59 protein-coding genes, 1 tRNA gene and 3 pseudogenes are annotated in these 94,688 nt (G+C 43.8%); 25 read left to right on the top strand and 38 right to left on the bottom strand.

Going from position 1 to position 94,688, the window contains the following annotated elements:
* Nucleotides 1-194: 194 nt before the first annotated feature.
* Nucleotides 195-1,442 (top strand): OmpP1/FadL family transporter, encoded by a 1,248-nt coding sequence (locus tag HQR03_RS07780; protein WP_173239777.1) that lies wholly within the window; start codon nucleotides 195-197, stop codon nucleotides 1,440-1,442.
* Between the two features lie 259 nt (nucleotides 1,443-1,701).
* On the opposite strand, the gene HQR03_RS07775 is transcribed toward HQR03_RS07780, so the two are convergent.
* On the bottom strand, nucleotides 1,702-2,412 hold the full coding sequence (locus tag HQR03_RS07775; RefSeq protein WP_173239776.1) for a TetR/AcrR family transcriptional regulator: 711 nt from the start codon (nucleotides 2,410-2,412) through the stop codon (nucleotides 1,702-1,704).
* A gap of 325 nt (nucleotides 2,413-2,737) precedes the next feature.
* Here HQR03_RS07775 and HQR03_RS07770 point away from each other — a divergent pair, with 325 nt between their 5' ends.
* On the top strand, nucleotides 2,738-3,889 hold the full coding sequence (locus tag HQR03_RS07770; RefSeq protein ID WP_173239775.1) for an acyl-CoA dehydrogenase family protein: 1,152 nt from the start codon (nucleotides 2,738-2,740) through the stop codon (nucleotides 3,887-3,889).
* A gap of 349 nt (nucleotides 3,890-4,238) precedes the next feature.
* On the opposite strand, the gene HQR03_RS07765 is transcribed toward HQR03_RS07770, so the two are convergent.
* On the bottom strand, nucleotides 4,239-5,954 hold the full coding sequence (locus HQR03_RS07765; protein WP_217271567.1) for a GMC family oxidoreductase: 1,716 nt from the start codon (nucleotides 5,952-5,954) through the stop codon (nucleotides 4,239-4,241).
* Nucleotides 5,955-6,036: 82 nt separating this feature from the next.
* Nucleotides 6,037-7,884, bottom strand: coding sequence for a long-chain-acyl-CoA synthetase (locus tag HQR03_RS07760; RefSeq protein WP_173239773.1), 1,848 nt, complete (start codon nucleotides 7,882-7,884; stop codon nucleotides 6,037-6,039).
* A 454-nt stretch (nucleotides 7,885-8,338) separates the two neighbouring features.
* Between HQR03_RS07760 and HQR03_RS07755 the strand changes: the two genes are divergently transcribed.
* Both HQR03_RS07755 and HQR03_RS07750 read left to right on the top strand, forming a co-directional pair.
* Nucleotides 8,339-10,873 (top strand): SDR family NAD(P)-dependent oxidoreductase, encoded by a 2,535-nt coding sequence (locus tag HQR03_RS07755; RefSeq protein ID WP_173239772.1) that lies wholly within the window; start codon nucleotides 8,339-8,341, stop codon nucleotides 10,871-10,873.
* A 110-nt stretch (nucleotides 10,874-10,983) separates the two neighbouring features.
* Nucleotides 10,984-12,039: an esterase/lipase family protein gene (locus HQR03_RS07750; RefSeq protein WP_173239771.1), complete on the top strand. Its 1,056-nt coding sequence runs from the start codon at nucleotides 10,984-10,986 to the stop codon at nucleotides 12,037-12,039.
* A gap of 134 nt (nucleotides 12,040-12,173) precedes the next feature.
* Here HQR03_RS07750 and HQR03_RS07745 read toward each other — a convergent pair whose 3' ends face one another.
* From HQR03_RS07745 to HQR03_RS07715, 7 genes are all read right to left on the bottom strand, one after another.
* Nucleotides 12,174-12,857 carry a response regulator gene (locus tag HQR03_RS07745; protein WP_173239770.1) on the bottom strand — a complete coding sequence of 228 codons (684 nt, stop codon included), beginning with the start codon at nucleotides 12,855-12,857 and terminating at the stop codon, nucleotides 12,174-12,176.
* A gap of 91 nt (nucleotides 12,858-12,948) precedes the next feature.
* Nucleotides 12,949-15,759, bottom strand: coding sequence for a DUF4118 domain-containing protein (locus HQR03_RS07740; RefSeq protein ID WP_173239769.1), 2,811 nt, complete (start codon nucleotides 15,757-15,759; stop codon nucleotides 12,949-12,951).
* A 31-nt stretch (nucleotides 15,760-15,790) separates the two neighbouring features.
* On the bottom strand, nucleotides 15,791-16,516 hold the full coding sequence (gene kdpC / locus HQR03_RS07735; RefSeq protein ID WP_217271566.1) for a potassium-transporting ATPase subunit KdpC: 726 nt from the start codon (nucleotides 16,514-16,516) through the stop codon (nucleotides 15,791-15,793).
* A 21-nt stretch (nucleotides 16,517-16,537) separates the two neighbouring features.
* Entirely contained in the window at nucleotides 16,538-18,676 is a 2,139-nt protein-coding gene (gene kdpB, locus HQR03_RS07730; protein ID WP_173239768.1) for a potassium-transporting ATPase subunit KdpB, read from the bottom strand.
* A gap of 130 nt (nucleotides 18,677-18,806) precedes the next feature.
* On the bottom strand, nucleotides 18,807-20,519 hold the full coding sequence (kdpA, locus tag HQR03_RS07725; RefSeq protein WP_173239767.1) for a potassium-transporting ATPase subunit KdpA: 1,713 nt from the start codon (nucleotides 20,517-20,519) through the stop codon (nucleotides 18,807-18,809).
* On the bottom strand, nucleotides 20,519-20,599 hold the full coding sequence (kdpF, locus tag HQR03_RS14380) for a K(+)-transporting ATPase subunit F (protein ID WP_193005043.1): 81 nt from the start codon (nucleotides 20,597-20,599) through the stop codon (nucleotides 20,519-20,521). Before kdpF ends, kdpA begins: the two co-directional genes overlap by 1 nt.
* Before the next feature lie 515 nt (nucleotides 20,600-21,114).
* Complete coding sequence (locus HQR03_RS07715) at nucleotides 21,115-22,668, bottom strand: TerC family protein (protein WP_217271565.1); 1,554 nt, start codon at nucleotides 22,666-22,668, stop codon at nucleotides 21,115-21,117.
* A gap of 255 nt (nucleotides 22,669-22,923) precedes the next feature.
* Here HQR03_RS07715 and HQR03_RS14185 point away from each other — a divergent pair.
* Nucleotides 22,924-23,082, top strand: a pseudogene (locus HQR03_RS14185) (IS3-like element ISPar1 family transposase); the annotation flags it as partial.
* Nucleotides 23,083-23,509: 427 nt separating this feature from the next.
* Nucleotides 23,510-25,126: an NAD(P)/FAD-dependent oxidoreductase gene (locus tag HQR03_RS07710; protein ID WP_173239766.1), complete on the top strand. Its 1,617-nt coding sequence runs from the start codon at nucleotides 23,510-23,512 to the stop codon at nucleotides 25,124-25,126.
* A gap of 242 nt (nucleotides 25,127-25,368) precedes the next feature.
* On the opposite strand, the gene HQR03_RS07705 is transcribed toward HQR03_RS07710, so the two are convergent.
* The 3 genes from HQR03_RS07705 to HQR03_RS07695 all read right to left on the bottom strand — a co-directional run bounded on the left by HQR03_RS07705 (nucleotide 25,369) and on the right by HQR03_RS07695 (nucleotide 26,997).
* Nucleotides 25,369-25,444: transfer RNA gene (locus HQR03_RS07705), tRNA-Arg, on the bottom strand.
* 73 nt (nucleotides 25,445-25,517) lie between these two features.
* Complete coding sequence (locus HQR03_RS07700; RefSeq protein ID WP_173239765.1) at nucleotides 25,518-26,345, bottom strand: hypothetical protein; 828 nt, start codon at nucleotides 26,343-26,345, stop codon at nucleotides 25,518-25,520.
* Between the two features lie 91 nt (nucleotides 26,346-26,436).
* The gene (locus tag HQR03_RS07695; RefSeq protein WP_173239764.1) at nucleotides 26,437-26,997 is read right to left on the bottom strand and encodes a hypothetical protein; all 561 of its coding nucleotides are present in this window, start codon (nucleotides 26,995-26,997) and stop codon (nucleotides 26,437-26,439) included.
* 360 nt (nucleotides 26,998-27,357) lie between these two features.
* Between HQR03_RS07695 and HQR03_RS07690 the strand changes: the two genes are divergently transcribed.
* From HQR03_RS07690 to recD, 3 genes are all read left to right on the top strand, one after another.
* Nucleotides 27,358-31,956, top strand: coding sequence for an exodeoxyribonuclease V subunit gamma (locus HQR03_RS07690; protein WP_173239763.1), 4,599 nt, complete (start codon nucleotides 27,358-27,360; stop codon nucleotides 31,954-31,956).
* 241 nt (nucleotides 31,957-32,197) lie between these two features.
* Nucleotides 32,198-36,700: a UvrD-helicase domain-containing protein gene (locus HQR03_RS07685; protein ID WP_173239762.1), complete on the top strand. Its 4,503-nt coding sequence runs from the start codon at nucleotides 32,198-32,200 to the stop codon at nucleotides 36,698-36,700.
* An 89-nt stretch (nucleotides 36,701-36,789) separates the two neighbouring features.
* Nucleotides 36,790-39,003, top strand: coding sequence for an exodeoxyribonuclease V subunit alpha (gene recD, locus HQR03_RS07680; RefSeq protein WP_173239761.1), 2,214 nt, complete (start codon nucleotides 36,790-36,792; stop codon nucleotides 39,001-39,003).
* A gap of 223 nt (nucleotides 39,004-39,226) precedes the next feature.
* Here the strand turns inward: recD and HQR03_RS07675 are convergent, their stop codons facing one another.
* Together HQR03_RS07675 and HQR03_RS07670 are read right to left on the bottom strand one after the other, a co-directional pair.
* Complete coding sequence (locus HQR03_RS07675) at nucleotides 39,227-39,790, bottom strand: hypoxanthine-guanine phosphoribosyltransferase (RefSeq protein WP_025652691.1); 564 nt, start codon at nucleotides 39,788-39,790, stop codon at nucleotides 39,227-39,229.
* Nucleotides 39,791-39,892: 102 nt separating this feature from the next.
* On the bottom strand, nucleotides 39,893-40,561 hold the full coding sequence (locus HQR03_RS07670) for a hypothetical protein (protein ID WP_025652693.1): 669 nt from the start codon (nucleotides 40,559-40,561) through the stop codon (nucleotides 39,893-39,895).
* 352 nt (nucleotides 40,562-40,913) lie between these two features.
* Here HQR03_RS07670 and HQR03_RS07665 point away from each other — a divergent pair, with 352 nt between their 5' ends.
* From HQR03_RS07665 to HQR03_RS07655, 3 genes are all read left to right on the top strand, one after another.
* On the top strand, nucleotides 40,914-42,599 hold the full coding sequence (locus HQR03_RS07665) for a carbon starvation CstA family protein (RefSeq protein WP_101211090.1): 1,686 nt from the start codon (nucleotides 40,914-40,916) through the stop codon (nucleotides 42,597-42,599).
* A gap of 254 nt (nucleotides 42,600-42,853) precedes the next feature.
* On the top strand, nucleotides 42,854-43,135 hold the full coding sequence (locus tag HQR03_RS07660; protein WP_051395134.1) for a cory-CC-star protein: 282 nt from the start codon (nucleotides 42,854-42,856) through the stop codon (nucleotides 43,133-43,135).
* Nucleotides 43,136-43,224: 89 nt separating this feature from the next.
* On the top strand, nucleotides 43,225-44,265 hold the full coding sequence (locus HQR03_RS07655; RefSeq protein ID WP_173239760.1) for an ArsA family ATPase: 1,041 nt from the start codon (nucleotides 43,225-43,227) through the stop codon (nucleotides 44,263-44,265).
* Nucleotides 44,266-44,316: 51 nt separating this feature from the next.
* On the opposite strand, the gene HQR03_RS07650 is transcribed toward HQR03_RS07655, so the two are convergent.
* Both HQR03_RS07650 and HQR03_RS07645 read right to left on the bottom strand, forming a co-directional pair.
* Nucleotides 44,317-45,990 (bottom strand): DUF3482 domain-containing protein, encoded by a 1,674-nt coding sequence (locus HQR03_RS07650; RefSeq protein WP_173239759.1) that lies wholly within the window; start codon nucleotides 45,988-45,990, stop codon nucleotides 44,317-44,319.
* Between the two features lie 66 nt (nucleotides 45,991-46,056).
* A complete protein-coding gene (locus HQR03_RS07645) occupies nucleotides 46,057-47,421 on the bottom strand; it encodes a DUF2868 domain-containing protein (RefSeq protein WP_173239758.1) in 1,365 nt (454 codons plus the stop codon).
* A gap of 269 nt (nucleotides 47,422-47,690) precedes the next feature.
* Here HQR03_RS07645 and HQR03_RS07640 point away from each other — a divergent pair, with 269 nt between their 5' ends.
* A complete protein-coding gene (locus tag HQR03_RS07640; RefSeq protein WP_173239757.1) occupies nucleotides 47,691-48,452 on the top strand; it encodes an SDR family oxidoreductase in 762 nt (253 codons plus the stop codon).
* Between the two features lie 140 nt (nucleotides 48,453-48,592).
* Here the strand turns inward: HQR03_RS07640 and HQR03_RS07635 are convergent, their stop codons facing one another.
* The 3 genes from HQR03_RS07635 to HQR03_RS07625 form a co-directional block, all read right to left on the bottom strand.
* Nucleotides 48,593-50,095 (bottom strand): bifunctional 2-methylcitrate dehydratase/aconitate hydratase, encoded by a 1,503-nt coding sequence (locus tag HQR03_RS07635; RefSeq protein ID WP_173239756.1) that lies wholly within the window; start codon nucleotides 50,093-50,095, stop codon nucleotides 48,593-48,595.
* Between the two features lie 148 nt (nucleotides 50,096-50,243).
* Nucleotides 50,244-50,870, bottom strand: coding sequence for a GNAT family N-acetyltransferase (locus tag HQR03_RS07630; RefSeq protein ID WP_101211096.1), 627 nt, complete (start codon nucleotides 50,868-50,870; stop codon nucleotides 50,244-50,246).
* A gap of 85 nt (nucleotides 50,871-50,955) precedes the next feature.
* A complete protein-coding gene (locus HQR03_RS07625) occupies nucleotides 50,956-52,809 on the bottom strand; it encodes an ABC transporter ATP-binding protein (RefSeq protein ID WP_101211097.1) in 1,854 nt (617 codons plus the stop codon).
* 113 nt (nucleotides 52,810-52,922) lie between these two features.
* Here HQR03_RS07625 and HQR03_RS07620 point away from each other — a divergent pair, with 113 nt between their 5' ends.
* Nucleotides 52,923-53,387: a DMT family transporter gene (locus HQR03_RS07620; protein WP_101211098.1), complete on the top strand. Its 465-nt coding sequence runs from the start codon at nucleotides 52,923-52,925 to the stop codon at nucleotides 53,385-53,387.
* On the opposite strand, the gene prpF is transcribed toward HQR03_RS07620, so the two are convergent.
* The 10 genes and pseudogenes from prpF to HQR03_RS07570 form a co-directional block, all read right to left on the bottom strand.
* Nucleotides 53,384-54,625 (bottom strand): 2-methylaconitate cis-trans isomerase PrpF, encoded by a 1,242-nt coding sequence (prpF, locus tag HQR03_RS07615; protein ID WP_173239755.1) that lies wholly within the window; start codon nucleotides 54,623-54,625, stop codon nucleotides 53,384-53,386. The two genes, HQR03_RS07620 and prpF, sit on opposite strands and share 4 nt — an antisense overlap.
* A gap of 80 nt (nucleotides 54,626-54,705) precedes the next feature.
* The gene (locus tag HQR03_RS07610; RefSeq protein WP_037025847.1) at nucleotides 54,706-54,966 is read right to left on the bottom strand and encodes a Txe/YoeB family addiction module toxin; all 261 of its coding nucleotides are present in this window, start codon (nucleotides 54,964-54,966) and stop codon (nucleotides 54,706-54,708) included.
* 104 nt (nucleotides 54,967-55,070) lie between these two features.
* Nucleotides 55,071-55,328, bottom strand: a pseudogene (locus tag HQR03_RS07605) (type II toxin-antitoxin system Phd/YefM family antitoxin); the annotation flags it as partial.
* A 100-nt stretch (nucleotides 55,329-55,428) separates the two neighbouring features.
* Nucleotides 55,429-56,841 carry an NAD(P)/FAD-dependent oxidoreductase gene (locus HQR03_RS07600; protein ID WP_173239754.1) on the bottom strand — a complete coding sequence of 471 codons (1,413 nt, stop codon included), beginning with the start codon at nucleotides 56,839-56,841 and terminating at the stop codon, nucleotides 55,429-55,431.
* A gap of 255 nt (nucleotides 56,842-57,096) precedes the next feature.
* Nucleotides 57,097-59,730 (bottom strand): Fe/S-dependent 2-methylisocitrate dehydratase AcnD, encoded by a 2,634-nt coding sequence (gene acnD / locus HQR03_RS07595; protein WP_217271568.1) that lies wholly within the window; start codon nucleotides 59,728-59,730, stop codon nucleotides 57,097-57,099.
* 223 nt (nucleotides 59,731-59,953) lie between these two features.
* A complete protein-coding gene (prpC, locus tag HQR03_RS07590) occupies nucleotides 59,954-61,093 on the bottom strand; it encodes a bifunctional 2-methylcitrate synthase/citrate synthase (protein ID WP_173239752.1) in 1,140 nt (379 codons plus the stop codon).
* Nucleotides 61,094-61,180: 87 nt separating this feature from the next.
* Nucleotides 61,181-61,828, bottom strand: coding sequence for a DUF2059 domain-containing protein (locus HQR03_RS07585; RefSeq protein ID WP_173239751.1), 648 nt, complete (start codon nucleotides 61,826-61,828; stop codon nucleotides 61,181-61,183).
* 95 nt (nucleotides 61,829-61,923) lie between these two features.
* Nucleotides 61,924-62,817, bottom strand: a complete 894-nt coding sequence (gene prpB, locus HQR03_RS07580; RefSeq protein WP_173239750.1) for a methylisocitrate lyase — start codon at nucleotides 62,815-62,817, stop codon at nucleotides 61,924-61,926.
* 353 nt (nucleotides 62,818-63,170) lie between these two features.
* On the bottom strand, nucleotides 63,171-64,469 hold the full coding sequence (locus tag HQR03_RS07575) for an NRAMP family divalent metal transporter (RefSeq protein ID WP_217271564.1): 1,299 nt from the start codon (nucleotides 64,467-64,469) through the stop codon (nucleotides 63,171-63,173).
* 326 nt (nucleotides 64,470-64,795) lie between these two features.
* Nucleotides 64,796-65,845, bottom strand: a complete 1,050-nt coding sequence (locus HQR03_RS07570; protein ID WP_173239749.1) for a LysR family transcriptional regulator — start codon at nucleotides 65,843-65,845, stop codon at nucleotides 64,796-64,798.
* Nucleotides 65,846-66,101: 256 nt separating this feature from the next.
* Here HQR03_RS07570 and HQR03_RS07565 point away from each other — a divergent pair, with 256 nt between their 5' ends.
* Nucleotides 66,102-67,184 (top strand): hypothetical protein, encoded by a 1,083-nt coding sequence (locus HQR03_RS07565; RefSeq protein WP_173239748.1) that lies wholly within the window; start codon nucleotides 66,102-66,104, stop codon nucleotides 67,182-67,184.
* Between the two features lie 254 nt (nucleotides 67,185-67,438).
* On the top strand, nucleotides 67,439-68,143 hold the full coding sequence (locus tag HQR03_RS07560) for a hypothetical protein (RefSeq protein ID WP_173239747.1): 705 nt from the start codon (nucleotides 67,439-67,441) through the stop codon (nucleotides 68,141-68,143).
* Nucleotides 68,144-68,347: 204 nt separating this feature from the next.
* Here HQR03_RS07560 and nirD read toward each other — a convergent pair whose 3' ends face one another.
* On the bottom strand, nucleotides 68,348-68,743 hold the full coding sequence (nirD, locus tag HQR03_RS07555; RefSeq protein WP_025652719.1) for a nitrite reductase small subunit NirD: 396 nt from the start codon (nucleotides 68,741-68,743) through the stop codon (nucleotides 68,348-68,350).
* Between the two features lie 104 nt (nucleotides 68,744-68,847).
* Nucleotides 68,848-71,436: a nitrite reductase large subunit NirB gene (nirB, locus tag HQR03_RS07550; protein ID WP_173239746.1), complete on the bottom strand. Its 2,589-nt coding sequence runs from the start codon at nucleotides 71,434-71,436 to the stop codon at nucleotides 68,848-68,850.
* A 591-nt stretch (nucleotides 71,437-72,027) separates the two neighbouring features.
* Between nirB and HQR03_RS07545 the strand changes: the two genes are divergently transcribed.
* From HQR03_RS07545 to cobA, 5 genes are all read left to right on the top strand, one after another.
* On the top strand, nucleotides 72,028-73,539 hold the full coding sequence (locus HQR03_RS07545; RefSeq protein WP_173239745.1) for a NarK family nitrate/nitrite MFS transporter: 1,512 nt from the start codon (nucleotides 72,028-72,030) through the stop codon (nucleotides 73,537-73,539).
* A 2-nt stretch (nucleotides 73,540-73,541) separates the two neighbouring features.
* Nucleotides 73,542-75,575, top strand: coding sequence for a bifunctional protein-serine/threonine kinase/phosphatase (locus HQR03_RS07540; RefSeq protein WP_173239744.1), 2,034 nt, complete (start codon nucleotides 73,542-73,544; stop codon nucleotides 75,573-75,575).
* Between the two features lie 73 nt (nucleotides 75,576-75,648).
* A complete protein-coding gene (locus HQR03_RS07535) occupies nucleotides 75,649-77,139 on the top strand; it encodes an NAD(P)/FAD-dependent oxidoreductase (RefSeq protein ID WP_227687614.1) in 1,491 nt (496 codons plus the stop codon).
* Nucleotides 77,136-80,516, top strand: coding sequence for a nitrate reductase (locus HQR03_RS07530; RefSeq protein WP_244952000.1), 3,381 nt, complete (start codon nucleotides 77,136-77,138; stop codon nucleotides 80,514-80,516). The genes HQR03_RS07535 and HQR03_RS07530 overlap by 4 nt, the downstream gene beginning before the upstream one ends.
* A gap of 93 nt (nucleotides 80,517-80,609) precedes the next feature.
* Nucleotides 80,610-81,521 carry a uroporphyrinogen-III C-methyltransferase gene (cobA, locus tag HQR03_RS07525; protein ID WP_173239743.1) on the top strand — a complete coding sequence of 304 codons (912 nt, stop codon included), beginning with the start codon at nucleotides 80,610-80,612 and terminating at the stop codon, nucleotides 81,519-81,521.
* Between the two features lie 80 nt (nucleotides 81,522-81,601).
* On the opposite strand, the gene HQR03_RS07520 is transcribed toward cobA, so the two are convergent.
* The 5 genes and pseudogenes from HQR03_RS07520 to HQR03_RS07500 form a co-directional block, all read right to left on the bottom strand.
* A complete protein-coding gene (locus HQR03_RS07520; RefSeq protein ID WP_025652726.1) occupies nucleotides 81,602-82,552 on the bottom strand; it encodes an EamA family transporter in 951 nt (316 codons plus the stop codon).
* 23 nt (nucleotides 82,553-82,575) lie between these two features.
* Nucleotides 82,576-82,737: a hypothetical protein gene (locus HQR03_RS07515; RefSeq protein ID WP_173239742.1), complete on the bottom strand. Its 162-nt coding sequence runs from the start codon at nucleotides 82,735-82,737 to the stop codon at nucleotides 82,576-82,578.
* A 23-nt stretch (nucleotides 82,738-82,760) separates the two neighbouring features.
* Nucleotides 82,761-83,153, bottom strand: coding sequence for an immunity protein YezG family protein (locus tag HQR03_RS07510; protein WP_173239741.1), 393 nt, complete (start codon nucleotides 83,151-83,153; stop codon nucleotides 82,761-82,763).
* Nucleotides 83,154-83,704: 551 nt separating this feature from the next.
* A pseudogene (locus tag HQR03_RS07505) lies at nucleotides 83,705-84,919 on the bottom strand (IS256 family transposase).
* Nucleotides 84,920-85,030: 111 nt separating this feature from the next.
* Nucleotides 85,031-85,936: a LysR family transcriptional regulator gene (locus HQR03_RS07500; protein ID WP_025652016.1), complete on the bottom strand. Its 906-nt coding sequence runs from the start codon at nucleotides 85,934-85,936 to the stop codon at nucleotides 85,031-85,033.
* Nucleotides 85,937-86,229: 293 nt separating this feature from the next.
* Here HQR03_RS07500 and HQR03_RS07495 point away from each other — a divergent pair, with 293 nt between their 5' ends.
* The 3 genes from HQR03_RS07495 to lldD all read left to right on the top strand — a co-directional run bounded on the left by HQR03_RS07495 (nucleotide 86,230) and on the right by lldD (nucleotide 90,947).
* Complete coding sequence (locus HQR03_RS07495; protein ID WP_173239740.1) at nucleotides 86,230-87,933, top strand: L-lactate permease; 1,704 nt, start codon at nucleotides 86,230-86,232, stop codon at nucleotides 87,931-87,933.
* A 65-nt stretch (nucleotides 87,934-87,998) separates the two neighbouring features.
* Complete coding sequence (gene dld / locus HQR03_RS07490) at nucleotides 87,999-89,705, top strand: D-lactate dehydrogenase (protein ID WP_244952001.1); 1,707 nt, start codon at nucleotides 87,999-88,001, stop codon at nucleotides 89,703-89,705.
* A 99-nt stretch (nucleotides 89,706-89,804) separates the two neighbouring features.
* Nucleotides 89,805-90,947: an FMN-dependent L-lactate dehydrogenase LldD gene (gene lldD, locus HQR03_RS07485; RefSeq protein WP_173239739.1), complete on the top strand. Its 1,143-nt coding sequence runs from the start codon at nucleotides 89,805-89,807 to the stop codon at nucleotides 90,945-90,947.
* Nucleotides 90,948-91,214: 267 nt separating this feature from the next.
* On the opposite strand, the gene HQR03_RS07480 is transcribed toward lldD, so the two are convergent.
* Nucleotides 91,215-92,483: a tyrosine-type recombinase/integrase gene (locus tag HQR03_RS07480; protein WP_101211583.1), complete on the bottom strand. Its 1,269-nt coding sequence runs from the start codon at nucleotides 92,481-92,483 to the stop codon at nucleotides 91,215-91,217.
* A 1,381-nt stretch (nucleotides 92,484-93,864) separates the two neighbouring features.
* Here HQR03_RS07480 and HQR03_RS07475 point away from each other — a divergent pair.
* Nucleotides 93,865-94,551, top strand: a complete 687-nt coding sequence (locus tag HQR03_RS07475) for a hypothetical protein (protein ID WP_173239738.1) — start codon at nucleotides 93,865-93,867, stop codon at nucleotides 94,549-94,551.
* Nucleotides 94,552-94,688: the final 137 nt, after the last annotated feature.

Raw genomic sequence — 94,688 nt, 5'->3', positions numbered from 1 at the left:
AGTTCATGGTTGCAATCTCACTTTGGTCGGTGGATAAAGACTTTGATGCTAGCGCATCTAGGTCTTTTTTTCACCTCATATTTGGTATTGCACTTCATGTGTTAATCTAAGAGTTTTAACATTTTTACCAGTAAGGCTTTAATCATTCAATGACAACGGATGTCATTTATTATGTCTACCAAGGAGAATGTAAAATGTCTAAATCCAAACTATATAGGCTATCCAAGATTTCATTGGCGCTCACAGCTTTATCTTTATCATCGCTTGCGGGCGCGGCAGGATTAGATCGTTCTGGTCAAGCGAGCGAAGATTTTAGTTCTAGTGGCACATTAGCCTACGCCAGTGCCTATACGATTAGTCCTGATATCTCTGGGGTAGAGTCAAACGATGACCAAATAGGAGATCTTGGAGAGCGGTATGAAGGCTACGCTTATGGCGTAAAAACGGACATCAATGATAGATTCAGTGTGGGGGTTTTTTATGATCAACCTTTCGGCGCTAAAATTCTTTACCAAGGTGATAACTCCTTAACTAATCTCAATGCTCCTGACAATGACAGCAAACAGACGGCGGTCGATGTTAGTTCAGATAATTTTACGGGCTTATTAGGCGTAAATTTGGGAGCAAACAACAACTTCAAAATATACGGTGGGCCAGTCCTACAAAAGATTGAAGGGGAATTGAGAATTCGTGGTAAAAACCCTGCGCTAAGAGCGGTTGATAATTACACGCTGCAAATAGCAAAAAATGATGCTTATGGCTATATGGTAGGAGCTGCTTATCTCAAGCCTGAAATCGGTCTGAAGGCAGCGATTACTTATCGTTCAGAAATTGATCATGACGTGAAGTATGCAGAGTCTATGCCAATTGTCAATGCACTACCGCCGTTACTAACACAATCATTAGGATTAAGCGCTACCCAAACCAAAGAAAAAGAGCTCACCACGCCTAAATCAATAAATATTGACTTTCAAACGGGGCTTAATCCCACTACATTATTAATCGCGAAAGCACGCTGGGTTCCTTGGAGTGATTTTGAAATAGCGCCACCATTGTTGGATAAAAATGGCGTCGCTTTAAATGCGTTACAAGGTAATACTGTCGATCAAGTGAAGCTTTTGGAATATGACGACGACTCTTACATGTTAGAGCTGGGACTTGGCAAGCGTCTTACCCCAAAGCTTGCGGTATCAGGTTCAATCGGTTGGGATAGTGGCGCTGGTAATCCAGTATCACCTTTAGGGCCTACAGAAGGATATTATAGCGTTGGACTTGGTGCAAAATATAACCTTACGCCTGAGTGGGCAGTTTCTGTCGGTGGTAAGTATCTGATGTTAGGTGATGCGGAGGGTTTATTGGCTGCTAGCGGTACAAAAATTGGTAAATTCGAAGACAATGATGCTTATATTGTGGGCATGAAACTATCCTATGCCGCACAATAAACTGCTGTAAGTTGATGATGTATTGTCTGAGCTATGCATAGCTATAAGTCTTTAATCAGAAAGGGTTATAGCTCATTATTTATTATGTGAAAAATTATATAGTCGATGCCAAATAAAATGGATGCATTATTTAGTATCTCGAAACGGGCACAAATTTTTCTGGCTTGCTGTGCCTACGCCGACAGAGGCTACAAAAAATCTATCCCAGTCTCGCTGTATCTTTTTCACATTGGACTGACTATATCTCTGATTATGGTATTTAAGTAATAGATAACTCAGGCTTAGACATCGAGCGCCATAATATGTTAAATAGAGCATCAAAATTATCATTTAGCGGTACGTTTGCTTGACGAACCGTATGCATAATACCAAGGCGACTGATAAACCCCATAAAGACATCAAATAGAATATACAGTGGCACTGTATCAACCAGCACCCCTCGCTTTTGACCATCCTGTAGTACACTCAAAAAAGCATCAATAAGCTCTTTATTCTTATAGATAGCAATGTTATGAAAACGCGCTATTGAGACTTTGGATAACACCATCACGGCATCAGGCTGGGTATCTACAAAATCCAAGCATACCCATAACGTCTTACGTAAACGATCCTCTACGCTATCAATACCTTGTAGATGATCCATCATTCTTGCCGCTAGTCTTCCAAGCACTATATCCATAATGGTATAGAGTACCGTTTGCTTATCACCAAAATACTTATAGAGCGTTTGCAACGACACATTTGCCGTATTAGCAATCTGTATCATAGTGATATCATTGGCATCATTACCGGCGAAGAGTTGGCGCACCGCTTTTTCTATTTTGTCTAAAGTAGCAGATCGCATCTCGCTTAATGGTGCTACAGCTGTACTCTGACTGTCTGATTTAGATATCTCGTTTTTAATTTTGCTATTTTTTTTACTGATGCCCGTCTCTGCGTCTGGCTTCGATTTTGGTCGAGAATTTTTCATAGCTTATTTTCCAGGGATAAAAGTAGTTTTTAGCCTTTAAGAATTGAATTTGAGGGTTGTGGTAATTTTAATTACTATTATAATATAATTGGTTGCTAATACTAGTTATATTTTATAATATCGTACTGTAAGAGTAGTGATATTGGGATGAATAATTCATGGGATAGCCTGAATATAAAGGTAATTTATATTACTGTTTTATTATATTTTCATATTATTCTATTGGTATACCCTTCGGTTGAATTAAATACATGCCTTAGCATAAACCATATTTTATATACTCAGTAAGTACCTGCTCAAAATTGATACTATCAAGGAAGATAATATGACGATTAATTGCTTCAAGCCTAGCTGGATGAACGAAGAGATTGAGATGCTGCATGAGAGTGCGCTCAAGCTGTTCAAAAGTTGGGAGCAGCATGACGAGAGATGGCGCGACGATGGCATGCTCGATCGTAAAGCTTGGATAGAGGCGGGCGAGATGGGTTTTTTATGTGCTTCCATGCCAGAAGAGTATGGCGGTGCAGGCGGAGATTTTCGTCATGAAACGGCGCTTATTTATGCGCAAGCCGAAGCCAACATGTCTGGGTTTGGAGGCTCTTTGCACTCAGGTATTGTCGCCCCTTATATTTTACATCACGGTACAGAAACACAAAAACAAGAATGGCTACCCAAAATGGCGACGGGTGCGCTTATCGGTGCGATTGCCATGACGGAACCGGGTACCGGATCTGATCTACAAAACATCAAGACTTATGCGATAAAAGAGGGTGACGATTATATTATCAACGGTTCAAAGACCTTTATTACTAACGGTCAGTTGGGTAATTTAATCATAGTTGCTTGTAAGACTGATAAAGATGAAGGCGCAAAAGGCGTGTCATTGATCGTCGTCGAGACGGATAATGCTCCAGGGTTTGAGCGCGGTAAAAAACTCAAAAAGCTCGGTATGGCGTCGCAGGATACCTCTGAGCTTTTCTTTACTAATATGCGAGTGCCACAAAAGAATCTGCTTGGTACCGTTGAAGGTATGGGTTTTATGCAGCTCATGCAAGAGCTGCCACAAGAGCGTCTGTTAGTAGCATTAGCAGGGGTTGGTGCGATGAAGCTAGCATTAGATCTCACCATTGATTATACCAAGGAGCGCACTGCTTTTGGCAAGCCAGTATGGGGATTCCAGAACACTCGATTCAAATTAGCGGAGTGCAACAGTCATTATATTGCTTCCAGTGCACTTTGCGATGCCGCTATCGAAGCGCTACTGAAAAAAGAGCTTACCGTACAACACGCCGCCTTGATTAAATATTGGGTGACCGAAAAGCAATGCATCGTCATGGATGAGTGCGTGCAACTATTTGGCGGCTACGGCTATATGATGGAATACCCAATTGCTAGGCTATATGCTGATGCACGAGTACAAAAAATCTACGGCGGTACCAATGAGATCATGAAGGAGCTGGCATCAAGATTTATGTAAAAAATTATATATGTAATTACTATCTTATATAAATGATTGTGCAATAATAAACTTTCATAATAATATTAAAGTTAGAGCTGTTAATTAAACTAATTAATCTGTATATAAGGTTTGAAAAATAATTGGGAAAATATAACTAATTAATTTTTTAATAAATAATTTGAGCTATTAAAAAAGCAGTTGATCTATATAAAATATAATATTAACCGCTTTTATATATCAGTAAATCATTTATAAAAATATTTTATAAAACCGGCTAATGAAAACGAATATAAGTTAGAGTCTGTAAAATATAACGGGTCTTAAATAGTAATAATTTGAAGGCTGTTATTATCGTTCCAGTGAACTATTAAGCATATAAATTTCGTGCCTCCACTGCATTCGACTCTGCTAATGATAGATTTATTTGTCCTTTATGACCGATACTTTTACCCTGTTTTGCCATTATGACTGCTGCTATTTTTTCAGCAATCATAATGGTTGGCGCGTTGGTATTAGCACTAATTAAAGTCGGCATGATTGACGCATCTACTACTCGTAAGCCTTCAATACCGCGCACTTTGCATTCCAAATCAACGACTGACTCAGCATCTGAACCCATACGGCAAGTACCTACTGGATGATAAACCGTGTCTGATTTACTACGAATATAGTCTAGAAGGCCATATTTTTCGATATGCTTGCCAGCGTAATCTTCTTTGATATGTTTTGCTATCGGCGCTTCTTGCATAATTTTACGCGTGCGCTCGCCACCTGCCAACATCACTTCGATATCTTTAGGATGCGATAAGAAATTAGGATCAATCAAAGGATAATCTTTTGGATTAGCAGAGGCCAAGCGCACGGTACCTCGGGATTTTGGACGCAAGCAGCAACTGTGTACGGTAACACCATTACCCCATTTAATATCGCGACCATGATCACTCACTCGCGCGATGATAAAATGTAGCTGAGTATCTGGCCACTCAGGGTCGCCATCCTCCATAGCCGTAAAAAAAGCACCTGCTTCGGAGAAGTTGGTGGAAAGAATACCGCCGCCTTCTTTTTTCCATTGTGGCAAGGCTTTTAACAGTCGACTACCTGCGCCAAAACCAATGCCAAAAACATCTTTGGTATACACTTCGTAATCAAAGACGACATCTAAATGGTCTTGTAGATTTTCACCGACATTGGGCGAGTCATAGATGACCTCGATACCATGCTGCTGCAAATGCTCAGCAGGACCAATACCAGACAACATTAGCATTTGCGGTGACCCAAAGGCACCACCGCATAAAATGACTTCAGAGTGAGCCTTGACCGTCTTTTCTTCACCATGCTGGCGAAAGACGACACCAGTAGCCCGCTTGTTTTCGATAATAACGCGTGAGCCTAGCGCATTGGTAATGACCGTTAAATTAGCGCGATCCTCTACAGGATGGACGTAGGCGGCGGCAGTAGAGCAGCGCTGACCTTGCTTTTCATCATGAAAAAGGGTGACTTGGTAGAGGCCTGCGCCTATTTGACTGGGACCATTGAAATCATTATTTTCTGGCAAACCATTCGCTACAGCAGCGGCGATAAAGTCGCTTGAGATGCCGCGAGGGCTTAGTTGTTCTGTCACATGTAAAGGACCGCTATCGCCATGGTATTCACTAGCACCATGGACATTATTTTCTGCTTTTTTAAAGTAGGGTAAGACATCTTTAAAGCCCCATCCAGAACAGCCCATCTGCTCCCAAAGGTCATAGTCTCTAGGGTTGCCACGAGTATAGACCATGCCATTGATTGCTGAGGACCCTCCTAGACAAAGACCACGTGGCTGAAAGCCTTTGCGGTCATTGAGATGACGCTGAGCAGTAGTGCCAAAGCACCAATTATTTAATTTAAAAGGCTTGCCCGGGACCATTAATACCATGCCAGCTGGTACACGGATAGCTTGGCTCTTGCCATCGCCGCCGTATTCTAATAGACAAACACTGATGTTTGGATCTTCTGAAAGACGACTAGCAAGAACGCATCCTGCCGAACCGCCACCAACGATGACGTAATCAAATTCCATTTTTGAATTCCCTTTCGCTTCCATGCGATTAAATAATGTTGATATTTGAGAGTAGGCTAGCCACTCAATTATTCGTGTAGACAGCTGTTTTAACCTGTAATAGGCGTTAAAAACGATAGTAATTATTCTGAATACGCTCGTATTCCGAAGTATCTATGCGAGTGAGTTTATGATCTTTAGGTAAGTGAACCCACAGCTCATCCTCCGTTTTGACAGGATTAAAGGCGATATCTTTTAGGCTGTTTTTCTTATATTTAAAGGTGCCTGTCGTCTCAATTGTTTTAAGCTCACGAACGAACAAAGGCTGCGCATAACTAGGCAGATATTTGCTTAATGCCAACAAAAAATCGATTTGGAAGGCTTCATTAAATATGACGCTATCCTCCAAGGTGATCGCCGCCATGCATGCGCGCCCGTTGGTGCCTATAATCTCGACGCCATAGACGATTGCTTCACTAATACCGCTTAAATCGGCAATAATACTTTCCACTTCAGTGGTAGAGACATTCTCGCCTTTCCAGCGAAAAGTATCGCCAACACGATCGACGAATTGCGTGTGCCTATAACCAATATCACGCATGATGTCGCCCGTGTTGAAATAAGCATCACCTTTCATAAAAACATCTTTGAGGATTTTTTCTTGCGTTTTGTCTTTGTCAGTATAGCCATCAAAGGGGGTTTTGTCGTTGATTTCACCCAATAATAGTCCCATCTCACCTCGACCAATCAAGGTCATAAAACCTTCTTTGTCACGGATAGGCTGATCTGTTTCTTGATCATAAGCCACTATTTTAAAGGGAACAGGGCAGAGACCTACCGTATTATCAAAATTTAACAAGTTAGAAAAGCCTATATTGCTCTCGCTGGCGCCATAAATCTCAAGCACCTCTTTGATGCCAAAACGAGTTTTAAAATCTTTCCAAATGCTAGGCCGTAAGCCGTTGCCAATCACTTTGGTAATGCGATTATTCTTCTCGTGTTCACAAAGCGGCGTATCGATAAGATAACGGCAAAGCTCTCCAACATAACCAAAGCTTGTGGCCTCAAATTTTTTGATATCGCTCCAAAAGCTACTCGCAGAGAATTTACGTTGTAGCGCAAAAGAGCCACCTCCCGCAATCACGCAGCTCCAGCAGACAATCATTGCCGTAGCATGATAGAGCGGTAGAGTCACATATAGAGTGTCATGCTTATTAAGATTAAAGAAGTGCCCAAAAAAGCCATAGGCTTTCATCCAACGGCCATGATTGACGATGACGGCTTTGGGCATACCCGTAGTGCCTGAGGTAAAGAGGTAAAATAAAGGATCTTTTAAAAAAACGTTTTTGCTAGTGTCAGGGCAGTGCTTGGAGTGCTCGTGAATAGCAGGGCCGATAGACATCATGCCGCTCGGCGTAGGTTGAGTATCGGTTTTATGATTAAAAGTATCGCTATCGTCCCACCAAAAATAGCACTCTTCAGGCACGTCAAGCTCTGAGCGAACGTCTTGAAAGGCAGCAGTCAATTCAGCGCCTATAATGAGTATCTTTGGTTTGACTAGGCTTACACTATGGATTAACACTTTGCCGGTTTGAGAGGTATTGATCAGAGCGACAACCGTGCCAGTTTTGGCAGCAGCCAGACAAGCACAAAGCATCTCTGGACGGTTTTCTAAAGCAACCCCGATCACATCACCCTTAATCAGCCCTAAACTCTGTAAATAATTAGCCAACTGGTTAGACCACTCATCAAGCTGTTGATAGGTCAGTTGTAAGTCTTCATATTTAATGGCAATGCCTGACGGATTTGACTTGATGACCTTAGCAAAGGTAAACCCAAGCCCAGTATGGACATCGGTATCTTCATTAGTAGCGTAGCGCAATCCTCTAACGATTTTGGGTAGTTTTGAGATGAGGCTGGGGAGTCTACCGAGCATTTTAGGTAAAGTAATGAGTTCAAGGTGCTGCGAAGTCATAAGATATCCTTATCTTAAGAGGAATTGAGTAGCCGCCATCATCGTGACAATTATTCATGAATAAAAAGTCACCATAAATCAAGCAAATCTCGCTCACAAGCTTAGGTAAAAATAATTATTGATAACTACCAATAAAATATACAATGTACAAGGTTGAATGGGGAGGTTAAATAATTTTCTTTACAAGTATTAATATTTTTTTATTAAATAGGAGTGAAGATTGTAAAGATAAAACCAATTAATTTAACTATATTTTTAAATTAGTATACACTTGTTAGTTAATATAAAAAACTTTATAATTAAAATATATTGGAATGATAGCTTATCTAATAAAGTTCTTTTATTCATAATATTTGAGTTATTTCTAATCAAAAAATATTGTTATTAATAGAATAACGTTTATTAGGAGGTTAAGGTTACTAAACATCTTTCCTCATAATGGAGAATGATTAATATGGATATTAAAAAGAATGATAAACCTAAACGGACGCCTGTCGATCGCTTTGCAGATCTACTGATGGAAGTGGAACCTACCCGTCAGTTTAATCGAATGAAACGAATCGCCGCTGGGCGATCTTTTAAAGATGAGTTACGCCATAAGGTTCAAGGTAAACGTATTTTGGTCACTGGTGCCTCATCAGGTGTCGGTCGCAGTGCCGCTTTATCTCTACTTGAAGCTGGCGCACATGTGCTTCTAGTCGCCCGCCGTAGCGATAAATTGCAGGAAGTCGCTGACGAGGCTGCCGAATTTGACGGCAAAGCTTTTATCTATACTTGTGACTTAAGTATTGATGCCGATCGCGAAAATCTTATTGCTCAAGTGATCAAAGTGCATGGCGGTGTCGATACCATTATTAATAATGCCGGTCGCTCTATCCGACGCACGATTTATGACGCCGCCGATCGCTTGCATGACTATGACCGCGTCATGAAGATTAATTACTTCGGCGCTATTAACCTCACCATTCCTTTGGTCGATCGTATGCGTATTAGCGGTACGGGTGGTCATGTCATTAATATCTCGACAATGGGTACGCAGCTTAAGGGTACGCCAAGGTTTGGTGCTTATATCGCGTCAAAAAATGCGCTTGATGGTTTTGCAGAGAGCGTTGCTGCTGAGACTTACAATGATGGTATTAACTGGACGACCGTGCATCTGCCGCTCACTCAAACCGATATGATTGCACCTGCGCAAAATACATGGAACGCTTACCCCAAACTATCGGTTAGAGCGGGCGCAGACATGATTTTGTACGCCGTCGCTTATGAGCCTATTCGTGTTTGGCATCCGGGTATTTTGGTCATGGGAGTGATCGATCGCTTATTTACAAAACCGGCGCTCAAATACAAATCGCTAGAATTTCCAAAATATGTACCAGAAGAGCCATTGCCAAGAGTTGCTGTTATAGGCGCTGGCATGTCAGGTATCGCCATGGCAAAGGCCCTTAAAGACGCTGGTAATTCTGACTTTACTGTCTATGAAAAAGCCGACTCTGTCGGTGGCACGTGGCGTGACAATACTTATCCAGGGCTCGCCTGTGATGTGCCTGCGCATTTTTATTGTTATAAAGATGAGCTATCGCCCAAGTGGAGCCATGTATTTGCACCCGGTCACGAGCTTCGCGATTACTTTGAAGACGTCACCGAAAAGCGCGGCTTAACCGAACATATCAAATTCAATAGTGAAATCGATAAGGCTAAATTTGAAGACGGTCGCTGGAAGATTAGAACCAAAGCGGGACATACTGACGAAGCTGATGTCTTGATATGTGCGACAGGCGTCTTGCATCATCCTAATATTCCAGATATCCCCGGTAAAGACACCTTTGAGGGTGCAAGTTTTCACAGCGCTCGCTGGGATCACAGCATTCCTCTAGACGGCAAGCGTGTCGGTATCATCGGTAATGGTTCAACGGGCGTGCAAATCCTCAGTGCTTTATCGGAGCAATGCGCGCAAGTGACTTTATTTCAACGTAGCGCCCAGTGGGTGATCAGTGCGCCCAATCCGGAAATTCCTAAACCATTACGAACTTTAGCCAAAAAAGTACCTGCTATTCAGCGCTTAGCGTATGATATTTCGGGTAAGGTGTTTACCAGTTTGTTTAAAGCGCCTATAAGTCCAGGTTGGCAGCGTACTTTCTTTAGTAAAGGTGCCAAAGGTAGCCTATCGCAAGTCGCTAATGATAGTTTACGCGCGCGCTTGACACCGGACTATGCGCCGATGTGTAAGCGTATGATTTCATCCCCAACGTTCTATAAAGCAGTGCAGCAGTCCAATGTTGAGGTTTGCACTACCCATATCGACCGTATTGATCCTAAAGGGGTGATTACCAAGGATGGTCAGTTGCATGAGTTTGATATCTTAGTTTTTGCGACAGGCTTTCATGCGCAGTCTTATATGCGTCCGATGCAAGTGACGGGGCGTGATGGCATAGCTTTGGATGAAGCGTGGAACGAAGGACCTATCGCTCACAACACCACGATGATTCCAGGTTTCCCAAATCTATTCACGCTTATGGGACCCAATAGCCCTATTGGTAATTCGTCTTTAGTGCCTATCGCTGAAGCACAAGCAGAGTACGCGATAAAATGGATGGATCGTATGCGCCGCGAAGGTATTACGGAGATTGAACCGACCGTAGAGGCTACCGAAGCCTTTTATGAAGAAGTGAACGAAGCGTTAGGCACCACTGTCTGGGTCAGTGGCTGTAATAGCTGGTATCTAAATGAAGACGGTCGTCCCATTCTATGGCCATGGCGTTTAGAAGAGCTCACGCGTCGTCTCACCCAAATCGTAGAGTCTGACTTTCACATTAAGCGTGATGAGGAAGCCGATGCCAAACTAGTGGACAGCTATAGTGCAGATTCAGCCGATGAGTTCGACAGTCAGCTGCTAAAACCGGACACTTTGAGTCCTCGACCAGATAAAGTGGCTGATAATGTAACTGAGGAAGCATCCAAAAATGAGGCTTCGACTAATAAAGCATAAAATCTCTTTTATAAGAGATTTATGAAGCTATGTGTTAGATTCTGAAAATCACCAACACTATTATTAATCATAATAGCAGTGTCATCTCTATTCATTAACAAGGATGTTATATGAAAAATATTATTAAGCCTTTTGGATGGCTATCAACAGGCGCTTCTATAGCCGCCTTGAGCATGCTTGCAATGACCTCAACGACAGCCATAGCTGGCAACTATTACAACTGCGCTCAGGCAACAGGCTGCGCTAAAGTCGATCGTAATATTACCTTCACCAAGTATGATGCCACCAAGTATCCTATCGTGATGGCTCATGGATTTTTGGGATGGAACCGAGCGCTAAATGTCTTGGATTATTTCAACGGTATTCCGCAAACCCTTAGTAGAAATGGCGCTGAAGTCTATGCGACAAAAACCTCAACCATAAACTCCGTTGAATTTCGTGGTGAGCAACTACTCAGTCAAGTGCGAACGATTAGAGCCATTACTGGTAGCGATAAGGTGAACCTTGTTGGACATAGTCAGGGCGGGCTAGATAGTCGCTACGTGGCATCCGTTGACCCGCAGGCGGTTGCTTCTGTTACTACCGTAGCAAGTCCTCACCAAGGTACAGGATTTGCTGACACCCTTGCGGCTGGATTGGGTGATGGAGAAGGCGCAGGAGCAGATACGCTCAGAGCCAAGCTGGTTTATACTTTTGCAGAGATTGTCGGTCTAGGAATTGGAGCGGCGTCTGGTATTCCTTTGACTAATCCACAAAAACAAGATGCTAAAGCGGCTATTAATTCATTATCTACTGAATCCATAAGCGCATTTAACATTAAACACCCTGGCCCAATAGCGAGTAGTTACTGCGGTAATACGCCTGCTAATAACGTGACCAATGGCGTGGCTTATTATTCATTTAGTGGCGTAGGTCAATCGACAAGCCTTGTCGATCCGTCTGATTCTATCCTGAAGTTTACGGGCAGCTTTTATGATAAATCTGATCTAAACGATGGTTTAGTTACTAGGTGCTCAAGTCGTATCGGTACGGTCATTCGTGATGACTATCGCATGAACCATCTTGATAGTATCAATCAGTTCTTTGGTCTTGTGTCATTGTCTGAGACCAATCCACTCTCTGTCTATCGCCAACAGGGCAATCGCCTCAAAAATGCTGGGTTCTAAAAATAGTCTTGCCCTGAAAGGCTAATACTTAACAGGCAGTCTGATTTTTAACCTTTTCATTATCAGTATTTATTAACCACTCACTCGTTATAGCCTTGATTAATGGTTTCTTTATTGCATAGTATGCATCTATATTATTTGGGAATATGCAGCTTATAACCAACGCCAATTTCAGTGAAGAAATAACTAGGTCTAGAAGGATTGTCTTCTAGTTTTTGGCGTAAATTTGACATAAATATACGTACATAATGCTCTTGGTGGTTGTGACCTTTACCCCATACTTCGTTTAGCAGTTGCTGATGGGTCATGACCTTTTCGGCGTTTTTAATCAGTACGGTCAGTAAGCGGTATTCAATCGGCGTTAAATGAATGTCTTCGCCATTTTTCTTGACTTGCCGTTGTGCCAAATCAATAGTGACATTGCCCAATGCTAAGACAACCGGTGCCTCATAACCGGCTTGCCAGCGGCGCATCTGGGCGTTGACCCTAGCGATTAGCTCGCCCATGCTAAAGGGTTTTACCAAATAATCATCGGCGCCCAAATTTAAAGCTTTGATTTTATCTTGCTCATCACTGCGGGCCGACAGTACTAAGATAGGCAGCGATGACCACGCTCTAATGTCTGAGATGACATCACAACCATCCGCATCTGGGAGACCTAAGTCTAATATCAATAAGTCAGGACGGCGAGAGGCGGCTTCAATTAACCCACGTTGCGAGCTATCGGCGGCGTAGACTTGGTAGCCTTCTTGCTCCATCGCTGATTTGATAAAGCGGGCGATATGGGCTTCGTCTTCAATGATTAAGATGGTTTTCATAGCAGGGGATTTACTACTTATAGAGGAAGCTTGCGGCAGTAATGAAATAATAACTGCGCCCAAGTTTCTAACAATGTTGAATAAACGTATTTTATGAGTTTTCTGAGCTGGTCGCTATATTCGTGGTTATGTTTGCAACTATGCTTGTATCTATCTGAGTCGTATTTGATGTAAATTTATCATCAAATATATCTAGATTTCCTAAAGGCTGCCACGGTAGCACTATAACAAATTGCGCGCCGTGCGGTTGTATATTGCTCGCGCTAAGCGTGCCGCCCAAGTGCTGGACCAAGTCTCTACTGAGCGCCAGTCCCAATCCCAATCCTGTTGTATTACTTTCACTATCACCGCGGGTAAAACGTTCAAATATGTGCGCTTCCATCCCTACTGGTAGCCCTTGACCGTTGTCGGTTACCGTTATTTGGTAGCTTTGCACGGTTTTATTATTTTGCAGGTTTTGAGTGTTGTGCTGATTAGTGAGTGTCGCTTGAATGGTGATAGTTGCATTGTCTGAGGTGTAATTAATGGCATTGGTCAGCAGATTATTTAAAATCCGCGCTAAAATTAATTCATCGGTATAAATAAAATCGACGGCACTGGCCACGTCTATTTTGACTTGCCGATTTTGTAGATACGGTTCGAGTTGGCGTATATTACTACCGATAATCTCTTCCAAGCTTACCCATTGCTTATTGAGTTTCATACCGCCAGATTGCAGCGCCACATAATCTAAGATATTAATGACCAAACGCTGAATGACATTGGCTTGCTGTTCGATGTCGATAGCCAGCTGCTTTTGTTCAGTAGGCGCTAGGTTTTGGCTGGCAAGACAAGCCGCCAATCCTGATAGCACGGTAATTGGTGTGCGAATATCATGAGACAAGGCGGATAACAGCGAGCCGCGCAGGCGTTCTGACTCAACCTTGATAAGGGCGTTTTGTGCGACCTTGGCGTAATAAACGCGCTCTAATGCCAAAGTAATTTGGGCAATGGCGACATCGAGGGTACGTTGTTGTTCCGGTTGATTAAAATTATCGATGTCGGTTGGCATCAGTGCCAATACAGCCAGTACCTGACTTGAGGTCGCAAGCGCCCGATAGTGCATAGGATTGGCGGCCAGCGTATGGGTCGCTAGACCCGCGCTTTCTTTATGATCAAACACCCATTGGGTCACATTCCAATTAAACTCTGAAGGAATACTCGATTCTGAGACAACAGTCAATTTACCGTCAACATTGGGCATCGCTATGAGCGCTTTACTAGCGATATGCTTGGTCAGCCAAATAATAGCTTGGTTGATGATTTCTTCATTTTTGCGCGCCGCACTGAGGCTTTGTGCCAAATGACTCATAGAGATCGCTTGTTGCTCACGTCTACGGGCATTTTGCGCCTGAAAGCGCAGCCCAACCGCTAAGTTATTAATAATCAATGAGACGACAATCATCACCGCAAAGGTGACTAAGTACTGTACATCGCTGACACTAAAAGAAAGCTTGGGCTCAACAAAAAACAAGTCAAAGCTGATGACACTTAAGAGCGCCGCAAAGATACCAGGGGCGCGTCCAAAGCGAACCGAGATGAACACAATGACCAACAAGTACAGCATCACCACATTGGCCAAATCAAACCAGCGAGTGAGGGCGACTAGGCTGACGGTGACGAGCGTACAACCTAAAACAGCCATCAGATAACCGATGCGATTGTCTTTGGAGGCTAGGGCAGTCATATCCCAAGTAGGCAGTTGTCGTTTGCTACTGGGGCTTTTTGTCTGTTTGGCTTGATTGACCAGTATCAAGTCTAAATTGATATCCTGCTGTGAGATCTGTTTGACCAATGATTGATCATAATAAAACCTAGAGTGATTTTGACCGATAATAATACGTCCAATATTAAATTGATGGGCGTAACTGACCAAGCCTTCAGCAACGCTAATGGCGCTGATGATTTCTGTCTTGGCGCCCAACTCATCTGCTAAGCGTAATGCTTCTAAAATGCTTTGCTTATTTTTGGACAGCTCATAGGCATTTCGCGGCGTCTCGACATAGATGACATACCACTGCGAGTGTAAGCTGCTGGCGAGTCTGGCGGCATGACGAATAAGGCGTTCGCTATGCGTGCGCGTACTGATACCCACCAATAACTGATCGGTGGTATTCCAGATGGATGAAATACGCGATTGATTGCGGTAATCTCGCATATCGGCATCGACTAGGTCAGCAGTGCGGCGTAATGCCAGCTCACGTAGGGCAATCAGATTACCTTTTCGAAAGAAGTTTTCTATCGCATGTTTGGCTTGGCTTGGGATATAGACTTTACCGTCATGCAGTCGAGCCAATAGCTCATCGGCTGGCAAGTCGACCAATACCACCTCATTTGCCTGATCAAAGAACCAATCGGGGATGGTTTCTTGTACCACGACCCCGGTGATTTGATTCACCACATCATTCAGGCTTTCTAAATGCTGAACATTAACCGTGGTATAGATGCTGATACCTGCCTTTAATAACTCCTCAACGTCATGCCAGCGTTTTGGATGTCTGGAGCCTGGGATATTGCTATGCGCCAGCTCGTCAACCAATAAAATATTTGGATGCCGCGCCAAAGCCCCATCAATATCAAACTCCGCCAAGGTTTGCTCTCGATACTCAACCTGACGTAATGGCAGTATTGTCAATCCATCTAACAATGCTGCGGTCTCGCTACGACCATGAGTTTCTACGATGCCGACCAAGACATCCAGTCCATGCGCTTGATCTCGATGAGCAGCAGAGAGCATGTCATAAGTCTTGCCAACGCCTGCCGATGACCCAAAGAAGATTTTTAGTTTACCTCTGCTGCGCGTATTTTCTTGCTGCTTTATCTGCTGCAGTAAATCTTCTGGATTGGGTCGCTGCTCACTCATGCTGATGCTCACTGCTGATTAATGGGTTGACTCAGTTAACGACTGCCATCTCATCTAAGGCTAAGTTGACCGCCAATACATTCACGCGCGGTTCGCCGAACAGATTAAATTGTCGCGCTTCTGTATGTTCATCGATGGCTGTTTGGACTTGTTCGGCACTGATGCCACGTATACGCGCCACTCTGTTGACTTGCCATTCAGCAGCCGCTGGTGAAATGTGCGGGTCTAAACCACTGCCTGACATCGTGACTAAATCAAGAGGGATGGGTGCCGTGTTTTGTGGATCAGCGGCTTTTAGTCTTTGTACTTGTGCCTCGACAGCAGTGACCAATTCAGGATTTAAAGGCCCCAAATTACTCCCCGAAGATTGCGCGGCATCATAACCGTCTCCCGCTGCTGAGGGGCGCGTCCATAGGTATCCCGGCTGATCAAAGCGCTGACCGATAAGCGCAGAGCCCACTAAGCCGCCATTGTGTTCTACCAAGCTGCCATTGGCTTTATCCGCCATGGTCACTTGGGCAACGCCGGTCATCAATAAGGGATAGCATAAACCTAAAATGAGCGCCAAGGCTATAAATAATGATAGTGCGGGCTTGAGCATGGGCATACGGGCAGTACTATTGTCTAATATAGAATTGTCCGATGCAGAAAGGTTGTTTTCATCAGCCTGTTGGTATTTAGAGTCAACAGGAGCAGCTTGTATAGACTTACTAGATTGCACAGATTTATTAGGTTGCGTAGATTTATTAGGTTGCATAGTCGTCATCCGTATCGTTGGTTATACCAAGTGCAAGGCATTAATGAGCATGTCGATTACTTTAATACCGACAAAGGGAAGAATCAGCCCACCCAAGCCGTATATCAGTAAATTGCGCCGCAATAGATTGATGGCAGAATCAGGTCTGTAAGTCACGCCGCGCAGCGCCAGTGGAATTAGAAACACAATAATCAATGCGTTAAAGATAATAGCCGATAAAATCGCGCTTTGAGGGCTGCCCAGTCGCATAATGTCCAATACCCCAAGCGCAGGGTAGGTGCTGGCAAAGGCGGCTGGAATAATGGCAAAGTACTTGGCGATATCATTTGCTAAGCTAAATGTCGTTAGTGCGCCGCGAGTCATCAGCATCTGCTTGCCGGTTTGCACCACTTCAATCAGCTTGGTCGGATTTGAGTCCAAGTCGACCATGTTGGCCGCTTCTTTAGCTGCTTGAGTGCCACTATTCATAGCGACAGCCACATCCGCTTGCGCCAGTGCCGGTGCATCATTGGTGCCATCACCGGTCATGGCGACTAGCTTGCCTTGACGTTGATAGCTGCGTATTCTCTCAAGCTTTTGCTCAGGGGTTGCCTCCGCCATAAAATCATCGACGCCTGCTTCGGCAGCAATGGCCGCCGCCGTTAGAGGATTATCGCCCGTAATCATCACGGTGGTAATACCCATCTTGCGCAGCTCGGCAAAGCGCTCTTTTATGCCAGATTTGACCACATCTTTAAGCTCGATGACGCCAAGCAACTGCTGGCTATCGGCGACCAGTAGCGGCGTACTACCACGGCGCGCGACTTCTTCTACTTGTTGCTGTAGATTAGTAGGTAAGATGCCGCCTTGAGCTTCTACCCATTTGACGATGGCATCAAACGCTCCCTTGCGGATATGGCGCTGCTCAATATCGGTGCCACTCATACGCGTTTGAGCGGTAAATTCGATGGTGTCAAACGGCTTTGCTTTCCATGTATTTTCATCAATATCAAATCGGCTTTGGGCAAGCTTGACGATACTGCGACCTTCAGGTGTCTCATCGGTCAATGAGCTGATCAGCGCCACTTCCGCAAGCTGACTTTCTGTCACCCCATGCGCCGGTATAAATTGTGACGCTTGTCGATTGCCATAGGTAATCGTGCCGGTCTTATCGAGTAGCAAAACATCAACGTCGCCTGCCGCTTCTACCGCGCGTCCAGAAGTCGCGATGACATTGGCCTGCATCATACGGCTCATGCCCGCCACGCCAATCGCTGACAATAGACCGCCAATGGTCGTTGGTATCAAGCAGACCAACAGCGCCACTAAGACCACAATCGATATCGGCTCACCATTGCCCGAAGACAGTACGGCAAACTGTGAAAAAGGCAATAAGGTCACACATACCAGTAAAAATATCAGCGTTAGCGCCACCAACAAAATGGTCAACGCTATCTCATTTGGCGTTTTAGTGCGTTTGGCACCTTCTACCAAGGCAATCATACGATCCAAAAACCCTTGTCCAGGAGCTTGGGTGATACGTATCATTAACCAGTCAGATAACACCTTAGTGCCACCTGTCACCGCATTGAAATCGCCACCACTTTCACGAATCACTGGTGCAGACTCGCCGGTGATTGCCGATTCGTCAACGGAGGCTAGACCTTCTATGACTTCGCCGTCAGCAGGAATGATCTCGCCTGCATTGACCAGAACGATATCATCTTGCTTAAGCTCAGTTGCCTGAATCATGGTAGGTACAGAATGCCTGTCAGTGCCCGCAAGCCTGCGAGCTTGCACATCCTGACGCGCCTGTTTTAGACTGGCGGCTTGGGCTTTGCTACGTCCTTCGGCTAATGCTTCTGCAAAGTTTGCAAACAGTAGGGTAAACCATAGCCAAAAGGTAATGGATAGGGTAAAAACAATGCCAGCTTGCCCTTGAATCAACATCGTAATGGCTAAGATACTGGTCAGTAGCGAGCCGATATAAACCACAAACATCACCGGATTGCGCCATTGCACTCTTGGATCAAGCTTAAGTAAAGCGTCTTTTAGGGCGGGCTTGATCAAAGCAGGATCAAGGAGGCCTTGCGCTGGTTTTTCGGGTAAGTTTGAATGATTGGGGTCTTGCTGCGCCTGTAAATTTGCAGCCTGTGTATTAGGGTCTGATAAAACGCTCATGTTTGTATTCCTCATATAATCATAAAATGGGTCGATTCACTATTGGGTAGCGAGTCACGTTATTAGTAATAAGTTAAATAGCTAACTAACTAAATAACGACTCGTCTAATGCTTGCCTATACTTAATCGGCTAGCCTCCCAACATCCAAATCTGCTCTATGATGGGTCCGAGCGCTAAAGCAGGGACAAAGGTCAGGGCGCCAATCATCAGCACTGTACCGACCAAAAGCCCGACAAATAATGGCGTGGTGGTTGGCAAGGTGCCGCTATTAACCTCTAATCTGGGTTTCTTGGCCAACGATCCTGCTAAAGCCAGCACCGGAATAATCACCCCAAAGCGACCAACCAACATCGCCAGCCCAAGCATGGAGTTATAAAACACAGAGTTGGCACCCAAGCCTGCAAAGGCAGAGCCATTATTGTTGGCCGCCGAGCTAAAGGCATAGAGCACTTCACTAAAACCATGAGCACCCGGATTGAAGATACCGGCTTGCCCACTGGTCGTCATCACACTAATAGCAGTGCCTACTAGCACCATCGTTGGCGCGGCCAATAAGCCCAAGACCACCATTTTCATCTCAAACGGTTCGATTTTTTTGCCAAGATATTCGGGAGTACGGCCAATCATCAGCCCCGATATAAATACCGCCAAGATGGCAAATAGCAGCATACCGTAGAGACCTGCACCCACACCGCCAAACACCACCTCGCCCAATTGCATTTGCAACATGGTGCTCAGTCCACCGAGGGGCGTAAATGAATCATGCATGGCGTTGACCGCTCCGCACGAAGCGGCAGTCGTAATCGTGGCAAACAGTGACGTGGCAACAATACCGAAACGCACTTCTTTGCCCTCCATATTGCCGCTCACACTGGCATCGGCAAGGCCTTGAACTTGTGAAGTTAACCAAGGGTTGCCGGCAAGCTCGCTGCTGACGGTCAAAGAATACATCGCTATAAACAAGACCGTCATAGCACTTAAGATTGCGATACCTTGCTTTAGGTTGCCGCTTATTTTGCCAAGACAAAAACAAAGCGACGTTGGGATAAGGAAAATAGCCAACATTTGGATAAAGTTAGAAAAGGGGGTGGGATTCTCAAACGGATGAGCAGAGTTGGCATTAAAAAAGCCACCGCCGTTGGTGCCGAGCATCTTAATCGCTTCTTGCGAGGCAACAGGGCCCAAAGCAATCGTTTGCGATTCACCTTGCAAGGTCTGCACATCGGTATACATGGATAGCGTTTGTATCACGCCTTGGCTCATCAACAGCACGGCTATAATTGCTGCTATCGGCAGCAAAATATAAAGATTACAGCGCCATAAATCTATCCAAGCATTACCCAGATGCGCGCTCTTTTTAAATATCAGACCACGCATTAAGGCAAAAGCCACCACGATACCGGTTGCGGCTGATAAGAAGTTTTGCAACGACATACCCATCATTTGGGTCAGGTAGCTCATGCTACTTTCGCCGCCGTAAGCCTGCCAATTGGTGTTGGTGATAAAACTAATGGCGGTATTCATTGCCAAATCCCACGTGACGCCTGACATATTGGCAGGGTTTAGCGGCAAGTGTCCTTGCACCAACTGCAACACAAATAACCCCAACAATCCAATGAGGTTAAATAGCACAATGGCGCCAGCGTACTGCTTCCAATTCATACCAAAAGCAGGGTTGCTTTTGGTATCTTGACCGATCATACCCAGCGTCGTAAAAATACGGGATTCAAGCCGAGAGACGGGGGCTTGCATCCTTTGAAGCAGGTAACCTGATAGAAAATATCCTAAAGTAAATAGAATGATTAGATAAATAATCAGCTGTGATAGCGCATATATTGTCATTAAAATGCCTCCGGTTTAATCAGCACATATAACAAATAGATGAATAAACCGAGGGCTAGAAACCCTGCAAAAACTTCCATGACACTCTCCAAAAACGCACAATGAACCATGAATAATGAAGGTCAGCGATGGTTAGACTGATCTTTTATTACTTCTTTATTGCTTACTTGTTAATAGCAACAGTATGCCGAGAGGGGTATAAAAGTGTTGTCAAGATAACGCGGTGGGGTATAAAGAAAGTATAAAGATGGGCAGTGTTAAAATGCGAGAAGAGCAGAAAACCTTAGTTTTTAAGGCATTATTTAGATGTTTTTTAGAGTGCGGATATGGCTATAGGCTAGCAATATATTTGGTGGGAGCTAATAAAGTGGCTTCACTTTAAAACAGATACAGTGCGACTGTGATGAATTTTCCGTAGCCTCTGTGATAGCAGCAAGCAAGGAAAACTTATACCAGTCGCACGTAATTAGTAGTGTATCGATTAGCATATCGATTTTATTCTGAACTGACTATAAAACGGAAGGGAAGTCTTTAAGGTTATAGCTAGCACGCTTAGCACTAGCTACCTAAATCATCAATGTTCTGGATAATGTTATTAACTGAGCTCTTTTGCAATTTTGACCAAAAGAATTCTTGCGGACAAGGTTTCTAACACAGTAAAGGTATAGCCTTCGCTGTTGACGTGTTCATTCACTTGCGCGATGCCATCGAGTTTAAAATTGATATAGCCACCGATGGTCAGCTGCTCGGCATCTGCTAAGAGGTTTGGCTCGTTTAGTTCAAGGCGCAACTGATCCAAGCTAATAGTACCCTCAGCTATCCAGTGGTCTTCTTGTTTGAAAATCACTAACGTCTCATCTTCATCAGGGAATTCACCGGCAATCGCTTCAAATAAATCCAAAGGCGTCACCAGTCCTGCCACTTGCCCATATTCATCGACTACGATTGCCAAGTTACCTTTGGCATTCTTGAGTAAATTGATAAGACGTAAATTATCAATGCTGTCAGAGACAAAAACGGGCTGCTGCTTGCTGAATAAAGGCGTTAGAGCCAGATGAATATCGTTAGGTTGTTTGTCGAGTGCCGCTAAGATATCTTTGGCCCGTACGACGCCGAGCACCTTGTTTAACTGTCCTTGGCAAATAGGCAATAAGCTGTGCGGCGTGGATAACACTTGCTCGCGAACCTCGTCTAGACTGCCTTCGATATTGACCCAAGATATTTCTGAGCGCGGCGTCATGATGGTTTCAACATCACGTTCGCCAAGCGCCAGCACCCCACTAATCATGTAGCGCTCTTCTTCTGCAAAAGGGATGGTCTGTACTGAGGTATCGTCTTCTGTGAGCGATTCTTCCTCATGATTAGCGGTTTTGCCCCCCATCAGTCTTAGGATATTATCCGCGGTTCGGTCGCGTAGCGGAATGGCGCTTTCATATTTCGTACGGTTACGCTGCATGAATTGATTAAAGGCTTCAATAATAATAGAGAAACCAATGGCAGCATATAAGTAGCCTTTTGGAATATGAAAGCCTAAGCCTTCAACGATCAAGCTAAAGCCGATCATAAGCAAGAAGCTTAAGCAGAGGATAACGACAGTCGGGTGCTTACCGACAAAATCCGTTAAGGTTTTGGCGGCCAAAACCATCACCGCCATCGCCACAATAACCGCGGCCATCATCACTTCTAAATGCTTGACCATACCGACTGCGGTGATGACCGCATCAAACGAGAACACGGCATCTAGGATAACGATTTGCGCAACGACCGCGGCAAAGCCTGCGTAGACTTTGCTATTATTATTGGTCTCAAGCTTACCTTCTAGGCGCTCATGTAGCTCAAGCGTCGCTTTGAGTAATAAAAAGAAGCCACCGACTATCAAGATCAAATCTCTGACCGATAAATCAAACGTGCCATAACTCACCACAGGTTCAGTCAAAGTTATGAGCCATGACATCACAAACAGCAGGCCTAAGCGCATAATGAGCGCGAGCCCAAGACCCAGATTGCGCGCTTTACTGCGTTGGTGCGGGGGCAGCTTATTCGCGAGAATGGCAATGAAAACGAGATTATCAATACCTAAAATAATCTCAAGACTAACCAATGTGAAGAAACCAAGCCATATCGAAGGATCGCTTAGAAGCTCTATCATTTAATTGAATACTCTCTATTAAAAAGGTTTAGGGGCTGTTAATACGTTCATGATTGAAGCGTAATAGTGATTATAGTGATTGTTGTGAATTTTTGGACTTAAGAGGGGGTTTTATATTTAACATGTTTACTGAACGATGATAAAACGATTGTATAGAGAAAATACTAGAATGACATTATATTAATTTTGAATGATTTAGCCATTTTTAGCCCATTTAGACACTTTTGTTCAGACGCAGGGCCATGCTCGCAGTGACAGCTAGTGAAGTACACCTTTATTGAAGATAACCAGTCCCTCTTCAGCATTAGTGCTACGTACCGTGTGCTAAAGATTAAGCATTCAAGCTACTACGACTGGCTGAGTCGTGATATCAGTGAGCGACAAATACACTGTAACCATTGTGAGCTACTTGTTAGTTGTACGGATTTGACGGCTGGGGTCATTTTTAAACTATAGGGTCTGTTGAACATTCAAATGTGGCACTGGCAGTGGCTATTTTTTAGACAATACGCAGTGAAATTTTTGACGCCTAGTCATTCTAGGTTAGATAATTTCGCCATGTATTGGCAAAAAATAGCCCTGCCCTGAAAGGCTGATGCTAAAATCACCCCAAACGTTGTTGTAAACCTAGCTAAGGTCTCGACATTATCGTCGGTTTACGCCTGATTTGATAAAAGGTTTGGGGCAACTTTAGCAATCAGCAGTCCTAATATTTGAATGTTCAACAGACCCTAATACAAATCCGTAAATCTATCCTGCGTAAGTAAAATATTTATTCGCTTATTTGCATCAGTACCAGTAAAATGCGCGAATGTTTTTTACACTAGTTTGTGAGTAACCAATGATACGTTTAACTGAAATTAAATTGCCGTTAAATCATGCACCTGAAGAGTTAACAACAGCAATAACGAAAAAACTTAAAATTTCTGCTGAGCAAATAGACGCAGTTGTTATGTTTAAACGTGGTTATGATGCTCGTAATAAGAGAAATATCCAATTAATTTATACGCTAGACATCACACTGACTGACTCGAATTTAGCCAATGATTTACTGGTTCAATTTGAGTCAGACAACCATGTTAAAGCAACACCAGATACCAGCTACAAATATGTAGGTGAAGCGCCAGAGAATTTAACTGAGCGTCCGGTTATTATTGGTTTTGGTCCGTGTGGATTAATGGCTGGACTTACTCTTGCCCAAATGGGTTTCAAACCTATTATCATTGAACGCGGTAATGAAGTAAGACAACGCACCAAAGACACCTTTGGCTTTTGGCGTCAGCGTAAATTAAACACAGAATCAAACGTACAATTTGGTGAAGGTGGAGCAGGCACCTTTTCTGACGGCAAATTATATAGCCAAGTGAAAGATCCAAATCATTACGGCCGTAAAGTAATGACAGAATTTGTTAAAGCGGGCGCACCAGATGAGATTTTATTTGTTAGTAAACCGCACATAGGTACTTATAAGTTAGTCACCATGGTAGAAAAAATGCGTGCCGAGATCATAGCGCTTGGTGGGGAAGTCCGTTTTGCTACTCGCGTAGAAGACTTGCATATCACTGACTCAAAAGTAACTGGCGTGACACTTAATAGTGGCGAAACCTTAAAAACCAATCATGTTATTCTTGCTGTTGGTCATAGCGCCCGAGACACTTTTGAGATGATCCATGATAAAGGCGTGTACGTTGAAGCAAAACCTTTCTCTATTGGCTTTAGGATTGAACATAAACAGTCGGCCATAGACAAAGCACGCTTTGGTGACAATGCTGGAAACGAAATACTTGGCGCTGCGGATTACAAACTGGTTCATCATTGTAAAAACGGTCGTTCTGTTTATAGTTTCTGTATGTGTCCAGGCGGAACCGTTGTTGCCGCCGCATCAGAAGAAGGCCGGGTGGTCACTAACGGCATGAGCCAATATTCAAGAAATGAACGTAACGCCAACAGTGCTATTGTTGTAGGTATCGACCCAGAGCGAGATTACCCAAACCATCCTCTTGCTGGTATCGAATTACAAAGACAACTAGAGACTTTAGCATTTGAATTAGGCGGCAAAGACTACAGTGCACCAGCGCAAACCATTGGCGATTTCTTAAAAGGTAAACCAAATTCAGAATTAGGCGATGTAAAACCCTCTTACACACCAGGTATTACCTTAACCGACTTAAGTAAAGCGTTACCTGACTTTGCCGTAGACGCAATACGTGAAGCCATTCCAGCGTTTAATAAAAAAATCCAAGGGTTTTCATCTGACGACGGTTTACTCACTGGGGTAGAAACCAGAACATCGTCACCAATAAGTATTAAACGCAATAAAGAGTTCCAAAGCATTAATACCAAAGGCTTATTCCCTGCAGGCGAGGGTGCTGGCTACGCAGGTGGCATATTATCAGCAGGGATTGATGGCATTAAAGTGGCCGAAGCTGTGGCAAAATCGATTTTAAAGATAGAGTAAGAGCAACTGTAAATTGTAAGCAAACCCCAATATTAAAACGCTTACTTAGATAAAGACATGTGATCGGTAAAGCCTTTCAAGCTATAAAATATAAAGCTTGAAAGGCTTTTTTTTGCTTTGAAGGTATGCTGTATGAAAATGCATCGTAAGTTATGCAATGTTATGTTGTGATATATTAAGACATTAAAAACCCCAGAGCGTATAGGCTATGGAGTTCTATGATTGCTTATAAGAATGTTTGTTGGTGCGCCCACCAAGACTCGAACTCGGATCGATCGCTTAGGAGGCAACTGCTCTATCCTGTTGAGCTATAGGCGCATTATGGAGGGACATTGTAGAAAAAAGTAGGCATAAAAGCAATCAACAAAAGATAAATAGAAGCAATTTATCCTTACTCGCCATTACTAAATGCATCAGCGACATTTTCTCCATTGTCGCCTAATGGTTTTTTGGCTTGTGAGGTAGGCCTAAATAAATCGTCAACACTGTTTTTATAACCTTCGATATTGTAATAATCATATTTTTTTAATATGTCTTGCCCCGTACTTGAGAGCAAAAAGTTACGAAAATTAATCGCCACAGTATTATGCGTCAGGATAACACCATCAAGCGCATGCTCATCTTTCAAGGCATAGCTAAAAGAACTCAGACGACGCGCTTCGGCATTGTCTGATGTATTTGTAGCAACGTCTGCTTCGCTAAACAGATCACTTACATTCAGGCTAGCATCACTATCTTGATTGGCATTATCAGTATCAATATTGCTCTGATTGCGCTTGTCTTGAGCATCTTTAAGCTTGGTTTGTAAGGGTAGTAGGCGCTCGCTTGGTAAGATATTATCAGCAATAATTATGTCGGCATGGGTGACAACAGGCGCACTCTCATTGCCATTATGATTGTTATTTGGCAAAGTTAATAGTGCTGTAGCAGTGACATAATTTGTGAAAACTTGCACATGAGGATAGCGGGATTCGAAACTTGTGATCACATGGTCTAATGGTATTTGTAGACTGTCTTCTATTTGCAAATATAAGGTACGATCAGCGCTAGTATCTGCATCCTCATCAGTGCCTTCTGCTATCGTCTCACTCTCGCTTGCCAAAATAGGCAGTGGATCCATGTTTTTACGGTTGCTACTCCACAACCAAGTAAAAACGGCGATGAGTATCATCAGCAGTAGCAAAAGCAGGCCAGCCAATAGCAGTTTATAGTCTTTCATAGATTATCGTTCTTATTTTGGTGTATTTGATTTAGGCTTAAATGACCTATAGCACATAACTTTTCGGCTAACATTGCTGCTAAAAACTAAGCTATTTATACAATACTTCCTCGACCAAATCCGCTAGCATTTCAGCGAAAACATCCGTTTTTTCTGTTGCTTGAATGCTATCGTTTTGCTTACTTACTTTTTTAGATTCTTGAGTTTGCGTACCGCTGTTCTGCTCAGCGCTATTATCATTATTGGCTGAGGTTGATGTACTGTCTTGCGGCGCAATAGATCTGGTTTCGCTATTTGTAGTCGTGCTTGTCGTAGTATGCGCGGCTAATGGGGATTCACCTATTGTTAATTGGTCTTTTAACCAGTCAAAACCGTGGCTCTCCCACCATGCTTCGAAGCGTGGTAGTGTAATGCCGCGTACTGCCATAGGCAAGTTTAGTGTTCGCAGCTTTTGTGCCAACACTGGATCTTGGATAGCTTGATGACGACTTAGATACAAGGCATCGGGGGAACCTTGATAAGGTTGCCTACGCTGCCACGATAGCTCATCAATTTTCATACGAGGCAATTGCCATAATTCCCCTCGATAGTAGACTACATAGACACGTCGTTCAAGGTGGATAAAGAGGGCATCGATAGGGCGCAGGGGCATAAGATTAAGTTGTCTCGTCGTTAAGAAGCTCATTTAAAAAATCAGCGACATCCGTTGTCGTAGGCTATGTCATCCTTGGATTATAAACTGGTAAACCACTGGGAACAGTGGCACACTAATCGGGTGATGCGATTGGTGGTTATATCAGCTATTAATTATAACTACTGTCAATGGATTTACTATGATTATGCTAGCAGAAATATTACTCAGTAACGACTGCCAAACATGGATTGATGAGTATCGTTTGTGGCATTGTTATTGTACTCAAAGCTTTTATCATTAACGTTGGTGCGCTATTTTAACCCTATGTTATCTATTAAACCCCTTATTCTTTTATCACTTCAATCAGATTGCCCTTCTATGTTTAAAATAATTCAGTCACACCGTACCGAAAACCTCGTTGATCAACTGCTTGTGCAATATCAGTCTAAGGATCAGCCTGTTTTTGAGCCTTTTATTGTCATTGTGCCTTCAATGGTATTGGGCGATTGGTTGGACAAAACCATTGCTAGCCGTGCTGGAATTAGCACGTTGGTGCGTACTAAGTTTTGGGGTCAGTATCAGTGGACACTCATGCAGGATGTGTTAACCCGTCATAATACGTATTTATTGGCTCAAAATCCTGAAGCGGCAACCTTGAATGTACCAGAAGTGGCGGTGCTGTCGCCCACAGTGATGCAATGGCGCTTGTTTGGCTATTTAACCTATTACCAAGAGGTGATTGTTGCCGATGAAAAGCATCCGGTTAACCCATTATTAGCGTCTTTGATTGATGAGCCGCATGAAGGTGCTCAACAAGGTAATTTAGGACAAGACAATTTAAAACAGAACATGACAAAAGACAAGGCGCAACAAGACGCCCGTATCTGGCAGCTGGCAAGTGATTTGGCAAGAGTGTTTAACCGCTACTTAACCCATCGTGAGGATTGGTTGGCGCTATGGTCATATAACAAACCTCTGAATGTGGATGAATTAATAGCGGATAAAGATGCATTGTCACTACGCTTTGATAAATATGCGCGTGGCACGCCTGAATGGTTGGTTGAGCATTATGTCGAGTTGGAAGCTGCCCAGCGCTTCTTATGGTCGCACTTATTTGCTGACGTTCATCTACATCGGGTGGCACTCGAAGAGGTATTCTGGTCGGCTTTAAAGGATAACAAGGCCAACGAGCGCGCTCAATTGCCTAAAGTATTGCGTATTTTTACCATTCAGCAACTGCCACAGACTGAGCTTGACTTTTTGCAGCGCTTATCGAAGTACATGAATATCACGCTATTGCATTACAATCCATCAAAGCTGTTTTGGGCCGATATCGTCGATAAATCTTGGTTACAGCGTCAACAAATCATCAATCCTGAAAGTGTATTTTTACGTGATTATGGTCACAGTTTACTGTCGCGTTTGGGCAAGCAGTCGCGCGATACCTTTGCCATGCTTGCTAATTTGTCGGGCAATGAGCAGTACCAAGAAGAAATAGTAGAGTGGCAAGATAGCTTCGATGTTGGCGATATTAGCGATGATGGTTTAGATAATGATTGGAATGATGAGTTTGGGACTAGTGTTGATGACAGAGCCTATGAGGAGGCTAACAGTTCTCAAGCTACGCAAAATAGTCCAAGCTTATTAAGACGTTTGCAAAATGATGTGTTGATGCTTGATGAGCAATCGACCCAGCAAGCAACGGCCGCTACAGTCTCGCAAGCAGTGAGTCAGCAAATAGCGCCAAGCCTTGATAAAGATAAACAAGAGACGGCTTGGTATGACGATGAGGCGTTAGAAAATAAGCGTTTTGAGAAGGATCGTTTTTGGGCAATCTCTTCGCAAGATAATAGCCTAAGCATTCATTCGTGCCATAGTTTGCAGCGCCAGCTTGAAGTGTTGCGTATCATGATTGGGCGCTGGTTAAATGAACCTGTCAAAGCGGGTGAGAAAAAACGCCATATCTCTGACATTGTGGTGTTACTACCCGATGTTGAGCGTCATCATGCGCTGATTGGCTCTATCTTTGTCAATGGTAAAGGTCAGGATGGTTTGACCTTGCCCGCCAAGGTAACTGGGGTTGTTGATGCCGATATTCGGCAGCTATGGGACGCGATTATTGGTTTTTATAAATTATTAGGCAGCCATAGTGCCCGTTTTGAAGCGGCTGAAGTCTTAGATTGGTTGATGCTGCCACCTTTGTTTGAAAGTTTTGGGCTGACTCATGAACAAATGAGCCGTGGCTGTGATTTACTGGTAGAGGCAGGCTTTATCCGCGGGTTTGATGAGCGGCATCTTAAGCAAACTTTGGATAGCAATGATTACGACTACCGCTTTAGCTTTGCGCAAGCGTTAGACAGATTAACATTAGGCTTAGTGATGCCAGAGGCTGAGTTGAGCGATTGTTTATACCCTTTAAATGAAGATGAATGGCCAAGTACTGCATTACCAGAAATGACCTTGCCATTGCCGCAAGTGAGCCTAAATGATGCGTTGATCGTTGAAGCGCTTTGCCGCATTTATACTGGCTTGGTCGCACGACGCAATGACCATACACAAAAAATGAAAGCGGAAGATTGGCTCGATCAGATTGAGAGACAAGTGATACATCGCTACTTTGGTGATGTGGATCAAACGCGTACCATGCGTGCCATCTACAACGCAATGAACGGCTTTAAATCTAGCTTGCGAGCCAATCGTCACTATAGACAGTACGCCAGTAGCGATAGCGACAATAGAGAAGTAGAGCAAAAGCTGGCAGGTGTGGAGCAGTTGCCACTAAAGCTGAGCTTTATGCTAGACAGTATTGAAAACGAGCTTGAAAGCCAGCAGGTCAGTGCGGAGCCGACTGGGGTGATTACTTTTGGTCGGTTTGGTGCGCTAAGAAACGTGCCGTTTGAGTTGGTGGTGATGCTCAATATGGATCTCTCTGAGTTTCCTGCGCGTGATCGTGATAACCGCTATGATTTGATGAAAGCGACCAATTCACGTCGCGGTGACAGAGTCAGCGAAGACGATGACAATGGTGCATTTTTAGATGCGCTGCTGTGTGCGCGTAGTGCTTGCTGGATGTTTTACAACGGTCAAAGTCTGACGGACACTCATGAGCACCTGCCAGCCAACCCAGTGAGCGAATTGCTACAGTTCTTGCAAGGTGAAGTACAGTGGCAGGTGAACTCGCTGGAAGACTTAGCAACATTACCAGAGAGTATTGATCCCACCACCGAGAGTCTCAAGCGCTATTTGCCTAAATTGATTAAGCAGTGGTTGGTGACTGAGCATCCTGCTCTGCCTTTTCATGAGAGTCTGTTTGAAACAGAAATTGAAGGCAATGATATTTTTGAGCAAGCGTCTCCTGATATTGATGGCAATAACAATGCCAACGTCAATGCTCAGGATAACAGCCCTGTTGATATGATGGATGAATTAGATGTTCTCTTAAATAAGGCCATGCGCAAAACCAAATTGGCGCAAAAAAAGCAGTTTCCGCCTGCGCCGCTTTGGCAGTCAGTGTTTCATACTTTAAAAGGGCGAGTATCTAGTGAGCATGCGCAACTGGTGAGCTTACCCACAAAATCACAATATGAGTCAATCGCTAAGATACTTGGTCAAGGCTTGGGTCAGTTAGGTCGAGTAGACAATCAAACCTTGTCTGCATTGGCTGAAATGTTGGCGCTAGATACAGTTGTTGATGCTAGCGATGTCGGTAGCATGACGGAAGCGCTTACCCAAGCGGTATCTGATAGCATATTTAATATTGGAGAGATAGACATTGAAGGAGTATTGGCGTATCAAGTGCGCCATCCTGCCAAAGCGTTTTTGCGTACTCAAAAGGTGCATGTGGTGCAAGGTGAAGAAGCACTGTCGCAGCAAGAGCCGCTATTTTTAGACAGCTTGACGACCTATCAAATTAAAGCGCATTTGATTAAAGAGCTGGCGACCGATAATACTATTGCCAATACGACTGATGACAGCGCTAATCAAACCTTAATGTACCAAAAAATCATGCCAGCTGGTGTGGCTCGCCAAACCACGCTACCCAATCAACAACAAAAGCTGCAACAGCAATGTCTAGAGTTCAAAGAGCAGTTAATGGCTAATGGCTTTGATGAGAGTAGTATTATTAACGAAGGTGGAGCAGATAGCGCTACATTATTACAGCTACTGACACCAACCACCGAACACCCTGTTCAGATAGAGTTGGCAAAACTGTTGAATAGCACCAATAGCGAATCAAGCAACCAGACAGATATAGAGGGTATGGAAACACTGCTCAAGCTGTTGCCGAAAGTTATTAAGATAAAAGGCTCGGTGCCAATATTAGCATCAGTATCATTACCACCATCATCAGTGCCGCCAGATGCGCATGCCCGCCACACACATCTGCAGGCAGGTAAGACCTATGCTGAGCAACCACCCAAGCAATGGTTAAATATACTGCCCAACTCTGCTAGCCCAAGGCATTTACTCAAGTTTTGGTTATCGCACTTGTATTGGCAGGTGGCCAGACGTACCACTGCTGAGCAAGTGGCTCTAAATGATGGTGTGAGTATTTGGCGCTTTAATAAGTCCAACTCGCAAGTTAGTAAGTATAAAGATGTAATAGCCTTTAAGCTAAGCCCAATTCTGTATGAAAACGCCGTTATTGAGCTGATAAAGTGGGCGGTTTTTGGCAAGCTAGTCGGTCAAGTACCCATTACGTTATTGCCAGAATATGCACTCAATTATCTTGATAAGTACTTAAAGTCTGAAGAAAGTGAAGGCAGTGGTTATTGGCCAAAACGTACAGATTTCTCAGACTGGCTAAGACCTAACTATAATGTAGACACCGTATACGATACGTGCTCTCAGCATGCCATTTGGCAGTACGTACTGCGTGATCAAGATGCGTTCAAAGCATTATCAGCAGCGTTGACTACCTTGGCACGACCATTGTATGAGCCAATGTTTAATGCGTTGATTGACTTGGATGGTTAGTTAGGGCGTGTCTTCAATTCACTCGATAGTCATCTAAATGGGCAAAAAATGGCTAAATTTTGCCAAACATCGTCAAATAGCTTGTTAATATCCCGATATTATCGACGCTATTTTTCTTGTTTAACGGCAATTTATCTCATTTTTATCGCCATTTTTGAAATGAAGACACGCCCTAGTTATTTAGAATAATCAATTGCTGCTCTCTTGCTCTAATAAATAATAATTAAAAGTATCCGCCCTTATGACAGACTTTACCGACCCAACCAGTATCAGTGACCTTTCTACACAGTCTATGCAACCACATTTATTTGACGAGTACGCAAATGAGCTGCCTCACGCCAACTCTCTATCTGAGCAAAAAGTGGATGTCATACCAGCAGTGGATGTTGCTCTAACGGGTAAACATCTGATTGAAGCCTCAGCCGGTACTGGCAAAACGTGGACATTGACGGGTATCGTGCTGCGCTTACTTATTGAAGCGCGGCGTGCGCCAGAGCAAATCATCGCCACGACCTTTACTCGCGCCGCGGCTGCCGAGATGCGTCAGCGTATCCATGATCGTTTGGTAGATTTCTATCAATTATTACAATGGGTCAATATCCTAAATGCTGATACTAATAATAAAGAGAGTTTATACCCGAACATATTACAAGTCATGCCTGAGAGTGATAAGGATAGACAAGCAGATAACTCAAGTGCTGCCTCAAACGCTGAGGCAGAGAAAACTGACCAGCTAAATCAAGACCTTGCTACTGATAAGCAAGCTACCACTGATAAACGTAAACAAGCAAAAAAATATCGTGAAGATTGGCTAGTCAATCAGGCAAAATATGCGCGCTTAGATGGCATCATGAAAGATCCTATTAACCTGCATTTAATTGGTTATTTATTGGATCATGTCTACAGCTATCCAATGACAGAAGCTATTAGGCGTACCGCGCTGGTGCTAACGACGTTGGATAAGCTATTCGTAGGTACGCTCGATAGCTTGGCGCAAAAATGGCTGACGGAATATAGTAGCGAGACGGGTCATCAGCAAGGCATGGGTATTATTGAAGACAGCAGTATTGAGCAGGTGACTGACAGTATCATTCATGATGAGCTGCGTCAGTTCCAAAGCAGGTTGTATCACGAGGAGCCTAAGCTGTATGCATTGATGGATCAGCAAGGCAAATTGACTGCCGTTAGTGATCATAAGAAGTATGTGACTCGCTCGCTTAACTTTATCTCTGCACCGATTGATGAGATAAGACATGAGAAAAGCTTTGACTTTGTTGCATATGAAAAGCTAATCAAGGAGTTTTCTCAGCTAGATTTAGCAGATATCCAGCCTTATTTAAATCCAGAGTACAGAAAGTCTCAAGGTTTTAATGGGCGTTCTAACTTAACCAACCAATTTGATGCCCTTATTGAGGTGCATCAAAAGATAATAGAACATCAGCTGGCATTTACCAATTATTTAAATGAACGTGAAAACAAGATTCTTACCGCATTGCAGGATTCCAGATATCCTAATGAAGACGGCAAGATTAAGAATTTTAATAAAAATAAAGAAAAAGAGCATCAGACCCTATTTGAGCTAGAGACCATTAGTAAGTTAATGGCTCTCTTAGATATGGTTGACGGCTTAAATCAGCATATTTTATTGGTACTATCCAATCTTAACCGCCATATCGTGCTGGCGGTACGTGACAGATTGCCCGTTATTTTAGAAGAGCGCGGCGAGACCACCTTTAGTCTGCAAATGGTACGCTTAAACCAAGCATTGACTGGTCGGCAAGGAGAGAAGCTGGCACGTTATATCCGTCACCACTATCCTGTGGCATTGATTGATGAGTCGCAAGACATCAATGGCGAGCAAGCCATTATGATTGAAAGTATTTATTTGCCAAAAAACAAACGTAAACAATCTAGCACTAAAAAATCCAGTCAGGAGTTTTTGCTATTGGTTGGTGACCCCAAGCAAGCTATTTATGGGTTTCGTGGTGGCGATGTGGCCAACTATAACTATATGAAAGCTCAGTTTGATAAAAGTGCCCTATGGACGCTTGATATCAACCGTCGTTCAAATGCGGGTGTGATTAACGCACTAAACTGTTGGTTTGGCATGGCTGATGCAACCACTGGCGAGAATACGTTAGCGCAATTAGGCACAGGTATTTATTACCAGCACATCAAAGCGGCAAAACCGGAGTATGAATTGTCTTGGTTTAATGAGTCAGACAAGCTGGACAATATATTAGTCACAGAGGTGCTCTCTGCTCAGCCAGTGAGCCTATTGCATTTACCTTACGATAAAGAGCTTGAGTACGATGAGCATGAAATCACTGCGCGCCATATAGCCACTTTGCTTAACAGTGGTCAGACATTAAAAGGCAAACCGATTCAGCCCAGTGATATTGGGGTGCTGGCACGTGCCAAAAAAGATCTGAAAAGGGTCGAAGATGAGCTAATAAAGCTTAATGTGCCGACTTTGACTACTAGTGATGTCAGCATCTTTGAGACTATTATGGCAGAAGATGTAGCGGCATTGCTAAGTGCCATGTTATACCCGTATCGTCATGACATGATTAATCGGGTGTTGACCAGTCACCTATATGGACTGAGTATCAAAAACATCAAAGCCATGATGACGGACCATGAGTCAGGCGTTACTGAGGGCAGCAGTACGTCAAGCGCCCATTCACAAAACTCTAATTCGAAAGACCTCCCAGCCAATGAAACGACTGATACCAAAAAAAGCTATCAAGACTTTATTACCTATTTAAAAGAAGGTGCACAGCGTTGGCAGCACTTTGGCATATTATCGGCGCTACATTATTTATTAGATAAAAGCCCTGTACAGCCGCAAGGCGTTTGGCAAGCCCTAGCTGCTCATCCAGAAGGTGACCGTCATATCATGGATTTGCGTCATGTCATGGACATCTTGGCGCAGTATGGTATTGGCATGGGTGAGCATGAGCTATTGGCATGGTTCAGACAGCATATAGATGCAGCGCCTAACAGTGACTGGGCTAAGCAATATCCGCTACCGACAGAATCTGGTGTGCAATTGATGACCATTCATAAGTCTAAAGGGCTTGAATTCCCTGTTGTCTATGTATTGGGAATGGGTGATGCCAGTAGGAAGTCTGGCAATAAGGAAGACTATGGGCTGTATATATATAACGCGCAACAAGCGCCCTCAGCATTAGTGCAGCAGTCGATAGACAGTCAATCAACAGGAAATCAGCGCCGCTTCTCACCATTGCAAGGCTCTTCCACGGATAAGGGTTATTATACTGATATCGAAACAAAAGAGAATTTTGATGAGCGCCGCCGCCTTGGCTATGTAGCATTTACTCGGGCCAGTGAGCAGCTCTATGTAGTGTTAAAAGAGGCCTATAGAAATACCGATTGTGACTTAAGACCAGTGTGCCATTGGTTTGACTCCGAAGATGCCAAGTTTGAGCTACCTGATAGACTCAAAGGTACCATAGGCATGCTCAGAGGTCATGAAGTTAATGAGTTCTATAACAATAACTGTGCTACCGCTAAAGCAAGCGCATTAACGGAAAATGAATCGCCTGATTCGATTAGACCTAAAACAGAGCCTATTAAGTATGATGATTTTTCAGAAGTTATGAAAACCAACTATTTTTATGGGTGGGCCAAGACTAGCTTTACCGCTTTGGCGCGTCAGCTAGATGAATCTACACAAGCAATGGCGATAGTGGATGAGCGTATTGATGATGCGATAGACATTGATATGACAGAGTCTTCAGTTTCTGATATTTCGTTACTTAATAACGATGAGTCTCTCGAACAAGACGGTGAACTGAGCTTCAAGTCAGAAGAGGATATCCGCTTTACCTTTGTTAAAGGCGCTAATGCCGGTACATTTTTGCATGAGATATTTGAAAAAATTGATTTCAACAATAAAGCGCAGTGGTCTCAAGTTATCGATAGAGCCATCAGTAGTTATCAGCTGCCGCTGGTGTATAGCAGTGCTGAAACCCAAAGCCGTCGATTGCAAGCAAAGACGCAAGAGCAAGGTAATGACGTTAATACTGATTCATTTAATCTTAACTCAGTAGACGCTAGCAAACATGAGGCGTTGATGGACTGGATTGAAGAGGTCTTAGATGCGCCATTATTGGCCTCCAAGCAACCGTTGCGCTCTATTGATGCAGGTCAACAATTTGCTGAATTAGAGTTTAATATGGGGCTATCAGAGAACTTTAAGGCACAAGATATTACTAGACTCTTTCAGCAGTATTTGCCTGATGAGACCGACAAACATGTCACGCTTGTTGCGCAAAACAAAGCGTATTTGTATCGTTATCTACGCGGTGAAATTGACTTGGTGTATGAGCATGCTGGCAAGTATTACGTCGTCGATTACAAGAGTAATTTTTTAGGAAATAGCCTAAGTGATTACGATGAAAACACGCTCAAGCAAGCAATGTCCAAGGCGGGCTATTGGTTGCAAGCAGCGATTTACCAAGTGGCGTTGCATCGATTCCTAGCCATGAGAATCAGTAATTATGCAGGCAATGAAGATAAATACTTGGGTGCTGTTGAATATGTCTTTTTACGTGGCGTATATGATCCGAACGCTAAAGCCGCCTCGAATGAATCACAAAATGCTAATAAGTCGGTCGGTAGTGAATTAAAGAATAACAGCTCCTATGGATTAGTCACTTGGGATATACCCATCGATTTTATTAAAGCACTAGATACGTTGTTTGGCAGACCAGATTAACAGATTTTGAGTAATGATTGAATGCATGAACATTGTTATACCCTTTAACCAAATCTAAAAAGAGACAAGCATACGATGAGTAATAATCTATGAATAACAATAAGAGCAGGGCGGATATAAGCTTACAAGAGAGCTGGGCCAGTAACCTCAGTAATTATATTTTGCTACGCCGTCAGCAGACACAGGTAGCCTATAACACAATCGATGATAATTCTGATACTGATTATGGTAGCGCCAAAATAGATAAAACTGAAGACAGTGGGTTATTTAGCGCCTTATTCGTTATGTTGGCGACTCATTTGGAAGAAGGGCATACCGTTTTAACCATTGAATCGGCTGCGAATGAAACACCGCGACAAGGTCATATCAACGGCGAGTTAGTGACGCTATATGTGTGGCAGCAGCAATTGTTAGAGATGTTAGCAATGCCAATCCTTGCGCTAATCGATACTCAAGTAGACAGCCCATCAGAAGATGATGCTACAGCTGAGACGTCGCTATTTGTTTTGTTAGAAACTCTGTTTAACAAGCAATCTCAACTATGGGCACAGCTAACACTCAGTAATCATGAAAAAGAGGTGTTAGATAAACGCTTTGATATGGTGACTACGCTATATCAGTTGTTGAAAAATAGCGACTTTGAATCTTTCGTTCAGTCACTTCATAAGCATACGTTATTCGCCGATGTTGACACCAATACTCAGTGTAACACTAATAAAAATAGCCTAAGCAAAAGTAATCAACCTATTATTTATCAGCTTATTAATAACCAAGAGGCTGATGAGCAAAATACCTCCATCACTTTTTGGTTGCATCGAGCTTGGCAAGCCGAGTTCAACTTAGCAAAAAATATCAATAACATTCTGAATCAGCAAGTCAGCCCTTTACAAATAGCAATACCTGAAAACCTTCATGAGCACCAAGTGAAGGCGATTAATGTCACTAATAACAACGCCTTTAGTATTATTACAGGTGGTCCCGGCACAGGTAAAACCTATACCGTTGCTCAGTTAGTCATCGCGCTGCAACAGGCCGCAGAGAGTAGGGATGGTGAACATAAAAGTATTAGATTCAGCACTGATAGCGCCAGTCTAGCGTTAGCCGCGCCAACGGGTAAGGCAGCACAGCGCATGCAAGAGTCGCTGCAGGCGGCGTTAGACGCAGCTGGTGTTGAGCTACAGTTGCAAGAAGCAAAAACGATACATCGCTTGTTAGGTATTGGTCGGACGGGTAGACCGCGTTACGATGCCCATAACCCGCTTGGCGAAGATATTATAATCGTTGATGAGGCATCAATGCTTGGGGTGGAGCTAGCGAATTATCTTGTCAGTGCGGTAAAGCCTGGTGCAAGGCTGATATTATTAGGCGATGCGAACCAGTTAGCAGCGGTCGATGCAGGCGCTGTATTGGCGGATTTATGCCGTATTCCACTATTGCAATCCATTCATGCAGAGCTGACAGAGAGTCGCCGATTTACGGCAGACTCGGGGATTGGCAAGCTTGCTTATCAAATTAATAAAACAGAGACAGATACCCAAGTTATTTGGCAGTTATTAAATCAAGATGACGCGCTAAGTTTTCAGTATGTTAATAACGTAAACACCCTACAAACAGAAGTGCTTCAAAACAGCAAGACAAAAAATAGCCTAAGCAATAATAAGATTGTTTCGGAACTGATTTTAAATTACCAAACATACCTAAACAACGTAAAAACTCTGTTAGAGAGTCCGATCGAAAAATCCATGCCAGAAACCGTTAAAAACACCATTGCTTCATTAATGAAAATATTTAACCAATTTAGAATATTAACTGCTGGTCATAATAGTGAGTGGGGCGATCACTACATTAATAATATTCTCACTCAATGGCATCTTGCTGAGCTCAAGTTACCACTGGGTCAAAACACATGGTTCCATGGTCGTCCTGTTATGGTGCTGCAAAATAACTATGAGCTTGGATTGTTTAATGGTGATATTGGTTTTTGCTTGCAGACAAGCGATGAAAGAAGTCGATTAGAGGTTTTCTTTGAAAATAAAACGCAGGGGATTGCGGTCAATTTGTTAAATGAAGAAGTGATTGCCACAGCTTATGCGATGACCATTCATAAATCACAAGGCTCTGAGTTTGATCATGTGGCTATTACTTTTGACAATAGTCATGCAAGATTGCTGAGTAAAGAACTTATCTATACGGCAGTGACCCGTGCTAAAGAAAAGGTAACCATTTATAGTACCAAACACGCTTTTGAGAAAGCCGTTCAAACACCCACTGAGCGCCACACGGGTTTGGCATTACAGTTTTAGTTGCCTCGTATAGATATCAAAATATACTAAAAACGCTATGGTATTGCTGATATCAATTTTTTGTCGCCTCTGTCTGCGCAGGCACAGCAAGCAAGAAAAATTGATATCAGCAGTGCGTGATGGTTCGATATTACTTTTCACTGACTATATTTAACAAACAGTATAGTTAGGCATTAAAAAAGCATCCAAATCGGATGCTTTTTTAAAATTCAAATACGAAGATTTAGACTTTGTCTTCTTTAATAGCGTAGATACCCGGTAGATGACGCAGGTAACCATGAAAATCCATACCACAGCCGTAGACATAACGGTCCGCGACATCAATACCAACAAAATCAACGTCAAAACCTTCTACTTTGCGATCATGTTGTTTATTAAGTAGTACGCAAGACTCGATAGAGAGAGGCTTTTCTTTACTCAATTCTTCAACCACTGCTTTTAGAGTAATACCTTCGTCAAAAATATCATCGATCAACAAGACGTGCTCGCCCTCGATGCTGACATCAGGCTTAAACTTCCAATCAAGCTCGTTGGTCCCTTCATTATCACGATAGCGCGAAGCGTGGATATAGTGCATACGATGATAAAAAGTCAGGTGAGTGAGTAGTTGACCGGCTGGGATAAGACCACCGTTCATAACCACCATCACGATTGGGTTTAGACCAGCATAGTGTAGGTTGAGTTGGGCGGCAAGACGCTCATAAGCAGCGGCTACTTCGATACTGCTGATAAGGCACTCTGAGTTGCGCAGGGTTTTTTCGATTTCTTGATTACTAATTTGGGTCATGAGTTGCGCCTTCGATAAAAGTGCCGCCTATTTTAGCAAATTTTAGCAAATTTGCCCAACACTACCGCCTTAATAAAAACATAATAGTTTCTAATGTAGCCGTTATTCAGGCTTTTTTACGATGAATGGGCGATAATAGTCAGCCAAACGGTTTAATGAGGTATCAGGTAGGTCTGGCAATAGCTTGTTCAATGCCATACTCATGCCTTTGTCGATGGCGGCTTTAGCAACTGGCACGGACTTACGTTTAATCATGCCAAGCTTTAGCGTTTCTGCGTAGCGGCTGACAAAATGAGTCAACGTCTCTTCGTTGACCGTTTCAAGCGCAGTTTTAAAGGTCGGTCTATCAACGTGTTCAGGTGTAATGGCGGCAAAACCCTCAGTAATGGTTTTTGCATCGGCATCCGATAATTTAAAGCCAATACGCTTCACGCCTTCATTATCAATAAAGGTGGCCCGATCTCTTAAAAAATGAAAACTGGGCAATACCTCTTCATTGTTTTCTTTACCCAATAAAATATTGAGTAGGGTGTCTGCTGCACGCTCAATGGTTCCAACGATTTTACGCATGGATGCTTGACGCTCAGGGTTTGGAATAATATCTACCAAGCCAACCAATAAGTTATCAATCAAGTCTCGGGCGGTTTGATGGCTTAGGGCATCGCGATAAGGGTAATAATCTACCTTTGCATCAGTAGCGATAACTTGTTCTGCCTCTTCGATCAGCGCTTTGAGTTTAGGTGAAGGTACGAATCCAAAATAGTGTGTCATTATAACTCCTTTATTTGTTGTTTTTAACGTCTTACCAACGTTACATCCCTTGTCAAATCAGTTACTATTTAAACCTCATGCTAAGCAAAGATTCATCACACTATATGTTGACTAGTGGCGTGTTCTAACTTTACAATGCAAGGTTTTTTTTAGCTAGGGTGTGTCCTCATTCTAAAAATGGTAATAAAAATGAGGACACACCCTAGTAATGATCTGACGGGAGTGCTGTTATTTCCCTAATAACGGGTGATCTGAGTCACTCACCGCCCACTAATCTAGCATATTTTTTATACTTTGCTTTAAAAAGCTTGAACTCATAAGGCTATCTACTACTTGTCTAGGGAGAGATAAGATGAATAGTGCTATTGTACTGTTAGTTGGTGTCGCCGCAATGCTCTGCGGTTATGTATTTTATTCGAAGTTTATCGCCACCAAGATTTTGGCATTGGACAACAGTCGTCCCACGCCAGCGCATACGATGAAGGATGGGGTAGATTATATTCCCACCAATAAGTATGTATTATGGGGACATCATTTTACATCGGTGGCAGGGGCTGCTCCAATCATTGGTCCTGCGATTGCGGTTATTTGGGGCTGGGTACCGGCCATTATTTGGGTGGTTTTGGGTACTATTTTTATGGCAGGCGTACATGATATGTCGGCCATTTGGGCCAGTATGCGCAATAGAGGTCAATCGATTGGCTCTATTGCCGGTACCGTCATGGGTACACGTGTTCGTAGCTTGATGATGGTCGTTATCTTTTTATTATTATTGATGGTGAATGCTGTATTTGGCGTCGCTATTGCTAATATGATGATCAAAACGCCCTCTGCCGTATTACCGGTTTGGGGCGCGTTGATAGTGGCCTTTATCATCGGGCAGTGTATTTATCGCTACAAGATGAATTTGGTTTGGGTCTCCATCATTGGGGTCAGTGCTTTATACGGGCTGATCTATCTTGGTCCTATGTTCCCCATTGTATTACCTGAGACTTTTTTAGGTCTGCCTGATAATGCGCTATGGATTATTATTTTATTTGCTTATGCAGCCATCGCTTCTTTATTGCCGGTATGGATGCTGCTACAACCACGTGATTATATTAATGGTTTACAGTTATTTGTCGGTTTGATTTTATTGTACGCCGCGATTTTTATTGCGACCCCCAACATTGTCGCGCCAGCCATAAACACGGCGCTACCAGTTGGCACACCTTCCTTGATGCCATTATTGTTTGTCACGATTGCCTGTGGCGCCATCTCAGGCTTCCATGGATTGGTAGCTACGGGAACTACCTCAAAACAGATTGATAAAGAAGAGGATGTGCGCTTTGTTGGTTACTTCGGTGCATTGGGTGAGGGCATGCTTGCCCTAGGAGCCATTCTCGCAGCCACAGCAGGTTTTGCGACTCTAGGAGATTGGGAAGCGGTTTATCAAAAATTTGGCGACGGTTCTATCGGTGCCTTTATTGATGGTGGCGCGACCATCTTAAATGCCGGTGTGGGCATTGACATGGTGCTATCTCAGACCATGCTGACTGTCATGGCAGCCTTGTTCGCAGGGACGACTATGGATACTGGGGTGCGCTTACAACGTTATATTTTCCAAGAATTTGGTGAATTTTATAACATCCCCGTTCTTAATAAGAGCGTAGTAGCTACGTTGCTCGCTGTCGGAAGCTGTCTACTGTTGGCATTTGGCGCGGGTGGTATCGACGGTGCTGGCGGTATGATTATTTGGCCGTTATTTGGTACGACCAATCAGCTCATGGCCGCGTTAACCCTCATGATCGTTACTGTCATTTTATTACGTAAAGGTAAGCCAGTTTGGTACACCTTGGCGCCATTGTCATTCTTGTTAGTGATGACGGTTTTTGCTTTATTGATTCAGCTCAAAACCTTTTACGTTGATGGTAATTGGCTGCTTATCATTATGGACATCATCATTCTAGTCGCAACGATTTTAGTGACGTTTGAGAGTCTATCGGTATTGCGTAAAGAGTGGACCTTGCATAAAGGTAAAAGCAATATTGAAAAGTAATATCTAGATATAACGTCTAATCACTATTGGAATAGATATACAAAAAAACGCTAGCAGCAACTGCTGGCGTTTTTTGTATGAAATAGGCATGATAGATATAGTTAAAATATCCTAAAATGGCGACGTTATGGCTGATATCAGCAGTGCGTGAGGTATCGATATTACTTTTCACTGATTATAATAAGAAAGACTCAAAATACGAGCAATCATTTAAGAAAACGGTGAAAAACAAAAATCTAGTAAATGGGACGATAATGACGACAGATAATATAGAAAACACTCAGCCATGGTGGCAGCGGTTCGTGGCAGGGCTGAATGAGTTCTATCATGCGCCTTATCGCCAGACGATGGCACGTGCTGCACGTGATGAAGAAGATTTCTTTATGCTGCTGATGTTCGCTGAGAGCTTAGGCATTGATAATCCTGCCAGCTTTTATACGTTAGAGCTACAGCCATTATTTTTAGAAAACTTCCATGAGTGGCACACCCGCATGGGTATGGACAGATGTCCCTTTGATCACGTTGGTTGCTGCTAGTCATAGCCGTTTTTTAGTCATATCTATTTAGATTAAAGATTCTATTGATTAACAATTAATAATTAACAATTAATAATTGAGACATGAGTATGGCTTTATACCCTCTACACGGATTAGTAGACCAACTGGCGACGCAACCGATTATATTCGTCGGTGGCAAGGGCGGTGTGGGCAAAACCACGACGGCCGCTGCACTTGCCAGCTATTATGCTGGCCAACAACAAAAAACATTGATTGTCTCAACCGATCCAGCGCATAGCTTGGGTGATGTGTTAAAGGTACGTCTCAATAACGAAAAAACCGCTATCACACCGTATCTAGATGCCATTGAGCTCAATCCTGATGTCATCGTCGATGCGCATTTTGCTCAAGTTGAGCGCACGATTACCGCCTACGCCAATCCAGATATGATACCCAAAATTCGTAAGCATCTCAGGCTATCAAAATCTGCCCCTGGTGCCCAAGAAGCCGCTATGCTCGAATCGATGTGTCAGCATTTGGTCGCGGCAGCAGATGCCAATTATGAGCATATTATTTTTGATACCGCTCCAACTGGACATACTTTGCGATTGCTGGTACTACCAGAGATGATGGGCGCGTGGACAGATGGATTACTGTCACAGCAACGGCGACAGGCGAAACTGCGCTCGGTAGCGACACATTTGGACCGTCACAATCAAAAAGACAGCAGCCAGAAAAAAGATAAAACTCAGCAAAATAATGTGGCAAATCCATTTGCAGAAAAGAAGTCTGACCGCTGGGAGCAAGCAGTATCCGTGCTGGAGAAACGTAAAGAGCTGTTTCGTCAGGCGGGAGCACTGCTGCATGACCGTCAGCAGACTGCTATTGTATTGGTCATGACCGCCGATGTATTACCATTGGCTGAGACCAAACGTGCTATCGAACAGTTAGAAGACAGCAAACTCACGCCAGCAGCGATAGTCATCAATCAGCTCATAGCACCGGCCCAGTCTGATGAGTTTTGGCGCCATCGTGCTGAGCGCCAGCAGCAGCTGATGTATGATATCGACAAGAGCTTTACTAGTTATCCGCTTTATCCCATTTATCTGCAGCAAACCGACGTACGTGGTACTGAGGCATTAAGTGCATTGTTGCAGCCATTGTCGTAAATGCAACTTTGAAAAACCAAATATATGTTTTATTCAAGCAGAGTTGTCTAACTACTCACGCCTATGTGATTGCAACTTCCCAGAAAGCGACCATGCCATATCGAGTCGCAAACTTTGGGCAAGCTCTGCTTTACCACTACTGAGCGATGACCACTGCGGTTTACCGCGTGCTTTTTTAAGCTCGCTTGGTAGTTTGTTCGTTGACCATGGCGTCACAGCGTTGTCTACTTCACTGTTATTTTCAGCTGATGGGTCGCTGCCGTCATTCTCACCTTTGTATAATAGTTGCGTGGCATCAGTCGCAGCGTGACCGCGATGGCGTAGGGCAGTGAGTAAGTCTATCGCACGAGTGGCGAGCAAGGTTAAGGTAGCAGGGTCAATGTATAAGCGTTTTACCCCAGTAATCCGGTCAGCAATGCTACTGGTATTCGATAATAACCCACCTGCGATACCGCCTATTGCCGCACCCAAACCCAACGTCGTGCCCAATGCGGCCGCATCAATGCCCAATCCTAATAACGCGCCAGCTGCCGCGCCCGATGTCGTACGAATCCCATAGCTTTTTAGCAATTCAGGGTCAAACGGATCTTGCTGATAGGCTTGTAACTCAAGCGGCGTTGCTGCCACCGCATTATCATAAAATTTATATAAATTAAGCAAGTTGTGCTGCATCGCGCGCTCACTTTGCCGAACGGCTTCTTGCATCTGCTGCAATACTGGCATCGGGTCATCATCATCACTAATCTCACGCACAAAAGCGGCAACATTCAATAAAAAATCCGCGATGATAATATTGGCCTCATCGTATAGCTGTGCCCAGTCTTCTGTGCGTCTCTGCATGAGCTGTTCAAGCATTTCTGAATGGGTAAGCATGGTCGCAAGATTTTGCCACAAATGCATTTCATCTTCGAACTCAAAAGCGACCGAATCAAAACGGGTAGAGATATGCAGATTGCTTCTTGCCAGCATGGTCTGCCATTCATTAATATTGGCATTTTGGCTATCAGTAAAATTAAACACCGGCATAACAGGTATCGCTGCCCACGATAAAATGGCCAACTCATCTTTGTATTTACCCAATACTGGCTCACGCGCATCGACAACATAAACTGCCATATCACTTGCCAGCAATTGGCGGATAACTTTGGCTTCTTGGCTATAGTCCTCATTGCTACTTAATGCATCACCACCTTGAGCGATATCAGCCGCCAAAAATTGCTGTAGACGTTCAATACCATCGCGACGACTGGCGGTATTGTCTTCTAACCAATCCATCAATCCCGATGCGTCCTCTAAACCGGGCGTATCATATAACGCCACCAGTACTTCACCGGTCTGACTATCCGTTAATTGGGCGCGTTCGACATGGCGTGTCGTCGCGGCTTCGTTTTTGACTTCACCAAAGTACACGTCACGTAATAAGGTACGCAAAATAGAGGTCTTACCCGTATTGGTATGACCAACCACCGCCAGTTTTAATGGCTCACCGCTGGCTATCGTAGTTTTCTTACTCTCGCGAGTTGTTGAATCTTCTGCTTCATAATTAGAATTAGAACTGGTATCGATGGAAGTGGCGACGTCGGTTGTATCGCTAGCACTGGATTTATTAATGTTAATAGGCTGGGTAAGTGCTGTCTTTGAATTTTCTACGTTGATAGGCTCATCTTTTAAGGCCTTGTCGGCAAAGAGACCGATAGGCTCATTCTTCGTTTTATTATTATCCATCATCTGATCCCGTATTATATTTATCGAAGTCTGGCAAGAATTTGAAAAAGTTATTACCATTTTTTATTAAGCAGTATAAGTACTTACCAAACCTATCTTTCGTGCTGATAGAGCCGTTTGCCATTGTTGATATCGCACATTGTGTTGCAAGTCGTCAGTAGTGTCAGCGTCATCATTAAGTAGCTGCACAATCAGTCCGTCTTTAGCATGAGCCGCAATTTTATCAAGCTTGCGTAGCGTGCCACGGTCAGGCAGTGCTTTGCTATGAATACCGAGCAAGACTTGTACTGGATGGGTCTTTAAATACACTGTTAATCGATCCATATCATCACGGTCATCAACGATGCCAAAATTCTCTATCTCACTACTCTCATTAGTATTGGCATCAAGACCTTTTTGCCACCAGTTATCTTGCTCTGACGGATATTCAAGTAGCGCAACCAGCTTTTTGCCAGCGCTCACTGTTGCCTTTGGAGCGATAGGCGCCGCTACCTCAGTAAAATCGTCGGCATCAACCACATGACGCTGCCAAAAATTTAGAATTTTTTGATAATAAGGCAGCTTGATATCCAAACGCATTTTTTTACGACGGAACATGAAAGCACAAAACGCCCACGCTATCGCCCGTGGCACGATACCATACATCAGCAAACTACCAATTAACAAGCTTGCCCATTGCCGCGCGACAGACAATGGCATGGCATCAGTAACCAGTCGACTCTGTACGATAGCGGCATTGTCAGGTACACCAAATCCGACCATACTGGGCAGCCAGCCAAGCACTTGGGTGAGGGTAATCAGTGCCTGATCGGATAGCAGCGTCGACTCCCAACTAAAGCTATATTGGCGTACAATTAATAAGAATATAATCGCGAAGAGCATACCGGTTAAGGTAGCAAGCCATAGCTGATGGCTAAAACGACCCAGATACCAGCGCATGCCGCTATGCTGTAATTGGCGCTCGTACAAGTCGACTGCCGCCTTGGTGACATCGTCCTTACCACGGATAAGATAACTGGGGCTAACAAAACTCGCAAACCAGCTGGGCGACTGACGACCTTGGTTAAGCAAGGTCATGACTAGCCAGCCAGCCAGCATAAGGGTATGAAACCCAAGTAAACAGACCAAGACATAAAAGAAATTGACGACATTGGCTTGTAGTAAGGTAAATAATCCTAAAAACCCCGAGATGCACCACACCACACTCATGATCACCATGATGCCTTTTATGCGTCCATCAATCTTGCCCAATACTCGTGCCAGCGCGCCGTTACTATCGATACGTGAGGCACGGCGATGCAGTTTTTGGACGGGTTTTCCATCCTCATTTTGCAGCTTTTCCGTGATGAGTAGCGGGTCAGTGGCAAAGACATGCTGCTGCGTCTCAAGCGTGCGTACCAGCTCAGTCAATTGATCTTGTGGTGAGAGCATAAAGTGATAATATCCGTATAAAGGCGTTCATTTAGAAGACAGTTTTTGATTATTGTAGCGTATATATAATAGCGATTACTGCTGTTATTTTGCAGCGTCACAAACCAATGATAACTAAATAAGCCATTATTCAGCATTTTTGTCATGGTAAAGGTGATAAAAATCAGCCAGAATGCATGAATGAATGATAGACAGGATAGTCATAACCATAAAGATAAGCCATACACTAGGCATGTCCTCATTTTAGAAATACAAAAAAAGGAATCGTTATGAGTACCAAAACTTATCTAATCATCGGCGGTACAGGTGGCATTGGCAGAGCCATGGTGGAGCAATTGGTAGAAAGCACGGCTAATAGTGATAGCCAAGACAGTCTACGTGTCTTTGCGACTTATCATAAAAGCGTTCCTGATTTTGCAGCGGACAATCTCTATTGGCTGCCCATGAACATCTGCGACGAACAGAGCATCAAACAAGCTGCTGATGTCATTAGTCAACAAACCGACCACATTGATTGGCTAATCAACTGTGCAGGACTTCTACACACGGCGACGCAGCAACCAGAAAAATCACTACGGCAAATTGAGACGGATTTTTTCTTAATAAATATGCAGGTCAATGCCTTAGCCGGTCTGCTTATTGCTAAGCATTTTAAATCCTTATTAGCCAAATCTGAACGTAGTAATGACAGTCCTGCTGTTTTTGCCACCATTTCTGCACGAGTCGGTAGTATCAGCGACAATCAGTTGGGCGGTTGGTATAGCTATAGGATGAGCAAGGCGGCGCTCAATATGGGCATGAAAAACTTAAGTATCGAATGGGGAAGGTCGCTCAAAGATGTGTGCGTGGTCGTCATGCAGCCCGGAACCGTCAACACGCAACTGTCAGCGCCTTTTCAAGGCAATGTGGCTGATGGGCAATTATTCTCGCCAGCTTATAGTGCAGAATGCTTATTAGAAGTGCTAAGCCGCATGACGGCTGCGCAATCTGGCAGCTTTGTTGATTGGGCAGGGGAATCTATACCTTGGTAGCGCCAAACGATTGAATATTAAAATTGATTCAATTCAATAGAACAAAATAGGGCGTGTCGTTATCATAATATTAACGGCACGCCCTATTTTGTTGATAAGACAAGGATAAATTTAGCGTAAATCTCTAGGTGAGCAAATGCTTAGTTCGCCATAAACAAGTCCATAAACTCATGCACGGGTGTTTGCTCCAAGCGTTTTTGGTCGCTGCATAACGCAAAAATAGCCTCGCAGCGACTGTCAATAAAACGCGTCGCCAGACTGGCTCGAAACTTGGCTTCTAACACAGGCAAGCCTTCTTCACGGCGGCGTTTGTGACCAATGGGATATTCTACAGCGACTTTATCGGTACTGGTGCCATCTTTAAAGAACACTTGAATGGCATTGGCAATCGAACGTTTACTTGGGTCATGATAGTCTTTTGAATACCGCGGATCTTCCTCTACCACCATTTTGCGGCGCAACTCATCGATTAATATATGATGCTGCTCATGGTAATCATCTTCATAGTTCTCTGCCATCAGATCTCCCGTGAGCAACGGCACAGCCACCATATATTGTAAACAATGATCCCTGTCAGCAGGATTGGCAAGCTCGCCTTGTTTTGAGATGATCCGAATCGCTGAATCATGGGTCGTCAAAACGATTTTTTCGATTTCATCAATTCTGTCTTCGATACGTGGGTACAAAATAACGGCCGCCTCGCATGCTGTCTGCGCATGAAACTCAGCGGGGAAGCTTATTTTAAATAAGATGTTTTCTATCACATAACTGCCAAAGTCACGCTGAAAGGTAAAGCGGCGCTCGCTTTCGGGTTTAGTGGCTAAGTCTTTATTGGTGTGGCTGAACAACACATCATAAAAACCCCATTGCGGTGCGGTTAATGCACCAGGGATACCCATCTCACCGCGTCTGGTAATATCTACCAAGCGTACGGCACGGCTGGTCGCATCACCTGCAGCCCAAGATTTACGGCTTCCGGCATTGGGAGCATGACGATAGGTGCGTAGTGCTTGGCCATCGACTAGGGCTTGTGAGATAGCCGCCATGATACGCTCGCGCGGTAGGTTATAGAGCTTGGCGACGACCGCAGTTGAGGCCAATTTTACTAAGAATACATGGTCAAGCCCAACGCGATTAAAAGAGTTATCTAACGCCAATACGCCTTGAATTTCGTGCGCCATAATCATCGATTCGAGCACGTCTCTCATGGTGAGCGGTGCGCGACCTTGGCTGACGTTTTGCTGACTGAGATAATCTGCGACTGCCAAAATACCACCGAGATTGTCTGACGGATGTCCCCATTCAGCAGCCAGCCACGTATCGTTATAGTCTAGCCAGCGTACGATGCAGCCTATGTCAAAGGCGGCTTTGATAGGGTCGAGGCGATAATTCGTGCCGGGCACGCGCGCGCCATTTGGGGTAATTTGATCGAGACAGTCGGGCCCCAAGTGCTTAGTGCATTCAGGGAAACGTAGCGCCAGTAAACCGCAGCCCAGTGTATCCATCAAACAGTAACGGGCAGTACTCCAAGCATCATCACTGTTTTTGGAGTCTTTATCGATAGAGTAATTTAAAACATAGTCGGCAATTTTTTGAATTTCATCGTCATATTCTGGACGGACATTGCTTTCGACATTAGACATAATCGTCACCTCTTCCTTAAGTTAGCTACTTTGTTGACCATTGAGCGTTTACCACGGCCATGGTCATGACTCAAAAGTAGCACAGTCAATATGGAACTGCCAGATTGAATTATGTTAAGAATTTAGCAAAGGTTGACGATAAGTTGTGCTATGTCATTAGATAAATTAAGCCGGCGATAAACATTAGACCTAATATCAATAGCAATAAACTCAAAAACTTAGTGACAATTCCTGAGCCTGATCCTTCAGTGTGCTGTCTTTTTACTTTGCCTTTTTTAAGCAGAGGCAAGGTCATTTTGATATGTTCAATGCCATCTTCAAGATAATGCTCGCCTTCAGGAATGAAGCCTAACGACTCGTAGAAGCTGAGCAAATACGCCTGTGCGGAGATGACGATGGTCTTCTTTGCGTATTTTTTATGACAATATTTAATCGCTTGCGTCATGATTTGACGCGCGACGCCATTGTCACGATGTTCCGCCAGTACCAGCACTCTACCGATAGCGGGCATAGAGCTGGCGGTTTTGCCCGCCGGATGGGCGACAGAAAGATTGGCTTGCAAGGTATTAAACTCAGGCGGGATAATTCTGCAATAGCCAATCAGCGCCTCATTTTGATGGGCGACTAAATGCAAACAATCAAAATCCACTTCGTCCATGTCTTGATAGGCACAGTTTTGCTCGACGACGAACACCTGCGCGCGTGCTTTTAAAATATGATAAAGATCAACTGAGGTCAGTTCATCAAAGGTTTTTATAGAGAATTCACAAGTCATAGTTTACTGGCTTTTGGCAAATTGTTGGTTAGTAAGTAGAAGATAAAAAGTGTCGCGTATTATACCGCTTTAATCTTATCCTGCATTAGCCGTTCAAGGTTTGACTGATCTTGTCCAAATTTAAGCTATCAGACATGGCGCTAAATATCTCGAAGTACTTGCCGTGTTTCTCATACAGCGCTTCGTGCGTACCTGTCTCGACCACGCGGCCATCTTCTATCACGACTAAATCATCCGCATCGATAATTTGGGCGATATTGTGTGACACCATAATCACTGTACGGTCTTTTTTGATGAGATCTAGGCTTTTCTTCACTTGTTGACTGGCAATCGCATCAAGGCTGGCGGTTGGCTCATCCAAAAATACAATGGGGGGATCTTTTAAGAACATCCGTGCCAGCGCGATACGCTGCTGTTGGCCACCTGATAATGATTTAGCCGTACTTTCATAGCCCTCTGATAACGATATGATTTGCTCATGAATCGAGGCTTTCTTTGCGGCGACGATAATATCTTCATCAGTAGCATTCATATCGCCATAGCGAATATTTTCGCTAATCGTACCTGAAAAGATATGGTTGCTTTGTAGTACCAGACCGATATTTTGACGCAATTCATGGGTATCGCAGTCGGCTAAATCATGCCCATCTAGACATATTGTGCCAGCATCTGGCGCGTAAAACTTCACCAATAAATTGATAATGGTGCTCTTGCCAGCACCACTTAAGCCCACCAGTGCAGTAATGCGATTGGGTTTAATCGTAAAGCTAACATCTTTTAGCGCTTGCGTGCCGTTAGGATAAGTAAAATCAACGTTTTTTAGCTCAATGTGACCTTTCAGATTTTTACTGCTTCTACCATCGATATTTTCAACTTGTTCGTCATCTTCCAATATATCAAAAAAGCCTTCAGCATAAGTCAGTGCATTATTGATTTGATCATAGATACGGTGCAATTGACGAATAGGGGCAGCGACATTTTGAAATAGCATGACATGAAATAAAATCATACCGATGGTCATCTGGCCCTTTAGCACAAAGTAGGAAGTCAGCAAAATGATAACTACCACGCCAATCTGCTCGATAAAGGTTTTTATTGCATCATAAATAAAACCAATACTACGAATACGCAGCTGATTATCAGTCATGTCTTTTTGAATGGTTAAGTGCTTCTCCGCTTCAATAGATTCACGGACAAAGGACTTTACCACGCTGATAGAGTTAATCAGCGAGATAACCAAACCGCTTTTGGCTTCTCTATAACCACGCATCTGCCGACGAAATCCTTGCAGACGCCGTGCTTGTTTTTGACTGATAAAGAAGTAAATTGGGATGATAATAAGACCAACCAAGCCTATCCAAAAATTGGTCGAAAACATGATAATGAGTGAGACGATGGCACTGGCAAACAGCGGCAACATGTCAATAAAGAAATTCTGCACTAGGCTGGTCAGGCTACTAACGCCATAATCAATACGGGTTTGTAATTTACCACTGTCATTTTCGCTACTGGTATAAAACGCCATGCGATAGGTCAAGATACGCTCAATGATTTTTTGTGATAAATCACGCGACAGATTGATACGAATCTTTTCACCATAAAAGCGCTGACCAAAAGAGATAAATATTGATAATATCTCTTTGGTCAAGAGCACCGCACTGATGATGACGAGCATACGCAGACCTGCTTCCCAAGGCTCGGCAAGGGTTGCAATCTCGGTCAAAGTATCTACGGCATAACGCAGCACAAAAGCATTGACCTGTGCGGTAAAGGAACCAAGTACCGTTAATATCAGTGTTGCAATGATTAAGATTTTATAAGGCGCGGCAAAGACAGCAAGCTTTTTGAGAATATCCCACAATAATGCCCGCCGCTCCGTTTTTTTAAGTGGCGGTTTTTTATCTAATTGCAAATGGCGTGATTGCGGAGGTGTTGGCATAAACGCTTAACTCATGGGTATTAATATTTCACTAAATCTTATTTATATTAAATAATTGAAATAAAGTTTAGTATTGTATAGAGACATTTTTTATTTCATTTTGGGGCAGTCATTTGAAAATACTTCCTTACGTCTTAATCAGCCTTTTAGGTGGTGCTATTGTTCCGCTGCAACTGGCCATCGTCAATGCTTTTCGAGAAAGTACACAAGCCTCTCAAATACAATCTACCTTTTATTTATACTTAGGAGGTGCATTAGCTTCTTTAGTGCTGTCGTATGTGATGAGTGGCGGTATCAAGCCGCCAATGATTGAAAACGCGACGTGGTGGATGTGGTTGCCAGGATTTTTGGGCAGCTTTTATATCTTATTCATGTTTATCGCTGCGCCAAAGATAGGCGCAGGTAATACACTGCTTTGGGTGTTTCTTGGACAAATGTATTTTGCCCTTATTCTAAGCCAAACGGGCTTGTTTGGCTTAGCGGTTAAAGCGATAGATATCTATAAAATCGCTGGCTTAGCCTTAGTCACTATAGGCGGGATGTTAATGATATATGGTGAGACGAGAGTTAACGGTTAAAAACAATCCGCTGGTACAAACACTTCACCGACCATGATACGGCGCGCTGAGCGGCTCATCGATACTTTTTTGGCTTGCCAGCGACCATCGACTTGTTCTGTTTTTCCGCCGACGAGTAGCGTACCTGATGGATGCCCAAAGCGCACTTCACCTAATTCGCTACCACCAGCTGCTTCATTGACCAATGTACCTTGTGTGGTCGCTGCTGCGGCAATCGCCACCGCTGCTGTGCCCATCATCGCATGATGCAATTGACCCATACTCATGGCGCGTACCACTAAATCAATATCTGACGCCTCAACGGCTTTGCCACTTGAGGCGCTATAGCTTTGTGCAGGGGCAACCCAAGCAATCTTTGGAATATGCTGACTGCTTTGTGCTTCACTGACGTCTTTGAATATGCCCATCGCCACGCCGCCTTTGGCACGGATTTTCTCAAGCTTCGCCAAGGTTTCGCTATTACTGTTGATATCACCTTGCAGTTCGGTACCCGTAAACCCAAAATCTTCTGCTTTCATAAAAATAGTTGGAATACCGGCACTGATAAAAGTTGCCTTGACGCTATCAGTATTTAAACCACAGCTAGAGACATCAAAATCGTCAACTAGGTTGCCAGTGGGGAACATATCGCTTGATGAGTCAACAGGATCAATAAATTCAATTTTGACCTCAGCGGCTGGGAAGGTCACACCATCTAATTCAAAGTCGCCGGTTTCTTGGACTTGTACCTTGCCTTGTTCGTCCATGTAAACAGGCACATGGGCGATGATGGTTTTACCGATATTCTCTTGCCAAATGCGTACTTCGCAAATACCACTCTCACTACCGTCATCAATACTATTAGCAATTTTATCAGCGTCAACCAGCCCCATATTAATGGCACAGGCACCAACCGCAGCGGTTAAATTACCACAGTTTCCCGCCCAATCAATCATTGGCTTGGCGATATTCACTTGCCCAAACAGATAATTGACATCGTGGTCTGCTTGCTTAGCTTTAGACAAAATTACTGTCTTTGACGTACTAGAGCTGCCATTACCTAGACCGTCGATTTGCTTACCATAAGGGTCAGGACTGCCGATGACACGCAATAAAAAGTTATCACGCGACTTGCCAGCGACTTGGCAACGCTCTGGTAGGTCGGATAGTTTAAAGAAAGTGCCTTTTGACGTGCCACCGCGCATGTAGGTGGCTGGGACGGAGATTTGCGGGGCGAAAAATGAAGTTGGTTGGGTCATTGCTAGAAGTCCTTTTTGTATTGTTATAAGATTGGGTATGGCGGCGTCATCAAGTAAACACGAACGAATGGACATGCTCGTTAATAATGATAGCGACACGAAATAATCGTCAAATAGTTATCATCAACGGCGTACACCAACCGATTGGCATCATCGATGCGTCTTGACCAAAATCCGGATAAGTTTTCTTTTAAAGGTTCAGGTTTGCCAATGCCTTCAAACGGATTACGCTTACATTCGGTAATGAGCTTGTTGATGCGCTTGAGTGTTTTTTTATCTTGTGTTTGCCAGTATAGATAGTCCTTCCACGCAGCATCTGTCCATGCTAATTGTTCACTCATGATCAGATCTTTTACGTTTATGAAAGCCTTTGAGATCAAGCATTCTCAATATCACTATCTGTATGCTCATTGTCATCGCTACTACCGTCACTTTTACCACTGCCTTCTGCTGTATCAATTAGTTCACGCGTAACAGTCTTGCCAGCTTTATATTGGGCAATAGAGTCCGCTAAGTGCGCCGCATTGGCAGGTGATTTTAATAAATAAACCGTTTCCATTAGGCTATTATAATAATCGAGAGACATCACTACCGCATCATCCGCATCACGGCGAGTCACGATAGTGGCATTGGCATCGTCATTTACCGTATCTAAAACAGACTTCAAATGCTTTCGGGCTTCTGAAAAACTGATTACTCTCATGAGAGACTCCTATACATGTACAATACATTGTACATGTTACGCTATTGATCAGTAGAACTCAACCCATCCTGATTGGGTGAAGCTATTGTGATCACGAATTTTAAAGTTTGGACTCTTTCTTAAGTTTAAACGAATCTTCGTGTGGCTCAATACTCATACGGAAGGACTGCTTTCCGGTAAAAAAAGCAACCATCCAATTCCAAGTCGTCGCCAAACGATTTTTGGCGGTGCTAAGCGACAAGATATGAATGACAACCCAAGCAAACCACGCAATAAAGCCCTTCAAATGCGATCCGTTAATATCAGCAACCGCAGTGAGACGTCCAATCATCGCCATATCACCGCTATGTTTATAATGAAATGCTTTATCAGTTTTACCGCTTAAATACTTACCGAGATAGGTGCCCTGACTGCTCGCCACTTGACCTAACTGGGGATGACCTTTCGGGTACGCTTCATCATGAGTGGCCAGTGCAATATCGCCAAGTGCGTATATGTCGTTATGATTTATTAAACTCAAATGACTGTCAACCAGTAAGCGCTTACCTTGACCATAATCCTCTGTATCGAGCCCTTGTATAAAATCACAAGTGACGCCTGCCGTCCAGATAAGGTTGTGTGTGTGCAGAGTCTGCCCACTTTGTAGGGTAACCATATGACCATCGTAACTTTTTACAGGATCACTAAAGATCAGATCAACTCTGAATTTCTCCATTTGTAGCTTGGTATACTGTTGTGATGATTCACTCATTGGCGCGAGCAACACAGGATCGGCCGTCACTAACGTTATACCGCCGATATTATCTAATAACTCTGGATACTCTTTATGAAGGGTATATCTACGAATTTCAGACATCACGCCTGCCAGCTCAACACCACTAGGACCACCACCAGCGATGACGATGGACAAGTAGGGCTCACGCTCGGCAACGGGCAATGAAGCCGCATAATTAAACTGTGACAGCATGTGGTTGCGGATACTGAGTGCGTCTTTTATGGTTTTCATTGGCAACGCATGCATGGCTAACTCTTGATTGCCAAAATAATTGGTCTCTGCACCCTTTGCAATAATCAAACGGTCGTAAGAAATCTCACCGGTGTCCAGAGTGATGGTTTTATCTTTAGGATTGATGCTTAAGAGCGTACCTTGACGATAGCGGACATTGTCATAATTTGAGATGTATCGACGTAGCGGATAACTGATATCTGATGACGCTAAAAATCCAGCAGAGACTTGATAGATCAGCGGTGGGAAAAAGTGATAGTCATTACGGTCAACTAAGGTGATACGGTCAGCGCTATATTTGGCCAATTGCTCAAGACAACGAATACCGGCAAAGCCTGCACCAATTAAGACGATATGACGGCGGTTATCTGTTTCTGCAGGTAATTTGGTAGGTGATTTTTCAGGTAACTTCGCAGATAGCTTTGAGGATAATGATGCTTGGTGACTGCTCAATGGCTGGTTGTTTTTATTCAGCTTGATTTCATTGTCTACGATAAGAGTGCTCATTATATTTCCTTTTTGTCTTTACAGTAATTTGTGAAATAACAGAAGCTGATAGGGGTCAATAAAATAAGGTAATGATTAGGACAATACGTTGTGAACCAAACCAGTATATTATAAATCAACGGGGTTTGAAACCTATAGCAAGAGAACAAAGGCTGAATTTTGTTCATTAATTTAGCGAAAATAAAAAAAGAGCCACTTTTAAAGTAGCTCTTTTTGTACTTAACATTTTAAAAGATGTAAATCAAAGGCAAACATCTACGCAATATCTAACGTGCCATCGATAAACTCTTTGGCAAAGCGTTGTAGCATACCGCCGGCGTTATACATTTTGACTTCATCAGCGGTATCTAAACGGCAGATGATAGGGGTTTCAGTTTTGCTGCCGTCAGCACGATTAACGACTAAGGTCATCAGCCCGCCAGCGGAGACGTCACCCGTTACATCAAAGGTTTCCGTACCATCAATGTTTAGGGTATGGCGATCTGTGCCTTTTTCGAACTGTAACGGTAGCGCGCCCATGCCCACTAAGTTTTGACGATGGATACGTTCAAAGTCTTCAGCGACGACGGCTTCCACGCCAGCTAAACGCACACCTTTTGCCGCCCAGTCACGGCTTGAGCCTTGACCATAGCCATCACCTGCGATGATGATGAGCGGCTGCTCACGGTTCATATAGGTCTCAATCGCTTCCCACATGCGTATAATTTGACCTTGTGGTTCCACACGGGCCAGTGAGCCTTGAATAACATTGCCTGCTTCATCACGAACCATCTCGTTCAATAATTTTGGATTGGCAAAGGTCGCACGTTGCGCGGTCAAATGGTCACCGCGATGCGTTGCATAAGAATTATAGTCCTCGCTTGGTAAGCCCATGGTATCGAGGTACTCGCCAGCGGCCGAGTCACCCATAATGGCATTAGACGGTGACATATGGTCGGTGGTGATATTGTCCCCCAATACAGCCAATGGACGCATGCCTTTTAGCTTATTCATCGCGGCCATTTTACCTTCCCAATAGGGCGGACGGCGAATATAAGTGGTCATCTCGCGCCAATCGTATAAGGGGCTTAGTGCCTTGCCTGTATCTTTTTTGGCTTCATCAAACATAGGGATGTACACAGCGTTGAATTGCTCAGGCTTCACAGCTTTGGCGACGATGGCATCGACTTCTTCGTCATCAAACCAGATGTCTTTTAGATAAACGTTATTGCCGTCTTGATCCTTACCTAATGAATCTTTTTCGATATCGAAACGAATATTACCCGCAATGGCGTAAGCGATAACCAATGGTGGTGACGCTAAGAAGGCTTGCTTAGCATAAGGATGGATACGACCGTCAAAGTTACGGTTACCAGAAAGTACTGCCGTGCTGAATAGGTCGCGGTCGATGATTTCTTTTTCGATCTCAGGGTCTAATGCACCGCTCATACCATTACAAGTCGTACAGGCAAAACCAACCACATCAAAGCCGATTTTTTGTAGATCAGGCATCAGTCCAGCTTCTTCTAAGTACATTTTGACCGTTTTTGAGCCAGGCGCTAATGATGATTTTACCCAAGGCTTGCGTAGTAGGCCTTTGGCATTAGCATTACGGGCGACAAGGCCAGCGGCAACCATATTGCGAGGGTTAGAGGTATTGGTACAGCTGGTAATCGCTGCGATAATCACCGCGCCATCTGGCATGAGGCCATCTTCTGGTTCAGGGAGTTTGTCACCCTCACTGTGAGCAATACCTTTAGCAACCAAATCCGTGGTTGAAACGCGAGCATGCGGACGTGAAGGGCCTGCCATATTACGGACAACTGCTGACAAGTCAAATTCAAGCACGCGGTCGTAAACGGCATTTTCCATGCCATCTGCCCATAGACCGGTCTGCTTCGCATATTGCTCGACCAGTTTAATTTGATCTTCACTACGACCGGTTAGGCGTAAATAATCGATGGTTTGCTCATCGATATAGAACATCGCAGCCGTCGCGCCATATTCAGGCGTCATATTGGAGATAGAGGCGCGATCACCAACGGTAAGCGCGCGCGCACCTTCACCGAAGAATTCAATATAAGTAGAGACCACGCCTGCATCACGTAAGAACTCGGTCATAGCCAGTACCAAATCGGTACCAGTAATACCTTTTTGCAATTTTCCGGTTAATTTAACACCAACGTAATCCGGCAAGCGCATATACGATGGGTTGCCTAGCATGACACTTTCGGCCTCTAATCCACCGACACCGATTGAGATAACACCCAACGCATCAACCATTGGCGTATGGCTGTCGGTACCGACCAAAGTATCGGCAAAGGCTACTTGTTCACCGGCTTTATTGTGTACGACTTGGACGACTGGCGACATTTTTTCTAAATTAATCTGATGCATGATGCCGTTACCCGGTGGTACGACGTTGACGTTATCAAAGGCATACTGACACCAGTTGATAAAGTGGAAACGGTCATCATTACGGCGCTCTTCGATAGCACGGTTTTTCTCAAAAGCGTTTTCTTCAAAGCCTGCATGCTCAACGGCTAGTGAATGGTCAACAATCAACTGCGTTGGGACGATTGGGTTCACTTTTGAAGGGTCACCGCCTTGCTCAGCGATGGCGTCACGGAGACCTGCCAAATCAACAAACGCAGTCTGACCTAGGATATCATGACAAACGACGCGAGCAGGGTACCATGGAAAATCTAGGTCTTGCTTGCCTTCGATATGTTGCTTAAGTGCATCGGTTAAGTCTTCTGGTGGGCAACGGCGTACCAAGTTTTCACACAATACCTTTGAGCAGAACGGTAGCTTGTCATAAGCGCCAGCTTCAATGCTCTCAATCGCTTCGCGAGTGTCAAAGTAATACAGGTCGGTGCCGGGTAATGGCTTTTTAAAGGGTTCATTCATCGGTTGTACGAGGGCGTTGTCCATAAGTCACCTTTGGCTGTTGGCTGGTTGGAATGAGGGCTAAAAAAGAATAGTTCTTTTAGCAAAATCATCAAGATAAAAGCAGAGTTTGCTAAAAAAACTTTTAAAGCGTTAGAGGTAAGTATTTGTAGGGTGTGATTCATACATAGTTTTAAAACACGTAAGGAAGACACACCCTGCAAACCATCTATATCAAGAAAAATTAACGCGCACTCATCTCTGGTACTGGACGCAATTCTTCACCGGTATATTCTGCACTTGGGCGAATGATACGGTTATTGGCACGTTGCTCAAACACGTGTGCTGCCCAGCCGGTTAGACGCGAACACACAAAGATTGGCGTGAATAACTTGGTTGGAATACCCATAAAGTGATAGGCAGACGCATGGAAGAAATCGGCGTTACAGAACAGTTTCTTTTCACGCCACATGACTTCTTCACAGCGTACTGATACTGGGTATAGCACTTCATCACCAACGTCAGCGGCTAGCTTCTCAGCCCAACCTTTAATGACGACGTTACGTGGATCTGACTCGCTATAGATCGCATGACCAAAGCCCATGATTTTGTCTTTACGCGCCAGCATACCCATCATTTCTTCTTCAGCGTCATCAGGTGAGCTAAAGCCTTCAATCATATCCATCGCTGCTTCGTTCGCGCCGCCATGGAGAGGGCCACGCAGTGAGCCAATCGCGCCGGTAATGCAAGAATGGATATCAGATAGAGTAGACGCACAGACACGCGCGGTAAAGGTCGAAGCGTTAAACTCATGCTCTGCATACAAGATAAGTGAGACGTTCATTACTTTTTCGTGTAGATCGTTTGGCTTTTCACCTTTGAGCAGATGCAAGAAGTGACCACCAATCGTCTCATCATCGGTGTCGGTTTCGATACGCACATTGTCATGAGTAAAGCGATACCAGTAGTTGATGATTGATGGGAATGTCGCCAGCATACGATCGGTTTGATCGTTCTCTTGCGAGAAATCAGTTTCCGTCTCTAGGTTGCCGAGCATAGAGCAACCAGTACGCAGTACATCCATTGGATGGGCGTCAGCTGGAATGCGTTCGAGTACGTCTTTTAGGGCTTGCGGCAGACCACGCAGTTTTTTGAGTTTGGCTTGATAAGCCTCTAGCTCGCTCTGGGTTGGCAAATTGCCATAAAGTAGCAAGTAAGCCACTTCTTCAAAGATGCATTTATCTGCCAGTTCTGACACATCATAACCGCGATAGGTCAAACCTGAGCCTGATTTACCAACAGTTGATAAAGCTGTTTTACCTGCGACTTGACCGCGTAGACCTGCGCCTGACAATACTTTTGTTGATGGGTTTTGTGCTGCCATGATGAAATTCCTTTTGTTGGTAGCTTTTTTGGGTTGGAAAGGGAGTGTTTATTACCGTTAATTTATAGTTCACTATATAGCTGAGCGCTACATAGGCTCTGAGGCATCTAAATCGACATTACAACGCTCAAATTCAGCATTAATGGGTACGTTTAATACCTCCATAGCGCTGCCTTCACCCTCAGCATTGTTGATCTTCATATACTTGACACCGAGCGGCGATTCCATAAACGTCTGAATCTTAGTCATCTCTTCTGGTGTAGGGTCAGCCATCGGCGTGGCGATTTCTTCGCCGTTCATAGCCCGCAATTGCTCATTACCAAAAGCAATTAGCTTTTTGCCCACATCTGAAGAATAAAATTCGTTTAGCTCATTTAACTCTGCAGCAGTAAACTGGCTCTTATAAAAAGCATCCATCTCAGCCTTGCCCAAATCCTTGTCACGCGCCTCAAGACAGCTCACTTGCTCTGTATTGAGTGCACCGCTACTAATAATAGGCGTGAATAATAGACTATTTACGGTATCTAGCGTGATCGTTGTCATGACTAAATCGTCTTGACTGGCAGCCGAAGCAGCAGGCGTTGCTTTAGTGTCAGTAGCAGTAACGTCGCTTGTGTCCTTAGTCGCGTCATCAGCGCTTTTTGACGTATTGTCACAGCCCGCCGTCAATAGTAGAGCGGCGAGGGTACAGCTAAGCAGCGAAGTTTTAGCGATAGTATTTTTAAAAAATAACATAAGTAACCTAGAGGTAAATGAAGACAAATTTCATGAAGATAAAGCCAATAAAATCCTAGTAACTACTATAGATTTTATCTTAGATTGTTTGTGAGCTACTTGTTATCAGCAAACAATTTATCGAGCTTTTGTTCAAACTCATGATAATTTAAGAAATCATAAAGCTCCATACGCGTCTGCATGGTGTCGACGACTTTTTCTTGGGTACCATCATCCAATAGATGCTGATAAACGTTCAATGCCGCCTTGTTCATCGCGCGAAAAGCAGACAGCGGGTAGAGCGTCATTGCAACACCAACGTTATGCAATTGCTCAGTGGTGTATAGATCGGTCTGACCAAACTCAGTCATATTCGCCAGTACGGGAATATCTAGCACGTCCGTAAATTTACGATACATCTCAATATCTGTTAGCGCTTCGGCAAAGATCATATCAGCACCCGCTTCTTGAAACGCTACCGCGCGTTCGACAGCGGCATCAAGTCCTTCAACAGAAAGTGCATCAGTACGTGCCATAATGACAAAGTCGCTATCAGTTTTGGCATCAAGCGCCGCCTTCAAGCGATCGACCATTTCTGAGATACTGACGATTTCTTTGTTAGGGCGATGACCACAACGCTTTTGGGCGATTTGATCTTCGATATGTACGGCGGCCACACCAGCTCTTTCCATCTTTTTAATCGTTTGTGCGATGTTAAAAGCACCACCAAATCCGGTATCGATATCGACCAATAGCGGTGTTTCTACAGCGTCAGTAATACGGCGCGCATCTTCTAGGACATTATCAAGGCTCGTCATACCTAAGTCAGGTAGACCGAATGATGCATTTGCCACGCCCGCGCCAGACAGATATAGCGCTTGGTGACCGACTTGGGTCGCCATCATCGCCGTATAAGCATTGATTGTACCTACGATCTGTAGCGGTTGATTGTTATCATTTTTTTGTTTCATGGCACTGCGGAAGCGGGCACCAGCGGATGATGAAGTCATGTCGTAGTCCTTACGTGGAGGGGTAATCTTATCGTTGTTGCCTTTGATTATACCCAATTATTCAAGCCCAAAAAGCAGTGTTTTACGATAATCGTTTAATTTTTATAAATATATAAATTAGTTAAATCAAACCTATTCATTAAGTGAATAGCATTATCTATTTTTATGCGGTTGAGGAAGACTATTATTCATAAACCTCAAAAATTGAATTAGGACAGATGAGGTGTTTTACATTTAGTTACAATTAACTTTGTTTTACTATAACAACGAAAAAGCCCTAATAGCTGAGCTAAAAGGGCTTTTCTATTAGCTAAAAGCGGCGTTTCAGCCATTCGCTAAATCTTAAAAACCAGTTAACCAAGCATACCTGCGAGGTTAGCTAAGAATAATAAGGCGACACCGCCTAAGAATAGTAAGCTTATAATCGAATACACATTCATACCTGCTGATAGTTTCTGATGGTTTTTTACTAAAGAGTAGTTCAACCAGCCAAAAATAGGCGCAGATACAAAGGCAGATATCATAGCGAACTTCAACATCGCGCCTAACTGTCCGGCGAAGAAGCTGATAATAATTAAGCCACCGCCAATGGCATAGGTCGTCCAAAAAGCAATCTGCTTCTTATTAATCTCGTGTTCACCTTTTAGCAAACGCCAGCACTCAGCATTGGCACGGCCGTAACCATCCGCACAGGTAATGGTAGTCCCAAACATACACATAAAGGCGACGAAGGCGACTAGCAGTCTTGACCATTCACCGATAGTGGCAGTATACATATTGATCAGCTGATCAATATAAGCGACGCCAGCGGTTTGAATCTCTTGACCGGAGCCATACTGAACGAAAACACCCAATGATAAAAAGAACAACGCTAAAATAGCAGAAACCAAAAAGCCCACATTAAAATCAAGCAAACCTTGTTTATGAGTGGTGTTGTCCGCTTTTCTCTTTGCCGATGTCCACATCGAGGTGATAGCAGCGAACTCAAGCGGCGCTGGCATCCAACCCATCAATGCGACGATAAATCCTAATGTCGCTAAATTCCAAGGAGACGTCGGGATAAAATCAGGCGTCATCACCGTCGGTTTGCCAGCAGCAATAATGACCGCTAATACGGTTGCGGAGACCAGAGCAATCATAATCCATTTAGTCACCCCATCGAGCAGCTTATAGTGACCGGCAATCAGAAAAAACCAGCAAACAGCAACGATGATAATAGCTAAGCTAATACTGGACAGCCCCACAGAAGCTGGCAGCATAAAGCCCAATATTACCGCCGCAAGTAGTGTCACAGCACCGGTACTAATCACCGCAGATAGGATAGATAAGACAAAATAAATCCATAGATAGGCTTTTGAGCGCTTAGCATAACCGGCGATTAAGCTCTCGCCAGTATCATAGACATAATCTGTACCGAAGCGAAAAAACGGATATTTGAAGACGTTGGCCAAAATAATCATAATGGCCAGCTGCCAGCCATATATGGCACCTGCTTGGGTGGATGAAATCAAATGCGAGCCGCCAATAGCCGCTGTCGCCATTAGAATACCGGGACCAAAGATGCGCCAGCTAAATCCTTCTTGCTGGGCAGCAAGGGTATCTTCAGCGCCTTTATTAGGGGTGCTAGGGTTATGGAATGGTGGTGTGGACATGAATACCTCGAGATGGTTAATACGGCAAATCATCACTTTCCTGTGTCAGTTTGCCAGTGATCATTAGAGAAGCGCTTTATACCATTTGCACAGCGCTTATGTTAAAACGCTCAATATAAAACGATTCATTTTGTATCGACTTTAGCATAACGATGCCGTACAGGAGAATGGTTATTAAAATTATTATTACTATTTGTTTGCATGTCCATTCTAGATAGTTAGCATAATAAGCGATTACTATCAAGTGTCAGGACTGATTATTTTTTGCGGTTCTTTATACCATAATAACTGGCTAATATCTGATAATTTCAGGCTATTCTTATCATTTACGGCATTGAGGTAAATTTTTGCTGCCGATAAGTGATACCGCGCTGCTCATAGACCTGATAGATAGCGCTTAGCAGATCTGGGATTTTAGGATGTACAAAGTCTTTTAGCGTATGTAAATAGATAGGAGAGGTGACATTTTCGTGAATCAACCGCTGATAGCTGATTTGTTCCGTCCGCACTGTCTGTAGGCTAGCCGGCACTAAAGTAATGCCTTCACCAGCAGCAACCAAACCAAGAGCGACTTGCAAATCACTCACGGTGGTGGTCATAAAGGGAGAGATGCCATATTGAGCAAATAAATGCAGCAAAGGTTCGGTGATTGGCTCATTTATCAGTGAATGCTCGCTATTAGGAATAGCGTGTGCTGCGCTACTTTTTGCATCAGTTGTGAACGTCGCTGCCGTCGATGTGCGTGATGTTTTGTTTGAGGTTACTAGGGTTTTGGCGACGGGCAAATGCGTTTGGTGATATAGAATCAAGCGATTATTTGCCAAATCTATCAGGCGCTGTTCACGCACATGCGCTAACGGATGCGCTTTAGGCAGCGCCACCACATAGCGCTCATGACGCAAGAGTATCTGTTGAATCCAAGGATCTTGATGCGCAAAACGACCAAACCCCACATCAATCTCACCATGCTTTAGCGCATCCATTTGCTGATACGAGCTGATATCTTTTAGATTAACCTCGATATCAGGGTTGGATTGTTTAAGGGCAGCGATTACTTCGGGTAGTAGACCATATAGCACCGAGGGTACAAAACCAATATTCAATGCTGCGCTCGGCGCTGATAAGCGCTGGGTCATACTGGTAACGGTATCAATCTCTGTCAATATGGCACTGATTTTATCGTAAAAAAACGCACCGGCTTCGGTCAAGTGTAGTGGTCTGTGATAACGATCTACCAATACCACGCCCATGTCTGTCTCAAGTTGCTTGATGACTCGGCTCAGACTGGGTTGCGATAGTCCTGTCTTGGCGGCAGCGGCGCTAAAACTGCGCAAATCGGCGATAGCAATAAAGGCGTTGAGCTGCTTTAGATCCATGTTGTTATACCTATTACTTTTTTACTCATTGTCTTATTTCTGTATTCATCAGCTACTTAAGAGAAAATAATACGCTATTGGCTATGTTTTGTACCAATAATACGCTCACCTAGCCAAATTATGTTTGAAGCTAAGTAAATGACTAACTATATTAGTGGTTAACGATAGTGTTACAATTTAGCAAGCAATTAGTATCACCCCCTTAATTCTAGCAGTTATCCCATATCAGTAGTATAAACGGGCTTGGTATCATTCTATGAACGACAAAAATAATGACAATAGTGCTGACCTTGAAGAAAAATTGGCTAAAATTGCTAATACCAAGCCACGTAAGCACAAACGCAGCAATAATATGTACGAGCGCTTCATCAATCGTGTTGGCAGTACAGATGAATGTAGTCAGACTGAGGGTAAATCCGACCAATTAACGGCATGGGAAAAAACGCAAAAATCCTCTAGCTATGAGCCTTTAAGTGCAGAAGAGTTACAGTTATTTGCCAGCTCAGAGGCTGAGCAAGAGATAAATGTTGCAGCCTCAAATACCACAACTACAGATATCAGTTTTGATTTTAGTAACGAAGAGGATGTCTTTAACAATAACTCTCCGCTAGAACATAATCAGCAATCATCAAATACAGACTCGTTCAATAACTATCATAGCTATAATTTGAATGAAGATTTGAATGAAGATTTGAATGAAGACTTAAACCTCGAACTAGACAGTAATCATATTGAACATACTAATGAGGTAATTGACTTAACATCTGCTGATGATACAAGTGCTAATCCAGCTCATGGCGATGACACAATCCTTGAAGATAAGGGCATTGAAAATAAGGGCATCGAAAATACAGTCGCTCCCGTTATTGAAGCGATTACAAAACCGCAGGGTAAGCTGGCAAGCAATAAAAAGCCGCTCATTATTGGTGTCGCTCTCGGCACATTATTGGCCGCAATTATTGTGCTCACTTTGAATGCTAGCGGCATTTTATCTGCCTTGACAGAAACGCCTGCTACTGATGCCTCTAAAAATATGGCGAGCGATGTCGAGGACAAAATAAATAATGACATTAATAGCAATGCTCAATCAGCAGCTCAGGCTAAAACTACCTTAAACAAGGCCGCAGTGGTTGATGCTGAGCAATCAACAGCTCGCAATGGCAATCAAACCGCCGCACCGCAAACAAATGCCGCCGCTAATAAAAATAGCAGTACAGAGGAAGAGACAGAGCAGTCAATAGACGCATCTGCTGATGGCTCAAGTGGCGATCCAGCCATTACTTATGAGGACTTTAGGAAAGAGTCGCAACGTACATTATACCGTGAGGCCAATGATTGATAATTTTGAATCATTGGTTGGTTACTGTACTTACCCAAGATTTAGAATGTTCAAAACGCCCTAGCTTAAATAAAATTTTATCAGATATTAAAAAATAAACTTCCGTTTATATAAATTCAATATTTCGTACCGTTTGTCAGTCAGTTATAGCGCTCATACCAAAACAACTTGCATAGCATCAATACATTTGTATTATTGAATGTATTGATGCGGTTATATACCGTTGTTGACAAGGATTGACTTGGTATTGAGCTATGGAAAGTACAGACAAAAAACACGATTTTGATGACAGTTTTAATGAAGGTGTAGAGCTCAGCGAACACCCTGAACACCCTGATAGTGAGCTCAATATCAATACACGCTCGCGTAGTGTTTACGAACAATATTTGAAAAAAACCATGCAAGACATGGTACATGAACCAGAGTATTGCTCAGAAAACCCACCATCAAAAACAGCAGATTGTGATACTTATACTTATCATCCCAATATAACAGCTATAGAGGCCGAGTCTGAGCAAACAACGACTTTTCCACCAATTCTCAATAAAACTCAATCATCCGTAGCAAGCACTACAAAATCAAGTACCACAAAACAACCAATAGGCAAGTCTCACAGCAACGTTAAGCTGGTCATTCTGACGGCGGTATCCAGCGCGGTCATTATTACTGCTACCGTTGTGATGCTTGATATGAATGGCAGCTTAGTGTCTGCCTTTGATCGTGTAACGTCACTCAGTAAACAAACATCAATGACGAGCGCCAATGCGCCAGTCGTTGAGGCTGAGCCAATGGTAAAGACTCAAGAAAATAAGCATGGCAATAAAAAAGAGATAGACAAACAAAGTATCAAACCGAATACAGCAGTAAAAAATGAATCTGCCAGCACTGAGCCAGCGATTACCTATGAGGACTTTAGGGAAGAGGCAAAAAATACCTTATACCGTGACAGTAAAGAGTAAATCCACTTTTCATACTTACCGTATAGATGCACTTTTATCTTAGTTTGGTATTTGAGTGATAAAGTATTGACTATAATTAGTATAAGAAAACCCCCTTCACCTCTTAGGTGTAAGGGGCTTGCAGAGAGTGAGTTTTAATGACCTTTAGTGACGTTATTATTTTATATCAATGGACGCTAAACTAAAAAGGCGCAAAGTCTATCGTTAGGCCATATCAATTTCTATGGTTGTCAGGCTTGAATCTTCTGATAATTGGTAAGTTACCACCACATCATCTTCATCACGCTCTACCTGATAAGTCGCAAGCTTTACCTCTGTATCATCCAAGCATTGACCAGTCACAAGATCAAAGCGCTGCTTATAAATAGGCGAGGCGACATAAAGTATCGACTCTCTAATACCGTCGTCGCTCGTCAGCGTCGTACCACCGATCAGTCCTCTAGATAGAACGTTTGCTCGACTAAAAGGGTCGTAGTTATCAATGGCGAATAACTTGCCTTCTTTGGTACGAAAAATGGCAATTTGCTTGCCGTCAATAAGCGCGCAAACGCCAGTCTCAGGGAGGATGTCTTGCAGTTTACAAACGGTATGCTGGGTCATGGGATTATCCTTAGCGTTTGACTATGAGTAAATAGAAATCAGACTCTAAACACAGCCAGTTCTAAAAAGTGCTAGCGCTGTGTTTAAAGAAGACAGTAGAGCGTTTAAGCCAATTCGGTCACTTGGATTTTGACTTTTTCAATATCCGTTGCGGGGCGAATCTGCGCGCGTTCATTGACAAAGACCACGTTATCATCTCCTTGTTCACTATTGACAAAATGACGGAAGCGTTTGAGCTTTTCGCTATCGGTAATGGTGGCTTGCCATTCGCAGACATAATTATCGACTAGCAGCTGCATTTGTGCTTCAAGCTCGTCCGCTATGCCTAAGCTGTCCTCAATAATGACCGCTTGTAGATACTCAAGTCCGCCTTCCAAACTTTCACGCCATTTTGAGGTGCGCTGCAGCTTATCGGCAGTTTTGATATAGAACATGATAATACGGTCGATATATTTGACCATCGTCTCGGTATCGAGGTCGGTGGCGAACAGCTCGCCATGGCGCGGGGTAATACCACCGTTACCGCAGACGAATAAGTTCCAGCCGTTTTCGGTGGCGATCATGCCAAAGTCTTTGCTTTGCGCCTCGGCACACTCGCGCATACAGCCTGACACACCCATTTTTATCTTGTGCGGCGAGCGCACGCCTTTGTAGCGATCCTCGAGCCTAATCGCCAGACCCATACTGTCATCCACCCCGTATCGGCACCAGTCATTACCGACACAAGATTTGACGGTACGTAGCGACTTACCATAGGCATGACCGGTCTCAAAGCCAGCGGCTACCAGTTGTGTCCAGATATCAGGCAACTGCTCCATACGCGCGCCAAATAAGTCCACGCGTTGACCGCCGGTGATTTTGGTATATAAGTTAAACTCTTTGGCGACTTGTCCGAGAATGATAAGCTTATCGGCGGTAATCTCGCCGCCCGGTACTCTTGGCACCACTGAATAGGTGCCGTCTTTTTGGATATTACCCAGATAATAGTCATTGCTGTCTTGTAGCGGGGTCAGCTCAGGTTTGAGTACGTAATCATTCCAGCATGACGACAAAATAGAGGCGACGGTTGGTTTGCAAATCTCGCAGCCATGACCACTGCCATGTTCGGTGAGTAGCGCATCAAAGGTTCGAATACCATGCACCCGAATTAAGCTATATAACTCCTGACGGGAGTAGGCAAAATGCTCGCACAAGTCGTTATTGACCTCAAAGCCTAAGGTAGTTAATTGGTAGCCTAAAGTGTCCTTAACCATGGGCGCACAGCCACCGCAGCCCGTGCCAGCATTAGTGACCGCTTTGACATCGCCAATCGAGTAGGCACCATTGTCGACTGCAGCGCAGATAGCGCCTTTGGTGACGTTATAACAAGAGCAAATCGTTGCCGTATCAGGCAGGTTTTCTATACCCATCGTCGGTTTTTCGACATTAGGCAGTATCAAACTCTCAGGATGAGCGGGCAAGTCGATATCATTGAGATACAGCTGCAATAAATTATTATAATCCTCAGTATCACCAACCAATACCGCACCAAGCAGGCGTTTGTTATCAGCGGTCGTGACCAGCTTTTTGTAAATGCCCTCTGCTGGGTTTTGATACAGATAACTCAATCCGCCCTCTGTAATACCATGCGCATCGCCAATACTACCAACATCGACGCCCATGAGTTTGAGCTTGGTGCTCATATCAGCGCCTATAAATACTTGTTCACTGTGACCTGCGATTTGAGCGGCGCAAATGCTCGCCATACTGTAGCCCGGCGCGACCAAACCAAACACTTTATTGTTCCATACCGCACATTCGCCAATGGCATAAACGTGCTCAGCATTGGTGCGACAGTGCTCATCAATTAAGATACCACCGCGTGCGCCCATCTCAATACCGCAATCAGGGTTGCTCTTTATAATATCGTCTTGCGGACGAATACCTGCGCTAAAGACAATCATATCGGTATCGAGCGAGGTATCATCGGTAAATTGCATGGTCAGATGACACGCATCAGCGCCGTCAGTATTTGGATTGGCTATTATCTCTTTGGTGTTTTTACCTGTCAAAACCGTGACACCGAGCGCTTCGATTTTACGTTTTAAAATATCACCACCAGCGGCATCAAGCTGAACACCCATCAGCTGCGGCGCAAATTCTACAACATACGTCTCTAGTCCTAAGGTAACCAAGGCTTTGGCTGCTTCTAAACCGAGTAGACCACCGCCCACCACCACACCTTTTTTGACTTTGGGCAATTGGGCAATAGCCAATATCTCATCCAAATCCGCAATAGTGCGATAAACGTGGCAGTGCGGATGATCGCGTCCTGCGATAGGCGGCACAAATGGGTAGGAGCCTGTGGCCAGTACCAGCTCGCTATACTCAATCTGCTCACCATCTTCTGTGGTAATAGATTGGGCGCTTGAGTCAATATTAACAATGCGTTGATTGAGATGCAGTTCGATATTTGATGACTTGTAAGCGCTAAGATCAACTAAATTGAGCTTGCCAGCATCTTTGTGCTCAAAATAGCTGGATAGATAAACGCGGTCATAAGCAGGGCGATCCTCTTCAGCGAATACATGAATCTCAAAACGCTCATGTAGGCCTTGTTCTATGGCGCGTTCAACGAAATGGTGCCCGACCATACCGTTACCGATGACGACTAGCTTAGGCTTACTGGTTGTATTCATTGCTGTGTTACTCATACATTTATCCTCAATAAAGGGTTGTCTAAATATTGCGGTCTAACGGTTGTGACGAAGAGTAATATTTAGTGCCTACCTCCATTACTGATTCAATAACTGTGCCAAGCACCAAAGGTGCGCGCAGCTTCTTCCCTTTATGAGTCGCTAATAATGTGAGGATGAGTGCAGTGCACCTAGTCTGTTTATAAGTAATCAAAGCGCTAAAAGCCCTAAAAGAGATTGGGATAATAAAGAGTGGCTAAAAACGACTACGCTTTAAAAAGTGGCAACAGCGTTCAGTTATGCACCAAAATAGATGACGTGATGCACCATATTGATTATTAATGGCGCTATTAGTATTTTTTATTGATATAACCGAATCAAGACAGTTTTTATTATTAATGAAATATAGTTAATCTTTTCATTAAGGCTTGAATGTCTTTGATAGCAAGGCGTAGACCCTTTTATTGATAATTAGGATATATAACGATAATCACCACTAAGTCTTCTACTGGCACAGCCATTGCACCGCCCCAAGTGTTCTAACTGATAAGTTTTTTCACCATTACTTATTATGACAACTGTAAAGTTAGCCACTTAAGGAACTCGTTTATGTCATCATCGCCAACCTCTAAATCTGCTGTGCCAACACAAGATAAGCTCAATATTTTCTCCTTTAAAGATAAAAATAAGATTCTACATTTAGGCTGGATCGCTTTTTTCTTAACCTTTTTTGTCTGGTTCAACCACGCGCCTTTTTTGTCTGCCATTGGTGAGACCTTGAATTTGAGCAAAGATCAAATCAAAACTTTGCTGATATTGAACGTCGCGCTCACCATACCTGCCCGCGTCATTATCGGTATGCTGACTGATCGCTTTGGGCCACGACTCGTCTACACCGCCATTTTAGCTATTGGCGCGATTCCCTGTTTTACCTTTGCTTTTGCGCAAGATTACAACACTCTTGCCTTGTCTCGGTTCTTGCTAGGCTTCGTTGGGGCAGGCTTTGTAGTGGGTATTCGCTTGATGAGCGATTGGTTCCCTGCCAGTGAGCTGGGGACGGCTGAAGGCATTTATGGCGGCTGGGGTAACTTTGGTTCCGCTGCGGCTGCATTGCTACTACCAACGGTTGCTATTGCTGCCGCTGCTATATTAGGCGGTGATGAAGGCTGGCGTTATGCGACGGCCACCTCGGGGGTGGTGATGATGCTGTATAGCGTGATTTTTTATAAGATGGTGCGTGATACGCCCAAGGGTGCCACCTATTTTAAACCCAAAAAATCTGGCGCGATGATGGTGACCTCAACCGGCGACTTTTGGCTGATGATGGCCTTTAAGCTACCGATGTATTTGGCATTAGCACTCTTAGCGTGGAAGCTATCACCAGAGGGTGTCAGCTTACTCAGTCAGGCGACTGTGAACATAGTCTATATCGGTCTGACCCTGCTATTTATTTATGAGTTTGTCAGCAGTTACCGCTTTAATAAAGAGGTATTTACGACGCCGGTGCCAAAAGCGCAGCGTTATGATTTCAAGCAAGTGGGTATTTTAAACATTTTATACTTTGCCACCTTTGGCTCGGAGCTGGCGGTGGTGTCTATGTTGCCGCTGTTTTATCAAGAGACCTTTAATCTATCGATTGTCATGGCAGGGGTGCTCGCCTCAAGTTACGCCTTTATGAATCTGATGTCGCGTCCGGGCGGTGGCTGGCTAAGTGATAAGTTTGGGCGCAAGATTACCCTACTGATTTTGACCGCAGGACTAGCAGTCGGCTATGTACTGATGGGTATTGTCGACTCGACGTGGCCGATTGCACTGGCGCTACTCATCACCATGTTTTGCTCGTTCTTTGTACAAGCCGGCGAGGGCGCAGTCTTTGCGGTCATTCCGCTGATCAAGCGCAGTATGACCGGACAATTCGCGGGCATGACAGGGGCATATGGCAATGTCGGCTCAGTGGTTTATCTGACCGTACTCAGCCTCGTCTCCTACCAAGCGTTCTTCTTTGTCATTGCGGCAACCGCCGTGGTTGGATTCATAGCGCTATTCTTTTTAAAAGAACCTGAAGGCGTGATTGTTGAAGAGATGCCTGACGGTAGTTTTGCGCAGATTCAGGTAAGCTAACTATGCAAAAAGATACAACGCTAAACGCTCAAAGTATAGATACAACGAGCCATGACGGTGCGCATGAAGCACTGTGGTGGCTGGATTTTTATACGACAAAAGGACGTAAAGCTGAAAACCAAGACAGCTTGCTGGTGACCACTTGTCTGCCATATCGCAAGATAGCTGAGACTATTGGTATCAATAACCAGCATTATCACGCCCCTTTATTGGTATTGATAGCCGATGGCGTTAGCGCTTGTCAGTTTCCCAAACAGGCCAGTCGATTGGTGGTTAATACGGTGGCTCATCACCTGACTTTAGCGCTTGAAAACACGCTGCTTGATAAAACAGTATCGACAAGCTTTGATGATCATCAAATCGCTAGCCTAATTAAAATAGCGGTGAACAAAGCCAACGATGCGCTGTATTTCCCGCAGGTTCATCAGCGCGTACCGCCTTTGTTGTCCACTTTGTCAGGTCTGCTATGCATCGGCGATCGCATCCATTTATTCCATACGGGAGATTCGCGCATTTATCGTATCGATAGCAATAGCTCGACAGTGCTGACCAAAGACCACCGTATCCATCGTGGTCTAGATAAAGGGGCGCTGTCTGCGGCTATCGGCGCAGATATGTACATTGAGCTGCAGCAGTCGGTGTTTACCTTGCATCAAGAGGAATGTCTGGCACTAATGACCGATGGCGTCTATGAGTCTATTAACGACGCAGAGCTTGAGTTTGAGCTGTGTACAGCAGCACGAGCGCTAGGTACATCAATGGAGACGTCAAAGCTGGCGGCTGATATTTCTATCAGTCAAAACCTATGCGAGCAGGCGTTTAATGACGGCAGTCATGACAATTTAACGATGATAATACTCGGTATAAAGGCGCAATTACTCCATAAAAAAAAGACAGGCGACGGTGATCATACTAACGACAGTAGTGACAATGTAAATAATGACAATGGTAATAATGACCCGTTTGCCCTTCACGATATCTATCGTTATCAGTTATTAACGGGCTTAGAAGTTGGCGCACGGATCGATGGCTTCATAGTCGTTGAGGTGATAGCGCGTACGGCTCGTAGCGAAGTGTATTTAGTCGAGGACGAGTATAAACGGACATTCGTTATCAAGTCCCCAAGCCTAAATACTGTAGAAGATGGCAATTATCTACGCGAGTTTTTAAAGGAGCGCAGCATAGGGCTTAGCCTATCCAAACATAAGCGAGCAGGCGAGAGCGCTTATAATCAAGCTGACCCTAATACCTTTACAGACACGCATAGCGCATCAAATTACAAAGCCGGTTTAAGCAAAAACCTAGCACATAGTGTGTCAGGCTTGCTTCGCTATTATCCTGTGCCTGCCAGCAGCCACTATCTGTATCACTTGACTGAATACATTGAAGGCGAGAGTCTAAGAGCTTTTATTGATCGTCACGCACCGTGTGATGTGTGGCAAACTTATGATTTACTCACCAAGATCGGTATGGCAGTGCGAGTGATGCATCGGCACTACCTGTTGCATCAAGATATCAAACCTGAAAACATCCTAATAAGCGCTGATGGTGCGATCAAACTGATTGATTTTGGTTCGGCAAGCTCCTCAATACTCAAAGACAGCACCAGACCTCCCAACGGCGATCTACATTACGCTGCACCAGAATATTACAGCGATGCACCAAAAGGAGTGCACTCTGATCTATTCTCTATAGCGGTGATTGGTTACGAGCTGCTAACTGGCACTCGTCCTTTTAGCTCGCAAGCACTCATGAATGCGACTCAAACCAACCAGACCTTAATCCTGCCGACCGAACGTTTACGCAAGTACCGTGTACCCGCTGCTAGCCAGCAAGCGTTATTGCGTGCGCTGCATCCTAATACCCAAGCTCGCTACCAAGCGATTGGCGAATTCCTACAGGATTTTAACCCTGATAATGCTAGCAATACTAGTGAGCCTGAACCGCTTATTGTCCGCCGTCCACTACTGGTATGGCATAGCATTTGCTTTATTGAGTTTGTACTCATTTTATCGCTGTTGGCTTATTTCACATAAGGTGAGCTTTAACCAAAAATGATATGACACGCTATATATTTACTACTGTACATTGCAGCTAAGGAATACTCTTATGATGTCGTCATTGGTATCAAATGATCAAGCACCACTTACAACTAAGAACTGCCAGAAGTCCAAAACCACACTACATGCTAGTGCTGACAGTACAGGCATCGTCATCATTGGTGCGGGTATGGCAGGCAGCCGTTTTGCTATTGAGCTGGCGCGCGCCCGGCTGCAAACGGCGTCGGAAAATTCAAGCTCTTTACCGATAACGCTTATCAGCAAAGAGCAACACGTAGGCTACAATCGTATTATGCTGTCCCCTGTACTAGCAGGCGATACCGTGTTTGAGGATACTTATCTTTACGACCAAGCAGAGTATGAGCAGCTTGGTATCACTGTGCTTGCAGGTGTCAGCGTCGATGCGATTGATAGCGCTCAGCAGTTAATAGAATTGGATAATGGGCAGACGCTAACTTATGCCAAGCTAGTACTAGCAACAGGTTCGAGCGCGCGTGTTATTCCTTTTCCCAATCATGATGCTATAGGCGTTCACGTCTTTCGTGAGGTCGCCGATGTTAAGGCGCTCAGCCAGTATGCACGTCAAGCTAAGATAGGGATCGTCATTGGTGGCGGAGTCTTAGGGCTGGAGGCGGCTTGTGCATTAACCGCACAGGGGGCGTCGATGACCGTTGTACACATGGATGACTATGTACTTAACCGTCAACTTGATTTGCCTGCTGCTACCTTATTGCAAGCAGAACTGGTCTCTCGCGGTATCAGGCTAGAAGTCTCGGCTATTACCGAACGTATAGTGACGACAGCCAGCAAGGTCTGCGGGTTATTGCTACAAGACGGGCGCACCTTGCCTGCTGACTTTATCGTAATGGCAGTAGGCGTCGTGCCAAATGTAGCACTGGCAAAGGGCAGTGGTCTTGAGGTCAATCGCGGCATTATCGTTGATAATTATATGCGCACTAGTTGCCCCAATGTTTATGCTATTGGCGAATGTGTGGAGCTGGACGGTGAGCTGTTTGGGATGGTCGCGCCCGTCAATCAGCAAGTCGATACTTTGGTTTCTGTATTAAAGGGCGCTTTATTAAAAGATACTGTATTAGAAAAAACCCTATCAAAAAATACTGTGCTTAAGGACTCTGTGTTAAAAGACGAAGGGATAGTAGTTAACAGCTCAGAGCCCAAAAAAAACTGGCAGCCCTTTATTAGCAAACCTTTATCATTAAAACTAAAGGTATCTGGTATCAGTGCTTTTTCAGCAGGACAAGTTGATTTTGATGAAAGTGATGCCTTAAATATAGAAACCATCACCTATCAGCAAACCAGCATCAACCACTATCACCGCCTCTACTTGCGAGACAACAAGCTCGTCGGCGCGGTACTCTACGGTGAGGTAAATGAAGGCGGTTTTTACAGTGAACTGGTTAACAGTAGCACTGATATTACAGCGATAAGAGAGCATTTAATCTATGGTGCGGCCTACTGTGATTTGAATACCCTAAATTCAAGCAATATAGCAAAGGATGCAGTAGAGGAAGTCTTATGAATGACAACCTCAGCGAAAAGACTCTAAAGGTTTCTAAAAATACCCAAAACATGACAAGCCAAGTCATTGCGACGCAAGATATAAGTGCAACCACAAACCCTACTCAAATAACGCCACTAGGCGCTTTAAACAACCATTCGGTAACGACCATTCGTACCACTTGTCCTTATTGCGGCGTCGGCTGCGGGGTTTTAGCTCAGGTTGATACAGCTGGCACTATCAGTGTAACAGGCGACCCTGAGCATCCTGCCAATTTTGGCAAACTGTGCTCAAAGGGGAGTGCGCTGGCACAAACTTTAGGTAGTACGCGGCGCTTAACCGAACCTTATTATCAAAACAAACTGATGTCTATGCAACGACAACAGGCTATGCCAATAGCGCCATTAGATACAGCTTCTAGTAATAAAGCTATAAACGCATCTGAGACAAAAGCGCTCATAGAAAATACGGATTGGGACACAGTATTAGAAGATATTGCTCAGCGCCTAAATGACACTATTACCAAACATGGTCGAGACAGCATTATGTTCTATGTCTCAGGGCAGCTATTGACTGAAGATTATTATGTCGCCAATAAATTTATCAAGGGCTTTATCGGTAATAACAATATCGATTCTAACTCGCGTCTATGTATGTCATCAGCGGTGGCGGGACACAAACGTGCGTTTGGCGCAGATGTCGTCCCTGGTAACTACGAGGATTTAGAAGCCTGTGATTTATTAGTGCTGGTTGGCTCCAATATGGCATGGTGTCACCCTATATTATTTGGGCGCTTCCTTACTGCCAAAAAAGCGGATGCTAATAAAAAACTCATCGTTATTGACCCGCGCCGTACTGACTCTTGCGAGTTTGCAGATTTACATTTGCCTATCGCTGCGGGCACCGATACGCATTTATACAATGGACTACTGCATTATCTTAGCGAGCAAGAATGCGCAGATGAGGCTTATCTTGAGTATGCGAGCGGTGTTGATGACGCTTTGAGTGCGGCTAAAACATGGAGCATTGAGAAAGTGGCAAGCGCTTGCCAAGTCAGTATCCAAAGTATTCGCCAGTTCTATCAGCTAGTCGCTAGCCATGATAAGACAGTGACCGCGTTTAGTATGGGCGTCAAACAGTCCAAAAGCGGCACTGACAAGGTCAATGCCATTATCAATACCCATCTACTGACAGGGCGGGTCGGCAAAGTAGGGGCTAGTCCGTTTTCACTTACTGGTCAGCCAAACGCCATGGGCGGGCGTGAGGTCGGTGCGCTATCCAATCTATTAGCCGCGCATCTAGAGTTGAATAACAGCGTACATCGGCAATGGGTAGCTGACTTTTGGCAAACGCCGCAGCCTATAGCACCAACAGCGGGTATCCAAGCTTGCGATGCTGCAGAGGCGATTTTGGATGGACGTATCAAAGCCATTTGGATTATGGCGACCAATCCTGTGGTGAGCTTACCTGAAGCCGACAGATTTCGCCAAGCGCTCGCTCACTGCGATTTGGTTATTGTGTCTGATTGCTCGGTAGACAGTGATACGGTGCACTGCGCGGATATTGTCTTGCCAGCGCAAGGTTGGGGTGAGAAATCAGGTACAGTGAGCAACTCTGAGCGGCGTATCTCACGCCAACGCACCTTGATGCCTGCGCTCGGTCTTGCCAAGCCCGACTGGTGGATACTCTCGAAAGTCGCTACGCGTATGGGGCTGGCAGGCTTTAATTATCAGCATCCTAGCGAGATATTCAATGAGCATATAGCCCTGACTGCCTTTAAGAATGATTTTAGCCAGCCTGCATCTTCAACCAATCAACCGCGCTATCTGAATGTAGCAAAAGATTTGTCAGTGATGCATGTTAGCTCAAAGCTAGATAGTCATCATAAGAGCCAAAAGACCATCTTACCTTTCTTAAGTCATGACGACTATGAAACCATGACGCCCTTTCAATGGGGCGGTGCGCGCATCGTGCCCCTGCAAGCCAACCTTATCGCTATCACGCCAGCCGCCAAGGCCAGCTTGCCCAATCTGCATCAGTATCGCTCAAAATCAAAAGTGAATAATAAGAAAAGCGATAACAGGAGCGCTACTTCTGAGTCTGATAGTGATAAATTACTGACGGTACCTCTACGACTAATTACCGGCAGACTACGCGATCAGTGGCATACCATGACGCGTACGGGACTGGCGTCGCAGCTCAATCAGCATGAGTCAGTACCGACGCTAACCCTGCATCCCGATGATGCCAAAAAACTCAGTATCGATAAGGATGATTATGTGCAGTTGCATCCTCGCTATGAAAGTAGGGAAAAAGATAGTGAGTCGATTGATGCAAATGAGCACGCTAAGGTACTGGCACAAGTCGCCATCAGCGATAGTATGCGCATCGGTGATGGCTTTATGCCGATGCACTGGAGCGATGCTTTTGCTAGCTTTGCCCGCGTAGGTACGCTCATTCCAACCGTAGTCGATCCGCATTCAGGGCAGCCTGAGCTTAAAAACTCAGCCATTTTTATCAGTCGCGTACCGATGCAGACGCTTGGCAAGATTTTGGTGCATCCTAATCTCCAAGACGCCATGCTGGTGCACTTGCAGGCTATAAACAGTCGTCTTGCGCAACAACAGCGAGACCAATTATCAGAGCAAGCATCGTTTTCAAATTTAAATACAGAGAATGATTCGTCCTATTTAGTATTGCCAGCGCTGACATGGAGTATCAGTCGGCAAGTAAATAGTGTCTTAATTACTTTAGCTAGTCCAATTAATAACGTTGTCGAACAATTACTCGACCCTAACTTTTGGCAACAGTTTATCGACACCTATCAACATGATCTAACAGATAAATTGTTGCTTAATAGCGCTTTTACCCTTAATCAATTGGCAGGACAACTGCGCTTTATCTCAACGCAATCGGATACGAATGGTGTAGAGATAGATGGTCACGCATCAGATATTACAAGCGCTACGAAAGATAACGTTCAACTACTGCTCGCGGTTTACTTCGCTCCAGAAGTGACTCAACTACCGAGCAGTCATTGGCTCGATAGCTGCTTTGCCAGTACCGAGGCGATACCCGTTGATCAGCGCTATAAGTGGCTGCTCGCAGGTCGTCCAGCCACAGGTTATATCGACCCAGGTCCATTGGTATGCTCGTGTATGGCAGTCGGAGAAAACATCATTATTAATGCAATTACCAATGAGCAGTGTCGTAGCGCGCAAGCGGTTGGCAACGCTTGCCGAGCGGGTACCAACTGTGGCTCATGTATCGGTCAGATTAATGAATTGATCGCACAGTACGCGCATAGTACGCGCGCCACTTATGCAAACTTAGAGAGGCAAATGGCACATCACTTGCAACTGATAAGTACTACTAATGGTAAGTCAGTTACCGTTTAAAAGGACTGTTATCAGGGCAACCAAGTCATTCAAGTTATTTGTTCGTCAAGTATTCACTTTGCTGTATTCATACTGTTATTAGGAGCTATCGCCATGAGTCATTCATCTGTATTTGTTCCAAACCTTGCAACCCATAATTTGGCGAATCAAAATTGTGCTCAAAATGCTAATTCATTAAATAGACAAGACTCTGTATGTACAGGCGTAGTCTATTTAGTTGGCGCAGGCTCGGGTGATCCTGAGCTATTAACGCTAAAAGCCTTGCGTGTGATGCAGCGGGCAGACGTCGTACTCTATGACAGTTTGGTCTCGGAGGATATTTTAGATATGTGCGTGCCGAGCGCCGAAAAGATATTCGTCGGTAAACGCAGATCCAATCATGCCTTACCGCAAGAAGGCATCAACGAGCTACTCGTTAAGCATGCGCTGGCAGGCAAAACAGTCGTCAGACTCAAAGGCGGCGACCCTTTTATCTTTGGGCGCGGCGGTGAGGAGCTCCAAGAAGTCGTGCGCCACGGCATTCGCTTTGAGTCTATCCCCGGCATCACGGCCGCCAGTGCCGCTGCGAGCCGAGCAGGTATCCCATTGACCCATCGCGATCATGCGCAGTCTGTCAAGTTTGTCACTGCTTGCAAAAAGGCAGGCGCGCCTAACAACGACTATCATGAGCATCTAGATAGCACGCAAACGGTGGTGTTTTATATGGGTTTGCATCGGTTAGATGAGATGACTCAGGGATTGATGGCTGCAGGTCGCGACAGCGAGACGCCTTTTGCTATTATTAGCCATGCCAGCTTACCCACGCAGCAGTTACTTATCGGCACGCTTGGCAATATTTCTAGTCAGCAAGCGAGCGCGAATTTGCCAACCCCTGCGCTTTTAATTATGGGCGATGTGGTGACCTTATATCATGAGTTTGCCGCCTACAATCTTGGCGCTTTGGGTAAAAGTGTATTTGCTAACATTGAAAACACTGTAACGACTAAAATTACGGAGGTAACTTAATCAGCTGTCCTGCACGAAAACAGTGCGTAGACAAAAGATAATAATAGTATCGGCATTCATGATTTTTTATTAATAGTGGCTTAAGTTTTAGCAGCTTTTCTTCCCAGTCCCATCTTCACATTTGCCAATATCAGTCCGGATAAAATGAGCGTCATCGCCAGCATTTTCCACCACGTTACTATCTCTCCTGTGAACAGCACTGAAGTTGCCATACCGAATACAGGCACCAGTAGGGCAAAGGGCATAACCTTAGAGGCTATATTTTGCGCCAGTAGATGCGCCCATAGTCCAAAGCCAATCAGGGTTGAGATATAGACAATAAACCCAAGCGATAGCCAAGACTTAATCGATGCCTGCGTAAATGTCGCAAGCTGCCATGCTTCGGTCTCGAATAGTAGAGATGATAACGTCAAAATCACACAAGCGATCAGACCGCCCCATACTACCAGTGCTAGCGCAGACAGTGCCGATGTCTTATTTGAAGCTTTATTATTGCTATTAATAGGCGAGGTAGTAGAGGTGTTACTAATGCTTTGCTGTGTTGAGGCTTGTTTTGAAGCAATATTGCCAAAGCTCCAACCTATGGCCGCAATCAAGATACAGATAAAACCAATCAAAGGCATATCACCGCCGAGATTGAGTGCAATGACACCCAGTCCTAGCACACCGACCACCATACCGATGATTTGCATGCGACTCACCGCTTCACCCAGTATGACAAAAGCCAGTAATACGGTGATAAAAATCTGAACCTGTAGCAATAACGCCGTCAATCCTGCCGATGCACCCAAATGCATGGCGGTGAATACAAAGGCATATTGCATGACAAAGGTACCGATGGCATAAATAAATAGCGTACGGTTGAATTTAGGTGGCTTGAGGAACAAAACCAACGGCACGGCAGTAAAGAAAAAGCGTAGGGCAGTGAGCATTAGTGGTGGAAAGCTTTCAAGCGCCCATGCAATAAAGGTAAAATTCACACCCCATATAAAGGTAACCAATACGGCTAAGGCAATGTGGATTGGGGTCATCAGATTATCCTAAATAATGATTATTAATTGACACTAAATTGTTGAGTTTGGGCGTGATGGAATTGACCAGTACAAATACAGCCTATGCCGTATGCTGGACAGTATTTATCCCAATTTTCTGGAGCATTTTCAAATATAGTAATTACTATTCTTTCCTGTAACTCTTTAGATTTTTCTATACTCATTTATAGCTACTTAATTAAAAAAATTAGAAACTTGTATAATCTGGATGATATAGAAGGTCGTCTGCTGTCTCCCACTTCAAGCGTGGTGGTCTCTCATAACCAAAGTCAAAGTTGTATTTTCCATCTGAAGTAACTTTCATCTTGCAGGTCGTCCAACGCTCATCAATTTCAGCAATAACATTGTTAAGGTCGACAAATAGCTCTTTCATATTTGATTCATTTAAAGCTGAGATTTCAATATCAATCATTTCCTTATTATTACTATCGAACCATACTGTAGTCCAACTGTTATCCATATCTCCATCTATTAGTAACAATTCCATATATATACAGCATTTACTCCAATTCCTTGGTGCATGTTCAAATATCCAGTAAGCAATTTGTTGTTGAATTTCTTTAACTTTACTCGCACTCATTATTCTATCCTCCTGGTTGGTTTTTGAAATCATTTGTTGTCCACCTAGATGTACCTACTTTTCTATACTGTGTTCTGAATGAATCTGGTCTAGTTGTGTTATTACCACCACATTTGCCAGCAGCTATACGCATGAAGTCACGCTACAAGAAGCGTTGCAGTTACAGTCAATCGCCGCTTATGGTAAACAAGCCACTGGTGAGAAGTACTTAATCAAACCTCAGGACTGATCATTGCTTAAAAATAATGACTTAAAAAGCGACTTTGAAATACAAAAAAGCAGATATCGATTATGATGTCTGCTTTTTTATTGACTATTAAGGGAAGTGATAAGCTCTTAAGTCGCTCTAGGGCGTGTCCTCAGTTCAACCGATAGCAATCTAAATGGCGATAAAAATGAGGTAAATCTTGCCAAACATCGTCAAAATGAGGACACGCCCTAGTTTGAGTATAATCGATTGATTGCGATTTAGAGTCTAAACAAGGATTAGTGTGTTTAACTGTAAACTTTGACGGCATACGAGCCCATCCCAGATTCTGTGTAACTGCCATTTAGATTAAATGCTTACTGATACGGTCATCAAACATAATCATAAAACGATTCAGAGCAGACGTCCAGTTACGGATCGGCATCGACCACTTTTTGGATGCCTGTTGGGTGGCTAAGTACACCACCTTGAATGCTGCCTGATCAGATGGGAATACCTTGCGCTTATTCACCGCTGTCCGAATCACACTGTTCAGTGATTCTATCGCATTGGTGGTATAAATCACTTTTCTGATGTCTTTAGGATAGCCAAAGAACACCGTTAAGCCCTCCCAGTTATTACGCCAAGACTTGACCACGTGCGGGTACTTATCACCCTACACCTCATCAAAGCGCTCAAGATTGGCCTCTGCCATATCAAGCGTATCAGCGCCGTAGATGGCCTTTAAATCAGCCGCTACGGCCTTTTTATCCGTCCATGGTACAAACTTCATGGAGTAACGCACCATATGCACGATACACAGCTGAACCTGAGCGTTGGGATAAACCGTATTGATGGCATCGGGGAAGCCCTTTAAGCCGTCGACACAGGCAATGAGGATATCTTGTACCCCGCGGTTTTGTAGTTCAGTGAGAACCCCTAGCCAGAACTTAGCGCCCTCATTCTCTGATAGCCACATGCCAAGCAGCTCTTTTTTACCGTTAAGAGCAACACCTAGCGCCAGATAGATAGCCTTGTTGATGATCTGCTTGTCTTGACGTACTTTGACGACGATGCAGTCTAAATAGACGATAGGATAAACACTATTCAATGGCCTGTTCTGCCAAGCGGTGATGTCCTCTAATATGTTATCGGTGACTCTTGAGACAAGAGAGCTTGAAATGTCGACATCGTAGAGCTCTTTAATGCTCTCTACAATCTCGGTGGTGGTTTGACCCTTGGCGTAAAGGAATATGATCTTGTCATCAAGACCTGAGATACGGGTTTGATGCTTACTGACCAGCACAGGCTCAAAGCTGCCACCGCGGTCTCTTGGGGTGGATATCTCAAGATCGCCTGTGTCACTGCGGACGGTCTTTTTAGTGTGCCCGTTACGCTTATTAGGTTTATCCGCCTTTTCATGTTTGGGGTAGCCAAGATGGTCTTCCATCTCAGCTTCTAAGGCAGTATCAATAAAGGATTGCATGAGCTGCTTTTGGAAGTCTTTGATGTCATCAAAGCTTTTCATGCTACCAGCCATTTGCTCGGCTAGTTTTTTAATGTCAGATTGAGTAGTCATTGCTTATTCTCCAGTTAGTGGATTATAAGCAGTTACACAGTTTTTAGGAAAGGCTCTATTAGCTTTTTTATTTCATTCATCTTTTTATAGACATCAAAATAGGCTTTTTACTTAGCAGTAGTAAGCCTGTTTCCGATGTAATGAGTCTCGCAAATGTGCAACGAGCAGTTTTAACTTTTGATCTGGTTGCCTGGCCTTAGGATATACTGCATACATGCCCAGTTCCTTTCGTGTAAACCGTTGCAAAATCTGAGTAAGTGTATGTTGTTGTATCTCCTCATGGACCAACGCTTGGGGCAAAAAAGCAATGCCTAAATCGCTGAGCGTGGCTTGTTTAATCGCACTAAGATGATTGCTATGAAACCTACCATGGACAGGCATTAATTGCTCTGTGCCGTCTATACATACTGGCCATATGTTGTTAGAGGTATTATCTAACTTATAGATTATGCACTCATGATTGTCTAATTCTTCAGGGGTTTGAGGCGTACCATATCGCTTTAAATAGTCTGGCGTCGCACATATCACCCATCGGCTATCTATAAGACGTCTTGCAATGAGCGATGAGTCTTCAAGCTCAGCGGTCCTTATTGCCAAATCAAAACCTTCTTCTATCAAGTCAACCAAGCGATTGGTAATTTGTAAATCCACCGATATTTCAGGATGTTGTTTACAGAATTCAGCAATAGATTCGCTCAATATCAAATTTGCAGAGACCACAGGCAGGGTTATTCGTATGGTGCCTTTCATATCCTCGCTGTAACCCGTTACTGCATCTTCAGCTTCCTGAAAGGCATGTTTAGCAATTTTAGCTTTGTCGTAAAGCGTCCTGCCGGCATCGGTTAAGCTCAACTTTCTAGTGGTTCTATAAATGAGTTGAGTATTTAAGTTCTCTTCTAATCTTGCAATGCGCTTGCTCACTACTGAATTGGTTAATGATAGCTTTTCAGCGACTTTAGAAAATGACCCTTCCTCAACAACTTGGACAAATAAAACCATATCGTCAGCTTTGACCATACTTGTGCTCCAATTGGCGTAATGCGGATTAGATTATAGCAAAAAAGGAAAATAACATTGTCCATTGATGCAATATATCAATTAATTAACAAGGCGTAGACTATTTTAGGGCTTTTTGAACATGGGCCATAGACTGTCGCAAGTCGTGCTCGGTTTTGTCTACAAGACGGCTTGGATAAATTAGCAGTCCCTGTTTGTGAATGTTTAATACAACTTAGTCATCATTGAGTCGTCAAAATAAAGGCTGCGATGACTTGGTTCAAGGAAGATTAAACGATAAAAAGGATGTAATTTTGAATCAAACAATATACGGGCTGTTGGCATTACTGCCAATCGTTCTCTGTGGTATTTTTTTGATAGGCTTGCAATGGTCGGCCAAAAAAACAATGCCAATCATTTTAGCTGTTACCGCTGCGCTTGCCATTTTTATATGGGATATGACGCTTAACCGAGTGTCATCATCTATTATTCAGGGTTTGGTGATAACTGTCTCGGTGTTGTGGATTGTCTTTGGTGCTATTTTTTTGCTGAATACATTGAAAAATACTGGTGCAATCGCCGTTATCCGTGCTGGGTTTACCAATGTATCGCCAGATAGGCGTGTGCAAGCCATTATTATTGCATGGTGCTTTGGCTGCTTTCTTGAGGGTGCCTCAGGTTTTGGTACAGCTGCCGCTATTGCTGCGCCTTTGCTGGTGGCGATAGGATTTCCAGCGCTGGGTGCAGTGTTAATGGGCATGATGATACAAAGTACACCTGTATCATTTGGTGCGGTCGGTACGCCTATCGTTATTGGGGTAAATAATGGGTTAGATAAAGCGGCCATTAGCGCTCAACTGGCACAAGAAGGACTACAGTGGGGCGACTTTTTACAACTGATTACCAGTCAAGTGGCTATCATGCATGGTGTCATTGGTACGTTTATGCCACTTTTTATGGTGATGATGCTCACCCGCTTTTTTGGTAAGAATAAAAGCTGGAAAGAAGGCTTCGCTATTTGGCCGTTTGCGATTTTTGCAGGCTTGGCATTTACAATCCCTTATATGATAACCGGTGTTTTTTTAGGGCCAGAGTTTCCGTCACTGGTCGGTGGCTTGGTCAGTATTACTATCGTTGTTAATGCTGCTAAAAGAGGGTTTTTGGTACCAAAAACCATATGGGATTTTGAACCGCAAAAAAACTGGCCGAGTGAATGGCTTGGTAAGTTAGTGGTCAGTAAAGAAGATATTACGCTGACCTTGAGTGATAAGAAGATGTCCACCCTTATGGCGTGGTTCCCTTATTTACTGGTTGCCCTTTTACTGGTGTTTTCAAGAGTATTTACAGGCTTTCAGTCTTTACTTAACAGTGTGGCAGTAGACCTAACCTCGATTTTAGGTGAGACAGATATCAGTGCCAGTTTTAGTCCTTTATACTTACCAGGCGGCTTGTTACTAATTAGTGCTTTGGTTGCCGCCGCTTTTCAAACTAGAAAGTCCGTCAGCGCATTAAACAGTGCCTTTAAAGAATCAGGCAAAACTGTACTAGGGGCAGGTTTTGTACTTATCTTTACGATTCCAATGGTTAGAATTTTTATCAATTCCGGCATAAACTTATCAGATGTGGCGAGTATGCCAGTCGCCAGTGCCGAGTTGTTTGCGGGTACTTTTGGCAACGCTTTTCCGTTAATTAGTTCTACGATTGGTGCATTAGGGGCCTTTATCGCGGGTTCTAATACCGTTTCTAACATGATGTTTAGTCAATTTCAGTATGAAGCCGCCATGAGCTTACATATTTCACCTTCTCTAATCATCGCGGCGCAAGCGGTTGGTGCCGCAGCGGGTAATATGATTGCCATACATAACGTGGTGGCTGCATCAGCAACGGTGGGTTTACTTGGTATGGAGGGCGCCACACTTAGGCGTACTATTTTACCCACCATATACTATGTGTTGTTCTGTGGCATCATCGTCATGGCCGCCATTTACATTTTTGGTTTTCAAGGGCCCTTAGCATGATGAATGACACACAATCACAAGATAAGGAGCATCATATATCTTCGTCAAATCGCGATTCTCAAGGCATGCTTAGTCCTGATCAAGTCCTGGATAAGCTCACAGACGTACTGGGCACTCGCAATGTACAGGCTGATCCAGAGAAAAACGAATACTATAGAATGGGATGGCGCTCTGGTGGCGGTAACGCTTTAGCGGTTTTGTTTCCGCAAACCTTGCTGGAAATTTGGCGTTGCCTAGAAGTGTGCGTTGAGGGTAACTGCATTATTATCATGCAAGCGGCAAAAACAGGCCTAACCGAGGGCTCAACGCCAAGCGGTAATGACTACGATAGACCTGTGGTGGTTATTAATACGCTGGCAATAGACCAATTGTATTTGATAAATGATAATGAGCAAGTAATCAGTTTGGCTGGGGCGACTCTACACCAACTACAAAGTCAGCTGAAAGCGGTGAATAGAGCGCCGCATTCGGTGATTGGTTCCTCGACTTTAGGGGCGTCTATTATTGGTGGGATTTCGAATAACTCGGGAGGGTCCTTGGTAAAAAGAGGCCCTGCTTACACTGAGTTGGCTTTGTTTGCGCAGATTAACACACAAGGTCAGTTGGTGTTGGTCAATCACTTAGATATAGGGCTAGGGGATACCCCGGAAGAAATACTGACGAGATTGCAAAATGGTGATTTTGATAAGAGGAAGCTACCTGACAGTGGCAAGATGGCATCAGACAAAGAATATATCGCCAGAGTAAAAGATATTGATGCAAGTACGCCAAGCCGCTTTAATGCTGATAAGCGCCGACTGTATGAAGCCAGTGGCTGTGCAGGCAAGTTGGCGGTATTTGCAGTACGCCTAGATACTTATCCAACCGCTACAAAAGAGAAAGCTTTCTATATAGGCAGTAATAGTGTCAGTGAGCTTGCCCAGTTAAGAAGGCAGATATTATCAACTTTCAAAAATACCCCCGAAGTTGGCGAATATATGCATCGCGATATATTTGATGTATCCGCTAAATACGGTAAAGACACTTTTTTAAGTATCAAGCATCTCGGCACAGATGCCTTACCAAGGTTATTCTCTATCAAAGGCGCTATTGACGCTAAATTTCATAAGTGGTCGTGGATGCCAAAGCATTTCACCGATAAAGTCATGCAGTTTATAGCTAACTTATTTCCAAAACATTTACCTGAGCGCATGCTAGCGTACCGTGATAAGTACGAGCATCATCTCATAATAAAAATGAGTGATGACGGGATAGTGGAAGCTCAAGAATTTTTGCAGTCGTTTTTTGCGGCATCAAAAACCGGTAGCTATTTTGAATGTAGTAAAGAAGAGTCAGAAAGTGCTTTTTTGAACCGTTTCGCAGCCGCCGGTGCAGCATTAAGATATGAGGTCATCCATGAAAAAGAAGTAGGCGAGATATTAGCGCTCGATATTGCTATACCACGTAATGAATTAGAGTGGCTTGAAACCCTACCTGAAGCAATTACACAGCATTTAGAAATGAAGTTATATTACGGACACTTCTTTTGTTATGTGTTTCATCAAGACTATATTTTGAAAAAGGGTAGTGATGCTCAATATGTGAAAACGATGATGCTAGAGCTGTTGAATCAACGCGGCGCAAAATATCCTGCTGAACATAATGTCGGACACTTATATGAAGCAGAACCTGATTTGCAGAACTTCTATAAAAGTTTAGACCCAACCAATACCTTTAATCCTGGCATTGGTAAAACATCAAAAAATAAACGTCACTGCTCATGCTGTTTGTGATAGCAAGATCACGAAGTAGATCGTTTAGCACTAAGCTATACACAATAATGCATTCAAAAATATTATATAGATATCTAACAGCATAAAAAGGGTAAGCATATGATTATTTCATCTCCAAACGATTACAGGACTGCTGCCAAGCGCCGACTGCCACCATTTCTATTTCATTATATAGATGGCGGTGCTTATGAGGAATATACCTTAAAGCGTAATGTTGAAGATTTATCAAAAATTGCTCTTAGGCAACGTGTACTGAATGATATGTCACAGCTCAGTCTCGAGACGCAATTATTTAACGAAACCCTATCAATGCCTGTCGCATTGTCACCAGTCGGTCTCACAGGTATGTATGCACGTCGTGGGGAGGTACAAGCCGCTATGGCAGCCGATCAAAAAGGCATTCCGTTTACCATGTCGACGGTTTCGGTTTGTCCGATTGAAGAAGTGGCGCCTAAAATCATCCGTCCAATGTGGTTTCAGCTTTATGTATTAAAAGACCGAGGCTTTATGAAAAACGCCTTAGAGCGTGCCAAAGCTGCGGGGTGCTCGACCTTGGTTTTTACGGTGGATATGCCGGTACCAGGCGCACGCTACCGAGATATGCACTCTGGCATGAGCGGTAAAAATGCCACTATGCGCCGTTACTTACAGTCTGTGACGCATCCGCAATGGGCATGGGATGTAGGACTAAATGGCCGTCCGCACGATCTGGGTAATATCTCTACTTATTTAGGCAAGCCAACAGGGCTAGAAGATTATATAGGCTGGCTAGGTAATAACTTCGATCCCTCTATTTCTTGGAAAGATTTAGATTGGATTCGTGAGTACTGGGATGGACCTATGGTCATCAAAGGTATTTTGGACCCAGAAGATGCCAAAGATGCGGTGCGTTTTGGGGCAGACGGTATAGTCGTATCCAATCATGGTGGACGACAACTAGACGGTGTTTTATCCAGTGCACGGGCGCTGCCTCCTATTGCTGATGCGGTGAAAGGAGAGATTAAAATCTTAGCCGACTCTGGTATACGTAATGGCTTAGATATTGTGCGTATGTTGGCTTTGGGCGCTGATATTTGCATGCTAGGGCGCGCCTTTATTTATGCTTTAGCAGCGGATGGCAGTGCAGGGGTAAGCAATTTGTTAGAACTGCTAGATAAAGAAATACGCGTCGCAATGACCTTGACTGGTGCTAAAACGATTGCTGATATTAATTCTGACTGTTTGGTAAAACTGGATAATTAAACCGAGGCTATAGAGTTTGTCAGTACATGAAGTGAGCTCATGCAGATAAGATACCGGAGATTAGAAGCTGTCAGCTTGGTCGTTGATCACAAGCGCGAGGTTGCAGAAATTCCAATATCTAGGCTACCAACAATAGAATGTTAGGGTGTTTTAGTTGTTATGTGATGACTGGGAATGAGATGCTATGCTATGCAAAGGGCTTATTATGCACTGTGAATGCTAATAGGCATATTATTGTTGAGCGATAACCACAACTTAAAGCAATCATTACGTTGAACCCCTGAGCTTATCTATATAGTCAGCCCAATCTTGCATCATCAGTATTCTAGTATCAATTTCATCTAATCGGTTATAAGCGCCACCATGCGTGTCCTTTATTCTATGTCCTAATTGCAGCTCAGTCACGATATCTGAATAACGCAGTTCAGGCTGTTCCATAAGTAAGGTTTTAGCTGATGCTCGAAAGCCATGAGCGCATTGCACATCTTTATAGCCAAGCCTATGGAATATTTGCACTAGTGTTGCTTTGCTAATATAAGGATTGCTTGAGGCACGTATCGATGCAAATACGCGTTCTTTGTGACCTGTGATTGCTTGCATTTTTCGTAAGCGCTCAATTACTTGAGTGGCTAGTGGTACAACTAAGTGCGATACCATGTCATCACGACCTTCGCCTTTTGTTGGGGAAAACTCCCATAGCTTGTTATCCCAATCTATATCTTGCCAACGCATAGACCGCAAATCGATACTACGCACGAAGACATATGGTAGTAAATTCATTGCTTCTAATGTGATTTTACTTGCACCTTTGAAATTGGACATATCGTTCAGGAGGGTGGCAAACTGATCAGGCTTGGTAATGGCTGGTAAATGGTTACCTGAACTGGCAGGTGCGAGCTCGCCACGTGTATCAATAGCTACATTTCTATCGCATAATCCTCTTGCGACAGCAAATGAGAAGACTTTTTCAGTATAAAGCCGAGTACTGGCACCAACGAAGGTTGCTTGATTTTCATTGTTTTGAATCGCCTCACATACACTTAATATCATCTCGCTTGTGATATCGTTCATTCTTAAGTCGCCAATCTCACGACACATGTATCCTAGACATAAATCCCAAAATTTAAGGGTTGAGTCACTAAACGCGCGCTTTCTAGATTTACTATGGTGACGACTTGACGTTTTGTGATCTCGCCACGCTTGCGTGATTTCAGAAAATGTGGCGTTCTTTAGATGAGCATACTTATTGACTTGTTCTTTTTTATGAATGGCTTTAGGGTCGGAGCCTTGTGCGACCGTGCTAAGTATAGTTTCTGCTTTATACTTAGCTTCATATAGACTGATATCTTCGACCTTACCTAGCATTATTCTAGGGCGCTTACCATCGATATGCGGATGAGCGTACCGTAAGTAGTATTCCTTTTTACCATTTGGATAAATACGAATACTTAAACCCGCGATACCTGAGACACTGACCGAGTAATCTTTATCTCGGCATTCAAGTTTATTGATATCATTTAAATTATCGACAGCCATGAGGTACATCCGTTAGCTTTATAAGCTAGGTAAATTGTGAATGTTAATCTATTACCTCTATACTTAGATTTAGAGTAATCTTTGCGCACGTTTTACGAGTCCTGAAAAGCGTTTTCTGGGAAATGTAGATAGCTATTGGACACTAATATGGACACTGTTATTCATTAGTGAATTTACAAAACCCTTTAAATGGAAGGTTGTATACTACATTCATCCCCAACCTTCACTTGGGGATGATTATAGTATAACGACTGAAGGAGGAGTAGGCTATGCGTTTATTGAGCTGTAGGTTATTATTACTGGTTATTTTGGTCAAATAATTGGGGTTAATATAAGATGGATGCTTTGCCTAACATTTGATTGAGCCTATTTTCGACAAAAACCATGCTCCTGTACGTGCACAGAATATAAAAATTAGGGGCATAGTACTGTTCTGTGCAAATTTGGCGGTTGTTAACTCAGTGCTTTAGATGGAATCATATTACGAATAGTGAGGGGTTTTTGATAACTTAAAACAAAAAGCATTACAGCTTAGTTGGTCATGATATTTGCCACTATAAGGTAGATCTAAACCAGACTTGCAGACAGGCTAAGTAGGAGCATTGTAAGATCATACCTGCGCTATTAGAACGGATATGAATTAACAGATAACCAAAAGAGTGATGATTTTTGAGCTAAGCTAATAATCTATAGGTAGTGATATCTTTATATGCCTAACGTATTGCAAAAGCATTCGTACTAAAGAGCCAGATGATTAAGAATAAGAGACTACGCAAAGGGCTAGCTATGCATGGTGAAGGTAATAAGCATATTAACCATAGTCAGAACAAGTTCATCGAACAGATTAACTTTGAATTAATGGTAGAATTACTGTATCTACAACACATAGGTTTTTGAAATACATGCAAAGAGGTTATTAGCGACTTGATCTAATATACTAAGCTCAATTAGGGCTCCGCGTATTAAACCTTCAAGGCATATCAGCTAGTAGTTGCGTTAGGAGTGATTACAGTATTTATTTGATAGGTGGTACATATTTTGGTCAAGAAATTATCAATCAGATTAATAATTTACCGTTTGATTATAATTCCATGAATTTACTATCAGATACTACTTATTTAACATAATATACATTATGCGAAAACAAACCAACGGTTTGAGGGAGATTGGATTAAACCAATTATTACAGTTCATGCTGACTATATTTGCTAACTTAATCTCAATGGTTGCTTTGAATGTTGCTTTGAACAATGAGCCGCTATGTATTAACGAACATCACAACCATTATTAATTTATATCTACACAAGTCATTATCTAATCGAACGATCTCTATCTAAAAAATAATTCCAATACCTAATGTTATTACGATAAGGATATTTTTATGATGCCGTCATCTCGTTTTCATATGCCTCAGTCTTATCTTTATAAACGCTCAACCGCTACAAGTCTGGCATCAATACTGATGGCCACACTTATTGTCACTGGCTGCCAATCGTCTGCTGAGTCCAGCGCGACCATCTCTAATCCGCAAACCAGCAGCGCATCATCACAAGTGCTCTCTGATATGAGCCAGCAGACACTCAGACAGCAAGCGCTACGTATCCAGCGTGCACTCGCTAACAATGACTTTGCTCGTATCACGGATGATATTCATCCCATACGTGGCGTCAGGTTCTCCATGTACGCTTATGTACGCCCTGAAACGGATAAAACCTTTAGCCGTGAGCAATATGCACAATATCTGCAACAGTCAAAAATTCGCTTTACTTGGGGCGAACTTGACGGTACTGGCGACCCATTAGTGATTCCGCTGCCAGAATACTTAGATACTTGGGTTGATGCCAAAAAGTACAATGATAGCGCTGTCAGCATCAATGAGTTTCGTCGTAATGGTAATACCATCAATAACTTAAAAAAAATCTATCAAAAATCCGATGTTGTTGAGTTTTATTATAAAGGTAGCGAAGATTATGATGGTATGGACTGGCGTGTATTGCGTTTAGTGTTTGATAATTATCAAGGCAAACGTTATTTGGTGGCTATTGTTAATGATCAGTGGACGGTCTAATTAGATAATAAGCACATGATTTAATTCCTAGATTAACACACCAAGTGCAACGCTAAGTAATGGAATAAAACACCTGGTTTGGCGTTTTAAACCCTAATCGTTTTCTTGGTCTGTTGTTTAACCTGTCTTCAATGTTT

Source organism: Psychrobacter okhotskensis, from assembly GCF_013248965.1.
GTDB classification, from domain to species: Bacteria; Pseudomonadota; Gammaproteobacteria; order Pseudomonadales; family Moraxellaceae; genus Psychrobacter; species Psychrobacter okhotskensis.
Note: the sequence above shows the minus strand (reverse complement) of the source record. Positions and strands in the feature narration are given on the sequence as shown.

Bases quoted from the DNA above. Each gene is read 5' to 3' on its own strand.
- lldD (WP_173239739.1), top strand. From the start codon at position 89,805: ATGATTATTTCATCTCCAAACGATTACAGGACTGCTGCCAAGCGCCGA.
- prpF (WP_173239755.1), bottom strand. From the start codon at position 54,625: ATGACCCAACCAACTTCATTTTTCGCCCCGCAAATCTCCGTCCCAGCC.
- HQR03_RS07630 (WP_101211096.1), bottom strand. From the start codon at position 50,870: ATGACTTGTGAATTCTCTATAAAAACCTTTGATGAACTGACCTCAGTT.
- HQR03_RS07655 (WP_173239760.1), top strand. From the start codon at position 43,225: ATGGCTTTATACCCTCTACACGGATTAGTAGACCAACTGGCGACGCAA.
- HQR03_RS07685 (WP_173239762.1), top strand. From the start codon at position 32,198: ATGACAGACTTTACCGACCCAACCAGTATCAGTGACCTTTCTACACAG.
- HQR03_RS07565 (WP_173239748.1), top strand. From the start codon at position 66,102: ATGAACGACAAAAATAATGACAATAGTGCTGACCTTGAAGAAAAATTG.
- HQR03_RS07640 (WP_173239757.1), top strand. From the start codon at position 47,691: ATGAGTACCAAAACTTATCTAATCATCGGCGGTACAGGTGGCATTGGC.
- HQR03_RS07610 (WP_037025847.1), bottom strand. From the start codon at position 54,966: ATGAGTGAACAATTAGCATGGACAGATGCTGCGTGGAAGGACTATCTA.
- HQR03_RS07650 (WP_173239759.1), bottom strand. From the start codon at position 45,990: ATGGATAATAATAAAACGAAGAATGAGCCTATCGGTCTCTTTGCCGAC.
- kdpF (WP_193005043.1), bottom strand. From the start codon at position 20,599: ATGGAAGTTTTTGCAGGGTTTCTAGCCCTCGGTTTATTCATCTATTTG.
- HQR03_RS07500 (WP_025652016.1), bottom strand. From the start codon at position 85,936: ATGGTCAAAGCTGACGATATGGTTTTATTTGTCCAAGTTGTTGAGGAA.
- HQR03_RS07755 (WP_173239772.1), top strand. From the start codon at position 8,339: ATGGATATTAAAAAGAATGATAAACCTAAACGGACGCCTGTCGATCGC.
- HQR03_RS07670 (WP_025652693.1), bottom strand. From the start codon at position 40,561: ATGACACACTATTTTGGATTCGTACCTTCACCTAAACTCAAAGCGCTG.
- nirD (WP_025652719.1), bottom strand. From the start codon at position 68,743: ATGACCCAGCATACCGTTTGTAAACTGCAAGACATCCTCCCTGAGACT.
- HQR03_RS07635 (WP_173239756.1), bottom strand. From the start codon at position 50,095: ATGTCTAATGTCGAAAGCAATGTCCGTCCAGAATATGACGATGAAATT.
- HQR03_RS07770 (WP_173239775.1), top strand. From the start codon at position 2,738: ATGACGATTAATTGCTTCAAGCCTAGCTGGATGAACGAAGAGATTGAG.
- HQR03_RS07700 (WP_173239765.1), bottom strand. From the start codon at position 26,345: ATGAAAGACTATAAACTGCTATTGGCTGGCCTGCTTTTGCTACTGCTG.
- HQR03_RS07560 (WP_173239747.1), top strand. From the start codon at position 67,439: ATGGAAAGTACAGACAAAAAACACGATTTTGATGACAGTTTTAATGAA.
- HQR03_RS07535 (WP_227687614.1), top strand. From the start codon at position 75,649: ATGATGTCGTCATTGGTATCAAATGATCAAGCACCACTTACAACTAAG.
- HQR03_RS07575 (WP_217271564.1), bottom strand. From the start codon at position 64,469: ATGTCCACACCACCATTCCATAACCCTAGCACCCCTAATAAAGGCGCT.
- HQR03_RS07780 (WP_173239777.1), top strand. From the start codon at position 195: ATGTCTAAATCCAAACTATATAGGCTATCCAAGATTTCATTGGCGCTC.
- HQR03_RS07645 (WP_173239758.1), bottom strand. From the start codon at position 47,421: ATGCTCTCACCACAAGATCAATTGACTGAGCTGGTACGCACGCTTGAG.
- kdpA (WP_173239767.1), bottom strand. From the start codon at position 20,519: ATGACAATATATGCGCTATCACAGCTGATTATTTATCTAATCATTCTA.
- nirB (WP_173239746.1), bottom strand. From the start codon at position 71,436: ATGAGTAACACAGCAATGAATACAACCAGTAAGCCTAAGCTAGTCGTC.
- HQR03_RS07600 (WP_173239754.1), bottom strand. From the start codon at position 56,841: ATGAGCACTCTTATCGTAGACAATGAAATCAAGCTGAATAAAAACAAC.
- HQR03_RS07690 (WP_173239763.1), top strand. From the start codon at position 27,358: ATGTTTAAAATAATTCAGTCACACCGTACCGAAAACCTCGTTGATCAA.
- acnD (WP_217271568.1), bottom strand. From the start codon at position 59,730: ATGAATGAACCCTTTAAAAAGCCATTACCCGGCACCGACCTGTATTAC.
- HQR03_RS07520 (WP_025652726.1), bottom strand. From the start codon at position 82,552: ATGACCCCAATCCACATTGCCTTAGCCGTATTGGTTACCTTTATATGG.
- recD (WP_173239761.1), top strand. From the start codon at position 36,790: ATGAATAACAATAAGAGCAGGGCGGATATAAGCTTACAAGAGAGCTGG.
- HQR03_RS07625 (WP_101211097.1), bottom strand. From the start codon at position 52,809: ATGCCAACACCTCCGCAATCACGCCATTTGCAATTAGATAAAAAACCG.
- HQR03_RS07540 (WP_173239744.1), top strand. From the start codon at position 73,542: ATGCAAAAAGATACAACGCTAAACGCTCAAAGTATAGATACAACGAGC.
- HQR03_RS07585 (WP_173239751.1), bottom strand. From the start codon at position 61,828: ATGTTATTTTTTAAAAATACTATCGCTAAAACTTCGCTGCTTAGCTGT.
- HQR03_RS07775 (WP_173239776.1), bottom strand. From the start codon at position 2,412: ATGAAAAATTCTCGACCAAAATCGAAGCCAGACGCAGAGACGGGCATC.
- HQR03_RS07665 (WP_101211090.1), top strand. From the start codon at position 40,914: ATGAATAGTGCTATTGTACTGTTAGTTGGTGTCGCCGCAATGCTCTGC.
- prpC (WP_173239752.1), bottom strand. From the start codon at position 61,093: ATGGCAGCACAAAACCCATCAACAAAAGTATTGTCAGGCGCAGGTCTA.
- kdpC (WP_217271566.1), bottom strand. From the start codon at position 16,516: ATGCAACCTAATAAATCTACGCAACCTAATAAATCTGTGCAATCTAGT.
- HQR03_RS07480 (WP_101211583.1), bottom strand. From the start codon at position 92,483: ATGGCTGTCGATAATTTAAATGATATCAATAAACTTGAATGCCGAGAT.
- HQR03_RS07765 (WP_217271567.1), bottom strand. From the start codon at position 5,954: ATGGAAGCGAAAGGGAATTCAAAAATGGAATTTGATTACGTCATCGTT.
- HQR03_RS07710 (WP_173239766.1), top strand. From the start codon at position 23,510: ATGATACGTTTAACTGAAATTAAATTGCCGTTAAATCATGCACCTGAA.
- HQR03_RS07675 (WP_025652691.1), bottom strand. From the start codon at position 39,790: ATGACCCAAATTAGTAATCAAGAAATCGAAAAAACCCTGCGCAACTCA.
- HQR03_RS07530 (WP_244952000.1), top strand. From the start codon at position 77,136: ATGAATGACAACCTCAGCGAAAAGACTCTAAAGGTTTCTAAAAATACC.
- HQR03_RS07510 (WP_173239741.1), bottom strand. From the start codon at position 83,153: ATGAGTGCGAGTAAAGTTAAAGAAATTCAACAACAAATTGCTTACTGG.
- kdpB (WP_173239768.1), bottom strand. From the start codon at position 18,676: ATGAGCGTTTTATCAGACCCTAATACACAGGCTGCAAATTTACAGGCG.
- HQR03_RS07695 (WP_173239764.1), bottom strand. From the start codon at position 26,997: ATGCCCCTGCGCCCTATCGATGCCCTCTTTATCCACCTTGAACGACGT.
- HQR03_RS07660 (WP_051395134.1), top strand. From the start codon at position 42,854: ATGACGACAGATAATATAGAAAACACTCAGCCATGGTGGCAGCGGTTC.
- HQR03_RS07740 (WP_173239769.1), bottom strand. From the start codon at position 15,759: ATGAGTGAGCAGCGACCCAATCCAGAAGATTTACTGCAGCAGATAAAG.
- cobA (WP_173239743.1), top strand. From the start codon at position 80,610: ATGAGTCATTCATCTGTATTTGTTCCAAACCTTGCAACCCATAATTTG.
- HQR03_RS07760 (WP_173239773.1), bottom strand. From the start codon at position 7,884: ATGACTTCGCAGCACCTTGAACTCATTACTTTACCTAAAATGCTCGGT.
- HQR03_RS07570 (WP_173239749.1), bottom strand. From the start codon at position 65,845: ATGGATCTAAAGCAGCTCAACGCCTTTATTGCTATCGCCGATTTGCGC.
- HQR03_RS07745 (WP_173239770.1), bottom strand. From the start codon at position 12,857: ATGAAAACCATCTTAATCATTGAAGACGAAGCCCATATCGCCCGCTTT.
- HQR03_RS07545 (WP_173239745.1), top strand. From the start codon at position 72,028: ATGTCATCATCGCCAACCTCTAAATCTGCTGTGCCAACACAAGATAAG.
- HQR03_RS07750 (WP_173239771.1), top strand. From the start codon at position 10,984: ATGAAAAATATTATTAAGCCTTTTGGATGGCTATCAACAGGCGCTTCT.
- HQR03_RS07515 (WP_173239742.1), bottom strand. From the start codon at position 82,737: ATGAGTATAGAAAAATCTAAAGAGTTACAGGAAAGAATAGTAATTACT.
- dld (WP_244952001.1), top strand. From the start codon at position 87,999: ATGCTTAGTCCTGATCAAGTCCTGGATAAGCTCACAGACGTACTGGGC.
- prpB (WP_173239750.1), bottom strand. From the start codon at position 62,817: ATGACTTCATCATCCGCTGGTGCCCGCTTCCGCAGTGCCATGAAACAA.
- HQR03_RS07475 (WP_173239738.1), top strand. From the start codon at position 93,865: ATGATGCCGTCATCTCGTTTTCATATGCCTCAGTCTTATCTTTATAAA.
- HQR03_RS07715 (WP_217271565.1), bottom strand. From the start codon at position 22,668: ATGATAGAGCTTCTAAGCGATCCTTCGATATGGCTTGGTTTCTTCACA.